This window comes from Ruegeria sp. BB1 (assembly GCF_056539465.1).
Window position 1 is genome coordinate 1467464 of record NZ_JBQFVB010000001.1, and the last position, 102576, is coordinate 1570039.

At 58.1% G+C, this 102576-nt stretch carries 99 protein-coding genes and 1 tRNA gene (1 of these 100 running past the window's edge); 49 read left to right on the forward strand and 51 right to left on the reverse strand.

What is annotated here, in order from left to right; all coding sequences use genetic code 11:
- The 5 genes from ACR0AL_RS07335 to ACR0AL_RS07355 form a co-directional block, all read right to left on the reverse strand.
- Positions 1 to 678, reverse strand: the 5' portion of a protein-coding gene (locus ACR0AL_RS07335; protein ID WP_170408993.1) for a 2-hydroxyacid dehydrogenase. The gene continues 273 nt to the left of window position 1, outside the view; the window shows 678 of its 951 coding nt (coding positions 1-678); its start codon is at positions 676 to 678; the stop codon falls past the left edge of the window.
- Positions 678 to 1016 carry a tRNA-binding protein gene (locus ACR0AL_RS07340; RefSeq protein WP_480662474.1) on the reverse strand — a complete coding sequence of 113 codons (339 nt, stop codon included), beginning with the start codon at positions 1014 to 1016 and terminating at the stop codon, positions 678 to 680. Before ACR0AL_RS07340 ends, ACR0AL_RS07335 begins: the two co-directional genes overlap by 1 nt.
- Positions 1009 to 1824 (reverse strand): pyrroline-5-carboxylate reductase, encoded by an 816-nt coding sequence (proC, locus tag ACR0AL_RS07345; protein ID WP_170408991.1) that lies wholly within the window; start codon positions 1822 to 1824, stop codon positions 1009 to 1011. The genes ACR0AL_RS07340 and proC overlap by 8 nt, the downstream gene beginning before the upstream one ends.
- Positions 1825 to 1860: 36 nt before the next feature.
- Positions 1861 to 2361 carry a type III secretion system chaperone family protein gene (locus ACR0AL_RS07350; RefSeq protein ID WP_170347858.1) on the reverse strand — a complete coding sequence of 167 codons (501 nt, stop codon included), beginning with the start codon at positions 2359 to 2361 and terminating at the stop codon, positions 1861 to 1863.
- Positions 2362 to 2675: 314 nt separating this feature from the next.
- A complete protein-coding gene (locus tag ACR0AL_RS07355) occupies positions 2676 to 2924 on the reverse strand; it encodes an accessory factor UbiK family protein (protein ID WP_037308471.1) in 249 nt (82 codons plus the stop codon).
- Between the two features lie 97 nt (positions 2925 to 3021).
- Here ACR0AL_RS07355 and lgt point away from each other — a divergent pair, with 97 nt between their 5' ends.
- The 4 genes from lgt to ACR0AL_RS07375 all read left to right on the forward strand — a co-directional run bounded on the left by lgt (position 3022) and on the right by ACR0AL_RS07375 (position 7242).
- Positions 3022 to 3909 carry a prolipoprotein diacylglyceryl transferase gene (gene lgt / locus ACR0AL_RS07360; protein ID WP_480662477.1) on the forward strand — a complete coding sequence of 296 codons (888 nt, stop codon included), beginning with the start codon at positions 3022 to 3024 and terminating at the stop codon, positions 3907 to 3909.
- A complete protein-coding gene (locus ACR0AL_RS07365) occupies positions 3906 to 4973 on the forward strand; it encodes a class I SAM-dependent methyltransferase (RefSeq protein WP_480662479.1) in 1068 nt (355 codons plus the stop codon). Before lgt ends, ACR0AL_RS07365 begins: the two co-directional genes overlap by 4 nt.
- A complete protein-coding gene (pgeF, locus tag ACR0AL_RS07370) occupies positions 4970 to 5728 on the forward strand; it encodes a peptidoglycan editing factor PgeF (RefSeq protein WP_170374267.1) in 759 nt (252 codons plus the stop codon). Before ACR0AL_RS07365 ends, pgeF begins: the two co-directional genes overlap by 4 nt.
- 731 nt (positions 5729 to 6459) lie before the next feature.
- Positions 6460 to 7242 (forward strand): Hint domain-containing protein, encoded by a 783-nt coding sequence (locus ACR0AL_RS07375; protein ID WP_480646008.1) that lies wholly within the window; start codon positions 6460 to 6462, stop codon positions 7240 to 7242.
- 116 nt (positions 7243 to 7358) lie between these two features.
- Here the strand turns inward: ACR0AL_RS07375 and ACR0AL_RS07380 are convergent, their stop codons facing one another.
- Positions 7359 to 7859, reverse strand: coding sequence for an Lrp/AsnC family transcriptional regulator (locus ACR0AL_RS07380; protein WP_170374263.1), 501 nt, complete (start codon positions 7857 to 7859; stop codon positions 7359 to 7361).
- Positions 7860 to 8085: 226 nt separating this feature from the next.
- On the opposite strand from ACR0AL_RS07380, the gene trxB reads away from it, so the two are divergent.
- From trxB to ACR0AL_RS07405, 5 genes are all read left to right on the forward strand, one after another.
- Positions 8086 to 9027 (forward strand): thioredoxin-disulfide reductase, encoded by a 942-nt coding sequence (trxB, locus tag ACR0AL_RS07385; RefSeq protein WP_170395432.1) that lies wholly within the window; start codon positions 8086 to 8088, stop codon positions 9025 to 9027.
- Positions 9028 to 9031: 4 nt separating this feature from the next.
- Positions 9032 to 9487: an RES family NAD+ phosphorylase gene (locus tag ACR0AL_RS07390; protein ID WP_480662482.1), complete on the forward strand. Its 456-nt coding sequence runs from the start codon at positions 9032 to 9034 to the stop codon at positions 9485 to 9487.
- A gap of 69 nt (positions 9488 to 9556) precedes the next feature.
- Positions 9557 to 11227 (forward strand): adenylate/guanylate cyclase domain-containing protein, encoded by a 1671-nt coding sequence (locus ACR0AL_RS07395; protein WP_170347850.1) that lies wholly within the window; start codon positions 9557 to 9559, stop codon positions 11225 to 11227.
- A gap of 216 nt (positions 11228 to 11443) precedes the next feature.
- Positions 11444 to 13162 carry a bifunctional sulfate adenylyltransferase/adenylylsulfate kinase gene (locus ACR0AL_RS07400; RefSeq protein WP_170347849.1) on the forward strand — a complete coding sequence of 573 codons (1719 nt, stop codon included), beginning with the start codon at positions 11444 to 11446 and terminating at the stop codon, positions 13160 to 13162.
- Between the two features lie 120 nt (positions 13163 to 13282).
- Positions 13283 to 14131: a hypothetical protein gene (locus ACR0AL_RS07405; RefSeq protein ID WP_170347848.1), complete on the forward strand. Its 849-nt coding sequence runs from the start codon at positions 13283 to 13285 to the stop codon at positions 14129 to 14131.
- On the opposite strand, the gene ACR0AL_RS07410 is transcribed toward ACR0AL_RS07405, so the two are convergent.
- The 4 genes from ACR0AL_RS07410 to ACR0AL_RS07425 all read right to left on the reverse strand — a co-directional run bounded on the left by ACR0AL_RS07410 (position 14128) and on the right by ACR0AL_RS07425 (position 16640).
- Positions 14128 to 15003, reverse strand: a complete 876-nt coding sequence (locus ACR0AL_RS07410; RefSeq protein ID WP_170347847.1) for a glycosyltransferase family 10 fucosyltransferase — start codon at positions 15001 to 15003, stop codon at positions 14128 to 14130. The genes ACR0AL_RS07405 and ACR0AL_RS07410 overlap by 4 nt on opposite strands.
- Positions 15000 to 15887, reverse strand: a complete 888-nt coding sequence (locus ACR0AL_RS07415) for a PhzF family phenazine biosynthesis protein (RefSeq protein WP_170347846.1) — start codon at positions 15885 to 15887, stop codon at positions 15000 to 15002. Before ACR0AL_RS07415 ends, ACR0AL_RS07410 begins: the two co-directional genes overlap by 4 nt.
- A gap of 109 nt (positions 15888 to 15996) precedes the next feature.
- Entirely contained in the window at positions 15997 to 16221 is a 225-nt protein-coding gene (locus tag ACR0AL_RS07420; protein ID WP_170347845.1) for a DUF1150 family protein, read from the reverse strand.
- Between the two features lie 5 nt (positions 16222 to 16226).
- Entirely contained in the window at positions 16227 to 16640 is a 414-nt protein-coding gene (locus ACR0AL_RS07425; protein ID WP_170347844.1) for an Hsp20 family protein, read from the reverse strand.
- Positions 16641 to 16804: 164 nt separating this feature from the next.
- Here ACR0AL_RS07425 and ACR0AL_RS07430 point away from each other — a divergent pair, with 164 nt between their 5' ends.
- Positions 16805 to 17029 carry a YdcH family protein gene (locus ACR0AL_RS07430; protein ID WP_058280035.1) on the forward strand — a complete coding sequence of 75 codons (225 nt, stop codon included), beginning with the start codon at positions 16805 to 16807 and terminating at the stop codon, positions 17027 to 17029.
- A gap of 91 nt (positions 17030 to 17120) precedes the next feature.
- On the opposite strand, the gene ACR0AL_RS07435 is transcribed toward ACR0AL_RS07430, so the two are convergent.
- Positions 17121 to 18506, reverse strand: coding sequence for an FAD-binding oxidoreductase (locus ACR0AL_RS07435; RefSeq protein WP_170347843.1), 1386 nt, complete (start codon positions 18504 to 18506; stop codon positions 17121 to 17123).
- A 161-nt stretch (positions 18507 to 18667) separates the two neighbouring features.
- Between ACR0AL_RS07435 and purE the strand changes: the two genes are divergently transcribed.
- Positions 18668 to 19156, forward strand: coding sequence for a 5-(carboxyamino)imidazole ribonucleotide mutase (purE, locus tag ACR0AL_RS07440; RefSeq protein ID WP_170347842.1), 489 nt, complete (start codon positions 18668 to 18670; stop codon positions 19154 to 19156).
- The gene (locus tag ACR0AL_RS07445) at positions 19149 to 20216 is read left to right on the forward strand and encodes a 5-(carboxyamino)imidazole ribonucleotide synthase (RefSeq protein ID WP_170347841.1); all 1068 of its coding nucleotides are present in this window, start codon (positions 19149 to 19151) and stop codon (positions 20214 to 20216) included. The genes purE and ACR0AL_RS07445 overlap by 8 nt, the downstream gene beginning before the upstream one ends.
- A gap of 1 nt (position 20217) precedes the next feature.
- On the opposite strand, the gene ACR0AL_RS07450 is transcribed toward ACR0AL_RS07445, so the two are convergent.
- The 6 genes from ACR0AL_RS07450 to ACR0AL_RS07475 form a co-directional block, all read right to left on the reverse strand.
- Positions 20218 to 21369 (reverse strand): alpha-D-ribose 1-methylphosphonate 5-triphosphate diphosphatase, encoded by a 1152-nt coding sequence (locus tag ACR0AL_RS07450; protein WP_480662484.1) that lies wholly within the window; start codon positions 21367 to 21369, stop codon positions 20218 to 20220.
- Positions 21366 to 22139 (reverse strand): alpha/beta fold hydrolase, encoded by a 774-nt coding sequence (locus tag ACR0AL_RS07455; RefSeq protein WP_480635803.1) that lies wholly within the window; start codon positions 22137 to 22139, stop codon positions 21366 to 21368. The genes ACR0AL_RS07450 and ACR0AL_RS07455 overlap by 4 nt, the downstream gene beginning before the upstream one ends.
- A 38-nt stretch (positions 22140 to 22177) precedes the next feature.
- Entirely contained in the window at positions 22178 to 23020 is an 843-nt protein-coding gene (locus tag ACR0AL_RS07460) for a DMT family transporter (RefSeq protein WP_170347838.1), read from the reverse strand.
- Positions 23021 to 23209: 189 nt separating this feature from the next.
- Positions 23210 to 24853: a chaperonin GroEL gene (groL, locus tag ACR0AL_RS07465; protein WP_170347837.1), complete on the reverse strand. Its 1644-nt coding sequence runs from the start codon at positions 24851 to 24853 to the stop codon at positions 23210 to 23212.
- Positions 24854 to 24906: 53 nt separating this feature from the next.
- Entirely contained in the window at positions 24907 to 25194 is a 288-nt protein-coding gene (groES, locus tag ACR0AL_RS07470; protein ID WP_170347836.1) for a co-chaperone GroES, read from the reverse strand.
- Positions 25195 to 25345: 151 nt separating this feature from the next.
- The gene (locus tag ACR0AL_RS07475; RefSeq protein ID WP_170360541.1) at positions 25346 to 26020 is read right to left on the reverse strand and encodes a DUF2161 domain-containing phosphodiesterase; all 675 of its coding nucleotides are present in this window, start codon (positions 26018 to 26020) and stop codon (positions 25346 to 25348) included.
- Between the two features lie 124 nt (positions 26021 to 26144).
- Between ACR0AL_RS07475 and ACR0AL_RS07480 the strand changes: the two genes are divergently transcribed.
- From ACR0AL_RS07480 to ACR0AL_RS07520, 9 genes are all read left to right on the forward strand, one after another.
- Complete coding sequence (locus ACR0AL_RS07480; RefSeq protein ID WP_170347834.1) at positions 26145 to 27125, forward strand: TraB/GumN family protein; 981 nt, start codon at positions 26145 to 26147, stop codon at positions 27123 to 27125.
- A 109-nt stretch (positions 27126 to 27234) separates the two neighbouring features.
- Complete coding sequence (locus tag ACR0AL_RS07485; protein ID WP_170347833.1) at positions 27235 to 28155, forward strand: manganese-dependent inorganic pyrophosphatase; 921 nt, start codon at positions 27235 to 27237, stop codon at positions 28153 to 28155.
- Positions 28156 to 28282: 127 nt separating this feature from the next.
- The gene (locus tag ACR0AL_RS07490) at positions 28283 to 29359 is read left to right on the forward strand and encodes a DUF389 domain-containing protein (protein ID WP_170347832.1); all 1077 of its coding nucleotides are present in this window, start codon (positions 28283 to 28285) and stop codon (positions 29357 to 29359) included.
- Between the two features lie 106 nt (positions 29360 to 29465).
- Complete coding sequence (locus ACR0AL_RS07495) at positions 29466 to 30341, forward strand: TIGR01459 family HAD-type hydrolase (RefSeq protein ID WP_170347831.1); 876 nt, start codon at positions 29466 to 29468, stop codon at positions 30339 to 30341.
- A gap of 100 nt (positions 30342 to 30441) precedes the next feature.
- The gene (locus ACR0AL_RS07500; RefSeq protein WP_058275996.1) at positions 30442 to 30885 is read left to right on the forward strand and encodes a MaoC family dehydratase; all 444 of its coding nucleotides are present in this window, start codon (positions 30442 to 30444) and stop codon (positions 30883 to 30885) included.
- 23 nt (positions 30886 to 30908) lie between these two features.
- Positions 30909 to 31706: a Stf0 family sulfotransferase gene (locus ACR0AL_RS07505; RefSeq protein ID WP_480662486.1), complete on the forward strand. Its 798-nt coding sequence runs from the start codon at positions 30909 to 30911 to the stop codon at positions 31704 to 31706.
- Positions 31707 to 31757: 51 nt separating this feature from the next.
- Positions 31758 to 32690 carry a bifunctional riboflavin kinase/FAD synthetase gene (locus ACR0AL_RS07510; RefSeq protein WP_170547941.1) on the forward strand — a complete coding sequence of 311 codons (933 nt, stop codon included), beginning with the start codon at positions 31758 to 31760 and terminating at the stop codon, positions 32688 to 32690.
- Positions 32687 to 33160, forward strand: coding sequence for a YcgN family cysteine cluster protein (locus ACR0AL_RS07515; protein WP_170408970.1), 474 nt, complete (start codon positions 32687 to 32689; stop codon positions 33158 to 33160). Before ACR0AL_RS07510 ends, ACR0AL_RS07515 begins: the two co-directional genes overlap by 4 nt.
- A complete protein-coding gene (locus tag ACR0AL_RS07520) occupies positions 33160 to 34194 on the forward strand; it encodes a threonine aldolase family protein (protein WP_480662488.1) in 1035 nt (344 codons plus the stop codon). Before ACR0AL_RS07515 ends, ACR0AL_RS07520 begins: the two co-directional genes overlap by 1 nt.
- 12 nt (positions 34195 to 34206) lie before the next feature.
- On the opposite strand, the gene ACR0AL_RS07525 is transcribed toward ACR0AL_RS07520, so the two are convergent.
- Positions 34207 to 34809 carry a DsbA family protein gene (locus tag ACR0AL_RS07525; RefSeq protein ID WP_480645995.1) on the reverse strand — a complete coding sequence of 201 codons (603 nt, stop codon included), beginning with the start codon at positions 34807 to 34809 and terminating at the stop codon, positions 34207 to 34209.
- 108 nt (positions 34810 to 34917) lie between these two features.
- Here ACR0AL_RS07525 and ACR0AL_RS07530 point away from each other — a divergent pair, with 108 nt between their 5' ends.
- From ACR0AL_RS07530 to ACR0AL_RS07540, 3 genes are all read left to right on the forward strand, one after another.
- Positions 34918 to 35937 carry a ribose-phosphate pyrophosphokinase gene (locus ACR0AL_RS07530; protein WP_170347825.1) on the forward strand — a complete coding sequence of 340 codons (1020 nt, stop codon included), beginning with the start codon at positions 34918 to 34920 and terminating at the stop codon, positions 35935 to 35937.
- Between the two features lie 103 nt (positions 35938 to 36040).
- Positions 36041 to 36490 (forward strand): ribose 5-phosphate isomerase B, encoded by a 450-nt coding sequence (gene rpiB / locus ACR0AL_RS07535; protein ID WP_170347824.1) that lies wholly within the window; start codon positions 36041 to 36043, stop codon positions 36488 to 36490.
- Between the two features lie 301 nt (positions 36491 to 36791).
- Complete coding sequence (locus tag ACR0AL_RS07540; RefSeq protein WP_480662490.1) at positions 36792 to 37475, forward strand: hypothetical protein; 684 nt, start codon at positions 36792 to 36794, stop codon at positions 37473 to 37475.
- A gap of 61 nt (positions 37476 to 37536) precedes the next feature.
- Here the strand turns inward: ACR0AL_RS07540 and ACR0AL_RS07545 are convergent, their stop codons facing one another.
- From ACR0AL_RS07545 to ACR0AL_RS07575, 7 genes are all read right to left on the reverse strand, one after another.
- On the reverse strand, positions 37537 to 37887 hold the full coding sequence (locus ACR0AL_RS07545) for an H-type lectin domain-containing protein (RefSeq protein ID WP_170347822.1): 351 nt from the start codon (positions 37885 to 37887) through the stop codon (positions 37537 to 37539).
- A gap of 117 nt (positions 37888 to 38004) precedes the next feature.
- Positions 38005 to 38415 (reverse strand): F0F1 ATP synthase subunit epsilon, encoded by a 411-nt coding sequence (locus ACR0AL_RS07550; protein ID WP_170347821.1) that lies wholly within the window; start codon positions 38413 to 38415, stop codon positions 38005 to 38007.
- 12 nt (positions 38416 to 38427) lie between these two features.
- Positions 38428 to 39852: a F0F1 ATP synthase subunit beta gene (atpD, locus tag ACR0AL_RS07555; protein WP_170347820.1), complete on the reverse strand. Its 1425-nt coding sequence runs from the start codon at positions 39850 to 39852 to the stop codon at positions 38428 to 38430.
- 19 nt (positions 39853 to 39871) lie between these two features.
- Positions 39872 to 40747, reverse strand: coding sequence for a F0F1 ATP synthase subunit gamma (locus ACR0AL_RS07560; RefSeq protein ID WP_058280013.1), 876 nt, complete (start codon positions 40745 to 40747; stop codon positions 39872 to 39874).
- A gap of 15 nt (positions 40748 to 40762) precedes the next feature.
- On the reverse strand, positions 40763 to 42301 hold the full coding sequence (gene atpA / locus ACR0AL_RS07565; protein ID WP_170347819.1) for a F0F1 ATP synthase subunit alpha: 1539 nt from the start codon (positions 42299 to 42301) through the stop codon (positions 40763 to 40765).
- A complete protein-coding gene (locus tag ACR0AL_RS07570; RefSeq protein ID WP_170347818.1) occupies positions 42302 to 42862 on the reverse strand; it encodes a F0F1 ATP synthase subunit delta in 561 nt (186 codons plus the stop codon).
- Between the two features lie 310 nt (positions 42863 to 43172).
- Positions 43173 to 43907 (reverse strand): class I SAM-dependent methyltransferase, encoded by a 735-nt coding sequence (locus ACR0AL_RS07575; RefSeq protein WP_170347817.1) that lies wholly within the window; start codon positions 43905 to 43907, stop codon positions 43173 to 43175.
- Between the two features lie 61 nt (positions 43908 to 43968).
- Here ACR0AL_RS07575 and gloB point away from each other — a divergent pair, with 61 nt between their 5' ends.
- Together gloB and clpA are read left to right on the forward strand one after the other, a co-directional pair.
- Positions 43969 to 44736 (forward strand): hydroxyacylglutathione hydrolase, encoded by a 768-nt coding sequence (gloB, locus tag ACR0AL_RS07580; RefSeq protein ID WP_170347816.1) that lies wholly within the window; start codon positions 43969 to 43971, stop codon positions 44734 to 44736.
- 166 nt (positions 44737 to 44902) lie between these two features.
- Positions 44903 to 47227, forward strand: a complete 2325-nt coding sequence (gene clpA, locus ACR0AL_RS07585; protein WP_170347815.1) for an ATP-dependent Clp protease ATP-binding subunit ClpA — start codon at positions 44903 to 44905, stop codon at positions 47225 to 47227.
- A 53-nt stretch (positions 47228 to 47280) separates the two neighbouring features.
- Here the strand turns inward: clpA and ACR0AL_RS07590 are convergent, their stop codons facing one another.
- The 4 genes from ACR0AL_RS07590 to ACR0AL_RS07605 form a co-directional block, all read right to left on the reverse strand.
- On the reverse strand, positions 47281 to 47811 hold the full coding sequence (locus tag ACR0AL_RS07590) for a phosphotransferase (protein WP_480662492.1): 531 nt from the start codon (positions 47809 to 47811) through the stop codon (positions 47281 to 47283).
- 229 nt (positions 47812 to 48040) lie between these two features.
- A complete protein-coding gene (locus tag ACR0AL_RS07595) occupies positions 48041 to 49678 on the reverse strand; it encodes a peptidoglycan -binding protein (protein WP_170360561.1) in 1638 nt (545 codons plus the stop codon).
- A gap of 3 nt (positions 49679 to 49681) precedes the next feature.
- Positions 49682 to 50860, reverse strand: coding sequence for a biopolymer transporter ExbB (locus ACR0AL_RS07600; protein WP_170347812.1), 1179 nt, complete (start codon positions 50858 to 50860; stop codon positions 49682 to 49684).
- A 69-nt stretch (positions 50861 to 50929) separates the two neighbouring features.
- The gene (locus ACR0AL_RS07605; protein WP_170347811.1) at positions 50930 to 51460 is read right to left on the reverse strand and encodes a gamma-glutamylcyclotransferase; all 531 of its coding nucleotides are present in this window, start codon (positions 51458 to 51460) and stop codon (positions 50930 to 50932) included.
- A gap of 67 nt (positions 51461 to 51527) precedes the next feature.
- Here ACR0AL_RS07605 and ACR0AL_RS07610 point away from each other — a divergent pair, with 67 nt between their 5' ends.
- Positions 51528 to 52529 (forward strand): DUF2125 domain-containing protein, encoded by a 1002-nt coding sequence (locus ACR0AL_RS07610; protein WP_170347810.1) that lies wholly within the window; start codon positions 51528 to 51530, stop codon positions 52527 to 52529.
- Here ACR0AL_RS07610 and ACR0AL_RS07615 read toward each other — a convergent pair.
- The 4 genes from ACR0AL_RS07615 to ACR0AL_RS07630 all read right to left on the reverse strand — a co-directional run bounded on the left by ACR0AL_RS07615 (position 52526) and on the right by ACR0AL_RS07630 (position 56836).
- Positions 52526 to 53356 (reverse strand): extensin-like domain-containing protein, encoded by an 831-nt coding sequence (locus ACR0AL_RS07615; protein WP_480662495.1) that lies wholly within the window; start codon positions 53354 to 53356, stop codon positions 52526 to 52528. The two genes, ACR0AL_RS07610 and ACR0AL_RS07615, sit on opposite strands and share 4 nt — an antisense overlap.
- Positions 53353 to 54273: a prephenate/arogenate dehydrogenase family protein gene (locus ACR0AL_RS07620; protein WP_170374211.1), complete on the reverse strand. Its 921-nt coding sequence runs from the start codon at positions 54271 to 54273 to the stop codon at positions 53353 to 53355. Before ACR0AL_RS07620 ends, ACR0AL_RS07615 begins: the two co-directional genes overlap by 4 nt.
- Entirely contained in the window at positions 54270 to 55355 is a 1086-nt protein-coding gene (gene hisC, locus ACR0AL_RS07625; protein WP_226688783.1) for a histidinol-phosphate transaminase, read from the reverse strand. Before hisC ends, ACR0AL_RS07620 begins: the two co-directional genes overlap by 4 nt.
- Positions 55356 to 55420: 65 nt before the next feature.
- Complete coding sequence (locus ACR0AL_RS07630) at positions 55421 to 56836, reverse strand: aminotransferase class V-fold PLP-dependent enzyme (protein WP_480662497.1); 1416 nt, start codon at positions 56834 to 56836, stop codon at positions 55421 to 55423.
- 102 nt (positions 56837 to 56938) lie between these two features.
- Between ACR0AL_RS07630 and ACR0AL_RS07635 the strand changes: the two genes are divergently transcribed.
- On the forward strand, positions 56939 to 57400 hold the full coding sequence (locus ACR0AL_RS07635) for an Lrp/AsnC family transcriptional regulator (RefSeq protein WP_170360571.1): 462 nt from the start codon (positions 56939 to 56941) through the stop codon (positions 57398 to 57400).
- Positions 57401 to 57524: 124 nt separating this feature from the next.
- Here the strand turns inward: ACR0AL_RS07635 and rpsD are convergent, their stop codons facing one another.
- The 3 genes from rpsD to ACR0AL_RS07650 all read right to left on the reverse strand — a co-directional run bounded on the left by rpsD (position 57525) and on the right by ACR0AL_RS07650 (position 61324).
- Entirely contained in the window at positions 57525 to 58145 is a 621-nt protein-coding gene (gene rpsD / locus ACR0AL_RS07640; protein ID WP_170347804.1) for a 30S ribosomal protein S4, read from the reverse strand.
- A 203-nt stretch (positions 58146 to 58348) separates the two neighbouring features.
- Positions 58349 to 58726: a hypothetical protein gene (locus ACR0AL_RS07645; RefSeq protein ID WP_425081122.1), complete on the reverse strand. Its 378-nt coding sequence runs from the start codon at positions 58724 to 58726 to the stop codon at positions 58349 to 58351.
- Positions 58727 to 59041: 315 nt separating this feature from the next.
- Positions 59042 to 61324: an adenosylcobalamin-dependent ribonucleoside-diphosphate reductase gene (locus ACR0AL_RS07650; RefSeq protein ID WP_170347802.1), complete on the reverse strand. Its 2283-nt coding sequence runs from the start codon at positions 61322 to 61324 to the stop codon at positions 59042 to 59044.
- Between the two features lie 129 nt (positions 61325 to 61453).
- On the opposite strand from ACR0AL_RS07650, the gene ACR0AL_RS07655 reads away from it, so the two are divergent.
- Positions 61454 to 61885, forward strand: coding sequence for a DUF1489 family protein (locus tag ACR0AL_RS07655; RefSeq protein WP_480645976.1), 432 nt, complete (start codon positions 61454 to 61456; stop codon positions 61883 to 61885).
- Here ACR0AL_RS07655 and hisG read toward each other — a convergent pair whose 3' ends face one another.
- The 3 genes from hisG to hisS are packed head-to-tail and all read right to left on the reverse strand — an operon-like array spanning position 61886 to position 65151.
- A complete protein-coding gene (hisG, locus tag ACR0AL_RS07660; protein WP_170347800.1) occupies positions 61886 to 62575 on the reverse strand; it encodes an ATP phosphoribosyltransferase in 690 nt (229 codons plus the stop codon).
- A complete protein-coding gene (locus ACR0AL_RS07665; protein WP_170374196.1) occupies positions 62572 to 63660 on the reverse strand; it encodes an ATP phosphoribosyltransferase regulatory subunit in 1089 nt (362 codons plus the stop codon). Before ACR0AL_RS07665 ends, hisG begins: the two co-directional genes overlap by 4 nt.
- 3 nt (positions 63661 to 63663) lie before the next feature.
- Positions 63664 to 65151, reverse strand: a complete 1488-nt coding sequence (gene hisS / locus ACR0AL_RS07670; RefSeq protein WP_170347798.1) for a histidine--tRNA ligase — start codon at positions 65149 to 65151, stop codon at positions 63664 to 63666.
- Between the two features lie 126 nt (positions 65152 to 65277).
- On the opposite strand from hisS, the gene ACR0AL_RS07675 reads away from it, so the two are divergent.
- Together ACR0AL_RS07675 and ACR0AL_RS07680 are read left to right on the forward strand one after the other, a co-directional pair.
- Positions 65278 to 65472, forward strand: a complete 195-nt coding sequence (locus tag ACR0AL_RS07675) for a SlyX family protein (RefSeq protein ID WP_170360583.1) — start codon at positions 65278 to 65280, stop codon at positions 65470 to 65472.
- A 105-nt stretch (positions 65473 to 65577) separates the two neighbouring features.
- Positions 65578 to 66336 carry an SDR family NAD(P)-dependent oxidoreductase gene (locus tag ACR0AL_RS07680; protein WP_170374192.1) on the forward strand — a complete coding sequence of 253 codons (759 nt, stop codon included), beginning with the start codon at positions 65578 to 65580 and terminating at the stop codon, positions 66334 to 66336.
- A gap of 44 nt (positions 66337 to 66380) precedes the next feature.
- Here ACR0AL_RS07680 and ACR0AL_RS07685 read toward each other — a convergent pair whose 3' ends face one another.
- From ACR0AL_RS07685 to dnaE, 3 genes are all read right to left on the reverse strand, one after another.
- Positions 66381 to 66749: a YmgD family protein gene (locus tag ACR0AL_RS07685; RefSeq protein ID WP_254440162.1), complete on the reverse strand. Its 369-nt coding sequence runs from the start codon at positions 66747 to 66749 to the stop codon at positions 66381 to 66383.
- 5 nt (positions 66750 to 66754) lie between these two features.
- Entirely contained in the window at positions 66755 to 66976 is a 222-nt protein-coding gene (locus ACR0AL_RS07690) for a YMGG-like glycine zipper-containing protein (RefSeq protein ID WP_170347795.1), read from the reverse strand.
- Positions 66977 to 67061: 85 nt separating this feature from the next.
- On the reverse strand, positions 67062 to 70562 hold the full coding sequence (gene dnaE / locus ACR0AL_RS07695; RefSeq protein ID WP_480662501.1) for a DNA polymerase III subunit alpha: 3501 nt from the start codon (positions 70560 to 70562) through the stop codon (positions 67062 to 67064).
- 343 nt (positions 70563 to 70905) lie between these two features.
- Between dnaE and ACR0AL_RS07700 the strand changes: the two genes are divergently transcribed.
- From ACR0AL_RS07700 to ACR0AL_RS07740, 9 genes are all read left to right on the forward strand, one after another.
- A complete protein-coding gene (locus ACR0AL_RS07700) occupies positions 70906 to 72267 on the forward strand; it encodes a xanthine dehydrogenase small subunit (RefSeq protein WP_480662503.1) in 1362 nt (453 codons plus the stop codon).
- Complete coding sequence (xdhB, locus tag ACR0AL_RS07705; protein ID WP_170347792.1) at positions 72264 to 74678, forward strand: xanthine dehydrogenase molybdopterin binding subunit; 2415 nt, start codon at positions 72264 to 72266, stop codon at positions 74676 to 74678. Before ACR0AL_RS07700 ends, xdhB begins: the two co-directional genes overlap by 4 nt.
- Positions 74678 to 75613, forward strand: a complete 936-nt coding sequence (gene xdhC, locus ACR0AL_RS07710; RefSeq protein ID WP_480662505.1) for a xanthine dehydrogenase accessory protein XdhC — start codon at positions 74678 to 74680, stop codon at positions 75611 to 75613. Before xdhB ends, xdhC begins: the two co-directional genes overlap by 1 nt.
- Complete coding sequence (locus tag ACR0AL_RS07715) at positions 75610 to 77127, forward strand: ABC transporter ATP-binding protein (protein ID WP_170347790.1); 1518 nt, start codon at positions 75610 to 75612, stop codon at positions 77125 to 77127. Before xdhC ends, ACR0AL_RS07715 begins: the two co-directional genes overlap by 4 nt.
- Before the next feature lie 36 nt (positions 77128 to 77163).
- Positions 77164 to 78249: an ABC transporter permease gene (locus ACR0AL_RS07720; RefSeq protein ID WP_170347789.1), complete on the forward strand. Its 1086-nt coding sequence runs from the start codon at positions 77164 to 77166 to the stop codon at positions 78247 to 78249.
- Positions 78246 to 78557: a hypothetical protein gene (locus ACR0AL_RS07725; protein WP_170347788.1), complete on the forward strand. Its 312-nt coding sequence runs from the start codon at positions 78246 to 78248 to the stop codon at positions 78555 to 78557. Before ACR0AL_RS07720 ends, ACR0AL_RS07725 begins: the two co-directional genes overlap by 4 nt.
- A 3-nt stretch (positions 78558 to 78560) precedes the next feature.
- Positions 78561 to 79481 carry an ABC transporter permease gene (locus ACR0AL_RS07730; protein WP_170374180.1) on the forward strand — a complete coding sequence of 307 codons (921 nt, stop codon included), beginning with the start codon at positions 78561 to 78563 and terminating at the stop codon, positions 79479 to 79481.
- Positions 79482 to 79512: 31 nt separating this feature from the next.
- Positions 79513 to 80586 (forward strand): BMP family ABC transporter substrate-binding protein, encoded by a 1074-nt coding sequence (locus ACR0AL_RS07735; RefSeq protein ID WP_170347786.1) that lies wholly within the window; start codon positions 79513 to 79515, stop codon positions 80584 to 80586.
- Positions 80587 to 80649: 63 nt separating this feature from the next.
- Positions 80650 to 82083 (forward strand): MFS transporter, encoded by a 1434-nt coding sequence (locus tag ACR0AL_RS07740; protein ID WP_480662507.1) that lies wholly within the window; start codon positions 80650 to 80652, stop codon positions 82081 to 82083.
- A 19-nt stretch (positions 82084 to 82102) separates the two neighbouring features.
- On the opposite strand, the gene ACR0AL_RS07745 is transcribed toward ACR0AL_RS07740, so the two are convergent.
- Both ACR0AL_RS07745 and ACR0AL_RS07750 read right to left on the reverse strand, forming a co-directional pair.
- A complete protein-coding gene (locus ACR0AL_RS07745) occupies positions 82103 to 83335 on the reverse strand; it encodes an HlyD family secretion protein (RefSeq protein ID WP_480662509.1) in 1233 nt (410 codons plus the stop codon).
- Positions 83336 to 83338: 3 nt separating this feature from the next.
- Positions 83339 to 83719: a hypothetical protein gene (locus ACR0AL_RS07750; RefSeq protein ID WP_170349334.1), complete on the reverse strand. Its 381-nt coding sequence runs from the start codon at positions 83717 to 83719 to the stop codon at positions 83339 to 83341.
- Positions 83720 to 83871: 152 nt separating this feature from the next.
- Between ACR0AL_RS07750 and ACR0AL_RS07755 the strand changes: the two genes are divergently transcribed.
- Both ACR0AL_RS07755 and ACR0AL_RS07760 read left to right on the forward strand, forming a co-directional pair.
- Complete coding sequence (locus ACR0AL_RS07755) at positions 83872 to 84945, forward strand: NAD(P)/FAD-dependent oxidoreductase (protein WP_480662511.1); 1074 nt, start codon at positions 83872 to 83874, stop codon at positions 84943 to 84945.
- Complete coding sequence (locus ACR0AL_RS07760; RefSeq protein ID WP_170347782.1) at positions 84942 to 85595, forward strand: DUF938 domain-containing protein; 654 nt, start codon at positions 84942 to 84944, stop codon at positions 85593 to 85595. The genes ACR0AL_RS07755 and ACR0AL_RS07760 overlap by 4 nt, the downstream gene beginning before the upstream one ends.
- Before the next feature lie 42 nt (positions 85596 to 85637).
- Here the strand turns inward: ACR0AL_RS07760 and ACR0AL_RS07765 are convergent, their stop codons facing one another.
- From ACR0AL_RS07765 to ACR0AL_RS07785, 5 genes are all read right to left on the reverse strand, one after another.
- Positions 85638 to 88145: a GcvT family protein gene (locus tag ACR0AL_RS07765; RefSeq protein WP_170347781.1), complete on the reverse strand. Its 2508-nt coding sequence runs from the start codon at positions 88143 to 88145 to the stop codon at positions 85638 to 85640.
- A gap of 136 nt (positions 88146 to 88281) precedes the next feature.
- Positions 88282 to 89556, reverse strand: a complete 1275-nt coding sequence (locus ACR0AL_RS07770) for a hypothetical protein (protein WP_480662513.1) — start codon at positions 89554 to 89556, stop codon at positions 88282 to 88284.
- A 66-nt stretch (positions 89557 to 89622) separates the two neighbouring features.
- Positions 89623 to 91044: an FAD-binding oxidoreductase gene (locus ACR0AL_RS07775; protein WP_480662515.1), complete on the reverse strand. Its 1422-nt coding sequence runs from the start codon at positions 91042 to 91044 to the stop codon at positions 89623 to 89625.
- 12 nt (positions 91045 to 91056) lie between these two features.
- Positions 91057 to 92850 carry a gamma-glutamyltransferase gene (ggt, locus tag ACR0AL_RS07780; protein WP_480662517.1) on the reverse strand — a complete coding sequence of 598 codons (1794 nt, stop codon included), beginning with the start codon at positions 92848 to 92850 and terminating at the stop codon, positions 91057 to 91059.
- A gap of 39 nt (positions 92851 to 92889) precedes the next feature.
- Positions 92890 to 93876 carry a 2-hydroxyacid dehydrogenase gene (locus ACR0AL_RS07785; RefSeq protein ID WP_170349330.1) on the reverse strand — a complete coding sequence of 329 codons (987 nt, stop codon included), beginning with the start codon at positions 93874 to 93876 and terminating at the stop codon, positions 92890 to 92892.
- A gap of 170 nt (positions 93877 to 94046) precedes the next feature.
- Between ACR0AL_RS07785 and ACR0AL_RS07790 the strand changes: the two genes are divergently transcribed.
- Entirely contained in the window at positions 94047 to 94535 is a 489-nt protein-coding gene (locus ACR0AL_RS07790; protein ID WP_425081164.1) for an SH3 domain-containing protein, read from the forward strand.
- Between the two features lie 27 nt (positions 94536 to 94562).
- On the opposite strand, the gene ACR0AL_RS07795 is transcribed toward ACR0AL_RS07790, so the two are convergent.
- The gene (locus ACR0AL_RS07795; protein WP_170360615.1) at positions 94563 to 95069 is read right to left on the reverse strand and encodes a ferritin; all 507 of its coding nucleotides are present in this window, start codon (positions 95067 to 95069) and stop codon (positions 94563 to 94565) included.
- Positions 95070 to 95499: 430 nt separating this feature from the next.
- Between ACR0AL_RS07795 and ACR0AL_RS07800 the strand changes: the two genes are divergently transcribed.
- Positions 95500 to 95574 (forward strand) — tRNA-Gln (locus ACR0AL_RS07800).
- A 631-nt stretch (positions 95575 to 96205) separates the two neighbouring features.
- Here ACR0AL_RS07800 and ACR0AL_RS07805 read toward each other — a convergent pair.
- Positions 96206 to 96808 carry a helix-turn-helix domain-containing protein gene (locus ACR0AL_RS07805; RefSeq protein WP_480662519.1) on the reverse strand — a complete coding sequence of 201 codons (603 nt, stop codon included), beginning with the start codon at positions 96806 to 96808 and terminating at the stop codon, positions 96206 to 96208.
- Between the two features lie 146 nt (positions 96809 to 96954).
- On the opposite strand from ACR0AL_RS07805, the gene glyA reads away from it, so the two are divergent.
- The 5 genes from glyA (at position 96955) to ACR0AL_RS07830 (ending at position 102457) form a co-directional block, all read left to right on the forward strand.
- Positions 96955 to 98208 (forward strand): serine hydroxymethyltransferase, encoded by a 1254-nt coding sequence (gene glyA, locus ACR0AL_RS07810; protein ID WP_480645944.1) that lies wholly within the window; start codon positions 96955 to 96957, stop codon positions 98206 to 98208.
- Between the two features lie 11 nt (positions 98209 to 98219).
- Positions 98220 to 99599, forward strand: coding sequence for a dihydrolipoyl dehydrogenase (lpdA, locus tag ACR0AL_RS07815; RefSeq protein ID WP_425081143.1), 1380 nt, complete (start codon positions 98220 to 98222; stop codon positions 99597 to 99599).
- A gap of 14 nt (positions 99600 to 99613) precedes the next feature.
- Positions 99614 to 100558, forward strand: coding sequence for a lipoyl synthase (gene lipA, locus ACR0AL_RS07820; protein WP_480662521.1), 945 nt, complete (start codon positions 99614 to 99616; stop codon positions 100556 to 100558).
- Between the two features lie 25 nt (positions 100559 to 100583).
- The gene (locus ACR0AL_RS07825) at positions 100584 to 101954 is read left to right on the forward strand and encodes an alanine/glycine:cation symporter family protein (RefSeq protein WP_170347763.1); all 1371 of its coding nucleotides are present in this window, start codon (positions 100584 to 100586) and stop codon (positions 101952 to 101954) included.
- An 80-nt stretch (positions 101955 to 102034) separates the two neighbouring features.
- The gene (locus ACR0AL_RS07830) at positions 102035 to 102457 is read left to right on the forward strand and encodes a universal stress protein (RefSeq protein ID WP_170347762.1); all 423 of its coding nucleotides are present in this window, start codon (positions 102035 to 102037) and stop codon (positions 102455 to 102457) included.
- Positions 102458 to 102576: the final 119 nt, after the last annotated feature.

Genomic DNA, 102576 nt, shown 5'->3' on the forward strand with positions numbered 1-102576 from the left:
ATTCATCGCATCTAGCACCTGCGCGTTGATCAGGTGACGGGTTTCAGCCCCGCCAGGCACGGCAATCACGAGGAAATCGACCGACGCCGCCAAAGACGAAAGGTCGGGGATATATTCAGCAGGAAACTCTACCTCCTTCGGGCTGCGTGACTGATACGCCACCTGCATCGCGAACCCGAAATGACAGCGCCGGGCAATGGCCTGACCGATCCGGCCCATACCAACGATTCCGACTCGCTTGCCGGTAACGTGGTGGCCCAGCATCTGCGTTGGATGCCATCCTTGCCAGTTGCCCGCGCGGACCAGCCGTTCGCCCTCGCCCGCGCGACGGGCCGTGGATAACAACAGGGTCATGGCGATATCGGCCGTCGCATCGGTGACTGCACCGGGCGTGTTGGTGACCGCGACACCAACGGTACGCGCGGCGTCGACGTCGATATGGTTGTAACCGACACCAAAATTGGCCAGGAGTTTGCACCGAGGGTTGGGGGCATCCGAGAAAATCTGGGCCGAAAACTGGTCACCCAATGTGGGCACGACCACATCGAAATCCCTTAGTGCGCGTAGCATTTCCTCGGACGTCATGGGCAAGGTGTTGCTACGAATTTCCACATCGAACGCGCGGCGAGCGCGGGCCTCGACGGCGGCGGTCATTGGGCGGGTGATCAGCAATTTCATCAGTGCATCCGCCCGCCGATAGGAACTTCGCCATCCGGGCCGATCAAGACCACTTCACCGTTTTCATCGGGCAAGCCTAGTACCAGAACTTCAGACATGAACCGACCGATCTGGCGCGGGGGGAAGTTCACTACGGCCATCACCTGCTTGCCCACCAGCGTCGAAGGATCGTAATGCGCGGTGACCTGGGCCGAGGTTTTCCGCTCACCAATCTCATCCCCAAAATCGATCCACATCTTGATCGCAGGTTTACGGGCCTCTGTGTAAGGTTCGGCCCGGATCACCTCGCCCACGCGGATGTCGACCTTGAGAAAATCGTCGAATGTAATCTCACTCACGGGACAGCTCCTTGGATCGATCTGTCGCAGCTTTGACTGCACGGTGCAGCAGGTTGGGGAAACCTTCTTCCTCGTGCATCAGCACCTCAAGCGCGGCTTGGGTTGTGCCGTTAGGCGATGTGACATTGACGCGCAGTTGCGAGGGGTCTTCCTCTGCCGCCATGGCCAATGCCCCTGCCCCGGCTACAGTGGATTTAGCCAGCTTCATCGCCAGCTCATGTGGCAAGCCCTGTGCCTGACCAGCGGCGGCGAGCGTTTCAATCAGGTGAAAGACATAGGCCGGGCCTGACCCGCTGAGCCCGGTGACGGCGTCCATCTGCGCCTCATCTTCCAGCCGAACGGTCTCGCCGATGGCAGACAGCAGGTTTTCAGCCAATGCCACATCCGCGTCCGAAGCCTTCGCATTGCCGATAAGCGCCGTGATTCCCTGCCGGATTGCGGCTGGCGTGTTTGGCATGGCGCGCACGATCGGGGTGTCTTTGCCCAGAACGGCCTCGAACGTGGCAATCGATGTCCCCGCTGCGATCGAGACAAACAGGCTGTTACCTCCGCCCAACGTTTTGATCGCAGGCAGCGCCTCGCCCATCATCTGCGGCTTGACGGCCACTAGTACCACGGCGGGGGCCTCGGGCAGCGGGGTGTTGATGTTGACGCCCTGCGCCTTAAGCCAGTCCGAGGGGTTAGGATCAATTACCCAGACCGCTGACGCAGGAAGGCCATGCTCTAACCATCCGGCGAGCATGGCCGATCCCATCTTGCCGCACCCCAGAAGAACCAGCCCCTGTTCGGCAACGCGTGACATGTCCATGATTGCCCCTCTCCTCATTCGGTTCGGGGCAAAGCTTTACGCGCGGCCGTAGGCCTCTGCAATGGCGACTTGTATCGCTTCTTCGGGGGTCCGATTGCCCCATGTGACCAACTGGATCGCCGGATAGTAGCGCTCGGCGCTCAGCACCGCGGCGCTGATCATCGTGTCGATCTGATCCGGGCTGGCCATCTGACCACCGGCCAGAACCAGACCATAGCGATAAACCATCAGCTTTTGATTGGCCCAGTACGTAAACGCCCCGGCCCAGCACTGATCATTCATCTTGTTCAGCAGTTCATACAGCTTGGCTTCGCGATCCGTTGGTGGCTCCATCTCGAACGAGCACACCATGCGCAGGGTTTCGTCATAGTTCGACCAGGCCAACGTGATCGAGTATGTGCGCCACTGCCCTTCGACGGCCATGGCAATCTGATCATCCCCGATCCGGTCAAAGTCCCAGTCGTGATGTTCAGCAATATGTTCAACAATATCGATCGGATGAAGGTCTTCTTCGAGAAACTGCTCGGAAAGGGCCATAATGCCACCTCACTAATCTCTAGCCTTTTAGGGGCTGGCAGCGCCCCAATGCTAGTTGCTTACTCTACAAGCCGGGGCCAACCCCGTCTGCCTGTACTAAATATGGTGCGATGCGAGATGGGTTCTGGCAACCCTATTTATTGGGGATAACAGCAATAAGTTGTGGACAGTCGGCAACGGCGATCAAAATATTGGCACGAATTGTAGCTTTGTCTTGATTAATCTCAGCAGGGCGGCATGATGCACAACACCGCACAACCCAAGTTCGGATTGCGCGGCGGATAGCTTTAGCCAAAAATCAGATTGTTGGAGCGTTACTTGTCCAGCTTTGCCTCAAGCGCGGCTATGCGGGATTCCAGCGCTGCGTTTTCTTCACGCGCTTTTTGGGCCATCGCGCGAACGGCGTCGAATTCTTCGCGTGTGACGAAATCGCGGTCAGCCAGCCAGCGGTCGATCATCGACTTCATCGCATTCTCAGCCTCTTCCCGTGCGCCCTGGGCCACGCCCATGGCGTTGGTCATCAGTTGGGAAACATCATCGAGGATCTTGTTGCGGGTTTGCATGGCTCTACTCCGAAATCGCGGTTGGACTCTATATGGGGAATGATTACTCCGGGCTCAAGGTTGACTTGCCCTGCAAACCCCGGGCAATGAGACGCACATGCAGGCTGTTCTGAATTTCCCCGATCTGTCGCCCGAGTTGTTCTCGATCTCATTGTTTGGGATGGAGTTCGCCCTGCGGTGGTACGCGCTGGCTTATATCGTTGGCATTCTTATTGCTTGGCGGATGGGCATTGCGGCGCTGCGGCGCCCGGCTCTGTGGCCCGACAAGACGCCCCCGATGAAGCCCGAACAGCTTGAAGATCTGATTACCTGGATCATCCTCGGTGTGATTCTAGGCGGGCGCCTGGGATTCGTGCTGTTCTACCAGCCCTCCTATTACCTTTCGAACCCGCTGGAGATTCTCAAGGTCTGGCAGGGTGGCATGGCGTTCCATGGCGGGCTGTTGGGGGTAGTAATCGCCTCTTATCTTTATGCGCGACGCCACCAAATTCCGGTTCTGTCCATGGCCGACCTAATCGCCCATACAGTGCCGCCAGGGCTATTGCTCGGGCGGTTGGCGAATTTCACCAACGCCGAGTTGTGGGGACGCCCCAGCGAATTGCCTTGGGCGGTGATCTTCCCCGGAGCGGCGGCGCAGGATTGCCCCGGTGTTGTGGCCGGGATGTGTGCGCGACACCCATCACAGCTGTATGAAGCCGTGTTAGAGGGTCTGTTTCTCGGGCTTGCACTGCTGTGGCTCGCTTATCGACGCGGCGCGTTTCACAAGCCGGGCCTGATCATGGGCGTCTTTCTGGCAGGCTACGGTGCTTCGCGTTTCATTGTCGAATTCTTCCGGCAGCCCGACGCGCAGTTTATTTCGGCCGGGAATCCGCTGGGTCTGGCTTGGCACGTGGGCGGCTATGGTCTGACGATGGGCCAATTGCTGTCACTACCAATGATTGCCCTTGGCTTGTGGTTCGCCCTGCGTGCAAGATCGAAGGCATGAGCCTGCAAGATCATCTGCTGGCGCGTATTGCGCAGGACGGCCCGATAAGTGTGGCCGACTACATGACCGAATGCCTCCTGCACCCGACGCATGGCTATTACACCATCCGTGACCCTCTTGGCACGCAGGGCGATTTCATCACTGCCCCCGAGATCAGCCAGATGTTCGGAGAATTGATTGGCCTGTCCCTGGCTCAAAGCTGGATGGATCAGGGCCACCCCGAGCATTTTGTGCTGGCCGAGCTTGGACCAGGGCGTGGCACGTTGATGGCCGACATGCTGCGCGCCACGTCACGCGTGCCCGGCTTCAATGAGGCCGCCAAGGTCGTTCTGCTTGAAGCCTCGCCTGCTCTACGTAACGTACAAGCGCAGACTTTGAAGGATCATAACCCGCGCTGGATCGACTCGGTCGCCGACCTGCCCGAAGCGCCGTTGTTTCTGGTCGCGAACGAGTTCTTCGACGCCCTGCCAATACGACAGTTCCTGCGCGACCGCGATGGCTGGCGCGAGCGGTTGATTGGCCGCGATGGCACCGCGTTAGCTTGGGGATTGGGTCCACATGCAGATCAGATCGCCCTTAAGGATCGACTGAACGACACTGCTGATGGTGACCTGGTCGAACTGTGCGCCGCTGCCATTCCCATCATTACCGTTATTGCTGGGCGGATTGGCACCCATGGCGGCGCAGGGTTGATTGTGGATTATGGCGACTGGCATTCGCTTGGCGACACCTTTCAGGCACTGCAGGCACATGAACGCGCTGATCCTTTGGCCCAACCCGGTCAGGCTGATCTTACGGCACATGTGGATTTCGAACCACTGGTACTGGCGACCCGCGCCGCTGGATGCGCCCATTCGCGCCTGACACCACAGGGTGTATTTCTGGAGCGCTTGGGAATTGCCACCCGCGCACAAGCCCTTGCCGCGCCCCTCGGCGGGTCTGAGCTTGAAGCGTTAATTGCCGCACATCGCCGGTTGACGCACCCCGATGAAATGGGAAACCTGTTCAAAGTGCTGGGCCTCTACCCCACCCCTTCCGCACCACCTCCGGGATTGGAGCCATGACCTTGGAAATTCTGACCTCTGATTTATTGGCCCCTGTGCGCCACGGTTTTTTCAGCCGACGCGGCGGTGCATCATCGGGTATTTTTTCGGGCCTCAACTGCGGCTATGGCTCCTCCGATCAGACCGAAGCGGTCACGGTAAATCGCAAGCGCGTGGCGCAGGCGATGGACGTCACACCCGAAGCCCTGGTGGGCATTCATCAGGTCCACTCTCCCACCGTTCTGACTGTCGACGCCCCGATCAACGGTGACAAACCAAAAGCCGACGCGGTGGTCACGGCAACCCCTGATCTGGCCCTGACGATTCTCACCGCCGACTGCCAGCCGGTCCTATTTGCCGATTCTGACGCGAACGTGATCGGAGCTGCGCATGCCGGATGGCGCGGCGCTTTGGATGGGGTGCTTGAGGCAACGTTGGACGCAATGGAGGCGCTTGGCGCCAAGCGGGAAAACATCGTGGCGGTAATCGGCCCCTCGATCTCACAGGCGGCATATGAGGTCGGGCCGGAATTTCTGGATGAATTCGTCGCGGATTCTCCGAAAAACCTGCGGTTTTTTGCGAATGGAACCGGCGACCGACTGCAGTTCGACTTGCCTGCTTTTGGCCTGCACAGGCTGCGTCAGGCGGGGGTCGGACAGGCCGAATGGACACGCCATTGCACCTATTCTGACCCCGACAGATTCTACTCGTACCGCCGGTCAACCCACGCGAAAGAGGCAGATTACGGTCGCCTCATTTCCGCCATAAAACTTTAAGACTAGGCCCGAATTGCGGCGAAATCGCCGCTTTTTCGCCACAATTTTCCTATCTATTCGTGTCTCGACAATTTGATAATTATTGTCCGCTCTCAAGTGTTTATCTGCCGATTCTCCAGTGGAGCGCGACGCGATCAGAAAAGAGGAAATGCAAGACTTCATTTGTCCTGAATTCAATCCGGATCAGCCTTATCGCCGCCGTAATAAGCGGGCAGACTTAGGTGTCAGAGGAAAACGGGGCGTCAGTTCCCAAGCGAGCAGGACACAAAAATGAAGACGAGATCACGCTTTCTAAGCGCCGTACTTGTGGCCACCAGAGAGCAAAAACTGGAGATGCCGTGGAAACGGGTTTCCAGCAATTCGGTCAGAGTTGCGCGCCGCCTGGCGGTCCGACGCTGACGATGACTTTCCCGCGAACCAAGCTGCCGGTTCTGGGGAATAAGACGCACAACGGAGGGGTGCTCCGATCCGGTGTGCGGCCTGCCGCCAATATTTGCGCGGCTCAATACCGGGGCGTGTGTGCGCTGGCAATTTCGCCTGCGTTTGTATGAGTTTGTCTGGGGGGTCATTGTGCTGACCAAAAATGTAGGAACTTCCTTCGCAAAAAGCGATCTGCGTTTCTGTCGCCTTGCATGTCGCCGCTTTCTTCCAAGACATGGAAATAACCGATCAGGCTGGCCTGTACGGGGGTCTTGCCTGCCTGCGCGGTTTTTAGAGGGGACGGAATTGTAATGGCTATTCCAAATTCTTTATCACGCGCCGCCAGAAATGCTGTTGAAACCTCAGCATTGCTGCGCGAGGCGCCAAGACCGACCACACAACACAAGGCGCAGCTGCGGCGCTATGAGGTCAGTACGCTGATGAAAAACGGCGATGTGGTCCAGACTCGTCACATCGCACCTGCCCTGCCAATGTTCGAGGACGCGTTCTGCGCATTTACGCGTGGGGCGTTGGTTGAAACGGAATTTGGCCCGATGGCAATCGAAGATCTGCTGCCAGGTGATACAGTCCTGACGCAAGATGGTGTATCCGAAACAGTGTTGTGGAAAGGGTCAGTCACGCTGATACCCGGGCGTGTGGATTCGCGGGGGCGGACACGTCCACTGACACGGATTATGGCCGACACGTTCGGGATGCAAAAACCGATGTCCGGTGTAATCGCTGGCCCTGCTGCGCGAATCGTGGGCACGCCCGCGCATTTGCGTCATCTGCACGGAGACGAACAGGTGCTAACGCCGGTCCACGAATTTCAGGATGGAATGGGTGTCATTGAAACCATGCCACCAACGCCGGTCGAACTGTTTCACATTTGCCTGAAACGGCACTCGGTCATTCGGGTCGATGGTCTGCAATTCGAATCTTATCACCCTGGCACCAATGCAATTCGCCGGGTCAGCCGGTCGCTAAGATCGGTCTATCTGAACCTGTTCTCGCATGTCGAATCACTCAATGATTTCGGCCCGCTGGTCATGCCGCGCGCGGGGGATGGTGAGGTGGACGCAATTTCCGCCTAGTTTAAAACGAGTTCTGCAATGTGGGGGCATTATGCAGTTATTAGTCAGTTGGATGGTCTCTATGTCGGTGGCAGCCTTCCTGCCACAGATGAAACCGCATCCGAAACATCGGGAATTCAGGCCGTTCGGTTCATGCGTTCCTCGAGAACGTCGAATGGCACGCCTGGTTCGTCTTTTGCGCCGCGAATAACGAGCGATGTCTTGACGCTGGCCACATTCGGCGTGGTCAGCAGCTTGCCGGTCAGAAACTGCTGAAAACTGCTTAGGTCAGGCGCAACGCATTTCAGAATGAAATCAACTTCGCCGTTCAGCATGTGGCATTCCCGAACCAAAGGCCATTCGCGGCAGCGTTCCTCGAATGCGGTCAACTCGGCTTCGGCCTGACTTTCCAGACCGACCATGGCAAAGACTTGAACCTCAAACCCCAGCTCGCGTGAATTTACATCGGCATGGTAGCCGCGGATCAAGCCTGATTCTTCAAGGGTGCGTACGCGCCGCAGGCAAGGTGGGGCGGAAATTCCCACACGTTTTGCCAATTCGACATTGGTCATGCGACCGTCTGCCTGCAATTCCGCCAGAATCTTGCGGTCAATCTCGTCCAGCCGTATCGCGACCATCAAATACTCCTGAATTTTTCGGTTGTTATATCAGCACCCGGCAGATGCGCAATAATCTTTCGTGAATGCGCAATATTGTTTATTTTCAATGTTCTTATTCAACCGTCATTTACCTAGCGTCTGACAGGCGTAAATCAGGAAGGGGCTTTAAGCGCGGCACAGGGGTCGCTATATCCATCCGCCAGGGGCCACGCGCCCAAATCAGGCAGATCGAGTTGGGGGTACCATGAGCGAGACACGTCACACCAAGGTTCTGATCATCGGATCGGGACCGGCCGGTTACACTGCGGGCGTATACGCAAGCCGCGCGATGCTTGAACCGATCCTGGTTCAGGGAATCGAGCCCGGCGGTCAGTTGACAACAACCACCGACGTCGAAAATTACCCCGGTTTCACCGAAGTTCAGGGGCCTGATCTGATGATCAAAATGCAAGAACATGCCCAGGCGATGGGTTGTGAGGTCATCGGCGATATCATCAGTGATCTAGACATCAGCAAACGCCCCTTCACCGCAAAAGGCGACAGCGGCAATATTTATACTGCGGACGCGGTCATTCTGGCCACCGGTGCGCGCGCTAAATGGCTGGGCCTGCCGTCGGAAGACAAGTTCAAGGGTTTTGGTGTTTCGGCCTGTGCGACTTGCGACGGCTTTTTCTATCGCGGACAGGAAATCGTGGTCATCGGTGGCGGCAACACCGCCGTGGAAGAAGCGCTGTTCCTAACCAATTTCGCCAGCAAGGTTACTCTGATTCACCGCCGCGACGAACTGCGGGCCGAGAAAATTCTGCAGGAACGATTGCTGAAACACGAAAAGATCGAACCGATGTGGTTCCACGAGTTGGAAGAAGTGATCGGCACCGATTCCCCACTGGGCGTCGAGGGTGTGCGCGTCAAGAACGTCAAAACCGGTGAGATCACCGAAGTTCCCTGTAAAGGCGTCTTTGTCGCCATTGGTCACGCGCCAGCAAATGAGCTGGTCAAGGACTCGCTGGAAACCCATATGGGTGGGTATGTGGTGACCAAGCCGGGCTCGACCGAAACCTCGGTGCCCGGTGTGTTCGCAGCAGGCGATCTGACTGACCACATCTATCGTCAGGCCGTCACGAGCGCCGGTATGGGCTGTATGGCCGCGCTGGATGCCGAGCGGTTCCTGGCGGAACAGGACTAAGACAATGCTGGAGTTCTCCGGCCCGGTCTGGAGAATTCTGTTTCTCTCCCAAAGTGACGCCCCTTTGGCCCCTGCCCGGGCGCCCGAGGGGCGTTTTCATCATTCAGGGCAGATTGCTCTCTATGCCTCTCTCAGCGCCGAAGGCGCAGGGGTCGTCATTCGTCGGTATGTCTCGCCCAACGATCCGCCGCGGATATTGCAAAGAGGCCAAGTTACTGGTGCAAGACTGGTCGATCTGAGGGGCCAGTCCGATGCGTCGATTATCTGGCAGGATATCCACGAAGAACGGGGCGTTTCACCGACATGGCGCTTCTCTGATCACGCCCGCGATACGGGTGCTGACGGGTTGATCTACAGCTCTCGGTCCCGACCGGAGCTAAGCCATATTGTGCTGTTCACTCTTTCGCCAACGATTATTTTCGCTGAATCCCAAACCCCGTGGACACCGCCATTTACGTAACCATAACTTGACCCACTCGCGTCGCCGTACCAGACTCGGGAACACGCGCGGCGAATACAGGTGGCTTGATTGAAAAGCGTTTTATGGCAAGGCGGGTGGACAACCCGGCTTAGGATCATCAGCGGTCTTACCCTGTTCGCCTTTGCCTTCTTTCATTTCATCAATATCGGGTTGGGGCTGTTCCATACCGATTACCTGCACGGCATGCAGGATGGGCGCCACGCAGTTACCCGGCACAGTCTGGGCAGCTTGATCTTGTATCTGGCACTGTTCGTCCACCTTGGCCTTGCGCTTTATTCCATTAGCCAACGCCGAACGCTACGCATGCCCTTCAGCACGGCCTTGCAGGTCATTCTGGGGCTGTTGATCCCGCTGCAACTGATCTCGCATATCGTGCAGACGCGCTATGCCCACGAAATCTATAACGTCAATGACGAGATGGGGTACATCATCATTCTGATGTGGCCCAACTCGGCGATCTGGATGCAAAGCCTGCTGTTGCTGGTGGTTTGGGTCCACAGTTGCATTGGGCTGCACATGTGGCTGCGACTGACCCGCTGGTGGTCCAGATGGGTGCCTTACCTGATCGGTCTGGCGGTATTTGTGCCCAGCTTTGCGCTGGCTGGGTTGCTTACCGAAGGGCGCCGCATCTGGGCGGATTTTGCCGATCCGTTCCTGCGCGATCAATATATAGAACATTACAACTGGCCCACGCCCGAGGCCTTTCAGGTCATGTTCAGTGTCAAAGACAATGCGTTAATGGCCTTCTGGATCGCCTTGGGGGCTTCGCTGGCGGTATTTACTATCCGCAAACTATGGCGCCGCAGGCACTCGGTCCGGGTCAAGTATGTCGATGGCCCCGAGGTCGTGGCAGAAAAGGGCATGACCCTGCTTGAGATTTCGCAGGCCAATGGCATTCCGCACACAGCCCTTTGCGGGGGCAAGGGGCGTTGCACCACCTGTCGCGTGATCATTGAGGATGGCGCGGATCAACTGCCCACCCCGGATGAGGTTGAAACCCGCAGCCTTGCCGCCGTCAGCGCCCCGACTGGCGCAAGGCTGGCCTGTCAGATACGGCCAACCGCCCCCCTAGTTGCGTTTCGGATGTTCCGCTCTGATGGCAAGCGCGGACGAGCCCATGCCAGCCAAGGGCAGGAACGCAAGCTGGCGGTTCTGTTTCTCGATATGCGCGGGTTCACATCGCGGACCACGGGCCAGTTGCCCTATGACATTGTATTCCTGCTGAACCGTTTCTTTGATGCCATCGTCCCGGCAATCACGGCGGATGGCGGGGTGGTCGACAAATACATGGGCGACGGCTTGCTGGCCGTGTTCGAAACCCCGAATGCCAAAGACTCGGCCCGTGCCGGGCTGAAGGCCGCCGCCGATGTCAGCCGCGCGCTTGAGTATTTCAATCAACAGCTTCAAACCGAAGGCAGCCCCCGGATACGCATCGGAATGGGTCTGCATCTGGGCGATCTGGTACTAGGTGAAATCGGCGCTGCAGGCAGTTCTGCGCGCACCATTATCGGCGACGCGGTTAATGTGGCCAGTCGTCTTGAAGGCCAGACCAAGGCGCTTGGGGCGGAACTACTGGTCTCGGCCGAATTACTGCAGGCGGCTGGGTATGACGGCGATCTGTCCGGACTGCAATCGTTTGAGCTGCGCGGCGTGACACAACCGGTTTCCGCGCTGCCGGTGACGCGTGCTGCGGACCTTATGACGGACAAGGCCGCCTAGGAACGGATGTACTGAATTCACACGACAGGTGCGTGTCAGCGGGATACAAGTCGGGAAAAGCTGCGTCAGGCGAAAAATCCTTCCATTCCGGACAAAAACCGCGCATATCGTCCTTAATTTCGTGAATGTATATGGACTTCGCCCAGCAGCCGGGGCACATGCCCCATAAACACCCCTGAATCACCGATAAAACCGCACTGCGACAAGAGTATTCCAATGACGATGTTAAGCAATCTGGCTCCGATCTCTGAACTGTACGTTTCGTACGAGTCGGCGCAGAAATTGAAAGTGGAAGCTGCCGACCTGACCAGCTGGGACCTGAGCCCGCGTCAGATCTGCGATCTGGAACTGCTGATGAATGGCGGGTTCAACCCTCTCAAAGGGTTCCTGAGCGAAGCTGACTACGACAACGTCGTCGAAAACATGCGTCTGGCCGACGGCACCCTGTGGCCGATGCCCATCACGCTGGACGTTAGCGAAGATTTTGCTGAGACCATCGAATTGGGTCAGGACATTGCCCTGCGCGATCAGGAAGGTGTCATTCTCGGCACCATGACCGTGACCGACCGCTGGACCCCGAACAAAGCGCGAGAGGCCGAAAAGGTCTTTGGCGCCGATGACGATGCGCACCCGGCGGTGAACTATCTGCACAACGTGGCTGGCAAGGTCTATCTGGGCGGCCCCGTAGTCGGCATTCAACAGCCGGTTCACTATGATTTCCGTGGCCGCCGGGACACGCCGAACGAGTTGCGCGCCTATTTCCGCAAGCTGGGCTGGCGCCGCATCGTTGCGTTCCAAACCCGCAACCCCCTGCACCGCGCACACCAGGAACTGACCTTCCGCGCCGCGAAAGAGGCGCAGGCCAACCTGCTGATCCACCCTGTCGTTGGCATGACCAAACCGGGCGACGTCGATCACTTCACCCGCGTCCGCTGCTATGAGGCGGTTCTGGACAAGTACCCGGCATCGACCACCTCGATGTCGCTGCTGAACCTGGCGATGCGCATGGCTGGCCCGCGCGAGGCGGTCTGGCACGGCCTGATCCGCGCCAACCACGGCTGCACACATTTCATCGTTGGCCGAGACCACGCCGGTCCGGGCAAGAACTCGGCGGGTGAAGATTTCTACGGCCCCTATGACGCGCAGGACCTGTTCCGCCAGTTCCAGGATGAAATCGGCGTCGAAATGGTTGACTTCAAACACATGGTCTATGTGCAGGAACGCGCCCAGTACGAACCGAATGACGAGATCGCAGACAAGGACAACGTCACGATCCTGAACATCTCGGGCACCGAGCTGCGCCGCCGTTTGCGCGAAGGGCTGGAAATCCCCGAATGGTTCAGCTTCCCTGAGGTTGTCACCGAACTGCGCCGCACGTCACCGCCCCGCTCGGAACAAGGCTTTACCGTGTTCTTCACCGGTTTCTCGGGCTCGGGCAAATCCACCATCGCCAACGCGCTTATGGTCAAACTGATGGAAATGGGTGGCCGTCCGGTTACATTGCTGGATGGTGATATCGTTCGTAAGAATCTGTCGTCTGAACTGGGTTTCTCTAAAGAGCACCGCGACCTGAACATCCGTCGTATTGGTTACGTGGCTAGTGAGATCACCAAGAATGGCGGCATCGCCATTTGTGCGCCAATCGCGCCCTATGCCACCACCCGCCGTGCCGTACGGGAAGACATCGAACAGTTCGGTGCTTTCTGCGAGGTTCACGTTGCGACCAGCATCGAAGAATGCGAACGCCGTGACCGCAAGGGCCTGTACAAGCTGGCACGCGAAGGCAAGATCAAGGAATTCACCGGTATTTCAGACCCTTACGATGTACCGGCCAACCCCGAACTGAGCGTCGAGACCGAAAATGTCGATGTCGACAACTGCGCCCATCAGGTGCTGCTCAAGCTGGAAAGCATGGGTTTGATCGCCGCGTCTTAAGCGCAGGCAATTCCATTCAGGCGGCCTCCGACTTTCGGGGGCCGTTTTTTTGTAGGCACGATTGACAAGGCGCTGGCCAATTGGTGCATTTGCCTGACTTGATTTGGACGCAACACGCCTATGCCCTCTGACCTGCCCACCATAGCCAGTTTCTGGTTCGGATCAGATCTAAGTTGGCTAGAGGCATTGTGCATCCAATCCTATCTGGATCGGGGTCACCGGTTTATTCTTTATACCGGGCACGAGATCGAAGGCGTTCCCGCAGGGGGCGAATTGCGGCCCGCCAGTGATATCCTCTGGCCCGCGCCGTTTGATATGCCTGCAGGTGACCGGCGACGCGTCGCGGTTTTTTCCGACATTTTTCGTCTGCGACTGATGCAGAAAACCGATTTCATCTGGGTGGATCTGGACGCCTATTGTGTCAGGCCCTTTGCCTTTCCATCAGCGTATATCTTTGGACAGTCCCATACCGGAAATTTCCTGACCGGTGTGTTGCGCCTGCCAGCAGACTCGCAAACGCTGGCGCATATGCTGGACTTTGTGATCGCAGCCAACCCGACCCAGCCCTGGCGGGGCGGTCCGCTGCACCGGCGCAACCGTCAACGCATCCGGGACGGTGAGACCTGGGGGATCGAGAGCCTGCCCTGGGGCAGTTCCGGCCCCAAAGCCTTTGCACATTTCCTGCGCAAGACCGACGAGGACAGCCATGCCATGCAAGCGGAGGTGTTTTACCCTCTGTCCAAGCATGATCTGTGGAAATTGCACAACCCGTTCACCCCGACCGCACAGATTGAAGGCGACATGGTTCATTCCGTCCACGTCTATGGTCATCAGAAACGGCTGATGGCGCAGAACACGGACGGTTTGCCGGTGCGCGGATCGTATCTGCAGCGGCTATGCGATCGGCACGGGATTGACCCCGAGGCCCGTCCAATTCTGCAAGAAGGCTGGTTGGCACCCGCTGGTTAGTTCGGGCCCGCGTCTAGTTCAGCGCGCAGAAGGCGCACGGCTCTGCCCTCAAAATCCCCATATTCTGCTGCGTGTTGCTGGATCGCCTGCAGATGCGGCAGGCGCGCGGCGAAATCCTCGATTGATGCGGATTGGATCGCGCGCTGAATATCCTCTTTGGTTTCGCACAGGATCATACCAGAGGTATCGAAGAAATCGCCGATATTCGGGCATCCCCAATAGATCGGGACCGAGGAGCACAAGATCGCATCCGTCAGCTTTTCCGAAAAGTAATTCTTCTCACGCACGTTCTCGATCACCACAGAATAGCGGTACGGCGCCAACCCGTCGGATTTGAGATCAAACGGAGTGTATCCCCGGCCCATGATATCAACATCTGCACCAGTTTCACGCACCCAGTCGATCACCGAATGGCGCAACTGATGCCCTACAAGATCGCGCTTGGCCGAAGCAATTAGCGAGCAGGATTTGGTTTTCTCAACCTTCAGGTCCTGCCAGTCGGGCACCATCGTCACGCCATACGGCAGGAACACTGCATTCGGGATGTTGTGTAGCAGCACGTCATGAAAAGTCAGCACCCGGAAGAACCGCCGCCATGTATATCGCAGCATCCGATCATGTTTGGCGTGAATGGCCGAAGGCTCGCCCATCATCAATGAAATCCGCGCGCGGGTACCGCGACGCAAGCGCAGATGCACGGTCGAGTTCGGGTACATGATCAGGTGATCGGTGCGCTCCAGATCGCCCACCGTCTTGCCGGTCAGGCGATCCGGGCACCCTTCGGGCCAGATCAGTTCGGACAGCGAAACCGAGGCCAGTTTTGGCCCCAGCCGATGCCCATATGGCAGGATGGCAATGGCAGGTCGTGTCATTGTGTTGTCTCGGGCAGATCAACCTGCCCCCGCATCAACACATGACCGCGCCCCGCGACTTTGATACCGGTCATCGCATCGGGTGGGCCAACGCGTGTGACAACAGCCTGACCGGGGCGGCCCATGTCATGGCCTTGTTCTGCGATGAAACTGTCTTTGGGCATTAACCCGTACTTCCACAGATAGGCCGCCATGGCACCGGTGGCCGATCCGGTGAACGGGTCTTCGGGCGGGCTGGGTGGCGCCATCAACAGGCGTGAGAACGTGTCGCCCGCATTTGTCGCGCCCTTCATCGTCACAAGGAACGGTTCCGCCATATCGGTGCCAGAAAATCCGGCCTTCGCGGCCACTTTGCGCAGTGCCTCAAGATCCAACTGTGCGGCGCGCAAGGCCTCGTGATCACGCAGAACCGTAATGCAGAACGGCAACCCGGTGGACACAAATTGCGGCGGTGAGATTATCGCATCCTCGGGCAGGCTAATGGCGGCCGCAACCAGATCGACGGGAACAGGATTGCCGAATTTCGGCGCGACCTGAGTCATTTCGATCTCGTCTCCGTTCAAACGAATCGAAACGATCCCCGCGCCTGTTTCCAACGTCAGTGCATCGCCTTCAACCAAACCACGGGACCGCATCGCCACTACAGTTGCAATTGTGGGGTGTCCGGCAAAAGGGATTTCCTTGCTGGCCAGAAAATAGCGCACCCGGATTTCGGCCACATCAGATGGTCCCGTGAACGTGCATTCAACCAGAGAGGTTTCGCGCACATAAGCAGTGCACACATCTTCGGGCAATTCAGCCCCGCCGTGAACCACGGCGCAGCCGTTGCCGCCAAAGGCGCGATCACTGAAGGCGTCTACCCAATCGAAATCGAACCAGCTCATCCGCAAAATCCCCTGATGCAGAGTAAATCAGCCGGGCATGTCATGCCGGTTCGTATGTGTCGCGCTTGTTGTTGGGATTGTCACGCCGAAAAATAACCGGCGGGGCCGTTCAGTGAACGGCCACCGGTGACAGATCGTGTTCACGGGCCAGGAAAAAGGCCATCTTACGATCTGTCACGAGCGCAAGCTGCTGGCCATCGGAATCGTGAACCGCGTACAACTGATCCAGATCGCCTGCCTTATCCCGGACATCGCGGGGCAGATCGGCAACATCGACGGTTTTCACATAAACGATGCGGTCGCCTTCGGCGTTATATTCAATCGGTGTATTCATAGCTCTTACCCCTTTTTTATGTTGATCGTTTGCACCACGGTCTCAGGCACGGCGCGGGTCAGGTCCACATGCAGCAGACCGTTCTCCATGATCGCCTCGCCCACCTCGACACCATCGGCCAGCACGAACATGCGCTGGAACTGGCGCGCGGCGATGCCGCGATGCAGAAAAATGCGCCCCTCGCTGTCGTCGCGTTGGCGCCCCCGGATCACAAGCTGGCGATCCTCGATTGTGATCGACAAATCTTGTTCCGCGAACCCAGCCACAGCCAGGGTGATGCGGTATGAAAAGTCCGAGGTCTGCTCAATATTATAAGGCGGGTAGCCTTCGTTACCGGCCTTTGCAGACCGTTCCAGAAGACGTTCCAACTGCTCGAACCCCAAAAGATGCGGGTATGAGCCAAGAGTAAGTTTTGACACGTATTTTCGTCCTTTATTGCCAAAGCGACGTGTGATGCGGCCCCGTTCCGGCAACCGCGTATAATAGAATATGGGTTTATGCCGTGATGTCCACAAGGTCTGGCCGGATAAACCCTGACACACTATCTTGTGTCACAAGCACCACAAAAGGCACTGAGTCGCTCATGAATGCGCCAACAGATCTTTCGATGAAAACAGATGAGGTTTTGCGGGTTGAACTGGAGGTTTTTCGCCGCCAACACCGTGATCTGGACGAAGCGATCGAGGCGCTGCAGTCCACCGGCACAGCCGATCAGTTGACGATTAAGCGACTGAAAAAGCAAAAACTTCGCCTGAAGGACATCATTCGTCTGATCGAGGACCGTTTGACGCCGGACATCATTGCCTGAAAACTCCACCACTCGGTTCACACGCACATTCAAGGCGCTTATGAACCGAGTTTTGCAGTGTTACGTCATATTCAAACGGATGACATCTGTTTCAAGGTGAAACATTTGCGTTTGCGCAGAAGAAATTGGTCGGATCGTATTTCCGCTTAACCTCTTTCATTTGATCAAGATTTTCACCGAATGCCGTCTCTATCGCACTGTCTTCATCGGCGCCCAGATAGTTCAGATAAGTTCCGCCCGTGGAATAGGGCGCAATTGCATCATGCATGGACCGCGCCCAGGCAATCTGATCCGCGTCATCCGCTGGATCAGTCCACAGCGGTAGTATCGCAATCAGATAGTCGTGACCGCGTTGCGCAAAGGCGTTGTCCCCATTTGATTTGGACTTTGCTGCGCCAGCGCAATGTTCGATCAGAATGCCCGAGCCGGGTATTGTCATCCCTTCAGATTGTGCAACGATCGTATCAATGGCCTCATCCGTCAGCGCGTTGAGATATGCAGATTTCCAGTAGTTCCGGCTGCCTGGCCCATAGGCCCCATCCAGCATGCTTTGTTTGGCGGGGAACGGCATCTCGTGCAAGTCGACGACCAAAGGTTCTCCGATCTCCGTCAGGGGTTGGATTGCCTGACGCCCAGCTTCCTTATCGTCTCCAATCCAACACGGCACCATAGCTGTTAGCGGCGTTCCATCCGGTCCCCACAACAACCCCGCATAGACCGTCAGTTCATCAGGTGCCCGTGAAACGATATCCCGAAAACCTCGCAGCACTTCGGCGGCGTCGGCTCGGGGATATGCAATCATGCCCCCCAACACCGTAGACAGAGGATACGCCCTGTAAAGGAATGACGTCACGATGCCGAAATTTCCGCTGCCGCCGCAGATGCCCCAATAAAGGTCTGGATTCCTGTTCGCATTCGCAGTTCTGATCGAACCGTCTGCCGTTACGACTTCGGCCTCGATAACGTTGTCGCAGGTTGGCCCGTATTTTCGTGCCATCCAGCCGAATCCGCCACCCGTCGTCAATCCGCCAATACCTGTCTGCGATACGACGCCCAATGGCACAGCAAGTCCGTGAAGATGTGTTTCGCAGTCTACATCCCCCAACGTGGCCCCGCCCTGAGCGCGTACGGTTTGGGTTTCTGCATCAACATGGACCGCGCGCATGCAGGACAGGTCAATTACGAGGCCATCATCGCAGACGGCGCGCCCACCCACGTTATGACCGCCACCTCTTACCGATACCAGTATGTTGTTTTCAAACGCGAACCTGGCGGCCGCCGCGACATCGGCGGTGCCGTGGCACCGCAGTATTGCACCGGGATACTTGTCAACCAACGCGTTCCAAATACTGCGCGCACCGTCATACTCGGGGTCACCGGGCAAAATCAGTGCCCCGCGAACTTGCGATTTAAATGCCTCAATACTGTCCTGCGGCACGGCTTGGCCGTCCCGGTTTTTCAAAACTGTATCTGTCATGGGTACCTCCTCGGGAACCACTGTCCCGCGATCAAGTATACACTAATTCGAATGTATTTTCAGCAGGACGTCAGACGAGCCATACGGTCGCCAAACCACATTGCCTCTGGGACCGATTTAGCTATAGTGCGCGCTCTTTCAGACGGCAGGGAAACAAGCGGATGAGCGATGTGAAAGTGGGGATCATCATGGGCAGCCAGTCGGACTGGCCCACGATGAAGGAAGCCGCGAACATACTTGATGAGTTAGGCATCGCGTACGAAAAGCGCATTGTCTCGGCGCACCGCACACCGGACCGCTTGTGGGACTATGGCAAGACCGCCGCATCACGCGGGCTGCATGTGATCATTGCCGGGGCCGGTGGGGCCGCGCATCTGCCTGGCATGATGGCGTCGAAAACACGGGTGCCGGTGATTGGCGTTCCGGTACAGACGCGGGCCCTGTCGGGCGTCGACTCGCTGTATTCCATCGTGCAGATGCCCAAAGGGTTCCCTGTTGCCACCATGGCCATCGGCGCGGCCGGTGGGGCCAACGCGGGCCTGATGGCGGCCGGGATTCTGGCCTTGCAGGATGACGCTTTGGCGCAACGACTGGACGCTTGGCGCGATGCACTGTCGGCGTCGATCCCCGAGGAGCCCGTCGATGAGTGACGCATTGCAAACGGGTGCCAGGATCGGAGTTCTGGGCGGCGGTCAATTGGGCCGGATGCTGTCCGTGGCAGCGTCTCGTCTGGGGTTTGTGACCCATATCTACGAACCCGGCGCCAACCCTCCTGCCGGCCAAGTGGCCGATCGCGTGACCACCGCCGCCTATGACGATATCGATGCGCTAAAGGCGTTTGCCGGGTCGGTAGATGTCATCACATATGAGTTCGAGAACATCCCGACCGAAGCGCTGGACCTGCTTGAAGCGCACTGCCCGATCCGTCCGGGGCGAGAAGCGCTGCGCGTCAGCCAGGACCGGTTGACCGAGAAGAATTTCCTGCAGGGGCTTGGCCTGCAAACCGCGCCTTTCGCGGATATCACCGATCTGAACAGCCTGAATGCGGCGATCGAGCAGATCGGTACGCCCGCAATCCTGAAAACGCGCCGGTTTGGCTATGACGGTAAGGGGCAGGCCCGTCTGCGCGCACCCGAGGATGCCGAAGCCGCGCTGGCCGATATGGCCGGGGCACCCGCGATCCTTGAGGGGTTTGTGGAGTTTAGCCACGAGGTATCGATCATTGCGGCCCGCGGGCTGGACGGTCAGGTTGCCTGTTTCGATCCCGGTGAGAACATACACCGCGATGGTATCCTGCACACCACAACAGTCCCTGCCCGTCTGCGCCCGGCGCAACGGACAGATGCCGTTCTGTTGGCCGCCAACATCCTAAACGCGCTGGATTATGTCGGCGTCATGGGCGTCGAACTGTTCGTGACGCCCGGCGGTCTGATCGTGAATGAGATCGCGCCGCGCGTGCATAACTCGGGCCACTGGACGCAGAATGGCTGCGCCGTGGATCAGTTCGAACAGCATATTCGGGCCGTCGCAGGATGGCCTTTGGGAGATGGTCAGCGACATTCGGACGTGGTCATGGAAAACCTGATCGGAACGGACATGGACCGCGTGCCCGAACTAGCGCAGGAACGCGACGTGGCGCTGCATCTCTATGGCAAGGCCGAGGTTAAGGCAGGCCGCAAAATGGGGCATTTCAACCGCATTGCACGGTGAATCAGCCAACAAACCGCGCCGCAATATCACCTGACATATAGCTAACCCGCCCGCCAGCCAGCGTGGCGGCTACGCGGCGGGTTTCGGCATCCAGTATCACCAGATCGGCGCGCTGGCCGGGGGCCAGCTTGCCCCGATCCTGCAAACCAAGGACACGGGCGGGGCCGGATGACACCAGCGCCCAGGCCCCGGCGAAATCCACCAAGCCAGACTTCGCCACCATCAGCGCCGCGCGGCGCGGGCTGGGATAGTGATAATCCGAGGCCAACGCATCGCAATATCCCATCGTGATCAGGTCAAGTGCGCTGACATTACCCTTGTGCGATCCACCGCGCACCACGTTGGGCGATCCTAAAATGATGTAATCCCCGGCGGCACGCGCGGCCTCGGCTGCTTCGAGCGTTTCGGGAAATTCCGAGATCTGCGCCCCCCGCGCCCGCCAGTCGGCCCGTATTTGTGCAGTCGCGTCGTCATGGCTGCCCATGCGCACGTACTGTGAGTCCAATGCCGCACATAGCGTGTCCAGCGCCGCTGGCACTTCGTTACGACGGGCGTGCATGGACAACAGCATTTTAAAATGCGTGTCCGGGTTTCGCCCGGCTTTCAGTGCTTGGCCGGTCAGACGCGGCGGCTTGCGCCCCTCGGCCAGACGGTCATGCGGCAGGTGGTCGTTGAACACGACATAGGGCACCTGCCAGTCCGCAATACGGCCGGGCAGGTCCGCATAGTCATCCAGCATGTGTGTCTCGAACCGCAACTGAGGCATCAGGTCGGTCACGACGCGATCCTTGACCGAGGTTATGGCGCGAAACACCTGATCCGCGAATTCCGGGCCACGCACCCCACCCTCCCAACTGTGAAACTGGGCCAGAACGGCGGTAGTGATACCATTCGCAGCCAATTCAGCCTCGACCGAGAGAATGCCTTCGTCCATCTGCTTCATCGCCCCGCGGCGTGGCGCGATATGGCGTTCGAACCCATCCCCGTGCAGGTCGATAATACCGGGCAGAACAAGATAGCCGGACAGGTCGATCTGTCGCCCGACCCGATCCGTTTGAATGATGCCATCCGCCAGAGACAGATCGGCGGGCACAAGGCCATGCTCCGGCAACAGCACCTCTGCACCGGTCAGGGTCAGATTCAATGCGGTCATTGCGTGGGCTCCGACTCGGGTTCCGAGCAATCCTGCCCGATACAGATTTCGTTGATGATATCCATGACGCCATCCAGCCAGGTGATCTGCGGATCGAATTGCCCGAATTCGATAAAATGCAGCGCCTGCGCCATGACGCGGGGATTGTTCATCATAAAAGTGTGCGTCACCGGAAGAACGATGTGATCCGTCATGCCGTCCACTTTTGTCGTTTCAATCGAGACCTTGCCGTCATCCTTGCCGTCGATCAGCGAGGAAAACAGCGGGTTCAGCGAGTTCTCACCCGCGATCACGCCCACCTCAAACTCAACGGATGGCAGGTTGCGCGGTATGCCCTCGGGGCCCGTGCCCAAGGCCAGCCCGGCGGGGCCATGCAGCATGCCGAACACCTCATACGCGCCCAGTTCATCCACAAGCTGACTGCCCTGATTGGGCGGGCCGAGCATGACCACACGGCCCAGGTTTTCCGGGTGATGGTCCTGCAACCAATAGCGCAGCAGGATGCCACCCATTGAATGCGCCACCACGTTCACGGTCTCATCACCACAGGCCGCGAAGGCGTCCGGCAATGTCTGGTTCGCCAGTTCAGGTATCGGCAAATCGGTCGAAGGATAGCCGGGTCGGACAACGGTGTACCCGTGCGCCTGAAACAGTTGTTCCATCACTGTGAAGGACGCCTCGGTCCGCGCCAGCCCGTGTAAAAGCACCACGCATTTGGCCTGGGCCAAGGCGGGAACAAGGAAAAGAAACAGGGCAAGCAGATATCTCATAGCCGCCAGATAAGCGTTATCCGATTGCGTTGAAACCCCTAGCGCGGCTTCAGGCGCAGGACAGCCAGCGCGATGCCGCCCAGAACCAGCGCCGCGCCAAAGATCAGGCGCAAACTGGCGACTTCTCCCAACAACAAAACGCCAGCGAGGATGGCGATGATTGGTACGCTCAATTGCACTACCGCCGCCGTGCTTGGCGCCAGTTGCGGCAAAACCCGATACCATACGGCATAGCCCATCCCCGAGGTCACACCTCCAGAAAGGGCAGCCAGCAGGTAGCCAGCGCCACTCATCTGCCAACCCCCAACGGTCAGCATTAACGCTAGCGCAGTAACCGGCAGGGCTATAACGAAATTGGCCGCCGTTCCAGCAAGGGCGTCAGGCTCAAACCGCCCAACCAGCGAATAGACTGCCCATCCGACCCCGGCAGCTGTCATCAGAGCTGCGCCAATCGGGTCGACCTGTACTGCTCCGGACGGCCACAGGACATAGACCAGCCCCATAAGGGCGATTGCCGCGCCCCCCATCTGTCGCGCAGTCGGAGCATTGCCGGTTAACGACGTCACTGCGAACATTGTGATCTGCACAACGCCAAACAGGATCAGCGCCCCAAGGCCCGCATCCAACGTCAGATAGGCGATGGAAAACCCAATCATATAGAGTGATAGCGATCCTGCCCCCGCCAACCTGCGCCGGTTGCGCAATGGCAGACGACCTGACCTGAGCCAAACCAGACCGGTCAGCACCACTGCCCCGGACAACACGCGAATTATGGCAAACCCGGCGGGGTCGCTGGCACCGCTGTCTATAGCCAGACGATTCAGGATCGAATTCGCCGCAAAGGCGCACATGGTCAGAGTGGTGAGCAGAAACAAACGCATATCAACCGCATAGCGGTATCGCGAGCGTTTGCACACTCACTTTCCAGCGCGGCGTAGTGGTTATAAGAAACGGGGCCGCCCAAAGGCGACCCCGTCAGTAAGTTCTATGGCGGTCCCTCTAAGCAATCTGGCCATAGGGCCAAGCGCTTGTCGGGATCGTCGGAATTCGCCGGGGCGAATTCGACGTGCTTACATCATGCCGCCCATGCCGCCCATGTCGGGCATGCCGCCTGCAGGTGCTGCGCCTTCTTTGGCAGGCTTGTCTGCAACCATGGCTTCGGTGGTGACCAGCAGGCCAGCAACCGATGCCGCATCTTCCAGAGCGGTACGGACAACCTTGGCCGGATCGATCACGCCGAACGAGAACATGTCACCATATTCTTCGGTCTGTGCGTTGAAGCCGAATGCTGCGTCAGCAGATTCACGGACTTTGCCCGCAACAACCGCACCGTCAACACCTGCGTTCTCGGCGATCTGGCGCAGCGGCGCTTCGATGGCTTTGCGAACGATGTTGATGCCAGCGTTCTGGTCAGCGTTTGCACCTTCCAGAGTTTCCAGTGCTTTACCGGCCTGAACCAGAGCAACACCACCACCGACAACAACGCCTTCCTGAACTGCAGCGCGTGTTGCGTTCAGAGCATCGTCCACACGGTCCTTACGCTCTTTCACTTCAACTTCGGTCATGCCGCCGACGCGGATAACGGCAACGCCGCCTGCCAGTTTGGCAACGCGCTCTTGCAGCTTTTCACGGTCGTAGTCGCTGGTGGTTTCTTCGATCTGAGTGCGGATCTGAGCAACACGTGCTTCGATCTCGGCTTTCTCGCCAGCACCGTCGACGATGGTGGTTTCGTCTTTGGTGATCTCGATTTTCTTGGCTGTGCCCAGCATGTCCATGGTGACGGACTCGAGCTTCATACCCAGATCTTCCGAGATAACCTGACCGCCGGTCAGGATCGCGATGTCCTGCAGCATGGCTTTGCGGCGATCGCCGAAGCCCGGTGCTTTGACAGCAGCAATTTTCAGGCCGCCGCGCAGTTTGTTGACAACCAGAGTTGCCAGCGCTTCGCCTTCAACGTCCTCAGCAATGATCAGCAGCGGCTTTTGCGACTGGATCACCTGCTCGAGCAGCGGAACCATTGGCTGCAGCGAGGACAGTTTCTTTTCGTGCAGCAGGATCATGCAGTCGTCGAGTTCTGCGATCATCTTGTCTGCGTTGGTGACGAAGTAAGGCGACAGGTAGCCACGGTCGAACTGCATACCTTCGACAACATCGGTCTCGGTTTCCAGACCTTTGTTTTCTTCGACGGTGATAACGCCTTCGTTGCCAACTTTCTGCATCGCGTCTGCGATCTGCTGGCCGATTTCGGCTTCGCCGTTGGCCGAGATGGTGCCAACCTGAGCGACTTCTGCCGAGTCTTTGACTTCGCGCGAGGCGTCTTTGATGCCTTCAACAACCTTGGCGGTTGCCAGGTCGATACCGCGCTTCAGGTCCATCGGGTTCAGGCCCGCTGCAACCTGCTTCAGGCCTTCGCGAACGATTGCCTGCGCAAGAACGGTTGCGGTGGTGGTGCCGTCGCCGGCTTCGTCATTGGTGCGGCTGGCGACTTCTTTCACCATCTGCGCGCCCATGTTTTCGAACTTGTCTTCCAGTTCGATTTCCTTGGCAACCGAAACACCGTCTTTGGTGATGCGCGGTGCGCCAAAGGATTTGTCCAGAACCACGTTGCGGCCTTTTGGGCCCAGGGTCACTTTGACAGCATCGGCCAGGATGTTCACACCTGACAGCATGCGGTTGCGGGCATCGGTGTCGAACTTGACGTCCTTAGCAGCCATATTGTCTCTCCTTGAGAAATAAGTTGGAAATGAAGATCAGAGAAGCGCGCGGCTTACTCGATGATCCCCATGATGTCGCTTTCTTTCATCATCAGCAGCTCTTCGCCGTTGACCTGAACCTCGGTGCCCGACCATTTGCCGAACAGGATCTTGTCACCGGATTTTACAGCCATTGCGATCAGTTCGCCGCTGTCCTTGCGTGCGCCTTCGCCGGTTGCAACGACTTCGCCTTCGCTGGGCTTTTCTTTAGCGCTGTCAGGAATGATCAGACCACCAGCGGTTTTTTCTTCGCTTTCGGTACGGCGAACCAACACGCGGTCATGAAGCGGTTTCAATGCCATCTTTGCAGCTCCTTGGGCTCAAAGTTTATCTATCCTCCCCTCGCCGGATGGCGAGGCGTTAGCACTCGAGTTGTGAGAGTGATAACGACGCATAGCTAGGGGGTCGCAATCCCCGAGTCAACAAGCTGTGATCGATTTTTTGCAACCGGGTTCAGTCAGGCTGTTCCCAGCTGTAAGCCCAGTGTTTCAAACCGTCTTGCCCGGCGGCGGTCAGGTCGTAGACGCCCTTTTCCACCTTACCGAACCAACCGTAGTGATTGTCGCGCATCAGGCGAGTGGCCTCAGGAACGCCGGTTGCCTTGGCGACTTCGGACCCTTTGGTCGCCCCACATTCCGCCAGATGCGCCGCGCATTTCAGCGCGTCCTGACGATAGGCCGTAACGATCCCGTGCCGCGTAGCACCGCCCGCGTTGGGATCGCCCTCAAGCCGGTCGAATTCACGCAACAAGCGCGCAGTCTTAGCCTTGGACTTGCGCGGTGCGTACGGGCCGGGATCACATTGCACCTCGACCTTGCCATCGGCCCGCACGGTGATCAGCCCCAACCCCAGCCGGCGACACAGCGCCAGATTGTCCTTCAGCGCCCGACGCGCGCTGCGGCCTTTGGGCTTGCACACCCCGATGTAAACTTGATCCGTCACTTTCAGCCGTGTGATCGCCTGATGGAACAATGCCAGCGAAAACCGCAGCTTGAGCTCGACGATGACCGGTTCTTCGCCATCCCGCACGGCCACGATATCAGCCGCGCCAACCTCGCCTTTGACGGAATAGCCCTGACGCTCTAACAGCGCCTTGATGGGGGGATAGAGATCCTGCTCGCGGTTCATGTTTGCATGCTATGCGATTTGCGGCGGAATGCCAGACGCCAGGCGCAGCTTTCCAATCGGCCTTGCACCCATTCACCTGCCGAGGCAGTGTTTCAGCAACTCTGATTTCAAAGGAAATTTCCACATGCGCATAATTCTGCTGGTGATCTGCCTGTTGCTGCCCGTCACGGTTCACGCAGCTTGCGAGGGGCGCGATCTAAAGGGCGAATTGTCACCTGCAGCCCACGCCGAGCTGAAAGAAACCCTGACCAACGTCCCATTTGCAGAAGGCAACCACTGGATCGCAACAAAGGGCACAACGGTGCTGCACCTGATAGGTACGATGCACCTGAACGATCCGCGCATGGATGTGATTGTCGCAAACCTGACGCCAACACTCAGCCAAGCCGATGCATTCTATTTCGAAGTAACCCAAGACGAGATGAAGGCCTGGGAAAAGGAACTGGCTCTGGACCCGAGCCCGATCTTGATTACGTCCGGCCCCACCTTGATTGACCTGCTACCCGAAGAGGCTTGGACAACCCTGTCTTCCGCCCTAGCCGAACGCGGCATACCCAGTTGGATGGGAGCGAAAATGCGCCCCTGGTTTCTGGGCATGACTCTGGCCATGCCTACATGCCTACTTCAGGACCCGAACGCCAATCATGGGCTGGATGCGCGTCTGACCGTTTTAGCCGAAGATCAAGGCATCCCTCAATTTTCGCTGGAGAGCATTGAGGAACTGATGACCATGTTTGAACTCCACTCGATTGAAGAACAGGCGGAATCGCTAGCGCGGTGGGTCAATTCGTACGAAACCAGCGACGACCAGCTGGCCACCATGACAAACTCATATTTCGAGGAAAATCACGCACAATCCATCGAACTAGGCCGTATTTTGGCGCGAGAGCATTCTGGTATGTCGCCCGAAGTGTTTGACGAAGAATGGCAGGCGTTCGAACAGCACTTACTGGTCGGGCGAAACAACAATTGGATGCCGAGGATTCTGGACATTCAAGATCAGACCGCAGTGATCGCCGTGGGGGCTGGACATCTAGGCGGTACTCATGGATTGCTGAACCAATTGCAACAGGCTGGATATTTCTTGACCCGCGCGCCTTTCTGATCGCACTCGGCGAAAGACAGACCAACCGTCGCAGCGAGGATTCTGCCGGGTGACAACCCCGGCGGACCGCCCTATAAGGCGCGCAAATTATCATCCTCAGGACGCTGACATGACAACCCTTGTATTTGGCCATAAATCTCCCGACACCGACTCCACAGGATCACCCATCCTGTGGTCGTGGTACCTGAACGAAGTCATAGGCGAACAGGCCGAGCCCGTTCTGCTGGGCGAGCCCAACACCGAAGCCGCGTTCATGCTGCAGCGCTGGGACCTGTCCAAGCCGCGTATCATCGACGACGTCGAAGCCGACGCGCCGGTTGTCATCGTTGACACCAACAACCCGGCCGAACTGCCCGCCAGCATCAACAGTGCCGATATCCAAGCCATCATCGACCACCACAAGCTGGTCGGCGGCCTGGAAACCAAAGGCCCGATCGACATCACCGTGCGCCCGCTGGCCTGCACCGCCACCATCATGGTCGACCTGATGGGCGACGACGCAGCCAAGATGCCCGACGCCATCAAAGGCGCGGCGCTGACTTGCATCCTGTCGGATACCTTGGAGTTCCGCTCGCCCACAACCACTGCGCATGATCGCGAAGTGGCCGAGAAACTGGCTGCTGAACTGGGCCTAGACGTATCGGCTTATGCCGCCGACATGTTCGCGGCAAAATCGGATGTATCGTCCTTCTCAGACGCCGAACTGATCCGCATGGACAGCAAAGAATACGAGGTCGACGGCACCAAGTTCCGCGTCTCGGTTCTGGAAACCACGGCCCCCGGCGTCGTGCTGGACCGCAAGGCTAGCCTGGCGGACTCGATGGTCAGTGTGGCCAGCGAGGACGGCGTCGATCAGGTGCTGCTGTTCGTGGTCGACATTCTGAACGAAGAGGCCACTCTGCTGGTGCCGAACGATCTAGTCAAAGGCGTGGCCGAGAAAAGCTTTGGCGCATCGGTTAACGGCGACGCCGTGGTCCTGCCGGGCATCATGAGCCGCAAAAAGCAAATCATTCCGAACCTCAAGGTCTGATCTTTAGATCTTTCCAAAGAAAAGGCGCCCAAGTGGGGCGCCTTTTTTTGTTGAGGCATAGGATTTGCGCGACCCGCTTCCATTGCTACTCTGGTCAGGAGAGCAAGTAGCGGATCAGTTCCGACATATGAGTACACGCAAGTTCAGCACCACCCGAGACATCTTGCGGTTTGAAGGCAAGGACAGAGCAGCCTATTGGCGGCGCTTTGCGATGCTGCTGACCCTATCGGTTGTGATCGCTACGATGGGCATGCTTCGCGATTCAGGCGCGGTGGTGATTGCCGCAATGCTGGTGGCGCCGCTGATGGCTCCCATATTGGGCGTGGCGGCGGCTATGGTCATGGGGTGGCTGGGGCGTGCGTTCTATCTGGCTCTGATTGTCTGCGGTGCGGCCATTCTTTGCGTATTGCTCGCGTGGCTCTTGGTCTATGTCGCAGATGTCCCGCGCGGCATCCTGATCCCTGATCAAGTCTTGGCCCGGACCGACCCCGGAACCGAGGACCTGATTGTCGCTCTGGCCGCAGGCGTCGCCGGTGCTTACGTGCAAATCAACCGCTCCGAAGCCAGCTTGCTGCCCGGCGCGGCCATCGGCGTGTCACTGGTGCCGCCCCTGTCCGCCTCGGGCGTTCTGCTGTATTTCGGCGAACCGGGCGAGGCGTATGAGGCCGGGTTGTTATTCGCCACCAACCTTGGCGCGATCATCCTGTCCGCCTGCGCGGTTTATATCGTGTACGCGGCCCGCTCGATGGTCTTCAGCAAAGGTCGCCGGAAACTGAACTTTACCGCCAGTGTGACTGTGACATTGGCCTTTCTGGCTCTTGTCGTTTTGCAGTTGGGTAAATCCACCTATAATCGCTATCTCGAAACCCGAACCGAAGCTCAGGTCGCACAAGCCATCCGCGATTGGGCAGACCCGGTGTCGGTCGAGGTCATCCGCATTGACGTAAACGCCAAACGCAAGCAGGCAGATATCTGGCTGATCGTCGACCTGCCGATTGAAGCGGCTTACAAAGTCTCCTCGGTCGCTGGATTGCTGCCAGAAAGCCTGCGCGAGACACCTTTGGTCGAAATCCTTCAAGATCAATTGGGTCCGGGCTATCTGGTGGTGGTGCGGTTCCAAAACAGGATTGGCGCGCAAGTCATTCTGGGCACCGATGCCGTCCAGCAGGCGCCGGATGTCGACGAGATCAGCGAAGAAAACTGACCGACACAGCCATTTAACGGCGGCAATTGGCATTGCGGGATGGTCAAAGCCCGTCAGCTTTGCAATAGCTGACGCAACCTTGCATTCAACTCGCCCGAGGTCCTCAATGACTCAGATCGTCCACGCCCTGTCCGACATATCCGACCGCTACAAAGCACTGTTCGTTGACCTTTGGGGCTGTGTTCACAACGGCATCACCGCCTTCCCCGAGGCCGTCGCTGCCCTCAAAGCCTATCGTGCGAAAGGCGGGATTGTCGTGCTGGTGACGAACTCTCCGAAACCCCGCGCGGGCGTTGCCCAACAATTGGTGCAATTCAACGTCCCCGAAGATGCCTATGACACCATCGCCACCAGCGGCGATTCTGCGCGGTCGGCGATGTTCCGGGGCGCCGTCGGGGAAAAGGTCTATTTCATGGGCGAATGGCAGCGCGATGCGGGGTTCTTTGAGCCGCTGAAAATACTGCACCACCCGATCCACATCGAACGGGTCCCGCTGGATGAGGCCGAAGGGATCGTCTGTTGCGGTCCGTTTGATCCGATGGCGGACCCGTCCGTCAACCGCGCGGATTTCCTCTATGCCAAGCAAAAGGGCATGAAGCTGCTGTGCGCCAATCCCGATATTGTGGTCGACCGGGGCGAGGTGCGCGAATGGTGTGCCGGGGCGCTGGCCAAACTGTATACCGAGATGGGCGGCGAAAGCCTGTACTTCGGCAAACCCCACCCGCCGATCTATGATCTGGCCCGCCGTAGGCTGCAAGAACTGGGCCACGACATCCCCGATGGCGACATTTTGGTGATCGGTGATGGCCCCCATACCGACATTCTGGGCGGCATGGGTGAGGGGATTGATTCTCTGTTTATCTCGGGCGGATTGGCTGCTGCAGAAACAAAAACTGAGCATCATCCGCACCACGAATCGCTAACTGACTACATTGCAAGGGAAAATATAAATCCCACCTATACAATCGGTCGCCTGAGATAAGCAGAAAAGGCTTGATTTTCTGCGCTTGCGAAGTAATAAAGTTGCCGAACACGGGCAACATTGATCCTTTTGTTGCTCAACGGATTCAAGTGAGGGCGACATGTTGGACAATCTTCCGCGCGGCACGATCTGTATTGAAGACATCGAAATGGGCATGACCCGTCACCTGCGCAAAGTGGTGACTGACGAAGATATCGAGATGTTTGCGCAGGTTTCGACCGACCGGAATCCGGTGCATCTGGATGATGACTATGCCCGCGACACGATCTTTGAGGGGCGCATCGCCCATGGGATGCTGACGGCGGGCCTGATCTCGGCCGTCATCGGCGAACAGCTGCCCGGCCACGGCACCGTGTATATGGGTCAGTCGCTGAAATTCCTGGCCCCCGTGCGCCCCGGTGACATGGTCTATGCCGAGGTCAAAGTGATCGACATCGACTTTGCCAAGCGTCGGGTGAAACTGGATTGCCACTGCGCCGTAGATGGCAAAAAGGTTCTGGTCGGCGAAGCAATGGTTCTGGCCCCGTCGCGCAAGTTCGACTGATCCAAAGCACAGCTTTACCAGCCTTGTTTCGTTCACCGGCCCGGTCTAGACCCGGGTCGGTAAACAATTTTGACAGCTACTTAATTTGCACGACCCCGCGCAGCGGCAGCACTTTGCTGTGCCAGCTACTAGCCGCCACGGGTTGCGCAGGAAAACCGGATTCGTACTTTCATGCCCCGATCTTGGAAGAATGGATGGCGTATTACGATCTGGATCGCAGCGCGTTTCCGGATACAAAAAGCACCCTGCGCGCAATCTTTGCCGAGGCCATTCACCAGAGAAAAGCCGCTACAGACATCTTCGGATTGCGCCTGCAAGGCAAAAGTCGGGCCTTCTTTCTTCAGCAATTGCGCAGTCTATACCCGACCGCCGGGGATGACCTAGCCCGGCTGAAAGCCACCTTTGGCGAGGTCTGCTTCGTTTACCTTAATCGGCGCAACAAGCTGGAACAGGCTATTTCGATTGTGAAAGCCGAACAGACCGGATTGTGGCACCGCAACGCAGATGGGACCGAGTTGGAGCGTCTCACCCCACCTGCCGACCCGGTTTACGATCCGATCGCCATCGCCCGATACATGGCTGAACTTGAAGAAGGGGATGCGGCCTGGCGTGACTGGTTCGCCGCGCAGCAGATCACGCCGCATATCATCCATTACGAACAACTTGAAAACGATCCAATTGGCGTTTTGACCGATGTACTATACCTGCTGGGGATCGATCCCGCGCGGGGTGCCGAGTTCACGCCCGCCACAGACAAGCTGGCAGACTCGGCAAACCGGGAATGGGCCAGACGTTTTTTGGCCGATCATCCCACACACTGACAATGCAATCAGATGCTTGAACCCGAACCGCAGTCCCGTTAGGCAGATGCTATGCGCATCATCCGTGATTTTCAGTTCATCGAGCCTCAGGACCGCGGCGCCAGCGTGGCGATCGGGAATTTTGACGGCGTCCACATCGGCCACCAGTCTGTGATCGAACTGGCCCGCAATGCCGCGCCGGATGCGCCTTTGGGGGTGATGACCTTTGAGCCGCACCCACGCGAGTATTTCGCACCCGCAGCCCCGCCTTTTCGCCTGATGCGCTGCAATGCCCGAGCGCACCGGCTAGAAAAGCTGGGTGTCAAGAAATTGTATGAACTGCCCTTCAATTCCGCCCTTGCCGGGCTGACTCCGGAAGAATTCGCGTCGAACGTGATTTGCGACGGGTTGGGCCTTTCGCATGTGGTTGTCGGTGCCGATTTCTGTTTCGGCAAGGGGCGCAGCGGTACGGCGGATGATCTGGTTCGGTTCGGTCAACAAATGGGCTTTGGCGTCACCATCGCACCTTTGATGGAGCGGTCCGAGAATATCGTGTCGTCCACCGCGATCCGTACAGCGCTGACCGAAGGCCGCCCTCGCGATGCGGCAACCATGCTGGGCCATTGGCATCGGATCGAGGGTCCGGTGATCGGCGGCGAACAACGTGGCCGCGAGTTGGGCTTCCCGACCGCCAACATGTCCATCGAAGGTCTGCACCCGCCAAAATTCGGCGTCTACGCGGTGCTGGTCGATGTGTTGGACGGCCCGCATCAAGGCAGCTATCAAGGCGCGGCCTCGGTCGGGACGCGGCCAATGTTTAAGGGCGAAGTACCGAATATCGAAACCTTCCTGTTCGACTTTTCAGGCGACCTTTATGGTGCGACCCTATCGATTGGTCTGGTTGAATATCTACGACCTGAATTGACCTTCGACGGGCTGGACGGGTTGATTGCACAAATGAACTCTGATTGTGATAAGGCCCGAACACTGCTGGCGACGCTATGACCGCCGATCCTATTGATCGCGCTGGCCTGAGCCCCCGGTTCTGGGAACGCAAACCCCTAACCAAGATGAACGAGCAAGAGTGGGAGGCGCTTTGCGACGGCTGCGGCAAGTGTTGTCTGAACAAGCTTGAAGACGAAGACACAGGCGAGGTGGCCCTGACCTGCGTCGCCTGCCGTCTGCTGGATGATGAGACCTGCCGCTGCACCCAATACGATATCCGCCACCAGTTCGTGCCGGAATGTATCGTGATGAAGCCCGACAATATCGACGATCACGCCTATTGGCTGCCGCAAACGTGCGCTTACAGGCTGTTGTGGGAAGGGAAACCTCTTTACGACTGGCACCCATTGATATCAGGTACAGCGGACAGTGTTCACGCTGCCGGAATCTCAGTTCAGGGGCGCACGGTGTCCGAGTTCGAAACGCCCATCGAAGAATGGGAAGACTATATCATCGAGGAGCCCAGCTGATGTATTTTGCCTCTGACAATTCCGGGCCGGTTCATCCGCAGGTCATGACCGCTTTGAACGAAGCAAATCAGGGCTATCAGATGGCCTATGGGGCCGACACACTGATGAATGAGGTGCGCGATCGAATTCGCGGCATCTTTGAAGCGCCCGGTGCTGCGGTGTATCTGGTAGCCACCGGAACGGCGGCAAACTCGCTGGCTCTGGCTACGTTGGCACAGCCATGGGAGACGGTGTTTTGTTCGCCGGTCGCCCATATCCACGAGGATGAATGCAACGCGCCGGAATTCTACAGCGGCACCAAGCTGACTTTGGTACCCGGCAGCGACAAGATGGATCCCGAAGCGTTGCGCCGTTCCATTCTGGCCGAAGAAACCCGCGGTGTGCATGGTCCGCAACGCGGACCGGTTTCGATCACCCAGGTGACCGAGCGCGGCTCAGTCTATTCGCTGGAGGAGTTGCAGGCATTGTGCGGCGTAGCAAAGGAGTTTGACCTGCCCGTCCACCTGGATGGAGCTCGGTTCACAAACGCTTTGGTCGCGCTGAACTGTTCTCCGGCTGAAATGACGTGGAAAGCGGGCGTCGATGCGGTCAGCTTTGGCGGCACCAAGAACGGTTTGATGGGGGTCGAGGCAGTTGTCTTCTTTGACGAATCCAAAGCCTGGGAGTTTGAACTGCGGCGCAAGCGCGGTGCGCATCTGTTTTCAAAACATCGCTATCTGTCCGCACAGATGGCAGCCTATTTGCAGGATGACCTGTGGTTGACTATGGCACGCAAGGCCAACGCCAATTGTGCCCACCTGGCCGACGGCCTGCGCGCCAATGGCGCGACTTTCCTGCACGAGCCGCAGGCCAACATGGTGTTCGCCCAGTTTTCCCGCGCCCGGCACAAGCAACTGCATGAGGCCGGGGCGATCTACCACCTCTGGGGGGCCGAACTTGACGGGGCGAGTGACGAAGAGACGCTCGCCTGCCGTCTGGTCTGTGACTGGTCGATCAGCAGCGACGATATCGACCGTTTCCTCGACCTGCTTTGACTGGCATGCCGGTCAACCCTTGGCCTCGGTCAGGTGCCGGTCCAGATCATCTAAACGGTCCTGCCCCCAGAACCGCTGGCCATCCTCAGTAATGTAGAACGGCGCGCCAAAGACGCCGCTTTCAACGGCCTCTTCCAGATTGGCGGCATAGGTTTCGGCGCCGACCAGCAGGCCACTGTCTGCCAGATTTGGGTCAAAGCCCGCCTGCGTCAGGCAATCGCGGATCACATCATCCTGTGCGATGTCTTTTTCCTCGGCCCAACAGGCCCGCAGCAAGGACTGGACCAACTTACCTACATCCCCTGCCCCATCCTTCATCGCTGCAATCACCGCATAGGACGACGGCGCCATATTGGTCGGCCAATGCGCCGGTTGCAGATTGAATTCTATTCCCAGGTTCTTGGATTGGCGCAGCAGTTCCTGCGCCCTGTATTCATTGCGCGACGGGTGGCGATCTTTTGGCGGCGTTCCCCCCGTACGCCCGAACAGCGCCATGATATCCAGCGGTTTGTAATTGATCGTCGCGCCATGCTTGGCCGCGACCTCCTCCAGCCGCTCACCTGCCAAATAGGTGAATGGCGAAATTGTCGCAAAATAGTAGTCAATCCGGGCCATGTGCACTTTCTCCGCTGCGTTACCTTTGCTGGACGGTAAGGCCATGCTAAGCGGTGTCAACATCACGAATCTGTCACATTTGCCATTGCTGCCCGGGGACCTCAGCCGATGCCGACACTCAACGAACCCAAGCTTATCGCTGGGAACGCAAATCTTCCGCTTGCCGAATCCATAGCTCGCCGCATGAGCCTGTATCGCGGCGTCGATCAGGGTCTGGTCGATGCGAGAGTTGAACGGTTCAATGACGGCGAGATTTTCGTCGAAGTGTTCGAAAACGTGCGTGGCGAGGACATGTTCATCGTCCAGCCAACCTCGAACCCCGCCAATGACAATCTGATGGAGCTGCTGATCATTGCCGACGCGTTGCGCCGGTCATCGGCCCAACGGATCACCGCTGTTATCCCCTACTTCGGTTATGCTCGACAGGACCGCCGCACCAAGGCCCGCACGCCGATCAGCGCCAAGCTGGTGGCCAACATGCTGACCGGTGCAGGGATCGAGCGGATCCTTACCATGGACCTGCACGCAGCGCAGATTCAGGGGTTCTTCGATATGCCGGTCGACAACCTCTATGCCTCGCCAATCTTTGCACTGGATGTAAAACACCAGTTCAAGAACAACCTGGATGAACTTATGGTTGTCTCGCCCGACGTGGGCGGTGTGGCCCGTGCACGTGAACTTGCCAAACGCATCAGCGCTCCCTTGTCGATCGTTGACAAACGACGCGAAAAGGCTGGCGAAGTGGCAGAAATGACCGTGATCGGCGACGTCAAAGACAAGATTTGCCTGATCGTGGACGACATGTGCGACACTGCCGGCACGTTGTGCAAAGCGGCTCAGGTACTGATGGATAACGGTGCGAAAGAGGTTCACTCTTACATCACACACGGCGTCATGAGCGGCCCGGCAGTCGAACGCGTAACCAATTCGGTAATGAAGTCGTTGGTGCTAACCGACACGATCCAGCCAACCCCAGAGATCGCAAAAGCCAAGAACATCCGCATCGTACCAACGTCTCCGATCTTCACGCAGGCGATCCTGAATATCTGGAACGGTACCAGCGTTTCGTCGCTATTCGAAGACAAGACCTTGATCCCGATCTACGAGTCTATGTACCACATGGACTAAGTTTGGATCGGGCGGTCCTTTTGGGCCGCCCTTCCCTTTGCAGGCCTCCGCGCCCGCGACCAACCTGCCACGAAAATCAGCGTGGTTATCTGTGGAAAGTCCCATGACAGTCAACAAACGCATCGTTCTCTCCAGTGACCACGCAGCCATTGATTTGCGTCAGGCTGTTGCCGCCCATGTTGCGGCAAATGGCTGGGAAGTGGTGGACATCGGCCCTACCACTCCTGAAAGCACCCACTACCCCCTGCACGGCAAAGCTGCTGCACAGGCTGTGGCTTCGGGCGATTGCCAATTGGGAATCGTTCTGTGCGGCACCGGTCAAGGCATCATGATGGCCGCCAACAAAGTCCCCGGCATCCGTTGTGGTGTTTGTTCCGACGCGTTTTCGGCCCGGATGATCCGCCATCACAATGACGCAAACATGCTCTCCATCGGTGCGCGCGTTGTGGGTGAAGGTCAGGCGTTGGATATCGTCGATGCCTTTCTGACCGCCGAGTTTGAAGGCGGCCGTCACGCGACCCGTGTGGACATGATTGAGGGAAATGAGGCCTAGAGCAGCATTTCACGCCACTTCAGACCACCGCAATCCTGGCAACGCCCGCTTGCAGAGCTTTGTTGGACCGTGTCTGGAACACGTCAATGCATGTCGGCGATGCAACTTTATGAGCGACCTGTGCCTTAGCGCTACGAATGTTGTCAAACGTAGAAAAGTTCAGACGTCTCACACCCAATTATGTTGCGGCTCCTTTCTTGGCCTCGGCGCATCAATTGCGCTGACGTCAGACCAATTTTCAACACATTGCCCTGGCAAAAAACCTACAAGCACTAACTGATAGAGTTTCAGACCTCGACCCATGTCCAACACAAGCTTTCAAGACCGCATTCAACGCATCAACGCCAATAACCCTCAAGCAACCTCTGACCTTTCGCAAAAAGTAACAAAAGCTCCATCACTCCGACCAAATCACTGGAAGGTCCTTGTCGGCATACTGTTTTTGAGTGTCGGGCAACAAGCAGTAAAACAGGCGAACGAAAGTTACGAGGTTATAAAGCAAAGCTATGGGATCGGTGCCGCAGCCGGGCTGGGTGTTGCGGGGGTGTTCGCGTTAGTGGCTGGCTGTATCCTTATGTACCGCGGCATTTTGGCTGGTGACAAACAGCGGAACAAGGCGATCTCGGACGCCTCCGAAACGGGAGGGCGTCGAAAGCGTATTACGTCAAACAGGGCTCGGACCATATGTTCCATAGTAGGCTTCAGCTTTGGCGCCATTGCCACATTTTACCTTATTACAGGCAAAATCGCCCACTCGATGGATACCGAGAGTGCCCGAGAGTACGCCCTCGGGGCCAGCGTGATTATGATTGGTCTCCCTATGCTTTCTCTGCTCATAGGATTTATCGGACTTTTCGTGCGTGGTTTTGCCTTGGGTCGTGTTTCCGTATTTTGCGTGCTTGGAGCCGTCATAACGATTTGCGCCATAATTCTGAGCGGTGCTAATCCTTACGAGTGGAACTGGTTGTTTTCCAGACTACACTGATTATCCCGAAAAGCGCGTAGCATGTTTTTCAAACCACTTCCTGGCTCAGGCGTTGAATCAATCACGAGATATCCCAGTCATCCTCATGTGCGACCTCACCAATGGCCGTCCATGTCACCCGTATCCGGGCAATTCGCGTATCCGACCAGGTTCGGAATACGGTAACAAAGCCCTCAGGTGTAATGTCCGCAGTCGTCACCTCGGCACGTAGCGCCGAGGACGTGTCCACATCCCATAAAGACACGCCAATCTGAACCACCGGTGCGGTTCGAAATGGCTGACTGAAGAGGATCGCAGACCGCCGTTCGCGTGGCCCCTCGCCCGTCCACATATCGCCGCCATCAGCGAAATCGGAAAACAGCACTGACTCGCCTTGGTCGATACCAATAGGGTGGGTTCGAAAAGTCTTCATTGTTGATGTCTTTGTCTTTGTATTCCTTACACCTATCCTGCGGCCTCGGCAAAATCACGACAAAAAAACGGCCCCGCGCAGGCGGAGCCGTTATAAATCACAAGAATTGCCAGAGCCTTACAGGCTCATATGCGTTCCAAGGGCTTCCATGTCGGCCAGCAACTTGGCAGCGTCGTCAACGATGGACTGATCATCGCCTTCCTTCGCTGCCTCGTGCGACGCGCGTGCCTCGGCGATCAGATCGTCCAGGTGTGAGCGTGTCATTTCGGCAACCGGGATCGCCTTTTCGGCCAGAACCGACAGGCCATCGCCATTGATCTGAGCAAACCCACCGGTGACCAGGTATTCGCTGGACCCTTCAGGTGCTTCGACCTTCAGGATGCCCGGGCGCAGCGTGGTGATGGTGGGTGCATGATCGGGCATCGCCGTCATGTCCCCGTCCGCGCCGGGAATCTGGACCGCCGTCGCGCTGAGCGAAGCAAGGCTCCGCTCGGGGCTGACGAGGTCGAATTGCATCGTGTTTGCCATCAGGGATACTCCTTAGGCGGCTTCTGCGGCCATCTTTTCCGCTTTGGCGATCACTTCGTCGATGCCGCCAACCATCAGGAAGGCCGCTTCGGGCAGGTGATCGTATTCGCCAGCCACAACGGCCTTGAACGACGCGATGGTGACATCCAGAGGAACCTGAACGCCAGGGCTACCGGTGAAGACCTGCGCCACGTCGAACGGCTGCGACATGAAGCGTTCGATCTTACGGGCACGGGCCACGGTCAGTTTGTCCTCTTCCGACAGCTCGTCCATGCCAAGGATGGCGATGATGTCCTGCAGCGACTTGTAGCGCTGAAGGATCTGCTGAACATCGGTCGCAACCTGATAATGCTCTTCGCCAACGATGGCCGGGTCGAGCAGACGCGAAGTCGAGTCGAGCGGGTCAACCGCAGGGTAGATACCCTTTTCCGAGATCGCACGGTTAAGAACGGTAGTCGCATCCAAGTGAGCGAACGAGGTTGCCGGCGCAGGGTCGGTAAGGTCGTCCGCAGGCACGTAGATCGCCTGCACCGAGGTGATCGAGCCCGACTTGGTCGAGGTGATGCGTTCCTGCAGGGCACCCATGTCAGTGGCCAGTGTCGGCTGGTAGCCCACCGCCGAAGGAATACGACCCAGCAGAGCCGAAACCTCGGAACCCGCCTGCGTAAAGCGGAAGATGTTGTCGACGAAGAACAGAACGTCGGTACCGGACTGGTCGCGGAACTGCTCGGCCAGGGTCAGGCCGGTCAGAGCAACACGCGCACGCGCTCCGGGAGGTTCGTTCATCTGACCGTAAACCAGGGCCACCTGCGATTCCGACAGGTTGTCCGGCTTGATAACATTCGATTCGATCATCTCGTGGTACAGGTCGTTCCCTTCACGGGTCCGTTCACCAACACCCGCGAACACCGAAAAGCCCGAGTGCACTTTTGCGATGTTGTTGATCAGTTCCATGATCAGAACGGTTTTACCAACGCCAGCGCCGCCGAACAGGCCGATCTTACCGCCTTTGGCGTAAGGGGCCAGCAGGTCCACAACCTTGATGCCGGTGACCAGAACTTCCGACTCGGTCGACTGTTCTGCGAAGGTCGGTGCAGGCTGGTGGATGGCGCGGGATTCGGTTGCCTCAACCGGGCCCTTTTCGTCGATGGGATCGCCAACAACGTTCAGGATGCGGCCCAGGGTGGCGTTACCAACCGGAACCGAGATCGGCGCGCCCATGTCGGTCACTTCAGCACCACGAACCAGACCTTCGGTCGCGTCCATCGCGATGGTGCGGACAGTGTTTTCACCCAGGTGCTGGGCAACTTCCAGTACCAGACGCTTGCCGTTGTTTTCGGTTTCCAGCGCGTTCAGAATTTCAGGCAGCTGATCTTCGAAGTGCACGTCGACGACGGCCCCGATGATCTGTGTGACTTTGCCTTTTGCATTCGCCATATTGTTGTCTCCGGTTTTCTTACAGCGCTTCGGCGCCGGAAATAATTTCAATCAGCTCGTTGGTGATCACGGCCTGACGCGAGCGGTTGAATTGGATCGTCAACTTGTCGATCATCTCACCCGCGTTGCGTGTCGCGTTGTCCATTGCGGACATCCGTGCACCCTGTTCAGACGCTCCGTTTTCGAGCAGGGCCGAGAAGATCGCGGTTGCAACCCCCTTGGGCAGCAGGTCGGCCAAGATGGCCTCTTCGCTGGGCTCGTAGTCGAAAACAGCACCGCTATCGTCACCCTCGGTTTCCTCGAACGAGGCGGGGATGACCTGCTGTGCCGTCGGGATTTGGGTCACAACGTTGACGAACTTCGAATAGAAGATCGTGGCAACGTCGAACTCACCCCCGTCAAAGCGCGACAGGACGTCCTTCGCGATGTCTTGCGCATTGGTGTAACCCAGACGCTTGACCTCGCTCAGGTCGATATGTCCAACGAACAGATCGCCAAAATCACGCTTGAGCGCGTCGCGGCCTTTTTTGCCGACGGTCAGAACTTTGATCGTCTTGCCTTTGGCGCGCAGCTCGTCCGCCTTTTGGCGGGCCAGCTTGGCGATGTTCGAGTTGAAGCCGCCACACAGGCCGCGTTCAGCTGTCATGACAACCAGCAGATGGACATCATCACTGCCCGTACCACGGAGCAGCTTGGGGGCGCTGTCGCTGCCCCCGACCGACGCCGCCAGCCCCGCCATCACGGCATTGAACCGTTCGGCATAGGGGCGCGAGGCTTCGGCAGATTCCTGGGCGCGGCGCAGTTTTGCAGCCGCGACCATCTGCATGGCCTTGGTGATCTTGCGGGTCGATTTGACCGACTCGATCCTGTTTTTAAGGTCCTTAAGATTTGGCATATGCCCGCCTCTCCCTTAAGCGAAGGTTGCGGCGTATTCGTCCAGCGCAGCCTTGATCTTATCGGAAGCGTCACCCTTGATCTTGGGATCTTCGTCCGTGATCCACTGAAGCAGATCCGCGTGCTTGCCACGCAGGTGCGCCAGCAGGCCAGCTTCGTAACGGCCAACATCGGACACGTCGATCTTGTCGAGGTAACCGTTGGTACCGGCGAAGATGACGCAGACGATTTCAGCATTGGTCAGCGGCGAGTACTGCGGCTGTTTCATAAGCTCGGTCAGACGCGCTCCACGGTTCAGCAGCTGCTGGGTCGCGGCGTCCAGGTCGGAACCGAACTGAGCAAACGCAGCCATTTCACGGTACTGAGCCAGTTCCAGTTTAACCGGACCGGCAACCGACTTCATCGAGTTGGTCTGAGCCGAAGAGCCCACACGCGAAACCGACAGACCGGTGTTCACAGCAGGACGGATACCCTGGTAGAACAGTTCGGTTTCCAGGAAGATCTGGCCGTCGGTGATCGAAATCACGTTGGTCGGAATAAACGCCGAAACGTCACCACCCTGAGTTTCGATAACCGGCAGAGCAGTCAGCGAGCCCGCACCGAAATCCTCGTTCAGCTTCGCCGAACGCTCCAGCAGGCGCGAGTGGAGGTAGAAAACGTCGCCAGGATAGGCTTCACGTCCGGGCGGGCGGCGCAGCAGCAGCGACATCTGACGATAGGACACAGCCTGCTTAGACAAGTCATCATAGATGATCAGCGCGTGACGGCCATTGTCTCGGAAGTATTCGGCCATCGCGGTTGCAGCATAGGGTGCCAGGAACTGCATCGGTGCCGGGTCGGACGCGGTTGCGGCCACAACGATCGAGTATTCAATCGCACCGGATTCTTCCAGCTTCTTCACCAGCTGCGCAACGGTCGAACGCTTTTGACCGATGGCAACGTAAACGCAGTACAGTTTCTTCGACTCGTCGTCGCCTGCTGCGTCATTGTACACTTTCTGGTTCAGGATCGCGTCCAGAGCAACGGCAGTTTTACCGGTCTGACGGTCACCAATGATCAGCTCACGCTGGCCACGGCCAATCGGGATCATCGCGTCAACCGATTTCAGGCCGGTTGCCATCGGCTCGTGAACCGACTTACGCGGGATGATGCCTGGTGCCTTAACGTCTGCAACGCCACGCTTGGTTGCGTTGATCGGGCCTTTGCCGTCCAGCGGGTTGCCCAGACCGTCAACAACACGGCCCAGCAGCTCGTCACCGATCGGAACGTCCACGATCGAGTTGGTGCGCTTGACGGTGTCACCTTCTTTAATGTCACGGTCGGAACCGAAGATAACGACACCGACGTTGTCGCTTTCCAGGTTCAGCGCCATGCCCATGATGCCACCGGGGAATTCGACCATCTCACCGGCTTGTACGTTGTCCAGGCCGTATACACGGGCAATCCCGTCACCGACGCTCAGCACGCGGCCAATCTCGGCCACTTCGGCTTCCTGACCAAAATTCTTGATCTGGTCCTTCAGGATTGCAGAAATCTCTGCAGCTTGGATTCCCATTTATCCGACCTCTTTCATTGCATTCTGTAGGGAGTTCAGCTTCGAACGGATCGAGCTATCGATCATTTTCGAGCCCACTTTAACGACAAGACCGCCGATGAGGCTTTCATCAACGGTCGCATTGATTGTCACGGTCTTGCCCACACGCTCGGACAGCGTCTTGGACAGTTTATCCAGTTGCGTCTTGGTCAACGCCTTGGCCGAGGCGACATCGGCGGTCACTTCGCCGCGCTCGTCTGCCAGCATGTCGCGCAGTACCTGCACCAGTTGCGGAATAACAAACAGGCGGCGCTTTTCGGCCATCAGACCCAGCGTGTTGCGCAGGATGGTATGCAGACCCATCTTGTCGGCAATCGCGGTAATCGCTGCTTCCTGTTCGGCGCGGGATACCAGCGGCGATGCAATCAGGTCGCGCAAGTCGGCGCTTTCGCCCAAAGCTGCTGCCAAATCGTTGATGCCGGTTTCCAGACCTGCAAGGTCATTATTCTCTTTGGCGATCTCAAAGATCGCGGTGGCATAGCGTTCAGCAATGCCAGTGGAAATCGAAGCTGGTTCGGACACGTCCACCCTTCCGATATTTGAGGCCCCGATTTTGAGTAGCGGCCGCTACCAAGGGGCGTGAGGAAACCCCGCCCAGACGGCCGGGGATCAAAATCACCGGGGATGTAGCAGAGCCGAACCAAGCTAGCAATATATTATCACGGCAAGCACTTTATCCACAAAATGTTTTGTTTCAATTACTTACGGAGGGTGCGACCCTTTTATCCGGCTGGAAGGCAGGAAAAATGTTACGAAAGTGTAGGTTTTTGCGATTCCTGTGACCTATTTCCCGCAAATTCGGGCTTTGAAACGTCCCAAATCGACACAAGAATTATGCTGGCTTCAACAGTCCATCTAGCGCCTTGATCGGGCGACGTTCGGTATCTTTTGTGACGGTGCCGCTGGGGGGGCGGATGTGCTTGGTGACCTCTACCATCAGCACGCCCCCGGCCATCACCGTTGGCATGCGTTGACCAGTTTTTTCGATCAGACTGCCCGATTTCAACCAGAACCGGCGAAACGAAGGCGGCATATACAGGGCCGAGCAGTGGCCTTCGGGAATGAAGTGATGCGCCTTGAGCTGGCTTTCCAACTGCGACGCCGAATACGGGCGCCCGAATCCAAAGGGCGTTCGATCTGATCGCGACCACAGCCCGGCCCGGTTCGGCACAATGAAAATCGCGCGCCCTCCTGGTCCGAGAACCCGCCAGCATTCGTTCAGCAATTCGCTGGGCTGGCCTGAGGTCTCCAACCCGTGCATCACGACCAATTTGTCCACGTGCCCGGTTTCAATGGGCCAGAGTGTTTCTTCGGTCAGCACAGAGACATTGGGCATCCCGGCAGGCCAGGGCATGACCCCCTGCGGCCCTGGCATCAAGCCGATGACACGACGCGCTTCTGCCAGATATGGCCGCAAAAGTGGCACCGCGAAGCCAAAGCCTACTACGGTCTGACCTTTGGCTTCGGGCCACAACTGCGTCAGCCGTCCACGAATAGCGGCCTGCGCCGCACGGCCCAATGTGCTGCGGTAGTAGAAATTCCTCAGATCCTGCACATCAAGATGCATTGCGGACACCTGGTCAATCGGCTTAGCTGGGCGCAGTCTAGCAACGAAAGGGCAAAAGGCCATGCCTCTTGAGATCGTAACCATCCCATGTCTCAGCGATAATTATGCTTTTCTGGCGCATGACGCCACCAGTGGCCAGACCGCCCTGATTGATGCGCCCGAAGCAGGACCGATTCTGGCAGAACTGGACGCCCGCGGCTGGACGCTAAGTCACGTGTTGCTGACCCATCATCATTGGGATCACGTCGACGGGCTGACCGGTATTCTGGAAAGACACCACGCCAAAGTCATTGGTGCCAGTGCCGACGCCCACCGCCTGCCCCCACTGCATCTGCAAGTGGCCGAGGGCGACTCGTTCCAGATTGGTGACGAACCGGTGCAGGTATTGGATGTGTCAGGCCACACGGTTGGTCATATTGCATTCTACATGCCGCAAAGCGCTGCCGTTTTTACCGCAGACAGCCTGATGGCCCTGGGCTGCGGCCGCCTGTTCGAAGGTACCGCGCCGCAGATGTGGCAATCTCTTTCCAAGTTGGCCGCACTGCCCGACGAAACAATCGTCTATTCGGGCCACGAATATACGCAATCCAACGCCAAATTCGCCATTTCGGTCGATCCAGGCAATGCCGCACTGCAGCAACGCATTGCGGATATCGACACCGCCCGCGCCGCCGGAAAACCTACGGTTCCCTCGAGCCTGGCGCTGGAAAAGGCCACAAACCCGTTCTTGCGTGCCACTGATGCGTCGATTCAGGCCAATCTGGGTATGGAAAACGCCGAACCGACGGCTGTATTTGCCGAAATCAGGGCTAGAAAAGACCGCTTCTAATGCTTATTTCGCGCTCTTCACGGCCACGGTCACAGGAAATGTGACTGTCAAGTGAAAGAAAACCCTTGAAGCCGGGCCACGATCAACCAAACTCTATTAGTATGAGGACATGGTTGAACCGGGGCCACATCCTGCCCCTTTCGACCCAAGACAGAGGAGCACCCGCGTGCCTTCATTCTCGAGCACTTTAGAACAAGCCATCCACGCGGCCCTTGCGGCTGCGAATGAACGGCGACATGAATTTGCAACGCTGGAACATCTGCTGCTGGCGCTGCTGGAAGAACCCGATGCCATCCGCGTCATGAAAGCCTGCAGCGTCGATCTGGAAGAATTGCGCAGCACTTTGGTCGAATTCATCGACGAAGACCTGTCTAATCTGGTCACCGACATTGATGGGTCCGAGGCCGTACCAACCGCCGCTTTCCAGCGCGTGATTCAGCGCGCCGCGATCCACGTGCAAAGTTCGGGCCGCACCGAAGTGACCGGAGCCAACGTTCTGGTCGCCATCTTTGCTGAACGCGAAAGCAACGCAGCCTATTTCCTGCAAGAACAGGACATGACGCGCTATGACGCGGTGAATTTCATCGCACACGGCGTAGCCAAAGATCCGGCATATGGCGAAAACCGCTCGGTTTCCGGCGCGGATCAGGTCGAGGAAGAGGCTCAATCCAGCACCACTGATGGTGATCAGAAAGAAAGCGCGCTTGGGAAATATTGCATCGATCTGAACGCCAAGTCGCGTGCAGGCGATGTCGACCCCCTGATCGGTCGCGCCGATGAGGTGGAACGCTGCATTCAGGTGCTATGCCGTCGCCGCAAGAACAACCCGCTGCTGGTGGGTGACCCGGGCGTGGGCAAAACCGCCATTGCCGAGGGTCTGGCCCACAAGATCGTGGGCGGCGAAGCCCCTGATGTGCTGTCGAACACCACCATTTATTCGCTGGATATGGGCGCGCTGCTTGCGGGCACCCGCTATCGCGGTGATTTCGAGGAACGGCTGAAAGCAGTCGTGACGGAATTGGAAGATCACCCCGACGCTGTGCTGTTTATTGACGAGATTCACACCGTGATCGGTGCCGGTGCGACTTCGGGTGGCGCGATGGATGCGTCGAACCTCCTGAAACCTGCCCTGCAGGGCGGCAAGCTGCGCACCATGGGCTCGACCACTTATAAAGAGTTCCGTCAACATTTCGAAAAAGACCGCGCGCTCAGCCGCCGGTTCCAGAAGATCGACGTGAATGAACCTTCGGTTGAAGACAGCGTAAAAATCCTGCGCGGTCTGAAACCCTATTTCGAGAAGCATCACGAGATCAAGTACACTGCGGATGCGATCAAAACCGCCGTAGAACTGTCGGCGCGCTATATCAATGACCGCAAACTGCCAGATAAGGCCATCGACGTGATCGATGAGGCCGGTGCCGCACAGCATCTGGTCGCAGAAAGCAAACGACGCAAGACCATCGGTGTGAAAGAGATCGAGGCCGTCGTTGCCAAGATCGCGCGCATTCCGCCCAAAAACGTCACCAAGGACGATGCGGAGGTTCTGAAAGATCTGGAAACTTCGTTGAAACGGGTGGTGTTTGGTCAGGACGAAGCTATCGAGGCGCTTGCCAGCGCAATCAAGCTGGCCCGTGCTGGTCTGCGCGAACCAGAAAAACCCATCGGCAACTATCTCTTCGCTGGTCCAACCGGTGTGGGTAAGACCGAAGTGGCCAAACAGTTGGCAGATACGTTGGGCGTGGAACTGCTGCGCTTTGACATGTCGGAATATATGGAAAAGCACGCGGTCTCCCGTCTGATCGGTGCCCCTCCGGGTTATGTCGGGTTCGATCAGGGTGGTCTGCTGACCGACGGCGTGGATCAGCATCCGCATTGCGTGCTGCTGCTGGATGAGATCGAAAAGGCCCACCCGGACGTGTTCAACATCCTGCTGCAGGTGATGGACCACGGTGAGCTGACCGATCACAACGGCCGCACGGTGAATTTCCGCAACGTGGTTCTGATCATGACGTCGAACGCGGGTGCGCAGGAACAGGCCAAGGCCGCCATTGGCTTTGCCCGTGACCGCCGCGAGGGCGAGGATACCGCTGCGATCGAACGTATGTTCACGCCGGAATTCCGCAACCGTCTCGACGCCGTGATCTCATTCGCACCTCTGCCGAAAGAGGTCATCCTGCAAGTGGTCGAGAAATTCGTCCTGCAGCTTGAGGCGCAATTGCTGGATCGCAATGTGACCATCGACCTGACGCCCAAAGCCGCCGAATGGCTGGCCGACAAGGGCTATGACGACAAGATGGGTGCGCGTCCTCTGGGCCGCGTGATCCAGGAACACATCAAGAAGCCTCTGGCCGAGGAGTTGCTGTTCGGCAAGCTGGCCAAGGGTGGTGTGGTTCGTGTCTCGGTCAAGAAGGGCGAGTTGAACCTGGAAATCTTCGGCCCCGATCAGCCGCGCATTCCGGGGGACAAGCCACCGCTGCTGACCGCAGATTGATTGCATCGTGATACAGAAAGAAACCCGCCTTCAATGGCGGGTTTTTTTTATGTTTATTTGGTGCGCTGTGGATGCGGGCTGTGAAAATACTCTGATCGACGGCGCCGTGAAGCCCGATAGGCCGACAGAAAGACTTGAGCATAACGCAGCCCGTCGAAACTCTGAGACAAAGCGGACACCAACGCGATTCCAACGTCCCTGGCTTTGCGAATGCGCCCGGCCCTGGTTTGCACAAAGTATTCGAGATCAATGAAACGAATTTGCTGCCCGTCCCAGCACATATCCCGAAAAGCCGGGCGCCCGTGGGCTAGGTCGATTGAATGCAAGCGTGCCAACGCTTGCCCCGCCGCATAACATGCCTTTTCTTTATCCCCAGCGGTCAAAGAGTTAGACTTGCAGATGTCAGTCAGACTGGCGCCAGCATCTTTAAGCACAAAGTAGCCCGTGCCTTCGGTCACAATTGCCGGGACTGGCACACCGCTGTGCCACAGGAAATGATGTGAACGCCGGTCCCGGTCGAACGCCATATTCGGAGTTCCCTTTACCAGCCAAAGCAAAGGCGCAGACTGCTCAATGCGCTTCATCCAAAACGGGGTTCCTTTTAAGGTCTCAAACCGGGCCACACGCCGATAAGGTGCTTGCAGGGCCTCATCAACCGCGCTTTGCAATTCAACTGCCAATTTGTTCAAATCCGTACCTGCTCAACCTATGGTGCAGATATAGGGGCATCACACTCGCCTTTCACCCAGCGCGAGCTAAAATTGCGGCGGATCGAAGCCACTTTCGTCTGCCTGAAAAACCCATTGTAGCGATTTAACGCTCAGTCAATTTCAACTCGATCCTGCGGTTCTGGGCGCGGGCTTCGGGGGTATCGGCGGGATTGACAGGCTGGAACTCTCCAAACCCGTTGGCGGCCAGCCGGTTCGGCGGGATACCCAGCGCTTCGACCATGTATCGCACCACCGAAAGCGCCCGGCCCTGGCTGAGTTCCCAATTGTCGCGATACCGGCCCGTCCCGGCCAGAGGTACGTTGTCCGTGTGGCCATCGACTCGGATGACCCAGTTCAGCCCCTCGGGAATTTCTGCCGCTACACTGCGCAGGATATTCGCCACCTTGGCGACCTCTTGCCGCCCGACCGGCGACAGCGTAGCTGATCCTGTGTCGAACAGCACCTCGGATGAGAAAACGAACCTATCTCCTTCGATCCGCACGCCTTCTTCATCGCCAAGGACATCGCGCAAACGACCGAAGAATTCAGAACGGTAACGCTGAAGGTCCTCGGCCTGTGCGGCTAGCTCTTCGGCCTCGGCCTCAAGGCGAACGCGCTCGGCCTCTTCCAGCAGTCGGCGGCGACGTTCTTCCGACGCGGCCCGCGCCAACGCTGCATTCAGGTCCTGACCCAGCGTCTGGATACGGATATCGGCGGCCGCATTGCGCTCCTGATAGTCGTCCAGCAACGCCTGCAACCCACCCAATTGTTCGCGCAGTGCCGCCATTTGCTGATTGAGCAATGCCGTTTCGCGCTGCGCTTTTTCCGAAATCGCCTGCTCATTCGACAGCGTATCACGCGCAACGGCCAGCAAGGCCGCGCGTTCTTCGGCCAATGTGCGTTGTTCCTGCGCTTCAGCCTGAGCCTCGGTTCGAGCTGCCAAAGCCGCCTCAAGCTGGGCTCGCAATTCTTCTGCGTTCAAGGCCCCAAACTGCCGTTCCAATTCGGCTTTTGCAGCCTGTGCAGCGGCCAACAGTGTCAAGGTCTCTTCAGCCTCTTTCCGCTGCGCTTCCAGCGCCAAGGTCATGGCCGTCAGTTCAGCATCCGCGTTCAGCAATCGGTTGCGCAGATTTTCGGCGGCGGCGGCCTCAGCCAGCTTGGCAGCCTCTTCGGTGCTCAGTTGTTCTTCTAGCTCAGAAATCCGCGTGGACTGCGCCGCATCGCTTTGTTCCAGATCAGCAACCAAGGCTTCCAGCGCCTCGCGTTGCGCTGCAGCCAGACGCGCGGCTTCGGTCTGTTCATCGATCTCAGCGCGGCTTTGCGCCAAGGCCAGATTCAACGCGCCCTGCTCATCAACCAACTCGGCGATTTGACCCTGTGCACGCTCCTGCTCTACCAGCAGGGCCGCGACCTGAGCCTCAAAATCGGTCAGTTGGATCTGCGCTTGCACCAGTTCGTTCTCTACCTGCGACAGAGTCGAGTTCAACACACCCAACCGCGCTTGCAACCGGCTGTTTTCCCGTTCTTCCAGCCCCAACGCTCCGGCCAGCGCCGCAACCTCATCCGACAAGGCGGTCAGTTCGTCCTCTTGCCCGGAAATAGTCTCACGCAGCACAAACTGCACGACCATGAAGATCGTCAGCACAAATGTCAGCACCATCAAAAGTCCGGTGATCGCATCCACAAAACCGGGCCAGACCGAACCCTGGAACCGTTGACCTGTGCGTCGGGACAGGGCCATGGATTACTCTCCTTCCGGAGCGGTTCGCACGGCGCCTCGGGGTAAGGTCAGGGCTTTGACCAGCAATTCGATATCCTTGCGCAACTCGCTCATGCTTTCCTGACGGCCAGCCGAGATTTCTTCGAGAATACGAAGCAACTGCACATCCATCGAGCGCAGGCGCATACGGCTTTCGGCGTCTATCCCGTCACCAGCGCCCTGTTCGCGCATGTGATCCAGCAGGGCGTCCTGCCCAAGCGCAACCCGTTCCAAGGCAGCTGTCACGCCCTCGGTATCGGACTGTCGCACGTTCATTTCGCCGATCGAATCCGCCAACTGGCCCAGTTTGGACGACACCGCAGCGCGATCAGCCTCTTGCGCTGAAAACAGATCCTGCAGCGCGTTCATCTGTTCGGACATGGCATCCAATACTGGCGTCAGAACCGCCAGTTCAGCGCCACCTTCATCGCTGGCCCCGAAGCCAACGCGGGTGATCGAGGACAACCATTCCTCAAGCTCGCGGTAGAACCGGTTCTGTCCATGGCCCGCAAACAATTCCAGAAGACCAACGATCAGCGAGCCAGCCAGACCCAACAACGAAGACCCGAAGGCCACGCCCATGCCCTGCAGCTGCGATTCCAGCCCGACCATAAGGCGATTGAACACGGCCAGCCCCTCTTCACCTTCCTGCGGGTTAAGGCTGCGGATTGTGTCCACGATGGCGGGAACCGTGGTGGCCAGCCCGAAGAACGTACCCAAAAGACCCAGATAGATCAGGACGTTGGTGATATAACGGGTGATCTCACGTTCTTCCTCGACCCGTTCTGCGACTGAATCCAGAATGGACCGTGTCGAGGTTGAGCTGATCTGAGACCGCGCGCCCCGTTCGCGGAGCAGGGATGCCAACGGTGCCAGCAATTGCGGTGTGCGTGCATCTTCGCGCACAACACCGCCCACAAACGCCTCGATCCATCGGACAGAGCCGATCAGTTGGGTCACCTGAAAGAAACAGGCGAAAACACCGATGATGAACACCAGGATGATAAAGCCGTTCAGGTATGGGTTGGCTTCAATCACCGGCATCACATAGGGCAAGGCCATAAATACGCCCAACCCGGCCAGACCTATTGCGACCAACATCATCACAATCTGTCGAATGGGATGCGAGAAATGAGGTCTCGCGCCCTGATGTGCCTGCGCCATGCGCGTGGTTCCCGGTTTTTGCCTGCTCTGCGCTGAATCTAGCGAACTTATACCGGTGACGCCAAGGGTTTATGCGGTGATATCACGCACACGTTGCGCCAACCACTCAAGATCGGGGTCGCGCAGGTCGATCTCGGCCAAATGTTCGGCGGTGTTATAGAGGTATTCGGTGTTTGGCCCCCGCCCGCCGACCGCATGGGCGATTATCTGGGCCTGCTCTTCCAGAGGGATACCGCCGCAATACTGCACATGATCGGCGTCGATCACGTAAGTCACGGCATTCACAACCTCGCCGCTGTCCAGGTGCAGGTCCAGCATCTTCTCAACATAGGCCGACGAGATCAGCTCGCGCTCGCGCAATTCATGCAGGGTGCGGTCTTCGTGTCCTGCCTCAACCGCCAGAGCCAGCCCCTTGCAATTGGCGTCGGCCTGTTCGTCCAGCGCCAGAACCAGACCAGGATGGTCTTCAGTACCGCGATGGTGGATCGAGCTCATGCAAAAGGACCGCGCGTAACCGTTCAGTGTGGCGCGTTCACTGCGGGCCACCGGAAAGCCCGGATTCCACAGCAGCGATCCATATCCGAAAACCCACATCGTCATAGCACTGGTCCTTGCCCGTTTGCGTCTATAAACATCAATTCCGAGGTGGGAAAAAGGGCGAACTGCCATGCGCGGTCTGATACGGGTAATCATTTTCATCGCTGTAATCTGGAGCGTCTATTGGTTCGTCGCCGGCTTCGGCCTGCGCAACGCGATCACCACATGGTTTGACAAACAGCAGGAACAGGGCTGGCAGGCTGATTTTTCAGACGTTGAAACTGCCGGGTATCCACTGAACCACATGACGCGCCTGAATAACCCGGCGCTGGCCGATCCGGTCAATGGCACCGCCTGGAGCGCGGACTGGATCGAGTTCCAAAGCCCGGCAATCTGGCCTGGTCGACAAGTGCTGCGTTTTGCCGGCACGCCGCAGCGCCTGTCTTATTTCGATCAAACCGCGACCATTCAGGCCGCCGACCTGCAAGCTGAGTTGCAACTGCAACCCGGCGTGGCGCTTATGTTGGAAAAGATGGCGTTGACCGCCGGGCCGTGGTCGATCACCGATGATTCCGAGGCTTTGGCTGGGGGCAACACATTGGCCCTTGTGATGGAACAGACCGCCACCCCCGAGGCATATGTGATCAGCGCGCAAGCAGACGGCTTCACCCCCGGCGATGACCTGCGCGAACTGATGCGTTCGGCCACTACCCTGCCGCAAGCGTTTGAAACGCTGGAGCTGGACCTGACGGCCACTTTCGACAAGGCATGGGATCGATCCGCGCTGGAACAAAGCAGACCGCAACCGGTTAAGCTGGACTTGCGCCTGGCTGAAATGCAATGGGGCGCGCTGCGCCTGTTCGCAACCGGAGAGCTGGACGTAGACCCGCAGGGCATTCCCATCGGAGAAATCTCTATCCGGGCCGAAAATTGGCGTGATATGATCGCCATGGCCAATGCAGCGGGCGCCCTGCCCGATCAGGCGGTGGACCCTGTGACAACAACGTTGAACTTTCTAGCCGGGCTTGGCGGCAACCCCAATGCGTTGGACGTGCAGCTGAATTTCCGCGATGGGTTTGTCGCCATGGGCCCAATCCCTTTGGGCCCGGCACCGCGTCTGATCTTGCGTTAACGGCAGTACGGCCCGCGACGATGGCGTGCCGTATCCAGGTGGAAATGATCGCGATGATACCGGTCCGCATTCGGCCCCAGAACCGTGCCAAACGGGCCGCACGCCCCGCGCCAGACTTTGGTCAGCTGACGTTTTGACGGGTTCTTTCGCCAGCCGTTCAGAACGGTCACGACCTCTCCGTCTGCCATCTTAAAACCCGAAATGTCGATTGCCCGGCCTTTGCCGTGTTCTGAAATTCTGGCCCCTTTTTGATTGTTTCGGGTCCGACAGGCGTAATGGGCAGCAATCTGAAGCTCGGCCACCGGACCGCGCCGTTTGAAGGTGGGTTTGACCGTTTTGTCGACCCATTTGTTCAACGCTATCGCCGTCCCACAATCCATCGTCGACGGGCGGCTGAGTACCACACCTGAAACCGAGGTGATTTGCACAGCATCCTTGATGCCGCAGGCCTTGATACGACCGGGCACATTTCCGACAGGCTTGCCCTGAATAGCGATATCCCCACAGACCGAAGTTTTGCGCAGTTTGCGTTTCTTGAACAACGCCTCCCGTTCCAATTCCTTGGGCCGCAGATACGGCATCAACGAGGTATCCGGCCCCAGTAACGGCAATTCCGAGGGGCGCGCTGCCACGGCTAAGACCTGCGGCGACTCAGGGCGCAAAACAGGCCGTGTCTTCGCATTGGGCAACGGGCTGGCAAAAGCCAGAACAGCGGTCGTTGCGGGCCGCTCCATAGGAACGAGCGACTGTTCAGGAGGCGCCGCGTTGGACACTGTGGCGCAGACCGCCAAATATCCAATCGCAAGGAACCTCCAGCCGCGTTTCATGGGTTCGCCTTTCCCCGTCCGAAATCAGGCGCATCCGTATCCTGCCCCGCATCGATAATCCCACGCCGGATCGCGCGGGTACGAGTGAAATAGTCAAACAGATGTTCGCCATCGCCGGTGCGAATAGCACGTTGCAGCGCAAAAAGCTCCTCGGTAAAGCGCCCGAGGATTTCCAGGGTCGCGTCCTTGTTGGTCAGGAACACATCGCGCCACATGGTCGGGTCCGACGCCGCGATGCGGGTGAAGTCCCGAAAACCAGCGGCCGAATACTTGATGACCTCGCTATCGGTGACGCGGCGCAGATCGTCTGCCACGCCAACCATCGTGTAAGCAATCAGGTGCGGCGCATGTGAGGTCACGGCCAGAACCAGATCGTGGTGGTCCGCGTCCATCTCATCCACATTCGCGCCCATTCCTTCCCAAAGCGCACGCAAACGGGCGATTGCGTCCGGGTCCGAACCTTCAACCGGCACCAGCAGACTCCAGCGATTATCGAACAGTTCGGCAAACCCGGATTCGGGGCCGGAATGCTCGGTCCCTGCCAGCGGGTGCGCCGGTATGAAATGCACTCCTTCGGGAATATGGGGCGAGACCGCCTCTATCACGTGCCGCTTGACCGAGCCCACATCGGTCACTGTCGCGCCCGGTTTCAGGAGCGGTGCGATTTCTTGCGCGACCGTCCCCATTGCGCCGACGGGTACGCAAAGCACTACCAAATCCGCACCCTCAACCGCCTCTTGCACCGTGTCACAGACGCGGTCGCACAGGCCTATCCGACGGGCAGTATCGCGTGTGGCCTCGGACCGGGCATAGCCGGTGACCTCACCCGCAAGGCCCGCGCGTTTGATGGCCCAGAACATGGACGACGCAATCAGGCCCAGCCCGATCAGTGCGACGCGGTCGTATACCTGGCTCATGCGGCGCCCCCTTTGAATGCGGTGATGGCCGCAACGACACGGCGGCAGGCCTCTTCATCGCCCACGGTAATCCGCAAGGCGTTGGGCAGGTTGTAACCCGCCACACGGCGCACGATCAAACCCTGCGTCTTGAGGTAATCGTCACAGGCCTCGGCCTCTGCCTGATCGGTGAAACGGGCCAATATGAAATTGGTGCAAGACGGGTCTGTAGGCACGCCAATCTTGGCAAGTTCTTCCGAAAGCCAAACGCGGAGCCGGGCGTTTTCGCCGTGACAGAAGGTCAGGTAGTCGTCGTCTTTCACCGCCGCTTCGGCCGCAGCCAACGCGGTCAGAGACAGGTTGAACGGCTGGCGCACACGATTCAGCACGTCGATGATCGATTGCGCGGCAAAGCCCCAACCGACCCGCATCCCGCCCAGCCCGTAGATCTTGGAAAACGTACGTGTCATGATGACGTTTTCGAACCGATCCACTAAAGACGCACCACCATCGAACCCATCGACGAATTCTGCATAGGCTCCGTCAATGACCATCAGACAGCTTTGCGGCAAAGCTTCGGCCAACCGCACAAGGTCCGCCTCGCCGATCATAGTCGAGGTCGGATTGCCCGGATTGGTGACAAACACGATGCGCGTTTGCTCGGTAACCGCGGCAAGGATGTTGTCCACGTCCACGTGACGATCCCGTTCCGGCACCATGACCGGCGTTGCCCCGGCCATGCGGGCGATAATCGGGTACATGGAAAACCCGTGCTCGGTGTAAATGACCTCATCCCCCGGCCCGGCATAGGCTTGCGCCACGAATTGCAGCACCTCGTCACTGCCCACACCGCAGATGATCCGCGCGGGGTCCAGCGCATGACGTTCCCCGATCGCGGCACGCAGGCTAGCGTGGTCGGTGCTGGGATAACGATGCAAGGTCACGGCACTGTCGCGCACTGCCTCAATCGCCTTGGGGCTGGGCCCGAATGGGTTTTCGTTAGAGCTGAGCTTGATCACATGCTCGACCCCGGCCACATGCGACTGGCCGCCCTGATACAGCGCGATGTCCATAATGCCGGGTTGAGGGGTGATCTTGGTCATAAGAGGCTCCGTTAATTGGAGCCTCTCATACCCGTCTCAACGCGTTGAGAAAAGCGGCAATTCCGTCACGCCGCTTTGAAGCGGGCCGTTGCCGGGTCAGCGTTGTAGAATGGTACGAACTCCTCGGTCCGGTGGGACAGGTCATTAACACTGTCGATGATGAACTGAACGGTCTCTTCGCTCATCAAATACGAGAAGTTCAGCCGCACCCAGCCGGGTTTCTTCATCTCTTCCCCCGCGGACAGAGCCGCGTGCAATTCATCCGAGGTTGCGCGGTCGATCCCCAGAAGACGGTGCGCATATGGCCCCGCACAGGCACAGCCGCCGCGCGCCTGAATGCCATAAATATCGCTAAGCATCCGGGTGAACAGTTGCTGATGAACAGGCTGGCCAGAGTTATCCCGCACAAGGAAGGAATAGATCGGCAGGCGATGCGGGTTATCGACGCCCAGCAAGGTCAGGTTCGGGTTATCACCCCACCCGTCCAGCGCCATACGGTTAAACTGCGCCTCTTTTTCGGCGATCTCATCAGTGCCGACAACATCCTTGACGATAAAGGCCAGCGCCGCGCGGATGTCTCCGACCACGTTGGGTGTTCCGGCCTCTTCGCGCGTGGCCAGGTCCTCGCTGTAGTCGTGCCGCCAGGGCGAAACAAAACTGACCGTGCCACCACCGGGCCAACTGGGGCATGTGCGGCGCACGGCGGTCTGATTGACGATCAGAACACCCGACGCCCCCGGCCCGCCCGGAAACTTATGCGGAGACACAACGATAGCATCCTTGCGCGCATCCTCTGGCCCCATGTCCATCGGCAGATAAGGACCACCGCCTGCGTAATCCCAGACCGAAACGGCGCCATGCGCCTTGAGCAGTCGGGTGATCGGATCCGGGTCGGTAATGATTCCGGTTACATTCGACGCAGCCGAAAACGACCCGATGATCAGATCCGATGCAGCATTGTCGATCAGAACCTGCTCCAGCGCCGCCAGATCAACCCCACCTCCAATAGCTTCAGGAATCTCGATCACCTGTGCCTTGCTTTCACGCCACGGCAAAATGTTCGAATGATGCTCGTACGGCCCAATCAAAACGACCGGCCGGTCAGCCGCATCCACACCCAACAAGCTGACCAGCCGGTTCAGACCCGCAGTAGCGCCGGACCCGGTGAATATCACCGCGTCTTCTCCCCTCGCGCCAACGATGCGGGCAATCTCTGCACGCGCCTCGCGGCGCAACCGAGTCATGTATGAACCGCAATAGGAGGCCTCGGTGTGGCTGTTGGCATAAAAAGGCAGCACCTGTTCGGTGACAAAATCCTCAACCTGCCGCAGCGCACGGCCCGAAGCGACGTAATCCGCATAGACCAGCGGCACGTCCCCATGCAGACCCGGGATCAGAACGTTCTCTCCGATCAGCCCGTCGCGCAGGCTTGAATTGCGAGTGGTGGACAGGATGTCTGCGCGAAATTTGGACAGGGTCATGGCATAGTCTCCGTATTGCCCTACCAATGTGATTGCTTTTGCCTGAGTAAACTTCACCGTTCTTTTGATAGATTTTCAATAATTTGTGTCATATGATCAGGAATGGTGGAAAAAATAGATCAAATTGATAAACGCATCCTGCGTGAGCTGCAAACAGACGCGACCTTGTCCCAACGCGAACTGGCCGATCGGGTCGGGCTGTCGCAGAACGCCTGTTGGCGGCGGTTGAAGGCACTGAATGAGGATGGTGTGATCACCGGCTCAACCGCACGGATCGCACGGGAGAAGTTGGGGCTGAGCCTTGTGGTTTTTGTTATGCTGCGCACCCGGCATCACTCGGCCGAGTGGTTGCAGGCATTTCGCAGCCATGTGCTGACCATCCCCGAAGTGGTGGATTTCCACCGGATTGGTGGCGACTATGACTATCAATTGAAGGTCGTGACCGAGGACATGGCGTCATATGACAAGGTCTATCAACGCCTGATCGAAAAAGTCGAACTGGACAGCGTGACCTCGTATTTCGCGATGGAAGCAATCGCCGAAGGTCGCCCCTTGCCGATCTGATCCGCTTTTTCATCTGGCCAAAAATACCTCGGGTGCGTCGTGCATCGACTAGGGCAGAGCCCCTACAAACAAAAAAAGACCGCGCTGAAAGCGCGGCCCTTTAAATTTTGCGTCTCGGCGAAGATTAGTTCTTCGCGTAGAATTCGACGACCAGGTTCGGCTCCATCATGACCGGGTACGGCACATCGCCCAGACCCGGTGCGCGCACGAAAGTCGCGGTCATTTTCGAGTGGTCCGCGTCGATGTAGTCAGGCACATCACGCTCGGCCAAAGCAACGGCTTCCAGAACAACAGCCAGCTGCTTGGACTTGTCACGTACTTCGATTACGTCGCCTTCTTTGACGCGGTAGCTGGGGATGTTGACCCGCTTGCCGTTCACTTTGACGTGTCCGTGGTTCACGAACTGACGTGCAGCAAACACGGTCGGCACGAACTTGGCGCGGTAAACAACAGCGTCCAGACGGCGCTCCAGCAGACCGATCAGGTTTTCACCAGTATCACCGTTCACACGGACGGCTTCTGCGTAGATGCGGCGGAACTGTTTCTCGGTCAGGTCGCCATAGTAACCTTTCAGCTTCTGCTTGGCGCGCAGCTGCAGACCGAAGTCCGACAGTTTACCCTTGCGGCGCTGACCGTGCTGGCCGGGGCCGTATTCGCGGCGGTTGACCGGGGATTTCGGACGACCCCAGATGTTTTCGCCCATCCGGCGGTCGATTTTGTGCTTGGCAGACGTGCGTTTGGTCACGGCTGATCTCCTTCTTAAGGTCGAGGTCCAGACGGACCACTATGAAGGGCGTTGTCCTCTTGAGGTTTCCCCCATGACAGGCATCCCCTTGCGGGGGCCACCAACACCAATGAAGCCGCGCTTATATCCGTGAAACCGGCAGAGTCAACACACCATGCCATGCAACATTGGAATTTCCATTGAAATCGAGGTTTACCTGCGGGTCAGTCAGCTCTGCGTCCGACAGAAACCGCCCTCTGCTGATCTTGATCATCCAGGACCGGAGTGGATCGGGATGGGAACGCTATGACAGTCTCATCCATCCCGGTTGCTTCGTTCCCTTGGCCCGCAGACTCGGCGACTTCACTAATCCAGAAATCCTGATCCCGCTCTGGGCAATCCCCTTCGAAGACCAGCATCGGGGCTGATTCGCCAGCAACTGGGAACAACGCCGCTGTGAAAGTTTGCGCACCGTTGGTCAACACAAGCAGGCCACTCGCTTCCTCTGAAAGGTTTTGAACATGCACGCAATGGCTCAGCGTCGCTAAGTCGGAACCAATGTCTTCGGCTCCTTCCAGCATCGGCACAGAGGAATTCTTCAAAAATCGTGCCTGTCCGCGCCACGACCAGGCAGCTCCGACGCTCAAAAAGGACAAGGGCGCTGCCTCAAGCCCGTCGATTTCCGTTTGCCTCCAAAAAATGGCTATACGACCGCTTTGTCCGGTTCTCATATTACCGCCTGTACCCTTAAACCCATCACTGCGTACTGGGCTACCCTTATCAACGTAAATTAAGGCGGAAAAGAGACGTTAATGTAATGTTAACGAAATTGTGGCCTTTGAGATTCAACTATTAACTTCTGGCGGGGTATTTTTCCGCCAGAATCGATCAACTTTTGTTGCTCTAGGATTTCTATCTCAACCACACTTGGAATGCCCGCAACTGCGGCAGGTCATGCAACCTTCGATCATCACCATATCGAACTGACCACAAGACGGGCAGGCTTTGCCGCGTGGCGCATCCATGTTGACCACCTGCGCCTGAGGGTCGGATTTCAGCCCCATGCCTTCCCCTTCAAGAAAGCCGATATTGATCAGGTGCTGCTCGATCACGCCACCAATCGCGGCCAGGATCGACGGGATGTATTTGCCCTGAACCCAGGCTCCGCCGCGCGGGTCAAACACAGCCTTCAACTCTTCGACCACAAAGGACACATCCCCACCCCGCCGGAACACGGCCGAGATCATCCGGGTTAGCGCCAGCGTCCAAGCGTAGTGTTCCATGTTCTTCGAGTTGATGAACACCTCAAACGGGCGACGCCGGCCGCCGATGACAATGTCATTGATGGTCAGATAGATCGCGTGCTCGCTATCGGGCCACTTCAGTTTATAGGTCGACCCCTCCAACGCCTGCGGACGATCCAAAGGCTCGGACATGTACACGACTTCGCCTCCATCGACCTCATGCGGCGCAGCGGCGCTTTCGCCCGGCGCAGTGTCGGCACTTTCCGAAACGGTCAGCACCGACCCGGTCACGTCATTCGGTCGATAGGTGGTGCAGCCTTTGCACCCCTGATCCCACGCCTGCATGTATACATCCTTGAACGCGTCAAAGCTGATGTCCTCGGGGCAGTTGATCGTCTTGGAAATCGAACTGTCGATCCATTTCTGCGCCGCAGCCTGCATCTTGACGTGATCGGACGGTGGTAGCGTCTGCGCATTGACGAAATAGTCGGGCAATTCCGCGTCCCCGAACTTGTCACGCCACATCTGCACGGCATAATCCACCACCTCTTCCTCGGTGCGCGAGCCGTCTTTCTGCAGAACTTTGCGCGTATAGGCATAAGCAAAGACCGGCTCGATTCCCGATGACACGTTCCCAGCGTAAAGGGAAATCGTCCCCGTGGGCGCAATCGAGGTCAGCAATGCATTGCGGATGCCATGTTCACGGATCGCATCGCGCACATCCTCGTCCATTTGCTGCATCGTGCCGCTGGCCAGGAATTTCTCGGCATCGAACAGGGGGAACGCCCCTTTTTCCTTCGCCAAATCCACCGACGCCAGATACGCGGCGCGGGCGATCGCGTGCAGCCAGCGCTCGGTCTGACGCGCCGCCTCGTCCGAGCCATAGCGCAGGCCCTTCATCAACAATGCATCGGCCAGACCTGTCACACCCAGCCCGATGCGGCGTTTGGCTTGCGCTTCGGCCGCCTGCTCCGGCAGCGGGAATTTCGACGCGTCGACCACATTGTCCATCATGCGTACGGCGGTGGCGACCAGATCCTGCAATGCGGCCTCATCCAGGTGTGCCGCATCCTCGAAAGGTTCAGCTACCAATCGCGCAAGGTTGATCGAGCCCAGCAGACACGCGCCATATGGCGGCAGGGGCTGTTCACCACATGGGTTGGTGGCGGCGATGGTTTCCACATAGCTCAGGTTGTTGGCCTGGTTGATGCGGTCGATGAAGATCACGCCCGGCTCGGCATAGTCATAGGTGGCCTGCATGATCTTGTTCCACAGATCGCGCGCCTGAACGGTGTGATAGACCTTGTCGCCAAAGACCAGATCCCACGGGCCGTCGGCTTTGACGGCTTCCATGAAGGGGTCGGTCACCAGCACCGACATATTAAACATGCGCAGGCGGGCCGGGTCGGATTTGGCTGTGATGAACTGTTCGATATCCGGGTGATCGCAGCGCATGGTTGCCATCATCGCCCCACGACGCGAGCCCGCCGACATGATAGTGCGGCACATCGCGTCCCACACATCCATGAACGACAATGGCCCCGAGGCATCGGCGGCAACCCCATGCACATCAGCCCCACGCGGGCGGATGGTCGAGAAATCATAGCCGATCCCCCCGCCCTGTTGCATGGTCAACGCAGCCTCTTTCAGCATGTCAAAGATACCGCCCATGCTGTCGGGAACGGTTCCCATGACAAAACAGTTGAACAGGGTCACCTGCCGTGCAGTACCTGCGCCCGCAGTGATACGACCTGCGGGCAGGTATTTGAAATCTTCCAGCGCTTCAAAGAACTTATCTTCCCAATGCCCCTGATCTTTTTCCACTCGTGCCAAATCGCGGGCAATGCGCCGCCAGCTGTCTTCGACAGTCTGGTCGATCGGTGTGCCATCCGCCTGTTTGAAGCGGTATTTCATGTCCCAGATCTGCTCGGCGATGGGGGCGGCAAAGCGGCTCATTGGTGATTCCCTGTACTGAAAGAGGTATCCAGACTATCCTAAATCACACGTCCACCACAACACCTTGATGACGCCGGTCATCAGGCTACAATATAAAGGTGGGCCTTGGGACGACTCTGTGGGAAAGCTGTGGATAAGTACGTAAACCTGATAAAACTCTCGGTCGGATCGGAAAGTGTAGACACGCTGATCGCGTGGCAGGACAGCCGTAAACCGCTGTACGAGGATGGTTGCCCGCGCCATGTCACCCGCATGTGGCCCAAGCGCGAGGCCGAGATTTTGAACGGCGGGTCAATTTATTGGGTGATCAAGGGTGTAATCCAATGCCGTCAGCGCATCCTGCGGCTGGATGAGGTGCGCGGTGAGGACGGCATCCGCCGTTGCGCCGTCGTGCTTGATCCAGAGGTGCACCGTACGCAAACCGCTCTGAAGCGCCCGTTTCAGGGCTGGCGCTATTTGAAACCCGAAGACACCCCTGCCGATCTGCCAAAAGGGCGCGAGCAGGACGACGCCCTGCCCGATGATTTGAACCGCGCACTGGCCGAAATCGGAGTGCTTTGATCAGGTCAGGTGATCCAGTAACTTGGATAGAACCGCTTTGTCATCGGCTGAATAGTTGGGCACCCTGCTGCGCCACAGCGTCGCCTGCGACCGTAAGATCACTCCGTCCGACAGAATCTTCAGGTGATTTGCCCGCAGGGTTTCACCGGTCGAAGTGATATCCGCAATCGCCTCGGCCGTTTCGTTCATCACCGTGCCCTCGGTCGCACCCTGACTGTCGACCAGGGTGTAATCGGCGACGCCCGCATCGGTCAGAAACTCGCGCACCAGCCGGTGGTACTTGGTGGCAATCCTCAGCCGATGGCCATGGGTTTTACGAAAGGCCGCTGCAGCAGCGTCCAAATCGTCCAGCGTGTCGACATCCACCCAGCAGGCCGGTGTCGCAATGATCAGGTCAGCCTTACCGAAGCCCAGCTGTGACACCTCTTCCACCTGCTGTTCCCAGCGCGGCAGCTTTTCCTGCACCAGATCAATACCGGTCACGCCCAGATGAATGCGCCCAGCCGCCAGTTCGCGCGGAATTTCCCCTGCAGACAGCAGAATCAGCGATACGCCCTCAATCCCTTCGACCTTACCGGCATATTCCCGGTCCGAACCACTGCGCGACAGGGTAATGCCGCGCTTTTCAAACCACGAGAAGGTTTTCTCCATCAACCGGCCCTTCGAGGGCACGCCCAGTTTCAGGCTCATTGCGCGCCCTCCTCGATTTCCAGGATCAGGTCAGGACGCAGCACGCCGCCCACGGCAGGGATTTCAGCACCATTGCCCAATTGCCGGGTCAGCGCATCATACCGCCCGCCTGTGGCAACCGGAGGCAGGTCCGGGCGTCCCTCGGCATAAAAGCCAAAGACGAACCCGTCATAATATTCCATGGATGTACGGCCATAGGCAGCTTCGAAGTCCAGCCTCTCGACATCGACGCCACGCGCCTGCAATGCGGCCACGCGTGTCTCAAGACGGTCCAGTGCCGGGGTAATCTGCGGCAGGTCTACCGCCACATCGCGCAGTTGCTCTAACGCAAAAGGCATGGTTTCGCGCACGTTGAGCAAAGTTTCCAACCCGCCTAGTTCGCTGTCGGAAATCGGCGGGATGTCGCGGTCTTCGCGCAAGGCTTCGATCCGCGCCTCAATCTCGCTTGCGCGGCGTTTGCCGATCATCGGCACATCAATGGCCAGCGGGTCCTGGGAATCCAGCAAGGCATTACGGCCTTCTGGCACCGGCTTGCGCCCTGCAAACCGATCCAGCAGATTGCGGAAACGACGCGGATGCCACAGGTGCCGCATCAGGGCGGCCTTGCGGCGATCCGTGGTGCGCAGGCCCTGAACCGCAGCCATCAGGATACCAATATCGCCGGTCGCCGCACGCAACGGCAGCCCGCGCAGCTGAAGGGCGAACAGCGAAAAAACCTCGGCATCTGCGCCCGAGGGATCATCGCGGTCAAAGACCTCGTACCCCACCTGAATGTATTCGTTTGACCGATCCGGGTCGTGCTCCTGACGGCGGAACACCTCACCGGAATAAGTATAGCGCGCGGGTTCAGCCCCATCGCTCATGTGCATCTGCACGACTGGCAGCGTGAAATCTGGGCGCAGCATCTGCTCGCCGCGCAGCGCATCCGAGGTCACATAGGCGCGGGCACGGATATCTTCGCCATAGAGGTCCAGCAGCGTTTCGGCTGGTTGCAACAGGGGCGGGTCGACGACCTGTGCGCCAGCGGCCTCGAACCGGACCCGCATCATCGCGGCGCGGGCTTGTATCTGGGAACGGTTAGCCATGGATCAGTCCTGACTGTCCAGAATTTCGCGCACCTTGGCGACCAGATCGCCACGCGGCACTTCAAACTGGCTTGGGCGTTCTTTCCATTCCTCCAGCGTGGCGCTTTCGGCGATCTTCGCACCCAGGATCAGGTCTTTGATCTGTACGATGCCATTGGCCTTTTCATCGCCGCCTTCAATCACCGCGATCGGAGAGTTCCTCTTATCCGCATATTTCAGCTGATTGCCAAAGTTCTTGGGATTGCCCAGATAGACCTCGGCCCGGATGCCAGCATTGCGCAGCTCGGCCACCATGGTCTGATAGTCGGCCATCCGATCCCGGTCCATGACAGTCACAACGACGGGGCCTGTCGCCTGCGCAGCGATCCGACCCTTTTCGCGCAACGCGGCCAGCAAACGGTCGACACCGATGGAAATACCGGTCGCAGGCACTTCCTGCCCGGTAAATCGCTTAACCAGATCGTCATAGCGACCACCGCCAGAGACCGACCCGAACTGCCGCTTGCGGCCTTTCTCGTCGAAAATCTCAAAGGTCAGTTCGGCCTCATACACCGGCCCGGTATAGTAACCGAGGCCACGCACGACTGAAGGGTCAATCTCGATCCGATCCGCACCATAGCCGCCCGCATCCAGCAACGCGCCGATCTGTTCCAGTTCGGCAATACCATCGGCACCGATCTTGCTGTCACCGACAGCAGCACGAAGGTTGGCCAATGTCCCAGCGGTGTCTGCGGCTTTCGAAGTCAGGAAAGCAATCACTGGTTCGGCCTGATCGTCGCTGAGGCCCACGCCGTCGATAAACGCCCCCGAGGCATCCAGACGGCCTTTGGTCAGCAACTCGCGCACGCCCTGCTCACCCACCTTGTCGAACTTGTCGATGGTGCGCAGGACATTGTCGCGGGCAGCAGCGTCTTCGCCCAGTCCCATCGCCTCAAGCACGCCGTTCAGAACTTTGCGGTTGTTGACCCGTACCAAGTAGTCGCCGCGCGGGATGCCCACGGTTTCAAGCGTGTCCGACAACATGGCGCAAATCTCGGCATCGGCCGCCATCGAGGCCGTACCCACAGTATCCGCGTCACACTGGTAAAACTGACGATAGCGTCCCGGACCCGGCTTTTCGTTGCGCCAGACCGGGCCCATTGCATAGCGGCGATAAGGTGTCGGTAGATCATTGCGGTGCTGCGCATAGACTCGGGCCAGTGGCGCGGTCAGGTCATAGCGCAGGGCCATCCAGTCGCCCTTGTCATTCTCGTCCACTTCCTGCCACGCGAACACACCCTCGTTCGGGCGATCCACGTCGGGAAGAAACTTGCCCAGCGCCTCAACGGTCTCAACCGCGCTGCTCTCTAAGGCATCAAAACCATATCGATGATAGACGTCCGCAATAGCCCGCAGCATCTCGGTGCGCTGCGTGACTTCCTGGCCGAAATAGTCGCGGAACCCTTTTGGCGTTACTGCCTTGGGGCGGGGCTGTTTCTTGGGCTTGGCCATGTGGGGCGTCCTTGGGCGTTTAGTGTTCCGCGCGCGGTCTATCTCATGGCCCGCATCGGGGCAAGGCGCGCTTTCGCTGGCCTTGGGCCTCACGTGTCGCTATGACCGGCAAAGAAGGAGTCCCCTATGCAGCATCTGGAAGAGCAGATCGCCCATCTGACCCGCACGGTCGAAGAACTAAACACGGTTGTCACCCGCCAGCAATCCGAGATCGACCGCCTGACCCGCCGGGTCGAGATGCTGATGCGTCGCGAAAGCGAACGGGCGCAGGAAGGATCAGGTGGTGTTGTGTTCGGAGACGAACGTCCGCCGCATTATTGAGCGCTTTTTGTGTACCACCTTTATCAAGAGGCTGAAGTTCTATTTCTTCAGTCTCATTGGTGAAACGGGTTGCATTCACAGCAACCAAATAACCGGAGAAATTTAATGGTCAAAAAACTCGCTCTGGTTACCGGTGCCGCGCGCGGTATTGGGCTGGCTACCTCAAGACTGTTTCTCCAGGACGGGTGGCACGTGGCGATGGTCGATCGTGATGCGGAAGCATTGACCGAGGCGGCGAGCAATCTTGATGGCACGATGCCGATTGTTGCCGATGTTTCAGATCCAGATCAGGTGGACGATACAATACAGGCCGTTATGTCGAATTTTGGACGAATTGACGCCGTGGTGAACAACGCGGGTATCGCCGATTTTGGACCAATCGAGCAACACGACTTTGCGGTGTGGCGCCGCGTCATGGAAACCAATCTTGACGGTGTGTTTCTGGTTTCACAGGCTTCAACTCCAGCCCTTCGCGAAAGCCGGGGCTCTATTGTCAATATCGCCTCGATCTCGGGACTGCGGGCCAGCACCCTACGTGTTGCGTACGGCACTTCAAAAGCTGGCGTCATCCACCTGACCAAACAGCAAGCCGCAGAATTGGGAGAATACGGGATTCGAGCCAATTGCGTCTGTCCCGGCCCGGTTCGTACCAAGCTGGCGATGGCCGTTCACACACCCGAAATCATCAACGCGTATCATGACGCCATTCCGCTGAACCGTTATGGTTCGGAAGAAGAGATCGCTCAGGTGATCTTATTTCTTTGCTCGGACAAGGCCAGCTATGTAACTGGCCAAGTGATTGCGTCCGATGGCGGGTTCGAGAGCACTGGCGTCGGGCTGCCCGCACTTCGGTCACCCGACTGAATTCTCAATCCAGAAATCTGGTCAGAGATACGGAAAACCGTTGATCACAGACCCAGCGTCGTTTTCACCGCATTGTCGACCACCCCGCCCAAGAGGGCATGCTTATCCGCGGCGCAGCCTTCCGACAGTGCGGCTATGAAAGCTTCACGCAGTTGGGCCTTTTCTTCGTCCGTGGTCGCGTGATCTTCGATATTGATCTGGCGGTTGTAGAGCGATAGGGCCGTCATCTTACCAACAACCTCTACAACAAAGGCTTCATCCCCGTCCGCCTCCTCGGCAATCGAGGCGCAGGTATAGTGCATCACAGGCAATGCGTCCTGGACCATCTGTTCAGCAGTCTCATCGGCCGTCGCCAAACACGGGGCCGCCAGGATCGCGGCGCAAACAAGCATTCTGAATCTAACAAACCGCATCACAATCACTTCCAGTTATGTCCGATAATGGCCCCGGCCACGCCACCGATGGCTGCACCCTTGCCGTCGCCGATCAACGCACCCACGCCCGCTCCGATCAAAGCCCCTTCGATCGTTTGCTTTTTCTTCTTGTCATCCTTGTCATCTGCCAGCGACCCGGACGCCACCGCCAGTGACGCAGCGGCTGCCAATGCAAATGTTCTGAACCCAATAGCTGTAATTGCCATAGCTGTGCCCTCCTGTGACACACCCCGAAACGGGGCATAAGTCCAGCCTAGCGGCGCAAAAACACTGTGGCAACAAAAGGGTGGGTCAGATTTCCTCGACCATGGTGACGCCATCCAAAGATTTAATGGCCCCCTTGATCTGCGGATTGATTGGGAAATCCTGTCCCAGATCCATCTCAACATCCCCCGGCAGACCGGGATCCAGCAGACAGATGTGGATCGGCCCTTTGGCCGCGCGCTTGGCTGCACCAGCCGCGTCTTCTAGAACCTTGGCGACCGTCGGAAGCACCTCGGGGACGTCAACAAATATTCGCAACCCCGTTGCGCCTGCTTCGGCAACTACAGAATCAACCGGCCCAACAGAATTCGCAAGCAACTTGAGCTGATCGGATTCCATTTCGGCTTTGACGGTCAGCACCACTTGCGATCCGGTCTCTAGAAACTCGCGCGATTTCTCCAGTGTTTCCGAAAACAGCGTGACCTCAAACGCCCCACTTGGGTCAGACAATTGCGCAAAGGCAAAGCGGTTGCCCTTGGCCGATTTGCGTTCCTGACGCCCAGACACCACACCGGCCATCTTGGCAATGAACGGGCCCGAGCGCGCCTGTTCCGTCACCTCATCCAATGTCATGACCTTCTTGCGTTTCAGCGCGGGCATATAGTCGTCCAGCGGGTGACCGGACAGATAGAAACCGATGGCTTTGAACTCTTCGCTGAGGCGTTCTGCAGGCAGCCAGTCTGGCGTTTGCGACAAGCGGGGTTCGGGCAAGTCATCGCCTGCTTCGCCAAATAGTGAAACCTGGTTCGAGTTCTTTTGGTCGTGGATCGCCGCCGAGTACTGTACCAGCGGATCAAGGCTTTCGAACACACGGCGGCGGTTTTTATCAAGCTGGTCGAATGCTCCGGCCCGCGCCAGCATTTCAAGCGGGCGTTTGCCGACTTTTTTCAGGTCCACACGGCGGGCAAAGTCGAACAGGTTGACGAATGGCTTATCACCGCGGCCATCAACCACGAGGGTCATGGCCTCGGCGCCCACGTTCTTGAGCGCGCCCAGCGCATAGACCAACTGCCCGTCGACCACATCAAAGGTTGACAGGGATCGGTTCACGCAGGGCGGCACGTAGGGCAGCTCTAACCCCTTGCGAACCTCTTCGAAATACACGGCCAGTTTGTCGGTCAGATGGATATCGCAGTTCATGACACCCGCCATAAACTCGACCGGGTGGTTCGCCTTTAGCCAACCGGTTTGATAGCTGACCACCGCATAGGCAGCGGCGTGGGACTTGTTGAAACCATAGTTGGCGAATTTTTCCAACAGGTCGAAAACCTCAGAGGCTTTCTTGGCATCCACGCCATTCTCACCCGCGCCCTTTTCGAATTTGGGGCGTTCGGCATCCATCGCCTCTTTGATCTTCTTACCCATCGCGCGGCGCAACAGGTCCGCGCCACCAAGGCTGTACCCAGCCATCACCTGCGCGATCTGCATCACTTGTTCCTGATAGACGATGATGCCTTGGGTTTCCTCAAGGATGTGGTCGATCAGAGGATGTACGGATTCAATCTTTCGAAGACCATTCTTGACCTCGCAGTAAGTGGGGATGTTCTCCATTGGCCCCGGGCGATAGAGCGCCACAAGCGCCACGATATCCTCAATACACGTGGGCTTCATGCGTTTCAGCGCATCCATCATACCCGACGATTCCACCTGGAACACCGCCACCGTCTTGGCGGCTGAATAGAGCTTATACGTCGCTTCGTCATCCAGCGGGATAGCGTTGATCTGGTTTTCGGCCCCCTCGGCGGGCTCATACAGTTCCGTGCTATCGGCGGCGATGTGCAGGGGTCGACCGGATTTGAAGATCAGATCCATCGCATTCTGGATTACGGTCAGGGTTTTCAGACCCAAGAAGTCGAACTTGACGAGACCGGCCTGTTCCACCCATTTCATATTGAATTGGGTTGCAGGCATATCCGAGCGCGGATCTTGATACAGCGGCACCAGCGCGTCCAGCGGACGGTCCCCAATCACTACCCCCGCCGCGTGGGTCGAGGCGTTCCGCAACAGACCCTCGACCTGCTGGCCATAGGTAAGCAGCCGGTCCACGACCTCTTCACTGCGGGCCTCTTCGCGCAGGCGGGGTTCGTCTTTCAACGCTTTTTCGATGGAGACGGGTTTGACACCCTCGACCGGGATCATCTTGGACAGACGATCCACCTGGCCATAGGGCATCTGTAACACTCGCCCGATATCGCGCACGGCGGCCTTGGACAGCAAGGCACCAAAAGTGATGATCTGCCCCACCTTATCGCGGCCGTATTTCTGCTGCACGTAGCGGATCACTTCTTCACGGCGGTCCATACAAAAGTCGATATCGAAGTCGGGCATTGAAACCCGTTCGGGGTTCAGGAACCGTTCGAACAGCAGTGAATAACGTAGCGGATCAAGGTCCGTGATCGTCAGAGCATAAGCCACCAGCGAGCCCGCACCCGAACCCCGCCCCGGCCCCACCGGAATGTCTTCGTCTTTCGCCCATTGGATAAAGTCAGCAACGATCAGGAAATAGCCGGGAAACCCCATGCCTTCGATGATGTCCAATTCGAAATCCAACCGTTCCTGATATTCCTCGGGCGTCACCGCATGCGGGATAACTACCAGACGTTTTTGCAGACCTTCATTGGCGATGCGGCGCAGTTCGGCGACCTCGTCATCGGCGAATTTCGGCAGGATCGGGTCGCGGCGATAGGCCATGAAGGCGCACCGTTTGGCGATTTCCACCGTATTCTCGATCGCCTCGGGCAAATCGGCAAACAATGTCACCATTTCCTGCTGCGACTTGAAGTAATGCTGCGCAGTCAGACGGCGGCGTCCGTCCTGCTGATCGACATACGCCCCTTCCGAAATACAGATCAGCGCATCATGGGCCTCGTACATGTCCGAAGTGGGAAAAAAGACATCATTGGTGGCGACCAGCGGCAGGTTCTTGGCATAGGCCATTTCGACATGCCCACGCTCGGTCAGGTGTTCGGCCTCGGGCTGGCCACCCTCACCCGGATGGCGTTGCAACTCGATGTAAAGACGATCAGGGAACATGCCCGCCAGCCGATCCACCAAAGCCTCAGCCGCCGGGCGTTGGCCTTGCTGCAGCAACATACCCACCGGCCCGTCCGGCCCACCTGTCAGGCAGATCAGGCCGTCCGAGTGCTGTGCCAGTTCTTCCAAGGTGACCTGCGGAAGCTGTCCGCCCTTGTCCACGTAAAGACAGGAACTCAGCTTCATCAGGTTCTCATATCCGACCTCGGACTGCGCCAGCAGCACCAGCGGAGCCGGGATTTTCGGCTTTTCACCTGGCTGCGCATGCACATAGGTCAGATCAACCTGGCACCCCATAATCGGTTGCACCCCTGCCCCGCTTGCGGTGACCGAAAACTCCAAAGCCGAAAACATGCTGTTGGTGTCGGTCACGGCGACGGCTGGCATCTCCATTTTTTCGCATAATGCGGGCAGTTTTTTCAGCCGTACGGCGCCTTCCAGCAGGGAATATTCGGTGTGAACGCGGAGGTGAATGAATCGTGTGGTGCTGCTCATACCGCCTACGCTATCCCAGCCAGCGGCGCGGCAAAAGCGGGAACCGATGCTTTTGAAAGCTTAAAAAATCAAAACCGATTGTTCGGTTTTTACAGAAGGTGCTTCGGGCAGAAATTCGTTGGATTGACAGAAAACACTTTAATTTCAGATGCCTGAATATTACAGAAACCCGGTGTTTTTTCGCAAAACGGTCCTAATGGTACATCATATAAGCAGTTTTTCTTGCCAGATAACCTGCCCTGTTTCTAACATCTAATGGCAAGCTTTCCGCCCGCCACTCTTTCTACGTCGCATCGAAGGAGGGCCACAGGGGCGCAACCGGGTAAGGCGACGGGTTTCTCGAATGGATATCACGTTTCTTCTGAACGGAGAGACAGTGGAACTGGCGGATGTCAATCCGACAGCGACCCTGCTGGATTGGCTGCGCGAGGATCGGGGCCTGACCGGCACCAAGGAAGGCTGCAACGAAGGTGATTGCGGGGCTTGCACCGTCATGGTCACGGATGAAGGCGGCGCCAAGGCGCTGAATTCCTGCATCCTGTTTTTACCGCAACTGCACGGCAAAGCGGTTCGTACCGTCGAAGGTGCAAGTGGCCCAAATGGCGAAGCCCATCCGGTGCAGCAGGCCATGGTTGATCTGCATGGATCGCAATGCGGCTTTTGCACCCCCGGTTTCGTGATGTCGATGGTGGCCAGCCATTCGAGCGGCGCAAAGGACCATGACACGCAGTTGGCGGGGAACCTTTGTCGCTGCACCGGATACGCCCCGATCATTCGGGCAGCAAAAGCCGCCGAAGAACACCCCGTGCCCGTTTGGGTCAAGGACAAACCTGGTTCTACATCTGCCACGATGCCCATGCTGCCGGGCTCCTCTGACGAATTGGCCGCGGTCTATGCCGAACACCCAGATGCCATTTTGGTCGCGGGCGCAACCGATGTAGGGCTGTGGGTCACCAAGCAATTGCGCGATCTTGATCCGGTGATCTTCCTGAATCGCTGTGACGATCTGAAAGACATTACAATAGCGGACGATGAAATTCGTTTTGGGGCCATGGTCGATATGAACCGCATGGGCGAGGCGCTGACCGATCTGCACCCCTCGTACGCCGAGATGATCCGCCGTTATGCCAGCGTTCAGGTGCGCCACGCGGCCACCGTCGGCGGCAACATCGCCAATGGCTCCCCAATCGGGGACAACCCGCCTGCGCTGATTGCCCTGAACGCCACCCTGCATCTGCGCAAGGGCAACGACCGCCGTTCGATACCGCTGGAGGAGTTCTTCATCGACTACGGCAAGCAGGACCGCAGCCCCAGCGAGTTTGTTGAGGCCGTCAGCTTCCCCCGTCAGGCGGATCGCCTGAAGGCTTATAAGATCAGCAAACGGTTCGATCAGGATATCTCGGCCGTGTGTGGCTGTTTCAACATCACCGTTTCAAATGGTGTCGTCGACCAGGCGCGCATCGCCTTTGGTGGCATGGCCGGCGTCCCAAAACGCGCCACTCAAGTCGAGGCCGCGTTGAACGGCAATCCATGGACACGTGAAACGGTGCATACTGCGATGCTGGCCTTTGACGATGACTTCACACCAATGACGGATATGCGCGCCTCGGCCACCTATCGGCTTGAGACGGCCAAGGCGCTGCTGGAAAGGTATTACCTTGAAGATCAGGGCCACGTGACCAACGTGCTGGAGGTGTCGGCATGAGCGTGACAAAACCCCTCCCCCACGACGCAGCGCCGCTTCATGTGTCCGGCACCGCCCGCTACGTAGATGACATTCCGACGCCCAAGGGAACGCTGTATCTGGCGTTCGGTATGAGCCCGATTGCCAAGGGCAAGATCACCGCGATGGAATTGTCCGCGGTCAAAGCAGCCGAAGGCGTCGAGATGGTCATGACGGCCGAAGACCTGCCTTTTGCCAACGATGTCTCGCCCTCGATCCATGATGAGCCGCTGCTGTCTGACGGCACCGTTCACTATATCGGCCAACCCGTTTTTCTGGTGGTCGCCAACAGCCATCTGGCCGCCCGCAAGGCCGCACGGCTGGGCAAGATCGACTATGACGAAGAAATCCCAATCCTGACGGTCGAAGAGGCGCTTGCTGCCAATAGCCGGTTCGAGGAAGGCCCGCGCATTTATGCCAAGGGCGACGCGGATGCGGCTATCGCGGGCGCGACCCATGTTATCGACGGGGGCTTTGAGCTCGGCGGGCAGGAACATTTCTATCTGGAAGGTCAGGCCGCCCTGGCCGTGCCGAACGAAGGTGCGGATATGCTGGTGCATTCCTCGACCCAGCACCCGACCGAGATTCAGCACAAGGTTGCTGACGCTTTGGGCGTTCCAATGCACGCCGTACGGGTCGAAACCCGCCGCATGGGCGGAGGGTTCGGCGGCAAGGAAAGCCAGGGCAACGCGCTGGCCGTGGCCTGTGCCATTGCCGCGCGTGTAACCGGCAAGGCCTGCAAGATGCGCTATGACCGCGACGATGACATGGTCATCACCGGCAAGCGCCATGCGTTCCGGATTTCGTATCGCGCAGGCTTTGATGAGCATGGCCATATTCAGGGCGTGTCCTTCCTGCAATACGCCATCTGCGGCTGGGCGCAGGACCTGTCCCTGCCGGTCGCTGACCGTGCCATGCTGCATTCGGATAATGCCTATCTGTTGCCCAATGCGCGGATTGAAAGCCACCGGCTGAAAACCAACACCCAATCCGCCACCGCCTACCGCGGATTTGGCGGCCCGCAGGGCATGATCGCGATTGAACGGGTCATGGACCACGCCGCTTATGAATTGGGTCTGGACCCGGTCGAGCTGCGCCGCCGGAACTATTACGACCCTGCCCATCCGCCAACCATGGAACCTGAACATCTGGCGAAGCGTCCGTTGGAACGCGTCGATCCGCATGAGGATCTGACAAGCCTTGGCGCTGTTGAGCAGGTTGAGACCGCTCCGCCCGTGCGCCCGGTGCCGGAAGGCGGCAATACAACGCCCTACGGCATGGAAGTCACCGATTTCGAACTGCACGGCATGACCGAAGCGCTGCTGAAATCCAGCGACTATGCCGCGCGCAAGACGGCGATCGCGGCGTGGAACGCCGAAAACAGCGTGATCAAGAAAGGCATCGCCTTCTCTCCGGTGAAATTCGGGATTTCCTTCACGCTGACCCACCTGAACCAGGCGGGTGCGCTGGTGCATGTGTATCAGGACGGTTCGGTCCACTTGAACCATGGCGGCACAGAAATGGGCCAGGGCCTGTTCCAGAAAGTCGCGCAGGTTGCGGCCTCGCGCTTTGGCATTCCGCTCGAGTTGGTAAAGATCACCGCCACAGACACGGCCAAGGTGCCGAATACCTCTGCCACGGCCGCGTCTTCGGGCAGTGACTTGAACGGCATGGCGGTGAAGGCCGCGTGCGACACGATCCGCGATCGGATGGCCGACTATCTGGCCGAACGGCATCAGGCTGATCCGTCCAGCGTTACCTTCACGGATGGCCACGTCTCGGTCGGCGAAGAACGCTATACCTTCGCTGAAGCCGCTGCATTGGCGTATCAAGGGCGCATCAGTCTGTCGGCAACCGGGTTCTACAAGACGCCTAAGATCGAATGGGACCGGATCAAGGGCCGGGGCCGCCCGTTTTACTACTTTGCTTATGGCGCTTCGATCACCGAGGTTGCCGTCGACACATTGACCGGAGAGAACCGCATTCTGCGCACCGACATCCTGCATGATGCGGGTGCGTCGCTGAACCCGGCACTGGATATCGGGCAGGTAGAAGGTGGCTATGTGCAAGGCGCAGGCTGGCTGACGACCGAAGAACTGGTCTGGGACGACAAGGGCAACCTGCGCACGCATGCACCGTCAACCTACAAAATCCCCGCCTGTTCGGACCGACCCGACATTTTCAACGTCGCACTCTGGGACGGACAGAACCGCGAAGACACGATCTATCGCTCAAAAGCGGTGGGTGAGCCGCCCTTTATGTTAGGAATTTCCGCCTGGCTGGCACTGTCCAACGCGGTGGCGGCCTGTGGAGACAGCTACCCGGCACTGGATGCGCCTGCCACGGCCGAAGAAGTCTGGCGCGGCGTCCAAAGGGTGAAGGGAGGCATCTGATGGGATTCGACCTGGAGGCTTTGAGGGAGGCGGTCAAAACCAACGGGAAAGTAACTCGGGTGGTCATCGCGGCGATCAAAGGGTCGTCCCCACGCGAAGTTGGGGCCGCTATGCTGGTTTGGAAGGATGGGCAAAGCGGTACAATCGGGGGTGGCGTACTTGAATACGAAGCAGCCCAGGCCGCACGAACCCAAATCGTATCCTCGCGACTGACGCATCATGCGCTTGGCCCAGACATGGGGCAGTGCTGCGGCGGCGCGGTCTCGTTGTTTAGCGAAGTCTTTGACGCCAACGCGGTGGACGCTCTGGACGATATGGTCATCGCAAGAACGGCAGCGGGAGATGACATGCCCCTGTCCGTCAAACGCCTGCTGGCGGCTGCGCGCGGTCAGGGTATCGCGCCCGATCCGCAACTGATCGACGGCTGGATGGTTGAACCGGTACACAAACCGGCCCGCAATCTGTGGATATGGGGTGCAGGTCATGTCGGCCGTGCACTTGTGGATGTGCTCGCACCATTGCCCGATCTGGCAATCACATGGGTCGACACTGCACCTGAGCGTTTTCCGAACACGGTTCCAAACGGAGTAACAGTGGTTCCGGTAGCAAAACCGGCCGAGTTGGTGCGCCACGCGCCGACCAATGCCGAACATCTTGTGCTGACTTATTCACACAATCTGGACCTGGAGCTGTGCAACCGGCTGCTTTCACACGATTTCCGCTTTGCGGGGCTGATCGGCTCGGCTACGAAATGGGCGCGATTCCGGTCTCGGTTGGCAGCGCTGGGGCATATGCCCGAACGGATTAACCGGATCACCTGTCCAATCGGCGACCCCGACTTGGGCAAACACCCGCAGATGATCGCCGTTGGCGTCGCAGCAGACCTGCTGCGTCCCGCCCGGCAGAACGAATTGAAAAAGGACCTGAGCGCGTGACCACTCCACTGCTAAGCTTACAAGGTTTAACCAAGGCCTATCCCGGCGTCGTGGCCAATGATCAGGTGTCCTTTGACATCGGCGAAGGCGAAGTTCATGCCCTGCTGGGCGAAAACGGCGCGGGTAAATCCACGCTGGTGAAAATGATCTATGGGCTGGTGAAGCCCGACAGCGGCACAATGCTGCTGCGCGGTCAGGCTTTTGCGCCACCGGAACCCCGCGCCGCACGAGCCGACGGGATCGCGATGGTGTTCCAGCACTTCTCGCTGTTTGACGCGCTGAACGTGGCCGAAAATATCGCGCTGGGGATGGAGAACCCGCCGCCAATGGGCGATCTGGCCTCGCGTATCCGCGAAGTGTCGGAAACCTATGGCCTGCCGCTGGATCCGTTCCGCACCGTTGGCGATCTTTCCGCCGGCGAGCGTCAGCGGGTCGAGATCATCCGCTGCCTGTTGCAGGACCCCAAGCTGCTGATCATGGACGAGCCGACCTCGGTTCTGACCCCGCAAGAGGTTGAGATCCTGTTCGAAACACTGAACAAATTGCGGTCCGAGGGCACCTCGATCCTGTATATCTCGCACAAGCTGGAAGAAATTCGCACGCTTTGCGACCACGCCACCATTTTGCGTCTGGGCAAGAACGTAGGTGAGTGTGTGCCCTCTGAAACCTCGGCGCGGGACATGGCCGAGATGATGGTCGGCTCGACCTTGCAGACACCGGAACGCTCGGGGCGTGAATTTGGCGAGGTAGCGCTGGATGTAAGCGGGCTGTCGGTTCCGTCGCCCTCGGAATTTGGCACGGCTTTGAAGAACGTTCACATGACAGTCCGTAAGGGCGAGGTTCTGGGGGTCGGCGGTGTGGCTGGCAACGGTCAGGATGAACTGCTGGGCGTCCTGTCCGGTGAAATCCAGACAACAGCAGATGCCATCAAGTTTAACGGCCAGCCGATCGGCAAGCTGGGGCCGACGGCCCGACGCAAGCTGGGCGTGCTGACCGCGCCCGAAGAACGGCTGGGCCATGCAGCGGCCCCGGACATGAGCCTGACCGAAAACGCTTTGCTGACCGGTTCGGTGCGCGAAGGTTTGGAAAGCAACGGCTTTCTGAAGTGGTCAGAAACCAAAAGTTTCGCCGAGAAAATCATCAGCGCCTTCGACGTCCGCACGCCGGGCCCCGAAAATGCGGCGCGGTCATTATCAGGCGGCAACCTGCAGAAATTCGTGATCGGACGCGAGGTGTTGCAGAACCCTGACGTTCTGGTGGTGAACCAGCCCACCTGGGGCGTGGACGCGGCGGCTGCAGCCTCGATCCGGCAGTCCATTCTGGACCTGGCGGCCAAAGGAACCGCAGTCATCTGCATTAGCCAAGATCTAGATGAATTAATGGAAATCTCGGACAGCTTTGCCGCCCTCAACGAAGGGCGTCTGAGCGCGCCGCGCCCAACCACCGGCCTGACCGTGGATGAGATTGGCCTGATGATGGGCGGCGCACATGGCATGGAGGTGGCCCATGTCTAATCCATTACAAAAGAATGAAATCAGGGGGATGAGCGGATGATTGTGTTGGAGAAACGGCCGCAGCCGTCCAAGGCGTGGTCTTATGCCACCCCGCTGGTGGCGGTGTTGGCAACGATGGTGTTTGGCGGCATTCTGTTCGCCATTCTGGGTAAGAACCCGATCGAAGCCATCGGCACTATTTTCTGGGAACCTCTGTTCGGAGAATTCGCCTTTTATTACCGTCCGCAATTGCTGGTGAAAGGGGCACCTCTGGTGCTGATCGCCATTGGCCTATCGCTGGGTTTCCGCGCCGGTATCTGGAATATCGGGGCCGAGGGTCAATACATCATGGGTGCCATCTTTGGGGCCGGTGCGGGCTTGGCCTTCTATCCGCTAGAGGCGTTTTACGTCTTTCCGATCATGGTGATCGCTGGCGCGCTTGGCGGTTGGTTGTGGGCATCCATTCCGGCCTTTCTAAAGGTCCGCTTCGGCACCAATGAAATACTTGTTTCGCTGATGCTGGTGTACGTGGCCGAACAGATGCTGGCCTCGGTCTCGCTGGGCCTGCTGAAAAACCCTGAAGGCTTCGGCTTTCCCGGCTCGCGTAACCTGCAATCCTATGAAAGCGCACATAATGCGGAACTGATCGCGGGGTCCGGGATGCACTGGGGTGTCGTGACCGCGCTGATCGCGGTGATCTTTGCCTATGTCCTGCTGAACCGACACATGTTGGGCTTCCACATCCGGCTGACCGGAGAAGCCCCTCGCGCGGCAAAGTTTGCAGGCGTGAACCCGGCACGTCTGATCCTGTTCTGTCTGGGTCTGTCCGGTGCGCTGGCAGGGCTTGCTGGGATGTTCGAAGTGTCCGGCCCATCGGGTGTGGTCAGCATCGACTTTAACGTCGGCTATGGCTTTACCGCGATCATCGTGGCCTTTCTGGGCCGCCTGCATCCGGTGGGTATCCTGCTGGCCGGTGGCCTGATGGCGCTGACTTATATCGGCGGTGAAATCGCGCAGTCTCAGCTGGGCCTGCCCGCCGCTGCCATTCAGGTGTTCCAGGGAATGCTTCTGTTCTTCCTGCTGGCTTTCGACCTTTTGACCAACTACCGCATCCGTGCGGCCCATAGCGAGGTAGCGTTATGAATGCCTTAGTCAGCGCCATTCAAACAGATCGCCGCGCGATGATTATTCACGTAGGTCTCGGACTACTCTTTCCAATATTCATGGGATGCGTCCTGCTTTTAACCGATATGGCAACGAACAGTTTCGACACGGCTCGGGTAGTCGCCGGATTGCTGATTGTCGTCCTGTTTCACCCCATGAACAAACTCGCAGAGCGCCTAAGCGGTCCTTGGCCCGAACGGTTTGGTTTCTTAACCCGGCTTGCCCCGATGTTTGTGTGTCTTGCGGCAAGCGCTGCGTCTGTTTTCCTCTTTCTGGTCAAGGAGTGACCCATGGACCTTGGCGAAATTAATCCCGTACTTCTGATCGCGTCGCTAATGGTGGCTGCAACCCCGCTGCTGCTGGCTGCAATCGGAGAGCTGGTGGTCGAGAAAGCAGGCGTCCTGAACCTTGGCGTCGAAGGCATGATGATCGTGGGTGCAATCAGCGGCTTTGCGATCTCAGTCGAAACCGGATCGCCCTGGCTGGGGTTCATTGCGGCGGCCATCGGCGGCGCCGTACTGTCGCTGCTGTTTGTGCTGCTGACACAGTTCGCGCTGGCCAATCAAGTGGCCAGTGGTCTGGCGCTGACGCTGTTTGGCCTCGGATTCAGTGCCCTTTTGGGTCAAAGCTATGTTGGCATCAAACCGCCCAGCATGGGTGACATCCACATCCCGGTGATCAGCGATATCCCTGTGATCGGTCCGATCCTGTTCCAGCATGACCCGATCCTGTATGTCGGTATCGCCCTGACGGCCGCCGTGTGGGCCGTTCTGAAATACACCCGTGTCGGTCTGATCCTGCGCGCGGTGGGCGAAAACCACGATGCGGCGCATGCTTTGGGCTACAAGGTCATCAAGATCCGCATCATGGCGATCCTGTTCGGTGGCGCCTGCGCGGGCCTCGGCGGAGCCTATATCAGCCTGATCCGCGTCCCGCAGTGGACAGAGGGCATGACGGCCGGTGTCGGCTGGATCGCCCTGGCGCTGGTGGTCTTCGCCAGCTGGAAGCCATGGCGCGCCTTGCTGGGAGCCTATTTGTTCGGCGGAATCACGGTGTTGCAGCTTAATTTGCAGGCGGCGGGCGTTGCCATTCCAGTCGAGTATCTGGCAATGTCGCCCTATATCATCACGATCCTTGTGCTTGTGATCCTTTCGGCCGACAAGAGCAGCGCACCTGCCTCACTAGGCCGGATCTTCCATGCCTCACACTAGGGGCCAATTAAACCAACTTGGGGAGTAACACATGAAATTCACATCACTTTTGGCAAGCGCCGCCATGGCGCTGGGTCTGGCGACAAGCGCCATGGCCGAAGACAAAACCAAAGTCGGTTTCGTCTATGTCGGCCCCGTCGGCGACGGCGGCTGGACCTATGAACACGACAAGGGCCGTCTGGCGGTCGAAGAGCATTTCGGTGACAAGGTCGAAACTGTATTCGTGGAATCAGTGCCCGAAGGCCCGGACGCTGAACGTGTGATGACTCAGATGGCGCTGGAAGGGGCTGACCTGATCTTTACCACTTCGTTCGGCTATATGGACCCGACCATTAACGTGGCCAAGAAATTCCCGAACGTGAAGTTCGAGCATGCGACTGGCTACAAGACCGCCGACAACGTCTCGGTCTATTCTGCTCGCTTTTATGAAGGTCGTGCCGTTCAGGGCCACATCGCCGGTAAAATGACCGAGTCGAACATCGTCGGCTATATTGGTTCCTACCCGATCCCCGAAGTGATCCGCGGCATCAACTCGGCCTATATTCACGCCAAGAAGGTGAACCCGGATGTCGAGTTCAAGATTGTCTGGGCTTACACTTGGTTCGATCCCGCAAAAGAAGCGGACGCCGCCACCGTTCTGATCGAACAGGGCGCCGACGTGATCCTGCAGCACACTGACTCGACCGCGCCGCAGGCGGCCGCGCAAGAGGCAGGCAACGTAATCACCTTCGGGCAGGCCTCGGACATGAGCGAATACGCCCCCAAGCCGCGCGTATCCTCGATCATCGACAACTGGGCGCCATACTACATCGCGCGCACTCAGGCTGTTATGGATGGGTCGTGGGAAACCGTGAACACCTGGGACGGCATCAAAGAAGGCATGGTTGAGATTGGCGAAATCTCGGACGCGGTTCCTGCCGAAGTGAAAGAAGAAGCGCTGGCGATGAAGGCCGCCATGGCCGCAGGTGAATACCACCCCTTCACGGGTCCGCTGAAAAAGCAGGACGGCAGCGACTGGCTGGCAGAAGGCGAAACCGCCGATGACGGGACACTGGCAGGGATGAACTTCTACGTCGAAGGGCTGGAAGGCGACATTCCGCAGTAAACCTAACAACACTCACACCGAAGGGCTGGCCATTTGGCTGGCCCTTTTTTGTTGGAGTGCGCCTTGACGAACGGGCCGGCACCAGACCTGATGGGGTCGGTGATCCATCAACGGTGGGACGAAAAACCGATGCAAACCAAGGCACAAGATCGCAGCCGCTGGTGGATACTTGGCGCGATGGGGGCCATTCTTGGCGTCATATTGCTGGATGAAACAGTCGTCAGTGTCGCGTTGCCCACCATCCGGGCCGAACTAAATCTGTCGCGGTTGGATGCGCATTGGGTGGTCAATATTTACCTTTTGGTGTTGGCCTGTTTTGCCGGCGCTGCGGGACGATTGGGCGACATTTTGGGCATCCGGGTTTTGCTGAGCGTGGGCCTTTTAATCTTTGGTCTATCCTCAGCGTTGGGAGGGTTTGCCGAGAGCGGCCTGGCGCTGCTGACGGCCCGCGCGGTTCAGGGCGTTGGTGCTGCGCTGATCTTTCCCTTGTCGATGGTGGTGCTGATCCAGTCCTTCGATGAAAAGGAACGCGGTCTTGCCCTTGGTCTGTACGGCGGCATCGGAACAGTCTTTCTGTCACTCGGGCCACTGGTCGGAGGCATATTGACCGAATACTTGTCGCGGCGCTGGATTTTCTGGGTCAACCCGCCAATTGTATTGGCTGTTGCCGCGATTGCCTGGGCCTACTGGCGTGATCCACCACACCAGCCTGTACTTGGGTTTGACTGGAAGGGTCTGTTGCTGCTGGTGCCGGGTCTGGCTGCGCTGGTGTTCGGGATCATGGAGGGGCCAGATCGGGGCTGGACCCAGCCCGAGGTGATTATGGCGCTTCTTGCAGGCTTCGTAGCGCTGGCCCTATTTGTCCGGGTCGAACAACGCATTCAAACGCCACTGATTGCAATATCACTATTTGCAAAGCCGGGTTTCGCGGCCTCGAACATGATCCTGTTCACTGCGCAGTTCGGCAAGATTGCCCTGTTTGTGTTCGGCGCGTCGTATTTTCAAACCAAACTTGGCTTTTCACCGCTGGCCGCCGGTGCCGCCCTTTTGCCAATCGCGTTTCCGCAGATCTTCGTGGCCCCATTGGCCGGTAAGGTGGCCGACAGGTTTGGCACGCGCGGCCCATCGCTGACGGGCACAGCGTTGGGGACACTGGCCATCGTGCTGGTTGCGTTGGGAATGCATCTGGAAGTCACGGCGCCGATCTTCGCTGGCTATGTTTTGTGGGGGTGTTGCGTACCGTTCCTGTTTGTCCCGCCCCGACGGACCATCATGCTTGCCGTGCCACAGGATCTGCACGGGCAGGCCAGCGGGATATCCATGACGTTTCAACTGTTGGGTGGCACGGTCGGCATGGCCTTGGGCAGTTCCGTCTATGCCCTCAGCAACTCATACACCATGGTATTTGGCTTTGTGGCAGGCTTCGCAGCCTGCGTTCTGGCCTATTCTTATGCCTCGCTGACCGAGGCGAAAATACCCGGCCGCGCGACTAAGTGACGGCGCGGCCGGGGTTGGTTTAATGACCGGTCAAAACCAACGTATTCACCGGCATCAGGATCAGACGCAGGCGCAGGCCCGCAGCGTGAACAACGCCGATCGTGTCGATCACATGCAGCGTTGCAGATTTCCAGAAACCCAAATCCTCATGCTCTAGCCGTTCGTGGTTGTCGGTATAGACATTGGCCAGACAGTTGCTGCCCGGCGGGATGTCATCGGCCATGCTTTTATAAAGCGGCTCCATATACACCAGGATTGATCCGGGATTGGTATTGGCCTGCACATCCCGCAGCTCATCCGAAGGGCGAATTTGGCCCGAGGGGATAACATCCTGCACCTCAACCACGACCATCGGGATCACGGTGAACGGCTTGGTCATACAACCCAGCTCTCCGATCATTCCTGGCTTGATAACCTGAGCGGACATTTGGTTGAAAGCGGCCTGAAACCGATCATGGCCCGAGTGTGACGGCACCAAGATACCTGCCGGACGCAACAGAGGGCTGACATAGTCGCCGACCTGCAGGCCAAACTGTTCAATCCGGCCAGTGACCCCGGCGCTGATCAGGGTTTTGTCCAGCTCGGTCAGGGCAGCGTCCAGCTGAGCGTTGGCGCTGGCCAGTTGAGCGGGGATCAACTCCTCGATCTGCTGCACGACTGCTGCGCGCTGTGACTCGGCGGCCCGCAATTGTGCCTCACGCTCGGCCACCAGGTTTTCCAGCCGGTCAATCTCGGCCAGACGCACGGCGCTGGACCCTTCGTCCCGCAGCGTGGTGTTGCGTTCAAGATCCTCAAGCGACTGATCCAACGCAGCGCGTGCCCCGGCGATGCCAGCCTCAGCCTCAGCCAGATCGGTCTGCGCCACCCTGAGCGATGCCTGAACCTGCGCTATATCGGCGTGCGCGGCCTCGACCATGGCTCTCTGTGTGAAATCCTCGATCCGGAAGATCGGCTGCCCCGCTGTCACGAGTTCATTGTTTTTCACATAGACCTCGGATACGCGACCACCCAGTTGTGGCAGGATCGTCACGGTGCGGAAATACGAGGCCGCCGTCTTGCTCGCCGGATGAAAGTAGAACAGCGTGGTGATCACGGTCAGCGCCAGAATCGCACAGGTGGTCAGACCCCAGCGCAGTTCGTACCACATGGTAAACAGGGTAATCTCATGCCCGATCCGCTTACCCTGCACGTAGCGTCGAAACAGGTAGTCGGGCAGCACCGTCACCAGCGCGCACATCAATGTCTCAAGCATATTCTAATGCTCCTGCTGCGCGGTGGGTTCGGTGGGTTGGGCCGGTGCGGGGCCTTCGGGGCGTTGATTGCCCAAAGATCGGATTGCATCCGCAATAGCTCTGAGTGGAGCGGCCACATCGGGGAACTGGAACCCAGCCACCAGAATGGCGGCGACCCAGAACAACCCGTTATGGGTGAACAGCGCCAGCAAGGCCAGTATCCCGACCAACTGGAACTGAGGGTGGTTGGATTCGTGCGCTATCTTTTCGGGGATCGAATGCAGGGTGAAATATCCAACCCCGATCAGAACAATCACCAAAACGGTAAACACAAACATGAACGTTAAAAGAAAATCACTGCCGTCCGCCTGGGTCACGTAGGACGGAATATGCCCCGTGGCCATCGGGTGTAGATCTGCGGTACTCACCCTGCCCTCCTGTTATTGCTTGTTACTTCTTTGGATGGGTTGATGCGCAAATTCAAGCCTGCTTAGAGTTCCAGACAGGTTAGGACGATCGGTTTCGCCATAATAGGTACGCGGTGAAAAGGGGACATATGATTGATTTTCTTGTCATAGGCGGCGGTATCGCCGGTCTGAGCGCCGGGGCACGCCTGTCATATCACGGTCGGGTAACTGTACTCGAGGCTGAGGATGCGTTGGGCTATCACGCGTCTGGCCGGTCCGCCGCGTTGTTCGAGGAAAACTATGGTCCGCCCTCCGTCGTTGCGCTGAACAGGGCCAGTGCCGCTTTTATGCGAGCTGAAAACGGCGGGTATCTGACGCCCCGCGATCTGATGTTGGTTGGTCGTAAGGATCAGGCCGATGTCTTTGAACGGGACGTCCATGATCTGAATATGCAGGTGATCCCAACGGCGCAGGCGCTGGCACGTGTGCCAATCCTGAACCCCGACACTCTTGGGTTCGCAGCGCTTAGCAGTGGAGCATTTGATATCGACACGGACAGGTTGTTGCAGGATTTCGCCCGCACCGTTCGCGGCAATGGCGGTGCAGTAGTGACCAAGGCCAGGGTCACCGCCATTCGCAAGGATGGGCGCTGGTTCGTCGAGGCTGGGGAAGTCTATGAAGCCCGCATCCTGATCAATGCTGCCGGCCCTTGGGTTGACGAGATCGCCGTGATGGCGGGGATTGCACCAATCGGAATAATTCCGAAACGCAGGTCGATGGCGCGGCTGCCTGCCCCCGGCGGGCATGACCTGAGCGGCTGGCCGATGATGTTGGGCGCGGGTGAGACATGGTATGCCAAGCCCGATGCAGGCAAACTGTTGGTTTCCCCGTGCGAGGCCGACCCCGTACCACCGCAGGATGCCTACGCCGATGACATGGTGTTGGCTGAGGGGCTGGCCCGGTACGAAGAGATGGTGACCGAACCCGTCACCCGGGTTGAGGTAAACTGGGCAGGGCTACGCAGCTTCGCGCCGGATGGAACTTTGGTATTGGGGCCCGATCCGTCTGATCCGTCCTTTGTCTGGTCTGCGGGTCAGGGGGGCTATGGGTTCCAGACCTCTCCGGCGGCTTCGCAACTGGTTGCTGATCTGACAACCGGCGCGACATCTGAACTGGACCCTGAAATCATTGCTGCCTTCAGCCCGAAAAGGTTGCGTCGATGAGCAAAAGAACCCTCCCCTCCAACGCCAGCGTTGCCACCGAAGGTCAGGACGGGCGGCTTGTCGCCCCTGCCGCGACCCGCAATGCCGAAGCTTTGTGTGACCTACTGGCTCAATGGACCCCCAAGGCAGGCCGGGCGCTGGAAATTGCCAGCGGCACCGGCCAGCATGTCAGCGCATTCGCCCAGTGCCTGCCAAACCTCATCTGGCAACCGACCGAAGTCGAGGTCGAGCGGATAACCAGCATCAAAGCCTATGCTGCCGATCTGCCCAACGTTGTGGACGCAGTGGCTTTGGACGCCACAGCGCAAGGTTGGCACACCGAGTTCGTCGGTCAGGACCTGATCGTCCTGATCAATCTGGTGCATCTGATCAGCTGGCCGGAAACACAAATGCTGGTGACCGAAACCGCGCAGGCGTTGGCCCCCAAGGGGCGGTTTATCCTGTACGGACCATTCAAACGTTCGGGGCAATTGACCAGCGATGGCGACCAACGCTTTCACGATGCTCTGGTCCAGCAAGACGCTGAGATCGGGTATAAAAATGATGAAGACATTGCCGCGTTGATGCGCGCCCAGAACCTGACCGTCGTCGGGATGGTCGAGATGCCTGCGAACAATCTGGCCTTTATCGCAGAAAAGCCCGGCCAATAGTAAAACAGGCGGCACCTTCGCGCCGCCTGTTCTCTGTCCGGGTTAACCGTCCTTGCGGATGGTTTCGTTTTTCGGATCGTAGGGGCTGTCGCAGGTCACGACCGCATCCCAAAGCTTGTCCTGAATTTTGACCTTCAGCTTGGTGCCTTCGACTGCCATTTCAGGTTTCACGTAGCCCATACCGATGGATTTTTCGAACGCCACCGAGTAGCCGCCTGAAGTCAGACGGCCCACACGCTCGCCTTCTGGCGTGTACAGCGCCTCGCGGCCCCACGGGTCGGCATCGTCCGGTCCGTCGATCAACAAAGTGCAGCACTTCACACGCACGCCGGTTTCTTCCAGCTTGGCCTTGCCGTGGAAGTCCTTTGACAGGTCGACAAAACGCGGCAGGTCAGCTTCCAGCGGGGTCGCGTCGCGGCCCAGTTCGGTTCCAAAGGCGCGATAGGATTTCTCCTGACGCAACCAGTTCTGGGCGCGCGCGCCAACCAGCTTCATACCGTGCTTCTCACCCGCTTTTTCCAGCAAGTCGAACAGGTAGTTCTGCATCTCGATCGGGTGGTGCAGTTCCCAGCCCAGTTCACCGGTATAGGCCACTCGGATCGCGTTGACCGGGCACATGCCCAGTTCGATCTGACGGGCCGACAGCCACGGGAAACGCTTGTTGGACAGCGCGGTTTCCGGATCGGCGTCCTTGATGACCTCTTTCAGAACGTCACGCGACTTGGGTCCGGCGATGGCAAAAACGCCCCACTGCGTGGTCACGTCCTGGATTTCGATATAGCCGAACTCATCCATCTTGTCCTCAGCCGCCTTACGCAGATAGTCGGCGTCATACTCGGTCCAGGCGCCGGCTGAAACGATGTAATAGTTATTCTCGCCATTGCGGACGATGGTGTATTCGGTTCGGGTGGTGCCATGCGAGGTCAGCGCGTAGGTCAGGTTGATACGACCAACTTTGGGCAGCTTGTTGCAGGTGAACCAGTCCAGAAACTGGGTAGCACCGGGGCCTTTGACGACATGCTTGGTAAACGCGGACGCGTCGACCAGACCCACGCCTTCACGGATCGCTTTGGCCTCTTCGACGGCGTATTGCCACCAGCCACCACGACGGAACGAACGGCTTTCCTTATCAAAGTTATCTGGCGCATCGGTGGGACCGAAGTAGTTCGGACGTTCCCATCCGTTAACCCAACCGAACTGCGCGCCGCGTGCTTTCTGACGGTCGTAGGCCGGAACAGTCCGCAGCGGACGGCAGGCTTCACGCTCTTCATCCGGGTGGTGCAGGATGTAGACGTGCTCATAGCATTCTTCGTTCTTGCGGGCCGCGAACTCGGTGGTCATCCAGTTACTGCTGTAGCGTTTGGGGTCCAGCGAGGCCATGTCGATCTCGGCTTCGCCATCCACCATCATCTGTGCCAGATAGTAGCCGGTGCCGCCTGCAGCCGTGATACCAAAGCTGAAACCCTCAGCCAGCCACATGTTGCGTAGGCCCGGAGCCGGACCAACCAGTGGGTTGCCGTCGGGGGTATAGCAGATCGGGCCGTTGAAATCGTCTTTCAGACCAGACTCGGCGCAGGACGGCACGCGTTCGGCCATCGCCATGTACTGATCAGCAATCCGGTCCAGATCCAGCGGGAACAGGTCCGCGCGAAAACTGTCCGGAACGCCGTGTTCGAACTGCGCAGGCGCGCCGTGTTCGTAAATACCCAGAATCCAGCCGCCACGTTCCTCGCGGGCGTAAGATTCGTTGTCAGCATCACGGACAACAGGGTGTTCGGGGTTGCCAGCTTCGCGCCATTTGACCAGCTCGGGGTCTTTGTCCATGACGATAAAGGTGTGCTCGACCGGGATCGCAGGCATTTTGATGCCCAGCATCTTGGCCGTGCGCTGCGCGTGGTTTCCGGAAGCGGTGACGACATGCTCGGCGGTGATAACAACCTGCTCATCCGAAGGAATGAGGTTGCCGCCCTTCTCGACCATCTTAGTGCAGGTGACTTCCCAGTGGGTACCGTTCCAGTGGAACGCATCGGCTTGCATCTTGCGGACGATATCGACGCCGCGTTGACGGGCGCCTTTGGCCATCGCCTGCGTCACGTCGGCCGGGTTAATGTAACCATCTTCAGTGTGGTAGATCGCACCCTTCAGGTCCGACGTCTCGATCAGCGGCCAGCGTTCCTTGATCTGGTCCGGGGTCAGCCATTCATATGCAACGTCGCAGGTCTCGGCGGTGGACGCATACAGCATGTATTCGTCCATACGTTCTTGCGTTTGGGCCATGCGCAGGTTGCCGACCACAGCAAACCCTGCGTTCAGACCGGTTTCTTCCTCAAGCGTCTTGTAGAAGTCGACCGAGTACTTGTGGATGTGAGTTGTCGCGTAGGACATGTTGAACAACGGCAGCAGGCCAGCGGCGTGCCAGGTCGAGCCGGACGTCAGCTCATCCCGTTCAATCAACATCACATCATCCCAACCCGCTTTGGCCAGATGATAGGCAATCGAGGTCCCAACGGCGCCGCCGCCAACAACCAATGCTTTGACTTGGGTTTTCATAACCGGGCGTCTCCCCTTGAATTCAGTTGACACCATATGGCGCATTTGAAGCACCCGGCGCGACATTCATCCGACCAGTGAGAGAAAAAAAACGACCCGCTACCGTAAACAGACTGCGGAATCATCGTGATTGGCGTTATTGCGCCGAGGCTGAACACCGCTTGATGCTGCCAACCTGCGCGCAGGACGTCCCTAACCCGCCCTTATGCACGCGCACTGGTTGCGAGGTTTTTTTCGGGGCCGGTTTCACTGCCGTATCCTTGTACTTGGGCGCGGCAAAGGCTGGCAGCTTGTTTTTCAGCCTGTTGAAAAACCCCGATCCTTTGGCCTGGTCCTCTTCTGCCAAAGCCGCCTGGCGCTGATCAGAGTCCAACAGCAGTTTTTGCGCCCGACCATATCCGATTTGCAGGATGTCCTGATTTTCGAATACCTCACCCCCGGTAATATCCATGATGCCATCGCTGTTGAAATCCGACGCCGTCATCGAATTGACCATCATCGCCGTGACATCCAGATTCTTGAGCTTTTCATCGGTGATCTTTTCCTGAACCAACTGCATTTCCTTATACAGCTGATCCATCTTTTCGGCGACCTCTGGCTGGCGGTCTTGCTGGACCGAAACACCCTGCCCCACCACAAGCGACGGATAAGTCAGTAAAGTGTTAAGGGCGGCATAATCGACGGCCTCCAAAAGCTCTAGAATCGTGGCGTCATCGGCATTAGTGCCCATCCGGATCACAACCTCTTCGTCAATCCCGATCCGCCCGATGATCCTGCGATAATCCACCGCTTCGGTGGGATTGGTCAGGTCCTGAGTGATTTCCATGAATGCGACACCGTCAATCACCGCAAAACCCTGTTTGATCGCGGTATGCGACATGAAATTTTGCTGCCGCGAAAGGGCCATGCCCGCCAGCGAGTTACGCGCCGATTTAGGTTTGAGGCTGATGTCGAACCAGACGACCTCATCACCTTTGGCATATACCAGCCCGGTTTCGCTCAGCTTGCGCGCGATCCCTTTCTTGCCGCCTTTCACCAGACGCATCAGTTCAGCCGTACCAGATACCGAACTGATCAGGGGGATCGGGGCATAATTCGAAAGCACCGTATCGACGGGCGCGCTGTCCATCTGGGTCAGCTCAAATTGTGCCCATCCGGCGCTGGCTGCTGGCAGATAAGACTTGGCCCCGGCTTTCCAGCGTTTTTTCCGGTTACGTTCGACGGCTTTGGCCTCACGCTCTTCCTGTTGTTGCGCAAAACGGTGCTTGATCGATTCGACATAACCACTGACGGACAAAGTGCCTTCGTGCTTTTTGCCCTGTTGGTAATAATCAAGGCCCACAATAGTCGATATTACGACCACCATAAAACCAAAAATCCGCAAAATGCCCATCTGAGATTCCAAAATCAATCGCTGCTCATTTTTGCGAAAGATAGAATGGAATTTGGGCAGCCTTGTGGCTTTCAGCCCGAAATTTTAACGATGGTCGAAATCTGCATTCGACAGGATTTTACCAGGGTTCATGATGTTGTCCGGGTCGAGTGCTTTTTTGATTGCATCCATATAGCTGACTGCCGCGCCCAGTTCCTTGATCAGATAGGGTCGCTTGCCCTGCCCGATTCCATGCTCACCGGTACACGTGCCCTCCATCGAGATGGCCAGATCGTTCAGCCAACCGACAAACCCATCCGCCCGCGCCACCTCATCGGCGTTGTCCATGTCGATCAACAGCAGAGTGTGAAAATTCCCGTCCCCCACATGCCCCACGATCGGTGCCATCAGGCTCAGTTCCTTGGCCTTGTCCCGGGTCGTGGTGACGCATTCCGCCAGGCGCGAGATCGGAACGCAGACATCGGTGGAAATCCCCCGCGCACCGGGGCGCAATTGCAGACTGGCCCAGTACATATCGTGCCGGGCCTGCCACAGCCTGTTGCGCTCTTCCGTTGTTGAGGTGGCGGCGAAATCCATAACACCGAACTCTTCAGCGATCTGACCAAAGGTTTCGGCCTGCTCAACTGTGCCGGATTCCGATCCGTGGAATTCCAACAGCAGCAAAGGCGTTTCCGGCAGGCTAAGCCCAGAATAGGCGTTGGCTGCCTTGACTGACAGTTCGTCCAACAGCTCGATCCGGGCCACGGGCACGCCGTATTGGATCGTCATCATCACCGCCTGACAGGCCGCATCAACAGTTGGAAAGGAGCACCGGGCCGAGGTGATCGCCTCGGGGATGCCCTGCAGGCGCAGGGTGAGTTCGGTGATTATGCCCAGCGTGCCCTCGGCCCCAATCAGCAAGCGGGTCAGGTCATACCCGGCCGAGGATTTCCGTGCCCTGTGGCCGGTGCGAATGATCTGACCATCGGGCATGACCGCTTCAAGGCTGAGGATATTGTCCTTCATCGTGCCATAGCGCACCGCGTTGGTGCCCGAGGCCCGCGTTGCCGCCATCCCGCCCAGCGATGCATTGGCACCGGGGTCAATGGGAAAGAACAGGCCCTGATCGCGCAGATGGGTATTCAGGTCTTCGCGCGTCACACCCGGCTGCACAACGCAATCCAGATCACCTGCATGCACGGCCAGCACCTGATTCATCTGGCTCAAGTCGACCGAGATACCACCCGCCGGGGCGTTCACATGCCCTTCCAGCGATGTGCCGGTGCCAAAAGCGATCACCGGCACCTTGTGCTGGGCACAGGTTTTGACAATCTCGGATACTTCCGCGGTCGAACGGGGAAAAACCACCGCGTCCGGAGCCTGATTGTTGATCCAGGTTGTCGTGTGGCCATGCTGTTCTCGGACCGACTCGCCAGTTTGCAGGCGATCACCAAACTTCTGCTTTAGAATACTGACAGCCGTTTCAATCCCGGCCTCGTTTCGCGGCAACGCTGCTGCCTGCACCATGTAATTTTCCTTTTATTCGCCCAGCGCGATGCCTTCGCGACGTGGATCAGCGCCACCGGTTAGGACCTCTCCGATCTCGATCGCATGCAGGCCAGACGTCAGATCGCGCGGGTTCACCTCGAACCCCAGCTCGATCAACGGGTCCGAGAACCCTTCGGCTGCGGTGCCTTGTTCCACATCATAGGTGCCAAAGCGATTAACCAGATGCGGCAGTGACAACGCCTGTTGTACATCCATATCCCAATCAGCCCAGGCGATAATCGACTTGGCGACATAGCCAATGATACGGCTTCCACCGGGTGATCCGATGGCCAATACCGGTTTGCCATCTTGCATGACTATCGTCGGGCTCATCGAAGAGCGAGGCCGCTTGCCGGGCTCTAACCGGTTAGCAATCGGAACACCATCGCTGTGGGTTTTGAACGAGAAATCGGTCAGTTCGTTATTCAGCAGGAACCCGTTGGTCATCAACCGTGAGCCGAACCCGTTTTCAATCGTCGTGGTCATCGACAGCACATTGCCATATTGGTCGACAATCGAGATATGCGAGGTCGAGGGCAACTCGAGCGAGACATCATCCGCCCAGTTCGACGCGTGATCGAACTCTGGATTGCCCGGGGTCGCTTCGATCAACGCGCCCTCGCCGCCCAGCAGTTGCCCGCGTTCAGACAGATAGGAGGGTTCGACCAGACCCTGCGTGGGCATCGGCACATAGTCGTGATCGGCCATGTAACGGCCGCGATCCGCAAAGGCCAAACGCGACGCATCGCCGATCAACCGCCAAGCATTCGCATCCTCGGGGCCCATCGCGGTCAGATCATACCCGTCTAGCATGCCAAGGATCTGACCGACCGTCAGCGCCCCGGATGAGGGCGGCCCCATGCCGCAAACCTCATAAACACGATAGGCAGCGCAGACCGGTTCGCGTTCAATCACCTGATACAGCGCCAGATCTACGCCGGACAGAACTCCGGGATTTCCGGGCGCTCCGCGCACCGTGCTGACGATGCCGGCGGCGATTTCACCGCCGTAGAACCCGGCCGACCCTTCACTGGCCAAAACACGCAACGTGTTCGCATAGTCCAGGTTCATCAGGCGCTGACCTTGCTGCAAAGGCGTACCACCGGGCAGGAAGTATTCAGCCGTCACAGGAAAACGCGATAACCTCTCAGCATCTGCCTCGACCAAAGTGGCCAATCGCGGAGATACAAGGAACCCTTCATCCGCCAGCGTGATGCCATCCTGAAACAGGCTGGGCCACGGGCTGCGACCCCAACGCCGGTGCGCCTCTTCCAGCAACGCTGGCGTACCGGGCGTACCGACTGACAGCCCCCCCACCACGGCATCGTAGAACTGCAAGGGCTCACCATTCTCATTGTGGAATAGGCGGTGGTTCGCTTCCAGCGGAGCCGTCTCGCGCCCATCCAGCGTGGTCAACTTGCCAGTTGCCGCGTCGTACCAAACCAGAAACGCGCCGCCACCAAGGCCCGAGGATTGAGGCTCGACCAACCCCAGCACGACCTGCACCGCGACCATGGCATCCGCCGCAGACCCTCCGGCCCGCAGAACCTTGGCTCCAGCCTCAACGGCCAACGGGTTTGCCGCAGCAACCATCCAGTTCTGCGAAGTCACGGGCTGACCGGCCAACTTCGCCTCAAGCGAGGCAATCACTTCGTCGGTCAGGCCCTGAACCTGCCCGTCCGAGGCACCCTCGGGTGCTACCGCATCCGCTGTTTCCTGCGCAAAGGACGCCCCGCCAAAGGTCAATGCCGTCACAAACAATCCTGATATCAGATTTCGTCGCATCGTATCCTCCTGAAAAATTGTTCCTTGGGCGCGGGTGCGTCACAACATGGATGGCACAACCTGATCCGGCGGGCGGTGCCCGTCTTCGAAGGTCTTGATATTAATAATGACTTTCTCGCCCATCTCGATCCGCCCTTCCAGCGTGGCTGATCCCATATGAGGCAGCAAAACGACATTGGGCAATTGCCGCAAACGCGGGTTCACCTGTGTGCCATGTTCGTAGACATCCAGCCCCGCGCCTGCGATATCACCCGATCGGATCAGGCGTGTGAGCGCATTCTCGTCAATCACTTCACCCCGAGAGGTGTTGATAACTACCGCCGAGGGCTTCAGCAACTTTAACCGACGCGCGTTCATCAGATGAAAAGTAGACGGGGTCGACGGGCAGTGAATTGAAAGAACATCCATCCGAGCGACCATCTGGTCTAGGCTTTCCCAATAGGTGGCTTCCAACTCGTCTTCGACCTCAGGGCGTAGGCGACGACGATTGTGGTAATGCACCTGCATTCCAAAGACACGGGCACGGCGGGCCACGGCCTGGCCGATCCGACCCATGCCCAGAATGCCAAGGCGACGTCCACCGATCCGCCCACCCAACAGTGCGGTCGGCGCCCAGCCGGTCCAATCCCCGCGTTGCATCACACCAACCCCTTCGGGAAAACGCCGCGTGACCGCAAGAATCAATGCCATGGTCATATCGGCCGTATCGTCTGTCAGCACACCGGGGGTGTTGGAAACAAGAATGCCCCTCTGTCGCGCCGTCGACACATCAATATTGTCGACACCGGCCCCGTAATTGGCGATCAAGCGCAGGTTTTCGCCCGCCTGCCCCAGCAAACCGCCATCAATTGTGTCGGTCACCGTTGGAACAAGGACATCTGCACTCTGAACTGCTGCGACCAGCTCTTCGCGCGACATGGGGGTGTCATCCTCGCGCAGCTGGACGTCGAACAACTCGCTCAGTCTGGTTTCCACTGCCTCGGGCAACCGTCGCGTTACAACAACACTCAGACGTTCTCTTGGCACTTTCGCCCTCCCATCGCTTTGCAAACCTTCGCGCGCCATGGCATCGTGGCGCAGGATAAGGCGGGGCACAAGAACCCCAACGCATTGAGACGACCTTTTTTCGGAACCAAATCAACAGGCACAAGAGCAGGCAGTCAGTGAGTGGTTTTCTATCGGTAAAACGCCGCCTTCTGGTGGTTTTGTCCGTATTTCTGTTTGTGCTGGGCACTTTGGCTGCCAGCGCACAGGATGCCCGCGGCCCTGTGACCAACCTGCCATTGCCAAGATATGTTTCGATGAAAGCCGCCGAGGGCAATGTTCGGCGTGGTCCTTCGTTAACACATCGAATCGACTGGGTGTTCAAACGGCGCGGCATGCCGCTGCAAATCACGGCTGAATACGGCAATTGGCGCAAGGTTCAGGACCGTGACGGTGCCGGCGGGTGGGTTCACTATGCCCTACTGTCCGGCGTGCGGACCGTATTGATCGAATCCGAAATGCTGCCTGTCTATGCCAGCCCCGACCCAAATGCGCAGATCAGTGCCCAATTCGAATCCGGGGTGGTGGCGCGCCTAGGCAGTTGCAGCCTGGACTGGTGCCAAATCTCGGCTGGCGGTTACCGCGGCTGGGCCCGGAAATCGAGCCTATGGGGAGTCGACCCCTCTGAAATCCGCGAGTAACGGGGGCGACCGCAGCCGCCCCGTCGCCTATTCCGTAGCCTGGGTGGGTCGCGTGCCCATATCCTTGTCCAACAGCAACAGGTTCCACCGATCGCCATTGGCCGCCTTGGTCTTGTCGAGAATCTTGCCAAACAAGTCTTCTTCTTCGTTCTGCTCGGCCAAAAACCAGTTCAGCATGTTTTGCGTGCTGTACTCCTTGACCCCGTGCGCCAGTTCAAACAGCGCATTGATCTGACCTGTGACCTTTTCCTCGTTGGCAAGCGCATATTCCAGCGCCTCGACCGGCGAGTCATAGTCCATCTTGGGTGTGTCGATGCCTTCCAGTTCGATTCTCCCGCCACGCTGTGCCACAAAATCGAAGATACGCATGGCATGTGTTTGTTCTTCAACCGAGTGACTACGGAACCATTGCGCGAATCCTGGCAGATCCTGCGATTCAAAATATGCGGCCATCGCAAGGTAGGTGTAGGATGCCTGAAGTTCACTGTTGATTTGACGGTTCAGTGCTTCTGCGACATTCGGGTTCAGCTTCATCTTCGTCTCCTGTGACACGGGGTACCGGTTCATTTGCATTGCTACGTATTTTCAAGGAATCCCGCAACCCAGTTTCTTATTTTTATAATTTAATTTCAATATTTTAGATGTCGATCCCTGCAAATGAAAGGCGTTTGCAAATCCGGGGCGAATTTCCGGGTCAATGTATTTCCCAGCTTCAAAACGCCGCTCAGAACGTGAGTGAAAGACCCTCCGCCCTTCGAACACAGTGGCCGTGTTCAACACTTTCAGACCTTTCCCATAGGCTTTGTGACCAATAAATCCTTTTCCAGATAGGCAATCCATGACCGGAAATTTCGCCAATTTGGATCGTCGGGAGCGTGGAAAAAAATTTTTGCTCCAAGTCAGTTTTTTTCACTCGAAAGCCCTTGAACCCTCCAACCAACAATCGTAGACAGCGCCTCACCGTTGGGGTGTAGCCAAGTGGTAAGGCAGCGGTTTTTGGTACCGTGTATCGTAGGTTCGAATCCTACCACCCCAGCCACTTTTTCTCTTAGTGTGCCATCCGGTATGAATCGCGACTTGTCCGGTTAGAAAACCAACTTTTGCCGGGCTAGAACGCAATCTTCAACAAATTCGGCGGATTTGGTAGTGGGCTCTCGGCCTAGTTTGCTGATTTGTTCATTTCCAAGAACCACCGCGGCACATGCTGCCAAGGGACTAAAAAGTCGGTAATTAGCGCGGAAAGTGTGCATTCGCCGCTCCGCAGCGAGGATTTCCGGAGATCGAGGAAGCGGACCTTCGCCCCCACGAACCCGGGTTGGTACTGTTTCGGGACGGTTCTTCAGGGAGGCGAACGTTCGCTGCCAATGCACAGAAATCCGCTCGTTCTTCCGAATGCAGACATTACTGGCCGGAAATGCCAGACTGACTTTTAGCTGCCGAAAGCCGCTGAAAGCTCCGAAACTCTTCGGATATACGAAGTTGACCGCATAGATTGTTCTTAAACCGCGACAGCAAAGGATCACAGCAGGTTTTAGCGGTCCATCCCAAGACGTCTAACCTCAATATTGAAATTTCCACAAACTGGGTTTTTAGTTCTTCTGTGCGCGAAACCTAAGCCACACCGGAAAGGTGAAAAACTGCGGTAACGCCTAATTTCCCAGGTACACGACCTATTCCAACGACACCCAAAGAACCTGCGCGTCTTCTTCACTGGTCGACACACAGCCATGCCCCATGCTGCTGTCATAATACAGTGAATCACCCGCTTTCATCGGCAGAGGGCGGTAGTGTTCCGAGATGAAAATCAACTCGCCGCTCAGCACGTACATGAATTCTTCGCCCGAATGTCGGATCCAGGGGTCAAACTCAGAGATATCGCGGGCCCGTATCGTGGCCACATAGGGCAGCATGCGTTTGCTTGTCAGATCCGAACACAGCAATTCGTGCAAATAGGTGGCGGTTTCCCGGAACTCACCCTGCCCGTTAGCGGTATAGTCCCGCCGACCGTTTATGCCTGACTGACCCGATTGAAGAAAAAGTTGCGGAGGGTTCATATCCAGCGCCTGTGTCAACCGCCGCACGATCTCAAAGCTGGGTTTGGTTTGATTGTTTTCGATCTTCGACAGGGTCGATCGCCCGATACCTGCCGCACGCCCGGCCTCTTCCAGAGTCCAGCCCTTTTCCCGTCGCGCGTCGCGGATGGAACGCCCCAAGGCCGCCCCTTCATCCAGTTCTTCAGGTGTAACCCCTTCGTTTCTTTGGTCTTCGCCCATGAAAATCTCCCCGTTCTTTCCAGCTTACATATTCCCTTAGTCGCACGCAACTTCACGAATAAGAGATTTATGTTGCCTTAAGGGAATCAATTCCACTATAGGAAACATAGTTTCGAACCGGAGATTCGAAATCAGAGGAGATGACCATGTTCAAAACGTCGCTTACACAGGCCGATCCGACCATTGCTGCATCGATTGCACGCGAGGGCGCCCGTCAGGCCGAACAGATCGAACTGATCGCATCTGAAAACATCGTCTCTCAGGCTGTGATTGACGCTCAGGGCTCGGTTCTGACCAACAAATATGCCGAGGGGTATCCCGGCCGCCGCTATTATGGCGGATGTGAATATGTGGATGAGGTCGAGCAGGAAGCCATCGACCGGTTGAAGCAGCTGTTTGGCTGCGAATTTGCGAATGTGCAGCCCCATTCGGGCGCCCAGGCCAATGGCGCGGTCAAGCTAGCGCTGCTCAGCCCCGGTGACACCATTCTGGGCATGTCGTTGGACGCGGGCGGCCACCTGACCCATGGCGCGAAACCGGCGCAATCCGGCAAATGGTTCCGTCCGATCCAATATGGTCTGACCGATGCAGGGCTGATCGACTATGATCAGGTCGAAGCACTGGCCAAGGCCGAAAAGCCCCAACTGATCATTGCAGGCGCGTCGGCTTATTCGCAAAAAATCGACTTTGCCCGTTTCCGCGCGATTGCGGATGAGGTTGGCGCCTGGTTGCTAGCCGACATGGCGCATATCGCCGGTCTGGTTGCAACCGGCCTGCACCCTTCTCCCGTCGGGCACGCTCATATCGTGACATCGACCACGCATAAAACCCTGCGCGGTCCGCGCGGTGGCATCATCCTGACAAATGACGAAGCGCTGGCGAAAAAGATCAACTCAGCCGTATTCCCCGGTTTGCAAGGCGGCCCGCTGATGCATGTGATCGCCGGTAAGGCCGTCGCTTTCGGTGAGGCTCTGAAACCCGAATTCAAAGAGTACATGCAGCGCGTGGTCGACAGTGCCTCGGCTCTGGCCAACGTTATGATGGCACGTGGCTGCGACATCGTCTCGGGCGGCACGGAAAACCACCTGATGCTGGTGGATCTGCGCCCGGTTGGCGTAACCGGTAAAGACGCCGAAGCCGCGCTGGAACGCGCTGGCTTTACCTGCAACAAAAACAGCGTGCCCGGTGACCCCGAGAAACCCACCATCACCAGCGGTATTCGTCTGGGTACTGCGGCCGGTTGCAGCCGGGGCTTTGGCCCCGAGGAATTCAAGCAGATCGGCCATCTGATCGGTGACGTTCTGGACGCGCTGGCGCAGAACCCGGGCGGAGACGAAGCCGTTGAAAAAGCAACCCGTGAAAAAGTGCGCGCCCTGTGCGCAAGCCACCCGATCTACTGAAAGTTAGCGTCATGACCTACGATCTGATTGTCATCGGGGGCGGACCTGGCGGCTATGTCGCTGCGATCCGCGCGGCTCAGCTGGGACTGAAAGTGGCCTGCGTCGAAGGGCGCGGGGCACTTGGCGGGACCTGTCTGAATGTGGGGTGCATCCCCTCCAAAGCGTTGCTGACCTCCTCGGCCAAGTATGCCGAACTTGCACATCTCTCCTCCCACGGCATTGCGGTCGAGGGGGCCAGCATCGACGTACCCGCGATGATGGGGCGTAAGGACAAGATCGTAGGCGACCTGACCAAAGGCATCGCGTTTCTGTTCAAGAAAAACGGGGTCGACCATATCGATGGCTGGGCCAGCATCCCCTCTGCCGGACAGGTCAAGGTCGGCGATGATGTCTATCAAGCGAAAAACATTCTGATCGCCACCGGCTCGGAACCGACCTCGCTGCCGGGGATCGAGATCGACGAGCAGGACATCCTCAGTTCGACCGGTGCGATTGCATTGGAGAGCGTACCGGACCATCTGGTCGTGATCGGCGCAGGTGTGATTGGGCTGGAACTGGGGCAGGTTTGGTCCCGTCTGGGCGCAAAGGTTACCGTGGTCGAGTATCTGGACCGCGTTCTACCCGGCATTGATGGTGAAATCGCCAAGCTGGCACAACGCGCACTGTCCAAGCGCGGGTTGAAATTCCAGCTGGGTCGTGCGCTGAAAACGGTCGAAAAGACCGATACCGGTCTGGTGCTGACCGTTGATCGCGTCGGCAAAGACAAAGAAGAAGTGATCGAGGCTGATAAGGTCCTGATCGCTGTGGGCCGCCGCCCTGTCACCCGTGGGCTGGGCCTGGAGGAGCTGGGCGTTACAGTAAGTCAGCGCGGCTTCATCGAGGTGGATGGGACGTTCCAGACCTCGGTTCCCGGCATTTACGCCATCGGCGACTGCGTGCCCGGTCCGATGCTGGCGCACAAGGCCGAAGAAGACGGCGTCGCCTGCGTGGAAACTCTCGCAGGACAAGCTGGCCATGTCGATTACAACACCGTGCCGGGGGTCGTGTATACCGACCCCGAGGTCGCTTCGGTCGGTCTGACCGAAGAAGCGCTGAAAGAGGCTGGCACCGAGTATTCGGTTGGCAAGTTCGCCTTCATGGCCAACTCGCGCGCCCGTTCGACCGGCGACACCGACGGCGCAGTCAAGGTTCTGGCGGACCCAAGCGGCAAAATCCTGGGCGCCCACATCTGTGGCGCCCACGGAGGAGACCTGATTGCCGAGTTGGTTCTGGCCATGACCAAAGGCGCAACCGTCGCCGAGGTCGCTGCCACTTGTCATGCACACCCAGCCATGGGCGAGGCGGTCAAAGAAGCCTGCCTTGACGCCATGGGCCGCGCAATCCACGCCTAAGAGGGACCTGCCAGATGACCATCCAGCTTCGCCCCCGCCACCCTGAAAAGGCCAAGAAGGCAGACAGTGTCATCCCGCGTAAGCCCAAGTGGATTCGCAAGAAAAAGGGCGACAGCGCCGAGTATTACGAAACCCGTCGTCTGATGCGCGAGCACAATCTGGCGACCGTCTGCGAAGAGGCCGCCTGCCCCAATATCGGCGAATGCTGGTCCAAACGTCACGCCACCATGATGATCATGGGCGAGATCTGCACCCGCGGTTGCTCCTTCTGCAACGTGGCCACGGGACGTCCCGATGCATTGGACGCATTTGAACCGGGCCGCGTCGCAGCGGCGGTCAAAAAGCTGGGCCTGCGCCATGTGGTGATCACATCCGTGGACCGGGACGATCTGGCTGATGGCGGGGCCGAACATATCGCTCAGACCATTAGGGCCGTTCGCCACCAAAACCCAGGCACAACGGTCGAGGTTCTTACCCCCGATTTTCTAGGTAAAGGCGACGCGGCGGATGTCCTGTTCCAGGCTGCCCCAGACGTCTTCAACCACAATTTGGAAACCGTTCCACACCTGTATCCGTCCGTTCGCCCCGGCGCGCGCTACTATACCTCGCTGCGGCTGCTGGACGATGCCAAGCGCGCCAACCCCGAGATCTTCACCAAATCCGGCTTGATGGTCGGGTTGGGAGAATCCCTGAACGATGTTCGCCAGGTGATGGATGATCTGCGCGCGGCTCAGGTCGATTTCCTGACGGTCGGGCAATACCTGCAACCGACCGCGAAACACCACCCGATTGATCGTTTTTGGTCTCCGGACGAATTCGCCCAACTGGAGCAAATCGCGCGCTCCAAGGGCTTTCTGCACGTGTCAGCAACCCCGCTGACCCGTTCGTCGTTCCATGCGGACGAAGACTTTGCCGCCCTCAAGCAAGCCCGCCAACGGGCTATCGCCAACGGGGCATAATCCAAACGCAAATGGGAGGGAAACCATGGAAGCGTTAAATTCAATCGTAGGGGCCATCAATGGCGTCGTGTGGGGGCCGCTCATGCTGGTTCTCATTCTTGGCGTCGGCTTCTTCTTGCAGGTGGGGCTGAAATTCATGCCGATCCTGCGCATCGGCACTGGCTTTAAGCTGTTGTTCGCAGGCCGCGAAGGTCAGGGTGACGGTCAGATCAGCCCGTTCAACGCGCTGATGACGTCGCTGTCGGCGACCATCGGTACGGGTAACATCGCCGGTGTGGCCACTGCTGTCTTCCTGGGCGGTCCGGGTGCTTTGTTCTGGATGTGGATGACCGCCCTGGTGGGCATGGCCACCAAATATGCCGAAGCTGTCTGCGCGGTAAAATATCGTGAGAAAGATGAGCTGGGCAACTTCGTCGGCGGCCCGATGTATTACATCAAAAATGGCCTCGGCGCGAAATGGGCCTGGCTGGGCGTTGCCTTTGCTCTGTTCGGCGCAATCGCGGCCTTCGGCATCGGTAACGGCGTACAGGCCAACGGTGTGGCACAGGTTCTGGAATCGAACTTCGGTGTGAATACTTCGGTCACCGGTATTGTTTTGATGGTCTTGACCGCAGCCGTCATCCTGGGTGGCATCACCCGCATCGGTGCCGTCGCAGGTAAACTGGTTCCGGCCATGGCGATCGCTTACATCGTCGCTGGCCTGTTGGTTCTGATCATCAACATTGGCGAAATCGGTAACGCCCTGTCGCTGGTCTTCACCTACGCCTTCACCCCATCTGCCGCTGAAGGCGGTTTTGCAGGTGCAGCTGTCTGGGCCGCCATCCGCTTTGGTGTGGCACGTGGCGTGTTCTCGAACGAAGCCGGTCTGGGTTCCGCTCCGATTGCACACGCAGCAGCCGAGACCAAAGGTCCGGTCAATCAGGGCCTGATCGCGATGCTGGGTACATTCATCGACACTATCATCGTCTGCTCGATCACCGGTCTGGCTATCATCTCGACAGGTGCATGGACCTCGGGTGAGTCGGGCGCGGCTCTGACCTCGCTGGCATTTGCAACCTCGCTTCCGGGCGGTGGTCACCTGATCGCAATCGCTCTGTCGATCTTTGCCTTCACCACCATCCTTGGCTGGTCGTTCTATGGCGAGAAATGTGTTGAGTTCCTGCTGGGCGTCAAATCCCTGCTGCCCTACCGCATCCTTTGGATCGTTGCGATCTATTTCGGTGCGACTGCAGATCTGGGCTTTGTCTGGCTGCTGGCGGATACGCTGAACGCCATGATGGCCATCCCGAACCTGATCGCTCTGGCATTGCTGAGCCCGATCGTCTTCAAACTGACGAAAGAGTTCTTTGCCTCGAACGGCCAGTCCGAAGAACCGGGTGGCTCACCTGCCGAATAACTTCGGCACTGACAAAAAAACGGGGGGCCAACCCGGCCCCCCGCCTTTGAAACAAATTTTCTATCTCGAGGAGAGACGTGATGGCCACGAAAATCCTGCTGCCGATTGATCACACTGACGACCGCTCGTGGAAACTGGCTTTGCCGGTCGCTTTGGAACAGGCAAAATTCTATGGTGCCGAACTGCACACGGTCGCCGTCATCCCCGAGATCATCCAGTTGCCGAACCTACCCGCCAACTATGGCGCAGGCGCCAAAGACCACGTGCGGGGTGCGGTTCAGGCCATACTGGATCACGCCAATGCCTCTGATGTGCCGGTGCATGTCGAAGAAGGCAGCGTCTACCGCGAAATTCTGAAGCTTGCCTATAAGGACGGCTTTGATCTGATCGTCATGGCGTCGACCAAAGGCGATTTCCCGAACTATGAGATTGGCCCGAACCTGGCCCGTGTTGTGCGCAACGCGCATTGCACCGTCATGGTTGTCCGTGACCAGTCCCGTTGATTGAAAGGCTACAGCTATGACTGACTTAAAACGCACTCCTCTCTACGATCTCCATGTTGAGTTGGGAGGCAAGCTGGTTGATTTTGCGGGTTGGGAGATGCCTGTTCAGTATCCGCTGG

Excerpts from the sequence above, each read along its gene's own strand:
- proC (WP_170408991.1), bottom strand. The coding sequence starts at position 1,824 with ATGGACATGTCACGCGTTGCCGAACAGGGGCTGGTTCTTCTGGGGTGC.
- ACR0AL_RS07350 (WP_170347858.1), bottom strand. The coding sequence starts at position 2,361 with ATGGCCCTTTCCGAGCAGTTTCTCGAAGAAGACCTTCATCCGATCGAT.
- ACR0AL_RS07355 (WP_037308471.1), bottom strand. The coding sequence starts at position 2,924 with ATGCAAACCCGCAACAAGATCCTCGATGATGTTTCCCAACTGATGACC.
- lgt (WP_480662477.1), top strand. The coding sequence starts at position 3,022 with ATGCAGGCTGTTCTGAATTTCCCCGATCTGTCGCCCGAGTTGTTCTCG.
- ACR0AL_RS07365 (WP_480662479.1), top strand. The coding sequence starts at position 3,906 with ATGAGCCTGCAAGATCATCTGCTGGCGCGTATTGCGCAGGACGGCCCG.
- pgeF (WP_170374267.1), top strand. The coding sequence starts at position 4,970 with ATGACCTTGGAAATTCTGACCTCTGATTTATTGGCCCCTGTGCGCCAC.
- ACR0AL_RS07375 (WP_480646008.1), top strand. The coding sequence starts at position 6,460 with ATGGCTATTCCAAATTCTTTATCACGCGCCGCCAGAAATGCTGTTGAA.
- ACR0AL_RS07380 (WP_170374263.1), bottom strand. The coding sequence starts at position 7,859 with ATGGTCGCGATACGGCTGGACGAGATTGACCGCAAGATTCTGGCGGAA.
- trxB (WP_170395432.1), top strand. The coding sequence starts at position 8,086 with ATGAGCGAGACACGTCACACCAAGGTTCTGATCATCGGATCGGGACCG.
- ACR0AL_RS07390 (WP_480662482.1), top strand. The coding sequence starts at position 9,032 with ATGCTGGAGTTCTCCGGCCCGGTCTGGAGAATTCTGTTTCTCTCCCAA.
- ACR0AL_RS07400 (WP_170347849.1), top strand. The coding sequence starts at position 11,444 with ATGACGATGTTAAGCAATCTGGCTCCGATCTCTGAACTGTACGTTTCG.
- ACR0AL_RS07405 (WP_170347848.1), top strand. The coding sequence starts at position 13,283 with ATGCCCTCTGACCTGCCCACCATAGCCAGTTTCTGGTTCGGATCAGAT.
- ACR0AL_RS07410 (WP_170347847.1), bottom strand. The coding sequence starts at position 15,003 with ATGACACGACCTGCCATTGCCATCCTGCCATATGGGCATCGGCTGGGG.
- ACR0AL_RS07415 (WP_170347846.1), bottom strand. The coding sequence starts at position 15,887 with ATGAGCTGGTTCGATTTCGATTGGGTAGACGCCTTCAGTGATCGCGCC.
- ACR0AL_RS07420 (WP_170347845.1), bottom strand. The coding sequence starts at position 16,221 with ATGAATACACCGATTGAATATAACGCCGAAGGCGACCGCATCGTTTAT.
- ACR0AL_RS07430 (WP_058280035.1), top strand. The coding sequence starts at position 16,805 with ATGAATGCGCCAACAGATCTTTCGATGAAAACAGATGAGGTTTTGCGG.
- ACR0AL_RS07435 (WP_170347843.1), bottom strand. The coding sequence starts at position 18,506 with ATGACAGATACAGTTTTGAAAAACCGGGACGGCCAAGCCGTGCCGCAG.
- purE (WP_170347842.1), top strand. The coding sequence starts at position 18,668 with ATGAGCGATGTGAAAGTGGGGATCATCATGGGCAGCCAGTCGGACTGG.
- ACR0AL_RS07445 (WP_170347841.1), top strand. The coding sequence starts at position 19,149 with ATGAGTGACGCATTGCAAACGGGTGCCAGGATCGGAGTTCTGGGCGGC.
- ACR0AL_RS07450 (WP_480662484.1), bottom strand. The coding sequence starts at position 21,369 with ATGACCGCATTGAATCTGACCCTGACCGGTGCAGAGGTGCTGTTGCCG.
- ACR0AL_RS07455 (WP_480635803.1), bottom strand. The coding sequence starts at position 22,139 with ATGAGATATCTGCTTGCCCTGTTTCTTTTCCTTGTTCCCGCCTTGGCC.
- ACR0AL_RS07460 (WP_170347838.1), bottom strand. The coding sequence starts at position 23,020 with ATGCGTTTGTTTCTGCTCACCACTCTGACCATGTGCGCCTTTGCGGCG.
- groL (WP_170347837.1), bottom strand. The coding sequence starts at position 24,853 with ATGGCTGCTAAGGACGTCAAGTTCGACACCGATGCCCGCAACCGCATG.
- groES (WP_170347836.1), bottom strand. The coding sequence starts at position 25,194 with ATGGCATTGAAACCGCTTCATGACCGCGTGTTGGTTCGCCGTACCGAA.
- ACR0AL_RS07475 (WP_170360541.1), bottom strand. The coding sequence starts at position 26,020 with ATGAACCGCGAGCAGGATCTCTATCCCCCCATCAAGGCGCTGTTAGAG.
- ACR0AL_RS07480 (WP_170347834.1), top strand. The coding sequence starts at position 26,145 with ATGCGCATAATTCTGCTGGTGATCTGCCTGTTGCTGCCCGTCACGGTT.
- ACR0AL_RS07485 (WP_170347833.1), top strand. The coding sequence starts at position 27,235 with ATGACAACCCTTGTATTTGGCCATAAATCTCCCGACACCGACTCCACA.
- ACR0AL_RS07490 (WP_170347832.1), top strand. The coding sequence starts at position 28,283 with ATGAGTACACGCAAGTTCAGCACCACCCGAGACATCTTGCGGTTTGAA.
- ACR0AL_RS07495 (WP_170347831.1), top strand. The coding sequence starts at position 29,466 with ATGACTCAGATCGTCCACGCCCTGTCCGACATATCCGACCGCTACAAA.
- ACR0AL_RS07500 (WP_058275996.1), top strand. The coding sequence starts at position 30,442 with ATGTTGGACAATCTTCCGCGCGGCACGATCTGTATTGAAGACATCGAA.
- ACR0AL_RS07510 (WP_170547941.1), top strand. The coding sequence starts at position 31,758 with ATGCGCATCATCCGTGATTTTCAGTTCATCGAGCCTCAGGACCGCGGC.
- ACR0AL_RS07515 (WP_170408970.1), top strand. The coding sequence starts at position 32,687 with ATGACCGCCGATCCTATTGATCGCGCTGGCCTGAGCCCCCGGTTCTGG.
- ACR0AL_RS07520 (WP_480662488.1), top strand. The coding sequence starts at position 33,160 with ATGTATTTTGCCTCTGACAATTCCGGGCCGGTTCATCCGCAGGTCATG.
- ACR0AL_RS07525 (WP_480645995.1), bottom strand. The coding sequence starts at position 34,809 with ATGGCCCGGATTGACTACTATTTTGCGACAATTTCGCCATTCACCTAT.
- ACR0AL_RS07530 (WP_170347825.1), top strand. The coding sequence starts at position 34,918 with ATGCCGACACTCAACGAACCCAAGCTTATCGCTGGGAACGCAAATCTT.
- rpiB (WP_170347824.1), top strand. The coding sequence starts at position 36,041 with ATGACAGTCAACAAACGCATCGTTCTCTCCAGTGACCACGCAGCCATT.
- ACR0AL_RS07540 (WP_480662490.1), top strand. The coding sequence starts at position 36,792 with ATGTCCAACACAAGCTTTCAAGACCGCATTCAACGCATCAACGCCAAT.
- ACR0AL_RS07545 (WP_170347822.1), bottom strand. The coding sequence starts at position 37,887 with ATGAAGACTTTTCGAACCCACCCTATTGGTATCGACCAAGGCGAGTCA.
- ACR0AL_RS07550 (WP_170347821.1), bottom strand. The coding sequence starts at position 38,415 with ATGGCAAACACGATGCAATTCGACCTCGTCAGCCCCGAGCGGAGCCTT.
- atpD (WP_170347820.1), bottom strand. The coding sequence starts at position 39,852 with ATGGCGAATGCAAAAGGCAAAGTCACACAGATCATCGGGGCCGTCGTC.
- ACR0AL_RS07560 (WP_058280013.1), bottom strand. The coding sequence starts at position 40,747 with ATGCCAAATCTTAAGGACCTTAAAAACAGGATCGAGTCGGTCAAATCG.
- atpA (WP_170347819.1), bottom strand. The coding sequence starts at position 42,301 with ATGGGAATCCAAGCTGCAGAGATTTCTGCAATCCTGAAGGACCAGATC.
- ACR0AL_RS07575 (WP_170347817.1), bottom strand. The coding sequence starts at position 43,907 with ATGCATCTTGATGTGCAGGATCTGAGGAATTTCTACTACCGCAGCACA.
- gloB (WP_170347816.1), top strand. The coding sequence starts at position 43,969 with ATGCCTCTTGAGATCGTAACCATCCCATGTCTCAGCGATAATTATGCT.
- ACR0AL_RS07590 (WP_480662492.1), bottom strand. The coding sequence starts at position 47,811 with ATGAAGCGCATTGAGCAGTCTGCGCCTTTGCTTTGGCTGGTAAAGGGA.
- ACR0AL_RS07595 (WP_170360561.1), bottom strand. The coding sequence starts at position 49,678 with ATGGCCCTGTCCCGACGCACAGGTCAACGGTTCCAGGGTTCGGTCTGG.
- ACR0AL_RS07600 (WP_170347812.1), bottom strand. The coding sequence starts at position 50,860 with ATGGCGCAGGCACATCAGGGCGCGAGACCTCATTTCTCGCATCCCATT.
- ACR0AL_RS07605 (WP_170347811.1), bottom strand. The coding sequence starts at position 51,460 with ATGACGATGTGGGTTTTCGGATATGGATCGCTGCTGTGGAATCCGGGC.
- ACR0AL_RS07610 (WP_170347810.1), top strand. The coding sequence starts at position 51,528 with ATGCGCGGTCTGATACGGGTAATCATTTTCATCGCTGTAATCTGGAGC.
- ACR0AL_RS07615 (WP_480662495.1), bottom strand. The coding sequence starts at position 53,356 with ATGAAACGCGGCTGGAGGTTCCTTGCGATTGGATATTTGGCGGTCTGC.
- ACR0AL_RS07620 (WP_170374211.1), bottom strand. The coding sequence starts at position 54,273 with ATGAGCCAGGTATACGACCGCGTCGCACTGATCGGGCTGGGCCTGATT.
- hisC (WP_226688783.1), bottom strand. The coding sequence starts at position 55,355 with ATGACCAAGATCACCCCTCAACCCGGCATTATGGACATCGCGCTGTAT.
- ACR0AL_RS07630 (WP_480662497.1), bottom strand. The coding sequence starts at position 56,836 with ATGACCCTGTCCAAATTTCGCGCAGACATCCTGTCCACCACTCGCAAT.
- ACR0AL_RS07635 (WP_170360571.1), top strand. The coding sequence starts at position 56,939 with ATGGTGGAAAAAATAGATCAAATTGATAAACGCATCCTGCGTGAGCTG.
- ACR0AL_RS07650 (WP_170347802.1), bottom strand. The coding sequence starts at position 61,324 with ATGAGCCGCTTTGCCGCCCCCATCGCCGAGCAGATCTGGGACATGAAA.
- hisG (WP_170347800.1), bottom strand. The coding sequence starts at position 62,575 with ATGAGCCTGAAACTGGGCGTGCCCTCGAAGGGCCGGTTGATGGAGAAA.
- ACR0AL_RS07665 (WP_170374196.1), bottom strand. The coding sequence starts at position 63,660 with ATGGCTAACCGTTCCCAGATACAAGCCCGCGCCGCGATGATGCGGGTC.
- hisS (WP_170347798.1), bottom strand. The coding sequence starts at position 65,151 with ATGGCCAAGCCCAAGAAACAGCCCCGCCCCAAGGCAGTAACGCCAAAA.
- ACR0AL_RS07675 (WP_170360583.1), top strand. The coding sequence starts at position 65,278 with ATGCAGCATCTGGAAGAGCAGATCGCCCATCTGACCCGCACGGTCGAA.
- ACR0AL_RS07680 (WP_170374192.1), top strand. The coding sequence starts at position 65,578 with ATGGTCAAAAAACTCGCTCTGGTTACCGGTGCCGCGCGCGGTATTGGG.
- ACR0AL_RS07685 (WP_254440162.1), bottom strand. The coding sequence starts at position 66,749 with ATGCGGTTTGTTAGATTCAGAATGCTTGTTTGCGCCGCGATCCTGGCG.
- ACR0AL_RS07690 (WP_170347795.1), bottom strand. The coding sequence starts at position 66,976 with ATGGCAATTACAGCTATTGGGTTCAGAACATTTGCATTGGCAGCCGCT.
- dnaE (WP_480662501.1), bottom strand. The coding sequence starts at position 70,562 with ATGAGCAGCACCACACGATTCATTCACCTCCGCGTTCACACCGAATAT.
- ACR0AL_RS07700 (WP_480662503.1), top strand. The coding sequence starts at position 70,906 with ATGGATATCACGTTTCTTCTGAACGGAGAGACAGTGGAACTGGCGGAT.
- xdhB (WP_170347792.1), top strand. The coding sequence starts at position 72,264 with ATGAGCGTGACAAAACCCCTCCCCCACGACGCAGCGCCGCTTCATGTG.
- xdhC (WP_480662505.1), top strand. The coding sequence starts at position 74,678 with ATGGGATTCGACCTGGAGGCTTTGAGGGAGGCGGTCAAAACCAACGGG.
- ACR0AL_RS07720 (WP_170347789.1), top strand. The coding sequence starts at position 77,164 with ATGATTGTGTTGGAGAAACGGCCGCAGCCGTCCAAGGCGTGGTCTTAT.
- ACR0AL_RS07725 (WP_170347788.1), top strand. The coding sequence starts at position 78,246 with ATGAATGCCTTAGTCAGCGCCATTCAAACAGATCGCCGCGCGATGATT.
- ACR0AL_RS07730 (WP_170374180.1), top strand. The coding sequence starts at position 78,561 with ATGGACCTTGGCGAAATTAATCCCGTACTTCTGATCGCGTCGCTAATG.
- ACR0AL_RS07735 (WP_170347786.1), top strand. The coding sequence starts at position 79,513 with ATGAAATTCACATCACTTTTGGCAAGCGCCGCCATGGCGCTGGGTCTG.
- ACR0AL_RS07745 (WP_480662509.1), bottom strand. The coding sequence starts at position 83,335 with ATGCTTGAGACATTGATGTGCGCGCTGGTGACGGTGCTGCCCGACTAC.
- ACR0AL_RS07750 (WP_170349334.1), bottom strand. The coding sequence starts at position 83,719 with ATGGCCACGGGGCATATTCCGTCCTACGTGACCCAGGCGGACGGCAGT.
- ACR0AL_RS07755 (WP_480662511.1), top strand. The coding sequence starts at position 83,872 with ATGATTGATTTTCTTGTCATAGGCGGCGGTATCGCCGGTCTGAGCGCC.
- ACR0AL_RS07760 (WP_170347782.1), top strand. The coding sequence starts at position 84,942 with ATGAGCAAAAGAACCCTCCCCTCCAACGCCAGCGTTGCCACCGAAGGT.
- ACR0AL_RS07765 (WP_170347781.1), bottom strand. The coding sequence starts at position 88,145 with ATGAAAACCCAAGTCAAAGCATTGGTTGTTGGCGGCGGCGCCGTTGGG.
- ACR0AL_RS07775 (WP_480662515.1), bottom strand. The coding sequence starts at position 91,044 with ATGGTGCAGGCAGCAGCGTTGCCGCGAAACGAGGCCGGGATTGAAACG.
- ggt (WP_480662517.1), bottom strand. The coding sequence starts at position 92,850 with ATGCGACGAAATCTGATATCAGGATTGTTTGTGACGGCATTGACCTTT.
- ACR0AL_RS07795 (WP_170360615.1), bottom strand. The coding sequence starts at position 95,069 with ATGAAGCTGAACCCGAATGTCGCAGAAGCACTGAACCGTCAAATCAAC.
- ACR0AL_RS07805 (WP_480662519.1), bottom strand. The coding sequence starts at position 96,808 with ATGGGCGAAGACCAAAGAAACGAAGGGGTTACACCTGAAGAACTGGAT.
- glyA (WP_480645944.1), top strand. The coding sequence starts at position 96,955 with ATGTTCAAAACGTCGCTTACACAGGCCGATCCGACCATTGCTGCATCG.
- lpdA (WP_425081143.1), top strand. The coding sequence starts at position 98,220 with ATGACCTACGATCTGATTGTCATCGGGGGCGGACCTGGCGGCTATGTC.
- lipA (WP_480662521.1), top strand. The coding sequence starts at position 99,614 with ATGACCATCCAGCTTCGCCCCCGCCACCCTGAAAAGGCCAAGAAGGCA.
- ACR0AL_RS07825 (WP_170347763.1), top strand. The coding sequence starts at position 100,584 with ATGGAAGCGTTAAATTCAATCGTAGGGGCCATCAATGGCGTCGTGTGG.
- ACR0AL_RS07830 (WP_170347762.1), top strand. The coding sequence starts at position 102,035 with ATGGCCACGAAAATCCTGCTGCCGATTGATCACACTGACGACCGCTCG.